The organism is Saccharibacillus sp. WB 17 (assembly GCF_008634075.2).
In the GTDB taxonomy this organism is placed as follows: Bacteria; Bacillota; Bacilli; order Paenibacillales; family Paenibacillaceae; genus Saccharibacillus; species Saccharibacillus brassicae.
Genome location: NZ_VPFK02000023.1, coordinates 57,672 through 173,014 on the forward strand (window position 1 = coordinate 57,672; position 115,343 = coordinate 173,014).

Here is a 115,343-nt window from a genome sequence, read left to right on the forward strand (position 1 = left end):
TCGGCGAGCTGATCGCCGCCATCGCGGAACGCTTTACCGAAAGCGCCGCCGACGCGGACGTGCTCGAACGCGAACTGCACGAGCGCGAGCGGCTCGGCGAGACGGTGCTGTCGCAGGACGGACTGATCCTGCTGCACTGCCGCTCCGAAGTGATCGGGCGGCTGACGCTCGGCATCTTCCGCTTCCCGGCAGGCATCGACGCCGAATCGGAAGACAAGCCGATTACGCTCAAAGCGGCCCTCCTGCTGCTCGCGCCGAAAAGCAGCGGCAAGTCCTACCTCCAGGCGGCCGGGGAGATCAGCAAATCGCTGATCGACAAGCCCGGCTTCGCCGCCCGGCTCGCTTCGGCCGAGCCGGAGCTGCTCCGCGGCGAGATCGCCGACATGATGCGCGAACTGTATGCAAGAAAAATCGAACAATACACATTGGAGGTTGAACAATTATGAGCAGCGTATCGACGCCTGCAAAATCGGGCGGAGCCAGACAGGGCGTTCAAAAATTCGGACGTTTCCTGAGCGCGATGGTCATGCCGAACATCGGCGCGTTTATCGCTTGGGGCCTTCTGACTGCACTGTTTATTCCGGCCGGTTACTTCCCGAACGAAAACATCAATTCCATGATCGGTCCGATGATTCAGTATCTGCTTCCGCTCCTGATCGCTTATAGCGGCGGTAAAATGATGGCCGATCATCGCGGCGGCGTTATCGCCGCTATCGCGACCATGGGCGTAATCGTCGGTGCCGGCGACGTCAAAATGTTTATTGGCGCCATGATTATGGGTCCGCTTGCCGGATGGCTGATCAAACAGTTCGACCGCTTTATGGAAGGTAAGATACCAGCCGGTTTCGAAATGCTGATCAATAACTTCTCGCTCGGTATTTTCGGTGCTATTCTTGCCATCGGCGGCTATTACGGTATCGGACCGCTGGTCGGCGCATTCACCAACATTCTGGAATCCGGCGTACAAACGATTGTAAACTGGGGCATTTTGCCGCTCGTTTCGATCTTCGTTGAGCCCGGCAAAATTCTGTTCCTCAACAACGCGATCAACCACGGTATCTTTACGCCGCTGGGCCTGGAAGAATCCCAACGTCTCGGCAAATCGGTCTTCTTCCTGATCGAGTCCAATCCGGGTCCGGGTCTCGGCGTCCTGCTCGCTTACTGGGTATTCGCCAAAGGTTCGATTAAAAGTTCCGCTCCCGGCGCTGTCATCATTCACTTCCTGGGCGGTATCCATGAAATCTACTTCCCGTACGTCCTGATGAGACCTATCCTGATACTGTCCGTTATTCTGGGCGGTATGGCTGGCGTATTCACTTTTGGCCTGTTCGATGCCGGTCTTGTATCCGCAGCCGCGCCAGGCAGTATCTTTGCCCTGATGGCCGTAGCACCTAAAGGCGGGCACCTTGCCGTACTTGCAGGTGTAGCTGCAGCTACAATTGTATCGTTCCTGTTGTCCGCCATCTTCCTGCGCAATTACAAAGCGGACGACGAAGATCTGGCAAAAGCGCGCGAAGCATCGAAATCGATGAAAAGCACGAACTCCGTGACTGCCGGTGCAGGCACAACGGTACGCGTAAACGGCAAAGTCGAAAAAATCGTCTTCGCCTGCGACGCCGGCATGGGTTCGAGCGCAATGGGCGCCACTTCTTTCCGCAAAAAAGTAAAAGCAGCGGGTCTGCCGATCAACGTGACGAACACCGCGATCGAGAACATCCCTGGAGATGCCGACATCGTTGTCACGCAGCAGAATCTGACCGACCGTGCCAGAGCGAAAGCTCCGAACGCGCATCACGTTTCGATCGACAACTTTATCAACAATCCGGTCTATGAAGATCTGATCGAAGAACTGAAAGCTTCCCAGGCAGGCGGATCGCCGGCCGAGCGCAACACGACCGCAACGACGGCCGACGCGCAGTGGGATATCGACAACGCGCTGGACAAAGCGGCGCCGGGCGCCGGTTCCGCAGTCGTGCACTCCGACATCCTGCGCAAAGAAAATATTCGCCTCGGCCTGCCGAGCGTCAGCAAAGAAGAAGCGATCCGCGAAGCGGGACGCCTGCTCTCCGCATCCGGTTACGTCAAGCCGGGTTACGTGGATGCCATGATCGAACGCGAAGGCGTAGCTTCGACCTACATCGGCAACGGCGTCGCGATCCCTCACGGCGTAGGCACCGCGAAGAACGAGATCGACAATTCCGGCATCGTCGTCCTGCAGTACCCGAACGGCGTCGAATTCGAAGCCGGCACGGCTTACCTCGTAATCGGTATTGCCGGAGCGCGCGGCGAGCACCTGAAGATTCTGACCAAGATCGCCGAAGCGATCGAGGACGAATCGACGGTACACCGTCTGGCGCAGACCAAAGACGTCAACGATATTTACAACACGCTGAGCGTACAGCCGGAGTAATCCTCGGTTAGCGGACGATTCCTGTCGCTTGCGTGCCTTACCGTCAGCCTTTGTCCTTATTGGAATCGCAAGCCGGCAGAGAGCCCCCTCTGCCGGCTTCGGTTTTAATAGCGGGTTTATTTCAAATTCAAACTTTCTTTTTTTGCTTTTACCGTCCTGCCGTTTCCTTTGCCTTAAAATGGTTTGATGTGTTTTGAAGTGTTCGAGAGTTTCACCGAAAGCGATTTTCCCATATCCCGGGTTCGAATAGGCCGACTGAAGCGACAGACCGGCTATTCGAAGCCCCCACACGGAGGTATCACCCATGACCAAAAAAGCGATTCAATTCGGAGCCGGCAATATCGGACGCGGCTTTATCGGAGCCCTGCTCGTCGAAGCCGGGTACGAGCTCGTCTTCGCCGACGTCAACGAAGCCATGATCAACGAACTGAACGAAAAGCACGGCTATACGATCCAGATCCTCGACCTCGACAAGCGCGAGATTCCGGTGACCGGCGTATCCGGCTGCCTCTCGACCAGTCCGGACATGTCCAAACATATCACTGAAGCCGAGATCATCACGACGGCTGTCGGCCCGAATGTGCTCAAATTCATCGCCGTCAACATCGCTGCGGGCCTTGAAGAGCGGTCCAAATCCGGCTCGGGCTTCTTGAATATCATCGCCTGCGAGAACATGGTCGGCGCAAGCTCGCACCTCAAAGAGCAGGTCTACACGCATCTGTCCGACGAAGCCAAAGCGTACGCGGACGAGCATGTCGGCTTCCCGAACTGCTCCGTCGACCGGATCGTCCCTCCGTTCAAAGGCGACAACCTGCTCGACGTGGGCGTGGAATCGTTCTTCGAATGGATCGTCGAAGAGCCGGCGTTCAAAGGCGGCGTGCCGACGATCGAAGGCATGAAGCTGACCGATACACTCGTCGCTTACGTGCAGCGCAAGCTGTACACCCTGAACACGGGCCACGCGATCACCGCGTACCTGGGCTACCTCAAAGGGCTGCCTACGGTCGACAAAGCGATCGAAGACGAATCCATCCGCACGGTCGTGCGCGGCGCGATGGAAGAGAGCGGTGCGGCGCTGGTCAAAGAACACGGCTTCGATGCCGGCGAACACGCCAAATACATCGACAAGATCGAGAAACGGTTCCGCAACCCGTACCTCAACGACGATGTCAGCCGCGTCGGCCGCGAACCGCTGCGCAAGCTCGGACCGAACGACCGCCTGAGCGGCCCGGCGCGCATGGCGCTGAGCCTCGATCTGCCGATCGACAACCTGCTGACCGGCATCGCCGCAGCGCTCCATTACAACAACCCGGAAGACAAACAGTCCGTCGAACTCCAAGCTTCCATCGAGGAAAACGGCCTGGAAGGCGCAATCGCCGAAGCGACCGGCTTCACCGAAGACAGCGGCGAGAACGCGAAGATTGCGGACGCTTACGAATCGCTGAAGTCGTAAGGCGATAAGCCGGCAAGTCGGTCAGTCTACAAGTCGGTAAAAGAGACGACCTTGACCGCTCCATCGCTTGCAGCACTCTCCATAACGACAAAAAGCCCGGCTCTCGGAAGAGGCCGGGCTTTTTCGTTTGGATTTTTTTGCGCCTGTTTTTGTATGTCCATTGTTTGCTGGATACGCTATGCGGCTTGCGTCTCGGCTCGACTTCCATAGGCCGCAGTCTACCCGCTAACGAACCGAAATCACGCTATTACGCTCTTTTCGGTCTTTTTTCACATCTAACGAATCGTCGGTTCCTTATTCCAACTTATAAGCGGCTAATCCGCACAAATCGCAACAATAGCGCTCCTTCGATTCCTTAGCCTGCGCAAAACGGCCAAAAGTCCCAATTAGCGCTATCCGGATTCGTTAGCTCGCACCCTCGACAAGCCGCGGCACGCATGCGGACAAGCGGCAGACAATCCGCCGAGACGACAGCGGCAGCGATCCGAAATCCGCCGATCTTCCGCTCACGGCGGCGGCCCCGCGCGCTCCCGCTCCATACCCTACTCGAAGCTCACATTAATGATCGTAATCTCCGACCGGGTCCCCGTGCGCATCGGCAGTCCCCAGAAGCCGTAACCGGACGTTACGATCGAATGCATGCCTTCTTTTTGCAGGTAGCCCCAGTCGTTCTCGTAGATCCGGTTCGTGATGAAGTTCGCCGGGAAGATCTGGCCGCGATGCGTGTGGCCGGACACTTCGAGGTCGATGCCGGCTGCGGCCGCCAGCTCCAGTTCGTACGGCTGATGGTCCAGCAGCACGAGCGGCGCCGCCGGATCGGTCTGCGCCGCAAGCTCCGCGACGGACAGGCGGGCCGGGTCGGTGCGGTCTTTACGCCCGATCAGGGTGACCGGCAGACCGTCGGAGACGATCTCGTCGTACAGCAGCGTCATGCCGCTCCCTTCCAGCGTCTTAATCAGCTCCGTATCGCCCGCTTCCAGCCGATCGTGATTGCCGAGCGAGGCGTAGACGGGAGCTTCGATGCCCTGCAAAATCTCGGGAATGCCCTGTTTGACGTACTGGACGATATCGTCGTCGACCAGGTCGCCCGGGAACAGCACCAGATCCGGCGCTTCTTCGTTGATCAGGCGCACCAGCCGCTTGGCATGCCCCGGCCCGGACAGCGCTCCGAAGTGCATGTCCGCCGCCATGACGATCTTCATCGACTTGCGCCCGTCCAGCGCCGGCTTGGCGATCTTCACGTCGTACGTGAGCACGACCGGGCTGTAGGCGCTGAACGCGCCGAACGCGCCCAGAAATAGCGTCAAAGCCAGCGCGACAGCCGTCACCGAACGGGTCAACTTGCGCCGGTCCATCCGCGTGAAGAGGCGCAGCAGCAAGACGGCCAGATTCGTCAGCGGCAGCACGAGCACCATGACGTAAGCGAACATCAGCCAGATCCCCGCCACCCAATGCGCCCAGGCATATTCGCTGAATATGAACCGGAAAGCCATCGACCAGGCCGCGATCAGCAGCCCCGCCGACAAGATCACCAGCCACCTGCGCCGAATATCCGGCCGAAACGATCGAAGCCCTTTCCATAAATTCCAACCGATATACAAAAGAAATCCGTGGTACACAAGCAGCGAAATGACAATGCGAATAACCAAAACCTTTAGGCTCCTCTCCGACTTTCGACAAGCAGCAGACCCCATCATCCGCCCTTATACCTTTTCTTCTATTATACGAAGCCGCCAACCGTGAAGTCGAGCCGCGCCCGTTCGCCCTATGGAAAAAGGCCGACCCAAGCCCCTTTCGGGGTCATGAACCGGCCTTTCCTTTGCTCTTTGTCCTGTTTACGAATCCAGATTGTCCGGTTTGCGGGTCCAGACCCGAATCCAGGCCCGAGTCTACGCCGGCGGCATCCGCCATGTCAGCCTTTGATCGCTCCCGCCGTCATGCCCGCGATAAAATACCGCTGCAAGAACAAGAACAGCACCAGCATCGGGGCGGCCGACAAGATGACGCCGGCGAGCAGCGTCGTGTAATTGGTCACGTATTCGCCGCGGAACTGCATGAGCGCAAGCGGCAGCGTGAGCTTGGAATTGCTGTTGATCAGTAGCAGCGGCATGAGCAGATCGTTCCACGACATGACGAACAGGAACGTCGCGCAGGCCGACAGCGCGGGCGCGGACAGCGGAATCGCGATACGCGCGAACAGCCGCCATTCGCTGGCGCCGTCGATGCTGCCGGCTTCCAGCACTTCGCGGCTCAGCGAGCGCATGAAGCCGGTCAGCATGAACACCGTCAGCGGCAGGAACAGCGCCACCGACACGACCACCAGGCCGAGCAGGTGGTCCGACCAGCCGAGCTTGCGCACGAGCGCGTACAGCGGCAGCATGTTCACCTGCGTCGGCACGATCAGGCCGGCGGCGTAGAGCGCGAAGAAGAACGCGCCGATCCGGCCGCCGAAGCGCACGATCGCGTAGGCGATCAGGCTGCCGAGCAGCAGGTCGAGCGCCACCGTGCCGAGCGTGACGAGCGCGCTGTTGCCGAAATAGCGCAGCATCGGCTGCTGCTCGAACAGCGCGCGGAAATTTTCGAGCGTCAGCGGCTGCGGCCAGCCGAGCGGGTCGGCGAAGAAAGCCGTCGTCGGCTTGAACGCCGAGATGACTACGAAATACAGCGGCGCGGCAATGATCGCCGCGTACAGCAGCATGATCAGCCGGCCGAGCCATTTGAAAGCCATAGGTTCCCCTCCTTAGAAAGCCCGGTCGGTCCGCAGCGCTTTGAACTGCAGATACGTCAGAATCGCCAGCACGACGAGGAAGATCATGGAGCCGGCCGAAGCGAGCCCGAACTCGTAGTTCCCGAAGGCGGTATGGTAGATGTACGTCGACAATATTTCGGTGGCGTTGTTCGGGCCGCCGTCGGTCATGACGAAGATCAGGTCAAACGCTTTGAACGACTGGATCGTCGTGTAGGCGATGACGATCGCGGACGACGGCGCAAGCAGCGGCCAGGTGATCTTGCGGAACAGCTGGAAGCGGCTGCCGCCGTCGATGCGCGCCGACTCGTACAGCTCGCCCGGAATCGCCTGCAATCCGGCGATGAACACGATCATCATCTGGCCGGCATGCGCCCACACCTGCACCGCCGCGATGGCGTACAGGGCGATCTTGCGGTCGCCGATCCAGTTCTGCGTCAGGCCGTCCAGACCGGCTCCGCGCAGGCCCAGATTCAGCATCCCGATCGTCGGGTCATAGACGAACGACCAGATCAGGCCGACCGAGACCGACGACAGGATCGCCGGCAGGAAATACAGCGCGCGCAGGAAGACGCGCGTTCGCGTGTTGCGGGACAGCAGAAGCGCAAGCACCAGCGAGACGATCGTCTGCACGATCACCACGCTGAGCATGAACTTCACGTTGTTCAGCAGCGTTTTGCGGAAGACGAGACTCTCGAAGCTGTCCTTGTAGTTGTCGAGTCCGACCATGTTGTAGGACGGCGAGACGCTGTCCCAATCGGTGAACGAATAGAACAGCCCCGACAGCGTCGGGTACGCGAACAGGAAGAGATACAGCAGCGTGCCCGGCAGCAGGAACAGCCACAGGACACGCTTGTGCTTCAATCGGTTATTTTTCATCTGCGGATTCCGCCCCGGCCTAGGACTTGCTCAGGTTCTGATCGATGACCGCCTGGGCTTCCTGCGCCGCTTCCTCCGGCGTAGACCCTCCAAGCACGGCCTGAATGGAATTCGTGACGGCTTTTTGGTTGTCGCCGTTCTTGATCGTGAAGCGCGGCTGGAACAGCGTCTTCTTGCCGGTCCACTGCTCGGCGATCTTCAGTTCCGGACTGTCGTACGAGACGCCGTCGACCGTCACGTTCTGTCCCGTCGCGTTGGCATATTCGCCGGCCGCTTCCGGCTGGCTCAGATAATCGAGAAATTTCTTCGCTTCCTCGGGATGCTTCGACTTGCTGTTGACCGCCAGCATGAACGTGCTCGTATGCACGCCTTCGTACTTGGCTTCGCTCTCGCTTACCGTGATCGGCGCGAGCAGCGCCTGTTCAAGTTCGGGATTTTGCGCCGCGTTCTGCGCGAGCTGGTACGAGCCGCTTGCGAGCATGCCCGCTTTTTCCTGAATGAACAGCGCTCCGGCCGCGGCGTCTTTCGTGCCGAGCGCGTCGGGCTGGAAGTAGCCTTTGTCGTTCAGTTCCTTGATCTGCGTCAGCGTCTTGACCCACCATTCGTCGGTCAGCTTCGCTTCGCCCGCTTCGACTTGCTCGAAAATGTCGTCGCTCGGTTCGTTGTTCATCACCATCGTGTTCATGAACTGCCCCGGACCGATATCGGCGCCGGCGAACGCGATCGGAATGATGCCGTTATCCTTGAGCGTCTGGCACAGCGCCAGGAAGCCTTCCCAGTCTGCCGGCGGCGTCAGGCCGTACTGCTCGAACAGCTTGACGTTGTAGATCGGATCGTTGTAGACGAGCTGGTACGGCACGGCGAGCTGCTTGCCTTCCTGCTGTCCGGCTTCGATCAGGTCGGCGTTGAAATGGTCCAGAAAAGCGGAACCGCTCAGATCCGTGAATACGCCGGCTTTGGCCAAAGCGTCGAACTGCGCGCCGGGGAACGAAGCGAACACGTCGCCGACCGAGCCGTCCGACAGTTTCGCCTGCGCCGTCGATTGATATTGATCCGAAGGCAGCGTCTGCATTTCGACCTTGATGCCCGGATTGGCCGTTTCGAACTTGCCGATCAGCGTATCCAGCGCTTTCACGTCTTCGCCCCGCCAGTGCAGGAAATTGATCGTGACGCTGCCGTCCGGGGACGAAGCACCCGATCCGCCGCCTCCGCATGCGGACAAGACCGCCGTCAGCGCGAGTGCGCCGGATGCCAATAAGTAACGAAGCTTTTTCCCGGATTTTCCCGTCATCGTACAACCTCCTTATGAATGTCGGCCCATTTTTGTTTGAACAGCGGCAGCGCTTCGCGGCCGAAGATTTCGGCTTCTTCCAGATGCGGATAGCCGGACAGGATAAACGTCGATACGCCGAGTTCGGCATATTCGATCAGCCGCTGCGACACCTGGTCGGGCGTGCCGACGATCAGGATCGCGCCGCCGGAACGCACGACCGACAGCCCTGTCCACAGATTCGGCCCCGCCACGAAGCGGTCCGCTTTGGACAGCTCGCGCAGTTCGTTCTGGCGCCGTTGGTTGGTCGCGTCGGTAGCCGCGAATTCGCGCTCCGCTTTCTCGATCGCTTCCGGGGACACTTTGCTGATGAGGTCCCAGGCCGCGGCCCACGCTTCTTCTTCCGTGTCCCGGACAAGCACCTGAGCCCGCATGCCGTAGCGCAGTTCGCGCGGTTCGCCGGTCTCCTGCTCGTACTGCTGCCGCAGACTCTCGATCTCCGCGATCTGCTCCCCGATCCAGGCATGCGGTTCGCCCCACATCAGGAACGTGTCCGCGTGCCGGACCGCGACCCGCTTGGCGCCTGCCGAACTGCCGCCCAGATAGAACGGCGGATGCGGGTCTTGCACCGTGCGCGGCGAACCCGAAGCCCGCTCGAACGTATAATGCTTGCCGCGGAACGGTTCTTGCTCTTTGGCCGAACCGCCCGCCGTTCCCGACGCAAATTCCGAAGCCTGCGGCTTGTCGCCGTTGGCCCACGTTTGGCGCATGATCTGCAAATATTCGTCCGCCCGCTCGTAACGCTCGTCGTGCGAACGCGCCAGCGGATCGCCCAGTTCTTCGAGATCCTGCACGGAACTGCCGGTGACGACGTTGATCATCGCGCGACCGCCGGACAGCTGATCCAGCGCCGCGCCCATGCGCGCCGACAGCACCGGAGCCGTGAGGCCCGGGCGCACCGCCACGAGCGGACGCAGCGTCGTCGTGCGGCTCATGACGGCCGAACCGACGACCCATGCGTCCAGGCAGGCGCCGCCGGTCGGAATAAGCACGAACCCGAACCCGGCCGCTTCGGCCGTCTGCGCCACCTCCGTCAGATACTGAAGCGTCGCCGGACGTTCCGGTTCCACGCCCACGTACTTGCCGTCTCCCGCGGTAGGCAAAAACCAGCCAAACTCGATCCCGCGCGTTTTCTGTTCTCCGTTTGCCATGTTCGATTCCGTCCTTTCCGCTCCGCCCTGCCAAGCGCTCGGTTTATTTGAATTTTTGTATTTAAAATTGCAGGAGTATATTCCAACTAAACAAGTTGGATTACTTTTGATAGAATGATAGCAAGCCCCCGAGCAATAGTAAATGTCATTTCGCCGTTCCGGACTTTTGTCATTTTGCGTGCAGGACGTTTGAAGGAAGGAGCTTTCCCGTGCCGATCGATGCCGATTACACCAAAGAAGACGCCAACGAATATTTGCGCGTCCACTTGTTCACCCCGTCCGATTACGAGAAAGCCGGGCCCGCCTGGCCGATCCGCCTCGGGTCGAACCTCGCCAAGCCGGACTACCATATCGGGCCGCGCACGACCGCTTATTATTACCTGCTGCTGGTGCTCGGCGGACGCGGCACTTTTGTCCAGAACGGGCGGACGTATCCGCTCGCGGCGGGCGACCTGTACTGCCTGTTTCCGCAGGTGACGCACGAATACTGGACCGACCCGGACGCGCCGCTGCGCAAGATTTTCCTCGCGTTCGACGGCAAAATGGCGCTTGACCTGCTGCGCCGCGTCGGGCTGACGCCCCAGCGTCCCCATCTGCCGGCGCTGCATGCGGAAGAAGCGGCGGCGGACCTGATCGCTTTTCTGCAAAAAACGGCGGGCGGCGCGGCGGAAGCGTCCGATCTCGACCGGTTGTCGGCGTTCTACCGCATCTTTGCTTCGCTGGAGCGCGACGCCGCGCCCGAAGGCGGCGAAGCGAACGCCGTCTCCTGGCTGCAGCGCGGGCTCGACTATATGGAGATCCATTACGCGGACGGGATCACCGTCGAAGAAGTGGCGCGGCACGCGGGCGTCGGACGGACCCATTTCAGCAAAAAATTCCACGAGCGCTACGGCATCACGCCGGTCCGTTACATGCAGCGGCTCAAGCTCGACGAAGCGAAAATGCTGCTGGAGCAGACCTCCTACTCCCTGTCGGAAATCGCCCATTCGGTCGGTTACCCGGACCTGTTCTCTTTTTCCAAAGCGTTCAAAAAAGAAAGCGGCATGCCGCCCAAACAATATCGCAAGCAGCATTCGCCGCCTCGCGCCGCGGAATGAAGAAACGCCCCTTCCGCCCCTGCGGGCCCGCTGCGCTTCGATAGGGCTTCCAAATGGCCTGCTGAACGGACAAAACGGAGGAATAGGACGGATTACGGAGGATTACTGTTAAAACTATGTTAAAATACTGGGTTGGTTCGGTAAAAAGCCGTTTTTTTCGTGTTTTTCTTGTGTTTTTGCGTTATTATTTGTATAATCCTTCTTGTTGATTTTTTAACCAGCGTTTATTTCTTGAAGGCCACAAGCAGGCTTGACACTATCTTTTCAAACGGACTAAGGGGGGACTTGATTTTGGGAAAAGCATTGATTATCGGTGCGGGCGGCGTAGCAAGCGTTGTCGTGCATAAGTGTGTCCAGAATCCTGACGTATTTGAGGAAATTTGTATCGCGAGTCGCACGCTGTCGAAGTGCGAAGCTTTGAAGACCAAGTTGGACGGAGGACGCACGAAGATTTCGGTCGCACAGGTCGACGCCGACCGTACGGAAGAAGTCGTGGAGCTGATCAAAAGCTTCGGGCCGGACATCGTAATCAACGTGGCGCTCCCTTATCAGGATCTGACCATCATGGATGCCTGCCTCGAGACGGGCGTGCATTACCTCGACACGGCCAACTACGAGCCGCTCGACAATCCGAAATTCGAATATAAATGGCAGTGGGCGTACCGCGAGAAGTTCGAGAAAGCCGGCCTTACGGCAGTTCTCGGCAGCGGCTTCGACCCGGGCGTAACGGGCGTATTCAGCGCTTATGCCCTGAAGCATTACTTCGACGAGATCCACCAGATCGATATCGTCGACGCCAACGCCGGCGATCACGGCTATCCGTTCGCGACCAACTTCAACCCGGAGATCAATATCCGCGAGATCACGGCGAAGGGCCGCTACTGGGAAAACGGCGAGTGGATCGAGACCGAACCGCTGACGGAGAAAAAAGTGTACGATCTGCCGGAAATCGGACCGAAAGACATCTACCTTCTGTATCATGAAGAGCTGGAGTCGCTCGCCGAGAACATGCCGGGCCTCAAAAAGATCCGCTTCTGGATGACGTTCTCGCAAAACTACCTGAACCACCTGAAGGTACTGGAAAACGTCGGCATGACGTCGATCGAGCCGATCGACTTCGAAGGCCAAAAAATCGCGCCGCTCCAGTTCCTCAAAGCCGTTCTGCCGGACCCGGCTTCGCTCGGGCCGAGAACGAAAGGCAAAACGAACATCGGCTGCATTTTCCAGGGCACCAAAAACGGCGAGCCGAAAACGTACTACGTCTACAACGTATGCGATCACGAAGAATGCTACCACGAAGTCGGTTCGCAGGCGATCTCCTACACGACCGGCGTGCCGGCGATGATCGGGGCCATGATGGTTCTCAAGGGCCTGTGGAAAAAACCGGGCGTCTACAACGTGGAAGAGTTCGATCCGGACCCGTTCATGGAAGAACTGAACAAACAGGGCCTGCCGTGGGTCGAGGATTTCTCGCCGACGCTGCTGGACTAAAAGGGGCTTAGAAAAACATTATGACAGATATCGATTTCAGCGCCGTCCCTTCTCCCTGCTACGTCGTGGACGAGCGTCTGCTCACCAAGAACCTTGAACTGCTCGGCTCCGTGCAGGCACGTACCGGCGCCAAGATCCTGCTCGCCCAAAAAGGATTCTCCATGTTCGCGGAGTATCCCCTGGTCGGGAAGTATCTGGCGGGCGTAACGTCCAGTTCGCTGTTCGAAGCGCGTCTCGGCTACGAGAAAATGGGCAAGGAAGTGCACGTATACGCGCCGGCTTACGTCGATCGCGAGTTCGACGAGCTGCTGAGCTATACGGACCACATCGTGTTCAACTCGTTCGCCCAATGGCGCAAGTTCAAGGATAAAGTGCTGAACTACCCGGGCCGCAAGATCGAAGTGGGCCTGCGTATCAATCCGGAATATTCGGAGCTTGAAGTGCCGCTGTACGATCCGTGTTCGCCGTATTCCCGTATGGGCATTACGCTTGAGAACTTCGACGAGAGCGATCTGGAAGGTATCGACGGCCTGCATTTCCATACGATGTGCGAGCAGAACTCCGATACGCTGGAGAACACGCTCAAAGTCGTCGACGAGAAATTCGGCCACGTCATCTCCAAGATGAAATGGCTGAACTTCGGCGGCGGCCACCATATCACGCGTCCCGACTACGACGTCGAGCGCCTGATCCGCTGCATCGAATTCGCGCGCGACAAGTACGACGTGCAGGTCTACCTCGAACCGGGCGAAGCGATCGCGCTGAATACCGGCTACCTGGTCGCGACCGTGCTCGACACGATGAAGAACGGCATGGATATCGCCATTCTCGACACGTCGGCCGAATGCCATATGCCGGACGTGCTGGCCATGCCTTACCGCCCAAGCATCGACGGCGCGGGCATGCCGGGCGAGAAAGCGATCACGTACCGTCTCGGCGGCATGACCTGCCTGGCCGGCGACGTCATCGGCGACTACTCGTTCGACCGCCCGCTCGAAGTCGGCGACAAGCTCGTCTTCGGCGACATGGCGCATTACACCATGGTCAAGAACCATATGTTCAACGGCGTGAACCTGCCTTCGATCGCTTCGTACAGCGAAGCGGAAGGCATCAAAGTGATCCGCGAGTTCAAGTTCGAAGATTACAGTTCGCGCTTGTCTTAATAACGCCAAATAACCCCCAGCCTGCTCCGATTCTTAATCGGAAGCGGTTTGGGGGTTATTTTTATACGTTTTATACGTCCTGGAGTTCACTGCCCTTGCGTGCCAAGCGCGCTCTCAAGCGGATCAACCGCGGCCGGTTGTACCTCTGGATCAGGCAGAACGGGATCTGGACCACGACGTTGACGCCCGCGCAAATCAAAGCCATCCCTACATATTCGTGCGGATTCACCGCTATGCAAGCAAAGCCCAGGATCGCCATGGCGAAATGTCCGACTTCCCCGTACTTCGTTTCCAAAATGAATTTATCCGCATAGTCTACCGTAATTTTCTCGTTGAGATTTTTCTTTTGGAATTTCCATAACCCGCCGGCTTCCGGAAGCTTGTGTTTCCACCGATCGAGCCGGATTTTTTTGTAAGCCTTTTTTTCAAAAGAACGTTCCGCAAAAAACCAATCGTTTTTCCGATACCATGCAGCCGGCAGGAATCGAACCGCATGGGCGGTCCCCAGGCAGCAGAGCAGCCAAAACGACGTATTGATAAGAATCATCCCTATAATAAAACCGACCATTGTCCACCGTCCTTATCTGAGCAAACCGGACCTGCCTCTTCATCATACCCTGCCAGACGAACATTTTGTACCCGAAAAGGGCAAACCCCGACTCTTCGCGCGAAGGGTCGGGGTTGTTTGGCGGGGAGAGGATGCGGCTTGCCTGCAAGGACGATTAATTCAATTCACGGCCGACCGTGATGACGTAATCGACTTTCGGATCGATGCCGCCTCTCGTCTTCTTCTTCACCGTATCTCCCTTGCGTACGGCCGTAAGTGGAGGAATAACCGAACGCGAATAGGGATCCATCGCAAATCCTCCTTTTTTATAATGAATCAGAATATTGATATCCGCTTTACCCGCAGGGATCGTATGACCGGAAACGTTCAGAGCGGTTATCGTCATATCGTCCCCTTCGGTCGAGTAAGACTGAATGACCAGCGCATGTTCGTCTCTGACGCTTGCCACATCATTCCCCATAAAGGCTACAAAAGGCGCCCCTTTCACCACCCGATCGTCCGCAAGCACCAACTGCTGCGAAGCCTGGTCCCAGCGCCATTTCACGTCGGTCGCATCGAGAAAGAACCGGAGCGGCAGGAACATCGCTTGGTTCTTCAAAACGGGCGTCGTGTCCATCTGCACGGTTTTCCCGTCGATTTGAGCCGCTTGGGAACCGATCTCGACCCGGAAAGTATGCCCGACCCACTCGACCTCCGCTGTTTTGGCCGCCGCGTCGTACTTCACTTTCCCGCCCAGCAAATCTTCGATCGAACGCAGCGGAACCTGCACTCTGCGGGCCTCGTCGATAAAAGGCGGCGCCGGCTGGGTGTAGAGGATCGAGTATTTGCCGACTTTCAGGTGAACGGGCACGACCTTGGCTGCACTGGCATCGGCAGAAGAGATTCCAAAACTAAATGCACTCACCATCACAATCGTCAACAGAACGGCGAGCCTCGATTTGAGTTTCATGCGTATCCCGACCTTTCGATTCTGCGTGATCTGTAAATTGAAGTGATAAGCGGTTTCCTCCAACTAGCCTATAGGAACACTTATTTCAATTCTCGGCCGACCGTAATGAGGTAATCCATGCCTGCCGTATAGGTTGTCTTGCTTTTATTCACTATAGCTCCATTTTGCACGGCCTTTAACGGAGGAGCAGAAGGACGATTGTAAGAATCGACGGCAAATGCTCCTCTGCCGCTGTCGGGACGGAACGTAATGAGGGGTTGAATATCCGCTTTTCCGGCAGGAATTGTATGGCCTGAGACGTTCAAGGCCGTTACGGTCAAGCGATCTTCTTTGATCGAATAGGACTGAATGACCAATGCGTTGTCATCTTTGACCGTTGTCATATCGTTATCTTCAAAGTATTCAAAAGGTTTGCCTTTCACCACCCGATCGTCCGCAAGGACCAACTGCTGCGAAGCCTGGTCCCAACGCCATTTCACGTCGGTCGCATCGAGAAAGAAACGGAGCGGCAGGAACATCGCTTGGTTCTTCAAAACGGGCGTCGTGTCCATTTGCACGGTTTTCCCGTCGATTACAGCCGTTTGGGAACCGATCTCGACCCGGAAAGTATGCCCGACCCACTCGACCTCCGCCGTTTTGGCCGCCGCGTCGTACTTCACTTTCCCGCCCAGCAAATCTTCGATCGAACGTAGCGGAACCTGAACTCTTCGGGCTTGATCGATAAAAGGCGGCGCAGGCTGGGTGTAAAGGATCGAATATTTGCCGACTTTCAGGTGAACGGGCACGACAGTGGGCACACCGGAAGCCACGGCAGAAGAGATTCCAAAACTAAATGCGCTCACCATCACAATCGTCAACAGAACGGCGATCCTCGATTTGAGTTTCATGCGTATCCCGACCTTTCCTTGCGCTATGATGAGACCGAGTATAGCAGCATACTAATTCAAATCAAATAGTTATTTAAACCCAATTTAATTCATAAAAAATACTCTTCCACCTTCGTCAACCGTCCCGTAAAAATCCCCACGCCAAAAGCCCCGTCTCTCCAAGAGAGACAGGGCTTTTTTTCACAAACGACTCCCGAATCGCGCGTACCGTCCAAGTACCGTCCCGTACGACCCGGCTTCCAAGCGGCGGAAAGCTCAGTCCTCGATCAGAAAACCGGCTTTTCTCAAAGCTTCGCACGCTTTTTCGATCCGTCCGGGCTCGGGCGCGGAGATCGTGTGCAGATGAACGCCGTCCGTCAGTTCCGACAAATACGAAGCACCGGTCGACGTGATCTTTTCGATGAATTCATAGACTTCGCTTCGCGTGCCGACCCGGATCAGCGCCGTCAATTCGCCGTAGACCGGATGTTCGATGATGACATCATCGACGCTCACGCCGTAATCGACGAGCAGCAGCAGCTCTTCTTCCGTCCGATCGCGGTCGTGCCGGCAGGCGATGATGCTTCGGGCTGTCGGCTCGTCGCTCGGCGTCACATGGACATAGCCTTGGCTGGTCGCCAGAATGGCATGGTTTTTGGCTTTGAGCAGCGTGATGTCCTGCACGATGACCTGCCTGGACACGGAAGCCCGGCGGGCCAGTTCGCTCCCGGTCAGCGGCGAAGACGCTTTGAGCCATTCCAGCAGCTTTTCGCGCCGCTGCTCTCCCGTCAATTTAATCTCTTCCATAGGAATTCACGAGAAACTCCCTTCTTTTTTGGTCTGTTCCAGTTCATGCAGCGTCTGAACGAGCAGATCCAGCTGCTGCGTCGTCGTCTCGGGGCCAAAAGAAATGCGGAAAAAGGAACGTCCTTCCCCTTCCGACAAGCCTAACGCAAGCAGCGTGTCCGGAATGGCCTGATGCCCCGAAGAGCAGGCACTTCCGGTGGAAATGCACAGGCCTTTTCGATTGCATTCCAGCATAACATATTGGCCTTCGTATCCCAAGCCGGCGCATCCCGCGATATGGGGCAGCACGTTCGCCGGCTCTCCCGGCAGTCGGTCGGCCACCAGATAGGCGGACAGGCCGCAGGCGCGGAACCGATCTGTCAGATGCTCCCTGAGCCGAACGTAATGCGCCGTCCGCGCTTCCCGCTGCCCGCACGTATGGACCGCCGCCGCGGCAAAAGCGGCGATGCCCGGCACGTTGACCGTGCCCGGCCGGAAGCCGCCTTCGTGCAAAGAACCCGGGTACAGCGGCATGAACGGAACGCCGGGACGGATATACGCCGCGCCGACGCCTTTGGGCCCTTGAATTTTGTGCGCCGAGAGCGAGACCGCGTCCACGCCCGATACGCCGACGTCGAGTTCGATTTTCCCAAAAGATTGAACGGCATCGGCATGCAGCAAAATCCCCCGCTCATGCAGAAACGCGCCGATCGACGCCAGGTCCTGCACGAGTCCCGTCTCCGAATTGGCATGCTGCAGCGACATCAGGCCGGTGTCCGGACGCAGCAGCGGCTCGATCTGCCGCGGACCGATGCGTCCCGACGCATCCGGCGCCACGTAATCGACTTCGTATCCGAGCGACACCAGACCGGCTACGGCAAGCTTGACCGAATGATGCTCCAAAGTGGACGTCAGAATATGCCGCCGGTCCGGCGGAAGCGCCCCGGCCAACGCCCGAATCGTCAAAAGGTTCGATTCGGTGCCGCCGCTCGTGAAGAACAGGCCGTCCCGGTGTCCCCCGATCGATCCGGCCACGAATTCCCGGCTCCGTTCCAGAATATGGGCAGCGTGCCCGCCTCCGTCGTGCAGGCTGCTTGCGTTGCCGTAGACGTCGCGGCTCATGGTCATCAAAGTCTGCAAAGCTTCCTCGCACATCGGCGAAGACGCCGCGTAATCCAAATAAATCATTCCCAACCCCTCTTCCGGCATAAATCCAGCGATTTATGAAAATGGACTTGAGTTTAGTTTATGTTTATGTAAATATAAGTGTCAAGACACCTGTAATACGATATGTAAACACTTTACGAAAGAGAGGGATCGTTCTTGTCCAAGCCATCCGTACTGATCGTCGGAGCCGGAGCGGCCGCCCTCTCGCTGATCGACTCGCTCCCCGAAGGCTGCGACGTGCAGCTTCTGACCAAAGATTCGGTCCGAAGCGGCAACTCCATGTATGCCCAGGGCGGCATCGCCGCCGTCCGTCTGCCGGAAGATTCGGTCGATTGCCATGTCCAGGATACGCTGACCGCGGGAGACGGACATGCCGACGCCGTTCTCGCGGCAGAGCTGCTTGCGGAAGGCAGTGCCCTGATCGAACGATTAGACCGGGACGGATTTCCGTTTGACCGGGACGCGCAGAACCGGATTCGGCTCGGCCTCGAAGGCGCGCACTCGTTCCACCGTATCTTTCATGCGGGCGGGGATGCCACAGGCCGCGTGTTGATGGACTATTTGCTGGCCCGCACATCGGGCCGTTCTTCGGTCGTCGAACAGGCGACCGCGGTGAAGCTTGTCGTCGAAGCCGGCCGCTGCGTCGGGGTCCTCGCCCTGCACGAAGGCAAACTGACCGAGTTCCGGGCGGACGCGGTCGTGCTGGCAAGCGGCGGATGCGGCAGCCTGTATGCCTACTATACCGGCAGCTCCGGCATGACCGGAGACGGCCTGATGCTCGCTTACGAAGCGGGAGCCGAGTTATGCGACCTGGAATTCATGCAGTTTCATCCGACCGTATTGGTGAAAAATGGCACAACCTACGGCCTGATCTCCGAAGCGGTACGCGGCGAAGGCGGCGTGCTGCGGGGCGAAGACGGCCGGCCGGTCATGGAAGGCCGGCATCCGCTCGGCGATCTCGCGCCGCGCGACGTCGTGGCCCGCGCGATTCACGAACGGATGCAGAGCGGGCAGAACGTCTACCTGGACATTCGCGGCTGCGTACGTTTCCGCGAGCGTTTTCCGACCATTACCGGCATTCTGGAACAGGCCGGCATTGATGTCGACTTGGGACAAATTCCGGTCGTTCCCGGCATGCATTTCATGATGGGCGGCATCAAGGTCGATGCCTCGGGCGCCTCCCGCGTTCCCGGCTTGTACGCGATCGGGGAAGCGGCCTGCACCGGCCTGCACGGCGCGAACCGCCTGGCCAGCAATTCGCTGCTCGAAGCGCTCGTGCTGGGCCGCAGGGCGGCGCGGCACAGCTTCGACTACGCGGCCCGGCGGCCTGCCGCGGACACGTCGCCGCAGCCGTCGAACGCGGCGGCTGCGCTCTACGCCGGCACGCTCGAAGTGCCGGCGGTCTCGCTCGCCGAGCTTCAGCGGCGGATGAGTCTGCACGCTTCGATCGTGCGCGATGCTGCGGGACTTCGCCGGCTCGAACGGTGGCTGCGCAAGCTGCCCACCGAGCCGGTGCCTCTCTCCGCGCTCAAGCGCGAGCAGGCGGAATTGGCGCGCCTCCGGCAGCTCGCCCGGCTCGTCGTCCGCTCCGCCCTGCTGCGGACCGAGAGCCGGGGCGCCCATTATCGCGCCGATTATCCGGTGCGGCTCGATCCCGACTGGTCCGGTCGGACGATTACCTACCGTGATCAGACCGCTCCCATTTTACGAACAGAAAGGACAACCCGCGAATGCACCGTATCCCTTTGAGACATCTGTTGGAACGATTCTATATGGAAGACATCGGCAGCGGCGATCTCAGCGCCCAGTTGATCTCGGACTCGGGTCCGCAGCAGGCGATCATCCATGCCAAGCAGCCCGGCATCCTGGCCGGCGTCGACGTGATTCGCGAAGCTTTTGCCCTGCTGGACCCGGACATCTCCGTCAATGTGCTCAAGCGGGACGGAGACGCCCTCGCCCCGGGCGACACGATCGCCGCGCTCAAAGGCAATCCGTCGACGCTGCTGACCGGAGAACGCGTCGCATTGAATCTGCTGCAGCGGATGTCCGGTATCGCTACGGCGACCCGGCGGGCGATCGAGACGCTGGACGATCCGTCGATCCGGATCTGCGACACCCGCAAGACGACGCCCGGACTGCGCATGCTGGAAAAATACGCGGTAACCGCAGGCGGCGGCTATAACCATCGGTTCGGCCTGTACGACGGCATCATGATCAAAGACAACCATATCGCGGCGGAAGGCTCCATCTCGGCCGCCGTCGCCAAAGCCCGGGCCCGCAACGGGCATATGGTCAAAATCGAAGTCGAGATCGAAGACGAAGCCCAACTGCAGGAAGCGATCGCCGCCGGCGCGGATATCATCATGTTCGATAACTGCGATCCCGCCGCCGTCACCCGATTCGCGCATATGACGCCGCCCTCCATCGTCACGGAAGCTTCCGGCGGCATCGACATGCACACGCTGCACGCTTACCGCGGCACGGGCGTCCATTATATTTCGCTCGGATTCTTGACGCATTCGGCAGGAAGCCTCGATATCAGCATGGACATCATCCCCCAGCAAGAATCGAAACCGGAAAGGCAGGCGACCTCATGTCCATCTTCAATGAATTAATGCCTCAATATCAACTGATGCCCGATGCGTACCGCAGCATTCCCGAGGCGGAAATGGAACGCCGGGTGTGGGAAATCAAACGGAGATACGGCGACGAACTGCTGATTCCCGGCCATCATTACCAGCGCGACGAAGTCATTCAGTTTGCCGACGTGACCGGGGATTCGCTGGAGCTGGCCCGCCTCGCTTCCCTCAATACCAAAGCCCGCCATATCGTGTTCTGCGGCGTGCATTTCATGGCCGAGACGTGCGACATCCTGACCGAGGAACACCAGCACGTCATTCTGCCCGACCAACGGGCCGGCTGTTCGATGGCCGACATGGCCAATATCGTCCAGACCGAAGAAGCCTGGCGCCTGCTGACCGAACAGGTCGGCGACACGATCCTGCCGCTGACGTACGTCAACTCAACCGCCGAGATCAAAGCGTTCGTCGGACGACACGGCGGCGCGACCGTCACGTCGTCCAATGCCCGCCAAGTCATCGAGTGGGCTTTGCGGCAGCGTAAACGGATCCTGTTCCTGCCGGATCAGCATCTGGGACGCAATACCGCTTACCAGCTCGGCATTCCGCTGGACGAGATGGCGGTATGGGACCCTTACGCGCAGCGCCTGCTCACCGACAAAGACCCGGAGCAGATCCGGATCATCCTGTGGAAAGGCCACTGCTCGGTACACGAAAAATTCACGACCGCGCAAATCGCGGAGATGAAGCGGCAGGACCCCGAGATTCGCGTAATCGTACACCCCGAGTGCACGCACGACGTCGTGATCGCGGCCGACGACGCAGGTTCCACCAAATACATCATCGACCGCATCAAAGAAGCGCCTGCCGGCACCAAATGGGCCGTCGGTACCGAGATGAACCTGGTCCGCCGCCTCGCCGCCCAGCACCCGAACCAACAAATCGTGTCGCTCAACCCGGACATGTGCCCGTGCCTGACCATGAACCGGATCGATCTGCCGCACCTGCTCTGGTCGCTGGAATGCATCGACCGCGGCGAACCGTCCGGTATCATCAAAGTCCCCGCGAACATTGCCCAAGACGCCAAAGCGGCGCTGGAGCGCATGTTCGAGCATGTGTGAGCGGCGGAAGCCGGGAGAAAACCGCCTGGCGGGTCATGCCGCCGGGAGCAGATTGCCGCGACGAGCGCCTGTGAGTCAGGGTGGGGTCGCGGTTTTTTGTGGGGGGGTGGCTGTATGATGATGATTTTGAAAACTTGGATTGGTTAACCTGTCCTACGGCATCGTGCGCATACATCGTCTCGACGCGAAGGTCGCCGACTTGGATGTCTTCGATATTTTTGTCGCCCTGATCCGTCTTCACTTGCGTGCCTGCGGTAAAGCAGTTGCATCCATTCAGCAGCCGGGAAGCTTTGCTTTCTTTACCCAGCTTCCCCGCCAGCCAAGCCCCGCCTTCGATCCCTTCCTTCGCCAGGTACTTCCCGATGTGCTTCCCAAAAGGAATCAAACTCGCCGCCGTTCCCACGCCGGTCGCCACCCGATCCGTCACCGACATCTGCTGGCCGGTGATCAGATCCACGCCGCTGAACACTTCCTGGATGCCTTTGAGCGTTTCGACGAACGGCGTGGCATCCGCGGCGAAGCTCAGTCCGGTCTCCCACCACGTCGCGCCGTCTGCGCTCAGACCGAACGGGGCGATGTACGACACCGGATTGACGTTCACCTAGGCATACCGGTTCATCGTCAATAAAATAAGTCTATGTATGTATTGTTGTAAGCCAAATTAAAGTATCATTTCAAAAAGTAATTGCTTGATTTTATCTTCATACATAATTCTTTAATTTATTGTACATATGAAAGAACCCTGAGAGAAAACCGACTCTCAGGGTTTGATTCTTTAAGATTCAAATGTTAATTTATCTGGAAATACACCTCCTTCTTTGAATAAACATCTTGCTATGAAACGCGCTTTAGGATCCTTCACAAAAAAATCAACAACAAAATCCCCACCACGAAGCAGTAATACGAGAAATATTTCAGGTTGCCTTTCGCCATGATGCCCATGAACCAGCGCATCGCGAAATACGTCACGATCAGCGCCGCGAAGAACGCCAGCACGTAAGGGAGCAGCATGCCGGGCGCGTCCGATGCTTCGATAATATCGGGTACGCCGAGCACGATCGCGCCCAGGCTGACCGGGATGTACAGCATGAACGAGAAGCGCAGCGCGGTGTCCGGCTTCATGCCCGTCCCGATCGACGCGATGACCGTCGAGCCCGAACGGCTCACGCCGGGAATAAGCGCCACAGCCTGCGCCAGGCCGACCAGCAGGGCGTCGCGGAATTTCAGGTCGCCGTCCTGCTTGCGGCCGCGCATGTTGCGGATCAGCCATAGCGCGAGGCCGGTGAACAGCAGCGCGACCGCGACCGTCTTGACCGACGAGAACGTCGCTTCGATCCAATCTTTGAACAGCAGGCCGACCACGACGGCCGGGATCGTTCCGACGACGATGTACACGGCGAACATAAAGTCCGATTTGTATGCCGCGTTCCGGGTGCGGACGTACTTCCAGCTGCCCGTGATCAATCTCCAAATGTCGTGCCGGTAAATGAACATGATCGCGATCAGCGATGCCGTATTCGTTAAAATTTCGAACGTCAGTCCTGCCTGATCCACGCCGAGCAGACGCTGCGCGACGATCAGGTGACCGCTGGACGAGACGGGGATCGGTTCGGTCGCGCCCTGCACGATGCCCAGAATCAGGTATTTTAGCCACAGCCAGCTTTCTTCCATTTCTCTCCCACTTTCTTCTATGTATACTTGTGCCTGGTCGAAAAACCGAACGTCTTCTCCGGCACATCTTCCCAATTTAACATGAAGCGGCGGTAATAGGAAAGCCGCGCACGGACTCGCAGCTTCTTCCCCGCTCGCCGTAACGCCGTCTCCAAACCAAAAAAGCAGGTCCGCCCACCGGGCAGGCCTGCTCTGTTTTTCGCAAAAGAAACGGTCTACGCAGCCCGTGATCGCCTGTTCCCACAGACCAATCGGGTCTTCTCAATCGATTCGTCTTCGCAATCCATCAGCCGACGGCGATCGGTTCCGACGCCGGGCGGCCGAACAGATAGCCCTGGGCCAGCGAAATGCCACGGCTGCGGCAGAACTCATACTCTTCGCGCCGCTCGACGCCTTCCGCGAGCACGACGCCGCCGAAGCTCGACGAAATGTTGACGATCTCTTCGATACGGCGCTGCTTGTCCGGCGACTCGTCGCAGCGGTCGATCAAGCCCCGGTCCACTTTGACGAAATCGGGCTTCAGGTTGGCCAACACTTCCGGCGTCGAATAACCCGAACCGACGTCGTCCAGCGCCACCGACACGCCGCGCGAACGGTACACGTTGAAGATGCGCTGCAAATGCGGCATGTCGCTGATCCGTTCCGTCTCCACCACTTCGAACACGAAGTCCTGCGGGTCCTGCTGGTAGCGCTGAATAGCGGCAAACGTATGCTTCAGGCAGTAGTCCGGATTATAGATCGAGGACGGCAGAAAATTAATAAAACGTTTTACGCCCTTGGGCAGCACTTCCGCGCTGCGGCGGATCGCCGAGATCCGCGCCGCCCGATCGAGAAACGAATGCATCCCGGTACGCCGCGCCACATCGAACAGCTCGAACGGATTGAACGACTCTCCCCCGGGAGCCGCGCGCAGCAGAAATTCGTAAGCGACGATCGCTTCCTGATCGTTGACGATCGGCTGCATGAAGCTTGTGAACTTCTCCTGCGTGATGATGCTGACCATATCCATATTCTGAAACCGCGCCGCGATCTGGGAGAACGGCAGCCAAGGCAGCAGAACCGGCGAATCTTTTTCCCCGCAGATCTTCACCTGAAGCGGTTCCGTCCATTCGACCGGCAGGCTGTTCAGCCATTCCGCCATCTCCAGAAATTGTTCCTTGCTCGTATATGAAAAAAACAGAACCCCGCTCTCGTAGCCGTTTCGTCCCGATTTCCAGTTGCGATCTTCGACCAACTCATTCAGCATCTCCGTCACGGGACGCAAATACACGGTACCCCAATCTTCGATGGGCTTTACCGGCTGACAGCTGCTGCATATATGCTCCATACTTAAGGAACCCCCCAAAACTTATAATTGACGCAATATCCACTCCGACTAAAAAACCGGTTCCTTTAACCTAGACAGCAAGCGATTCAATCTTCACCTATTACCCAGTGCCCCTCTTTTAGAATCGGGTTCTTTCGACTTATTTTTTAGACCTTTTAGCTGATTTTCAAAACAATTTTACACAATTTTCACACAAAAAAGCTCCGACCGGCGCCGTTGGGCCGATTCGGAGCTTTTTATACAACAATTGACTTATGCGTTCAGAAGAAGTTTAGCCTTCCCAAACTTCCACTTCGTGTTTGCTTTTGGCGTATTCCGCACGCGAAGGCGTGATTTTGATCACGACGTAATTCGGATCTTCCGGTCCTTCGAGCCACTGCTCGAACGAATCGTGCCACAGCTTTTTGCGCAGCTCTTCGTCACGCGTAATTTCGGCCGTACCTTCGACCTGGACTTCGTCCTGCGTTCCGCCTTGTTCGAAGCCGAGCAGCAACGCCACGTTTGGGTTCTTCTCCAATTCTTCGACTTTGTGCGTCTGGGAGCTGGTGACCAGATAGATGGTCATGCCTTCATTGAATACGGTCATGTAACGTACTTTCGGACGGCCGCCTTCGACCGTGGCGAAAGATCCGAAACGGTTACGTTCCAAAGTTTCCGTAATTTTTTGTTCCAATTGTTGTTGGTCCATGGTATAAAGCCTCCTAAGCAAGATGGGTGTATTCGAGCTACAGTGGTTCGTCTCTCTATTAGTAAGTACCCGAATAGACGAAAGTGAACCGGATGCTTACCGAATCGATTCGTTCGCTGGACAGCTTTTCTTTTAAAGGCTATAATGACTCCGAAGCAAACCCGACAAATTCATAACCCCCGGGGGGTGCCGGAAGCAAGGCCGGCTGAGAGTGTATCCCAAGCAGATACTGACCCTTATACCTGATCTGGGTAATGCCAGCGTAGGAACGTTTAAGCGTGTTTGCCCCATCGAGCTTCTCGATCGGGACCCGCAGCTTGCATCGACGTGACGCGTCCCGGAATCCGGGGCGCTTTTTTGGCGTTCCGGCGGGCATGAAGCAGCGGGCAATACGGTTGAAGGAGACAGAGAAATGAGAAGCACGCACAAGGGGATCGGCAAAAGAATAAAATGGACGGCTCCGCTCGCGGCGCTGCTGCTGGCGCTGACCGCCTGCTCGGGCGGTGCCGGCGGCGGTACGCCTGCGGCGACCGGCGAGCCGAAAGCGGCGGATAGCGGCGACGCGCAGACGCTGCGCGACGTAAGCGTGGTGCTGGACTGGACGCCGAATACGAACCACACCGGCCTGTATGCCGCGGTGGATCAAGGTTTTTACGAACAGGAAGGGTTGAAGGTCACGATTCTGCAGCCGGGCGCCGGCGGCGCGGACCAGATGGTCGCTTCGGGCGAAGTGCCGTTCGGTATCAGCTACCAGGAGAGCATCACGCAGGCGCGCGTCCAGGGCGTTCCGCTCGTCTCGCTCGCCGCGGTCATCCAGCATAATACGTCCGGCTTCGCGGCTCCGACCGACCGGAACATCAAATCGCCCAAAGACTTCGAAGGCAAACGTTACGGCGGCTGGGGTTCCCCGGTCGAAGAAGCGGTCATGAAATCGATCATGGACCAGGAAGGCGCGGATGTGTCCAAAGTGGAAAACATCAACATGGGCGACGCCGACTTCTTCACCGCGGTCAAACGCGATATCGACTTCGCCTGGATCTTCTACGCTTGGACAGGCATCGAAGCGAAACTGCGCGGCGAACCGATCGACATGCTGTACGTCAAGGATTATTCCGACAGCCTCGACTATTATACGCCGGTCATCGCAACGAACGAGAAGCAGCTCGCGGACGACCCGGAACTGGTCAAAGCGTTCATGAAAGCGACGAGCGAAGGCTACGAATACGCGATCGACCATCCGGCCGAAGCGGCGGACATCCTGATCCGGGCCGTGCCGGACCTCGATCCCGAACTGGTCAAAGCGAGCCAGGAATGGCTCAGCCCGAAATACCGCGACGACGCGGACCAATGGGGCATGCAGAAGCCGGAAGTGTGGGAAAATTACGGCAAGTGGATGAGTTCGCAGAACTTGCTCGAAGGCGAATTCGATTCCACGAAGGCGTTCACCAACGACTATCTGCCGGCGGCAGCGAAATAGAAACACTCCGGGTCGGGTCCGATGCGGACAAGATTCGGATAGAATCCGGATAGAATTCAGATAAGACCCAGATAGAACCGAGATAAAATTCAGCCCAGAGAGGAAGATGGATTATGGCAGCGACCCTGCTCAGCATTCAGGTTATCCCGAAGACGCCGAACGGCGAAGACTCCATCCCCTACGTGGACAAAGCGATCGAAGTGATCCAACGCTCCGGCGTCAAATACGAGGTGCACGCGCTGGAGACGACCATGGAAGGCGAACTGCCGGAACTGCTCGAGATCGTGCGGCAGATGCATGAAGCGCTGACCGAAGCCGGCGCGCCGAGCGTCATCTCCCAGATCAAAATCGCGCATTATCCGAGTCCGGACGGGATCAGCATCGAACGTCTGACCGCCAAATACCGTCCATGAGCCTGCGCTTGACGCTCGGCCGATGGTTCCGCTCCGCGTGGCCGCCCTTCGTGGCGGTCCTCTTGTTTTTGGTGTTGTGGGAGACGGCGGTCCGCTTCTTCGCGATCGAAGCGTGGATTCTGCCGTCTCCTTCGCTGATTGCCGGCGAAGCTTCGCGCAGCGCGGACTCGCTCTGGATGCACACGCTGTCCACGCTGCGGCTGACGCTGATCGGATTCGCGATCGGCTCGACGGTCGGCCTGCTGGTCGCCTGCCTGCTGCATCTGGTGCCCCTGCTCAAATCGGCGCTCTATCCGCTGCTGATTCTGAGCCAGAACGTGCCGACGATCGCGCTCGCGCCGCTGCTCATGATCTGGTTCGGGTTCGGCCTGCTGCCGAAAATTATCGTCATTACGCTCGTGTGCTTTTTCCCCGTTGCCGTCTCGGCGATGGACGGATTCGCGCAGACCGACCGGACGATGCTGAACTACATGCGCATGATCGGGGCGAAACGGGTGCAAATTTTCCGTAAACTGGAGTTCCCCCACGCCCTGCCCTCCCTGTTCTCGGGACTGCGCATCGCCGCGACGTACAGCGTCATGGGCGCCGTTATCGCGGAATGGATCGGCGCGCAAAAAGGAATCGGCTATTACATGATTTTGCAAAAATCGGCGTTTCGCACCGACCGCATCTTCGCCGCCATCGTGATCATCGTCGCGCTCAGCCTGCTGCTGTTCCTGCTGGTCACGCTGATCGAACGGCTCGTCGTGCGCGGCGGACGCCGAAGCGGGAACGCGGAAGGAGGCGAAGCGGGATGAGCGGAATCGAAGAGAACGGCCTGCCGGTTAAAAGAGTCGGAGACGACGGTAGGCTCGGGAGCAGTGCGCGTCGCGGGGTGGAGAGCGGCGGAGGCGCGGCCAGCGCGGAGGCGGGCCGCGGGGTAGGGAACGGAGCGGAGGCGCGTTCGGCTTCCGGGGACGGGAGCTCGGCCGGCGCGGATACGGGCCGCGGGATAGGGAACGGGAGCGCGGCCGGAGCGGACGCGGGCCGCCGGCTTGAATCCGGCGGAGGGAGTACGGTGCCGGTCAAGCTGGCGCTGTCCGGCGTAAGCAAATCGTTCGGCAGCCGACGCAAGCCGCTGCCCGTTATCGGCGGCGTCTCGCTTGAAGTGCGCGAGGGCGAGTTCGTCAGCCTGATCGGACCGTCCGGTTCCGGCAAAAGCACGCTGTTCCACCTCATCGGCGGACTGCTCCAGCCGGACGCCGGCGAGATCGCGCTGGACGGCCGGGCCATTACCGGCGAGCGCGGCCATATCGCCTACATGCCACAGCAGCCGGCGCTGCTTCCCTGGCGCACGATCGAAAGCAACGTGATCCTCGACCGTGAGATCAACGGCGCCTCGCGCCGGGAGACGCTCGAAGAAGCCCGCCGCTGGATGGCGCGCGCCGGTCTCGCCGGCTTCGAGCAGGCGTATCCGCATATGCTGTCGGGCGGCATGCAGCAGCGCGCGGCCTTTGTGCGCGCGCTGCTCAGTCCGCACGAACTTATGTGCCTCGACGAGCCGTTCAGCGCGCTCGACGCTTTTACCCGCAGCGAGATGCAAGCGTGGCTGCTCGATATTTGGGAAGAGACGCGGCGCTCCGTGCTGTTCGTCACGCACCATATCGAGGAAGCGCTGCTGCTGTCGGACACGATCTACGTGCTGTCCGGCCGCCCTTCCGCCGTGCTTCGGCGGATCGAAGTCCCGTTCCCGCGCCCGCGCCGCGAAGAGATTGCGGAAACTCCGGAATTTCTGGCGCTGCGCCGCGAACTGACAGGACTGATGAAGGAAGAGCAGCGCAAAAGCCGCAACGCGGCGGCGAGAGGGTAGACGGCTTGCGGCCTCGCAGTCGCAGTCGCAGTCGCAGTCGCAGTCGCAGTCGCAGTCGCAGTCGCAGTCGCAGTCGCAGTCGCAGTCGCAGTCGCAGCGTAGGCTGGGGGAATGTTGACCTTTCGTCAACATTTCCCCGCGGAAATCCGATTTTTTAGCGGAAAGTGATCAAAATGACAACAAATCCGAGCTTTAAGTACGCTTTCGGCCGATTTTCGCGGAAAATGTGAGCATAATGAACACTTTTTCGCAAAATCGGCTTGTTTCGGTATAAAATGTTGTCCTTTTGCACACATTTTAATTTGGGTTTTAACGTCTCCAGACGGCCGACCCTTTTCCGAACTGCCTTTTTCGAGCCGCCCTCTTCGCACAACCGCTTTTTTCATATAAAAAAACGACAGGAGGTTCGTCCGCCATGAGCGCCAAATTGGCCGATACGCATATTCATCTGGAGCAGTACGATCCGCAGCAGGCGGCGCGCATGCTGAGCGAATTCCAGGACGAAGGCGGAGCGTTTGTCGTCGCCGTCTCGATGAACCTGGAATCCGCGCGCCGGACCGAAGCGCTGGCGATACAATATCCGGGCGTCGTGCGCCCGGCTTACGGCTTCCACCCCGAGCAGCCGCTGCCGACTCCCGAGGAAGAAGAAGAGCTGTTCGCCTGGATGGAAGCCCGGGCCGCGATCGCTGCCGGGGACCGGCCTGCAGATGCGCCGACGGGGGAACACGTTTCGCCGCCGCGCATGACGGCGGTCGGCGAAGTCGGCCTGCCTTACTACAGCCGGCTCGAAGCGTCCGAACGCGGCGAAAGTCTCGACGAAGACGGATATGTCCGGCTGCTCGAACGCTTCGTCGCTTTTGCCGCCCGGTACGATCTGCCGATCGCCCTGCACGCCGTGTACGAAGACGCGGATACCGCGTGCGACCTGTTGGAGCGATACGGCGTCGAACGCGCGCATTTCCACTGGTTCAAAGGCTCCGAGGCCACCGTCCGGCGCATGATCGCGAGCGGCTACCGGATTTCTTTTACCCCGGACCTGCTCTATGAAAAAGAAATCCGCGACCTGGCCCGGCTCTACCCGGAAACGCTCGTCATGAGCGAAACCGACGGCCCGTGGCCGTTCGAAGGTCCTTTTGCCGGACGCGATACCCATCCGTCCATGACCGCCGACGTCTGCCGCGAATGGGCGCAGCTCCGCGGGCTCGACGAATCTGCCGCCCGCGATATCCTGCTGGATAACGCCCGGCGTTTCTACGCGCTGCGGTAGGCGGGTTCAGGGCCGGATAGCCGGACGCGGGATGGTCGGGCGGTTGCGGGTGTTTGCCGGTACGTGAGTCCGCGGATGCGGGCGTTCACCGGTGCATACGTTTGCTAGTGCGTAGATTTGCTGGTAAATACGCCGCCTGTCTGCACAGCTTCGCGCCTGTCCGTCCATCTGCCGCCCGGCCCAAACTCCAACGAACCCTCCTATCGCTATTTTCGATTTTCCGGCCTTTTTGCAAATCCAACGAATCGTCATGTCGCTATTCGTCCGACTTCCCGGCCAAAACCGGCTTTTTGCCCGATTAGCGTGCTCTCGATTCGTTAGATTCGAAAAACACGCCAAAAAGACGATTTAGCGCGCTCAGGATTCGTTAGCCTCTCCTTTTTCGCCCCCCGCGTCCCGAATAGTCGCTCCCGCCCAAAAACAACCCAAAAAAAGAGCCCAAAAACCGTCATCCGGTTTTCTGGCTCTTTTTCCATCCCCAATTCCTGCCGCGACGCCGAAATGTCTCGCCGCTCCGCGGGTTTCCGCTTTTTACGCCCGGTCCAGAATGCCTTTGACCAAGCCCATGAACTTCTCCCGCACCTGCGCCGCGACTTCGATCACTTCGTCGTGGCTGAGCGGCTGATCCAGAATGCCGCAGGCCATATTCGTCAGGCAGGAGATGCCGAGCACTTTCATGCCGCCGTGCACGGCCACGATCGTCTCCGGAACGGTGGACATGCCGACCGCGTCGCCGCCGAGCGTGCGGATCATGCGAATCTCCGCAGGCGTCTCGTAAGCCGGACCGCTCCACCAGGCGTAGACGCCCTGCCGGAGCGTCGTGCCCTGCTCAGACGCCACTTCGAGCGCCAGATCGCGCAGTTCGCGATTGTAGACCTGCGACACGTCCGGGAACCGAACGCCCAGCTCGCTGTTGTTCGGCCCGATCAGCGGATTGGCGCCGACGAGGTTGATATGGTCGCTGATCAGCATCAGGTCGCCCGGCTTGAAGTCCGTGTTGACCGCTCCGCAGGCATTCGTGACGATGACCGTCTCGACGCCCAGCGCTTTCATGACCCGCACCGGGAACGTCACTTCCTTGAGCGAATAGCCTTCATAGTAATGGAAACGCCCTTTCATCGCTACGACCGTTTTGCCGTTCAGCTGTCCGATGACCAGCTCGTTGGCGTGGCCGATCGCTTCCGATTTGGCGAAATACGGAATGTCGGCGTACGGAATGACGACCGCGTTTTCGATCTCGTCGGCGAGCGTGCCCAGACCCGATCCCAGAATCAGGCCGATCGTCGGCCGCTGCTCCGTCTTGGCGGCGATAAAGTCGCGCGCTTCCATGATTTCCTGCGTTTTTTGCATAATGAATCCTCCTCGAATGGTCGCTTCCCGAACATATTCCGCGGCTGCGGCAGGTCCGGCGAAGCCGTTTTTCCCTCTGGCGTACCGCGTGCCTAGACCAGTGTACCGGGAGAAGCGCCCGCGTGTAAACCGTCCCCGTCCGCGCAGGCCGCAGCGCCGCTTTTTCTCATGAACTTCTAATGTTAGCGACCCACCGAAACGGGTAACTTCAGAGCAAGGACCTCTTTGGCGAAAAGAGTGCCGATCCGACGCCGCCGGTCCGGTCGATCCGGGCCGCAGCCCGATTGAAACGCTGCGCAAGTCGCATCCGTATAGCTCTCAGCACGATCGTTATCGCCGAACCGTCTTCGGACGCGGCGCACCCAACCGAGGAGGCATTCCCATGTTCAAAAAAATCGTCGACAAGATCGTCCATTCCGCTTCCAGCTCCAGCCACAAGCGCGGATCGAGCAGCCATCGCGGCCGCCGCCATCACGGGTCCAGCAGCAGCCGCCCGAGATACTCGCGTTCTTCGTCTTCCGATCACCGCCACGGCGGGCACGGACGTCACGGCCATTCCTACTACAAAAGAAAATCCGGCAGCTCCAGTTGATCCCAAGCAGGGACGCTTACGCTGACGGCAGCGCGAAAAGGCCGTTCTCCTCGTCGATATCGACGAAGGGAACGGCCTTTTGACGTTCGGATCGGACGCCGCGCACACACATGGTGCTCGGCGCGGCAGCACTTCCGACCCGCGCCGCGGAGCGCACTAAGCCGGCGGCGTATCTCCACCGCCACTGCCATCCGCGCCCGCCCCGCTTCCGCCGCGCAGACGCTCCAGGCTGCCGCGAATCGCGTACGCCGCCGCACGCGTATCCGCATAAGGCTCGTCCAGCCGCAGCAGGCGCCGCAGCAGGGCGGAAGTCGGCCCGGACAGCTCCAGTTCTTCTTCCCAGGACGGTCCGCCCGCCTCCGGCAAGCCGCCGTCTGCGGACGCGGAACTGCCCGCAGCGGCGGAATCTCCGACTCCGGCCCGCAGGCGCGCCGCCGCGGCCGCTTCGGAATCGCGGGCCGTGTCCGGCAGCTCGCCGGGCGGCGTGTAGCCGGAGTAGAGCATATACAGCAGCAGATGTCCGGCGTCTTCCAGATCCGAGACGATACGGGCCGGCATGCGGCTCGGCAGCGGCGAACCGTCGGGCGCCGACGCGTCGTCCTCGCCGATCCGCCGGGCCAGGCCGAAGTCGATCAGGTGAATGCCGGCGTCGTCCATCATCACGTTCGGAATGCGAATATCCAGATGAACGTAGCCGCGATCGTGCACATGCCCGATCCGGTCCAGCAGCTCCAGCGCCCAGCTCAGGCAGTCGGCTTCGCCGAACGCGCGTCCTTCTTCGAAAATCAGATCTTCCAGCGTCCGGCCGCGCACGTAATCGGCGGCGAGCCACCGGCTGCGGCGATCGACGAAAAAACTTTGGCAGCGGGGAATGAACGGATGGTCCATCGCCAGCAGCGCGCGGCTTTCCCGCTCCAGCAGCAGCCCCGCCAGCCGGCGTCGGCTCGGTTTGGCCTGCTTGAGCGCCACCTCGCCGCCGCCCTGCCGGTCGGTGCAGCGGTAGCTCAGCCCATAGCTGCCCATGCCGAGCCATTCGGACACTTCGTAACGTTCGCCGATCACGTCGCCGGGCTGCAGCGGATAATCGCGCCAGGCCCGGATAAACTCTTTGATGGATTCAAGCATCCCCTGCTCCTTCATGCGAACGCCGGCTCAACGTCCCGGCGTCGTCTTTTGTGTCCGCAGCCCGTCTTTTTCCAACGGCTTCGATCTACTCTTTGTTCAACCCTTTTCCGGCCAAAAAAGCCCGCAGCTGCATCCGCGACGGCGTCGTCAGTTTGGCCGCCATCTGCTCCGACCAAGACGACGTGCGCTGACCGCCGGTACGCTCGGTCATGTAGCGGATCGACGTCTCGTCGTAGGCAGCCGTGCCGCGCTCGCTCTGCTCCGCGTTGTAGCCGTTCATGTGCAGCACCGCTTCCTGCGGCAGGCGCGGACGCAGTCCCGCCCCGTGCTGCGGATCGGGATACCCGACGCACATGCCGAATACCGGGTAGACATAGTCCGGCAGGCCAAGCAGGTCCGACACGCTCTCGATATCGTTGCGGATGCCGCCGATGTACACGATGCCGAGTCCGAGCGATTCGGCGGCCACGGCCGCGTTCTGCGAAGCCAGCGCCACGTCCACCGTCGCCACGATAAAGTTCTCTGCCGCACCTTCATACGACGCCGCTTCCGGCGCGTGGGTATCGGCGGCTTTTTTGAGCCGGGACAGATCCGCGCACCAGACGAGGAACACCGGGCATTCGCGGATATACGCCTGATTGCCGGCATATTCGGACAGTTTGTTTTTCAAAGCGGAATCGGTAACGGCCACGACGGTATACGCCTGCACGTTGCTGGAACTGGAAGCCATCTGGCCGGCGGCCACGATCGCTTCGAGCTGCTCCTGCGAAACAAGGCGATCGGTATATTTGCGCACGGAGCGGTGGTTCATTAATAGGGACAACGTTTCGTTCATGAGCCAAGCCTTCTTTCCATCGGTTTTGATTGCTCGATTTCGATTTTTCGGTTTCGATTTCCGTCTCTATTATGGAACTCCGGCGGACGCGGCGCAAGCCTGCGGATAGGCCCACATGTGCAGACGCAGCAAAAAGCCCCTCGGGCAAAGCCCGGGGACCCGCTACGGTCTGTCTCTCGCACCTTGCGTCAGGCCGCGCTCCCGGCGCTAACGTTCTTCGCGGGGAACGTCCGCCCGGACCGGAGCGTGCGGCTCGGAAAGCGTATTCAGAAAATCGGGGCGGAACAGCTCGTACGGCTCGGTGTAGGGCGAAGGCCCGACATCCGGCGCGGCGGCGAACACGGAACCTTCTGTCCGGCGCTCCACGGACAATCGCTCTGGCATGGAATCGGAATCGGGGCGAGGATCGCGCAGTGCCTGAATGAGCGCAAAAGCGGCGGTAAACGAAATATTCGGCTGATGGACCCGGCGGCTTCTGCTCATTCCGTTCTCTCCCTTCGCGTGATCTTATCCTACATATCGGCTGAGCTTTTTGTATATTTAACGCTTATGTCTTCTTTTGACTCGAAATATTTGGAAAAAAGAGGGCGGATTTCGAACTTTCCCGACATAGTTTGTTCACATTAATCTCAACGGCTGAAGTCTTGGACCGGATGCGTTAACTCTTCGAAGGATTGCGCGCGTCGCGGAACTTCTCCGCCGCCGGCGTCAGCTTGCCTCCGCCCTGCTCCAGCACACCCACGTAAGCGCGCAGCATCCGGGCAAACGCGGACGTGCCGCCTTTGCGTACCTGACGCTCGTAAGCGGCTTCGGCGTCCGGATCGATCCGCCGCGTCGCCGAATCGAACAGCGGCACGTTGTCCGTGCCGTACAGCACGAGATAGACCGACTGCCGATACATCTGCGCCACGACTGCCGATTCCGGCGAATCGGGGTAACGCTGCAAGTACACGCTCTGACGTTCGGCCCGCTCCAGCAGTTCCTGCCAGCTGACGATCAAGCCGGCGTCCTTCGTCACTTCGCTTCGCGTCTCGTCGGCCCGGATCGTCAAATATTCGGCGTAGCGCCGGCTTACGCGGTCCGCCTGTTTGCGATAGCGTTCATAATCGATCTTCGGAAAATAGTAGCCTTCGGTCACGTCCAGCACGTAGCCTTCGGTCTCGATCTCCCGAAGCAGCGCGTCGGCCGCGGCATTGCCGGTACGCGCGCCGCGCAGCCAGCGGCCGTCCGCGTAGCCGAACAGCTTCGTTCCCGACAGTGCGCTCTGCACCTTCTCTGCGCCCAGTTGTTCTTCCATCGACGTCAGGCGCTTCGCCTGCACGGCTTCGAGGCGGCGCAGCCAGACGGTGACCGTGGACGGCGCGGACTTCGCGGCTTGCGCTTCGATATGCTTCCACATGCCCGGCACGTCGCTGCGGGCGGACAGCTTGGCGAACGCGGCAGCCGCGGCTTCGCCGGAAGTCTCTCCGGCGGACGCAGCCGCGTGGTCGCGCCGGAGCTTCGATCCGTTCTGGGCGGCTTTGGCTTCGCGGCCGCTCGGGGACGGTTCCTGCCCCGCGCTTGCCGCTGCCGCCCGTTCCGCCGGAAACGCCGAACCGGTCAGCGCCGTCATCAATGCGATCGCGGCCAGCGCGGGAATTTTCTTGCTTGTCCGATTTCTTGTTCCGCTCATGCGCTCTCCTCCTCGAATGCCGCTCCGCCGCTTTTTTTTGCAAACGGATACATGGCCTTTCGCGTATATACGCACGAACGATCGAAACGACTCGTAAATTCGAAAAATTAATGTGTTCTTAATGTAGGGAGACGCGGGAGCGTCCAGAAAAAACGTACAGAAAAAGCCGTACGGAGAGCGCTAATGCTCTCCATACGGCTGTTGCGACGCTGCTGCGCACTTTCTTCTGGATCTTTGCGAAATCCGAATCCGCCTCCGCATCGCGGCCGTAAACGTCAGGCGCGCAGCCTGCGAACGCCGGCTTAGATCGCGGCGGTCACAGCTTGACCCGCTGCAGCCGCAGCGCGTTCAGCACGACCGACACGGAGCTGAACGCCATCGCCGCACCGGCCAACCAGGGCGCGAGCAGCCCGATCGCGGCGATCGGAATGCCGAGCACGTTGTAGCCGAGCGCCCAGAACAGGTTCTGGCGGATATTGTCCATCGTGCGGCGGCTCATCAGGATCGCGTCCGCCACGCTGTTCAGGTCGCCCCGCATCAGCGTGATATCCGCGGCTTCCATCGCCACGTCGGTGCCCGTGCCGATTGCCATGCCGGTATCGGCCGTTGCCAGCGCCGGCGCATCGTTGATGCCGTCGCCGACCATCGCCACTTTGCGGCCGGCCTGCTGCAGCTTTTTCACTTCGTCCGCTTTGCCTTCCGGCAGCACTTCCGCCAGCACGTCGGCTTCGTCGATACCGGCCTGCGCCGCGATCGCCCGCGCCGTCGCCAGGTTGTCGCCCGTAATCATCATGACGCGCAGCCCCATGCCGCGCAGACGGCGAATCGCTTCCGGCGACGATTCCTTGAGCGTGTCGGCAACGGCGACTACGCCGGCCAAACGGCCTTCGACGGCGACGAGCATCGCCGTCTTGCCGTCGCCTTCCAGGCGCTCCATGTCCGGCAGCGCCGCGGATGCTTCAATGCCGAGTTCCTGCAGCATCCGGCGCGTTCCGACCCGCACTTCGCGGCCGTCGACGACGGCAGAGATGCCGTAGCCCGGCAGCGATTCGAACCGTTCCGCCTGAGGCATGGCGACGCCGCGTTCGCCCGCTCCGCGGACGAGCGCTTCGGCCAGCGGATGCTCGGACGCGTTCTCCGCCGCGCCGACCAGCGCCAGCAGGGCGTTCTCGCGCGCAGTTCCGGCGTCGGCCGCAGAATTCGCGGCTTCGAAGTCGCCGTAGACGATAACGTCCGTCAGTTCCGGCTTGCCTTTGGTTACCGTGCCGGTCTTGTCCAGCACGACCGTGTCGACGCTGCGCGCCGTCTCGAGATGTTCGCCGCCTTTGAACAGGATGCCGAACTCGGCTGCACGGCCGGAGCCGGCCATGATCGAAGTCGGCGTAGCCAGGCCAAGCGCGCACGGGCAGGCAATGACCAGAACCGCGATCGCTTTTTCCAGCGCGCCCGGGAAGTTGCCGATATCGACAGCAAAATACCAAAAGGCGAACGTCACGACCGCGATGCCGACCACGATCGGCACGAAAATGCCGGAGATGACGTCGGCCATGCGCTGGATCGGCGCTTTGGAGCCCTGCGCTTCTTCCACGACGCGCACGATTTGGGCCAAAGCGGTATCGCGGCCGACTTTGGTCGCTTTGATCAGCAGCGAGCCGTTCTTGTTGATCGTCGCGCCTGCGACCTGCGAACCGGGTTCTTTGCCGACCGGCAGGCTCTCCCCGGTCAGCATCGATTCGTCGACGGAAGAGAGACCTTCCGTCACGACGCCGTCGACCGGAATTTTCTCGCCCGGCCGAACGCGCACGATATCGCCGGTCATGACTTCTTCCACCGGAACCTGTACTTCTTCGCCGCCCCGGATCACGATCGCCGTCTTGGCCTGCAGGCCCATCAGGCTGCGGATCGCGTCGGACGAACGCCCTTTGGCCCGGGCTTCGAACCATTTGCCGACGAGCACCAGCGTAATCAGCACCGCGCTCGTCTCGAAATACAGAGCCGGCGTGCCTGGGCCGCCCATGCCGGACATCCCCGCCATATCCGGTCCGGCCGCGCCGCTAACCGCGCCTCCGCCGGCTGCCCAATTGATCGTCAGATACACACTGTAGAAATACGCGGCCGACGTGCCGAGCGCGACCAATACGTCCATATTGGCGCTGCCGTTACGCAGCGCTTTGTAGGCGCCGACGTAGAACGGCCAACCGATGACGAGCTGCACCGGCGTCGCCAGCGCCAGCTGGAACCACGGATTGAGGAACAGGTCCGGCACGTAGAGAAACGACGTGAACGAGAAGTGCCCGACCATCGCCCAGAGCAGCGGCAGCGACAGCAGCGCGGCGACGAGCAGCCGGATCACGCGCTTGCGTTCTTCGCCGCCGCGATCCCGCTCCGCGCCTGCCTGCTTCAGCTTGGCTTCATAGCCGAGCTGCTGCACTTTGCGCATGATGTCCGTAGGCGCCATCGCCCCCGGCGAATATTCCACGTGCGCCGTCTCCAGCGCCAGATTGACGCTCGCGCTCAGCACGCCGGGCATCCGGTTCAAGCCTTTTTCGATCCGCGTGGAGCAGGCCGCACAGGTCATGCCGGAAATGTCGAAGTCCGACGCTTCCTTGACCGTGCCGTAGCCGAGCGATTCGATCTTGCGTTCGATCTCGGCCGGATTCGTCGCTTTGGGATCGTAGCCGATCGACGCTTTCTCCAGCGCCAGGTTCACGTTCGCTTCGGCGACGCCGGGCATCCGGTTCAAGCCTTTCTCGATCCGGATCGCGCAGGCGGAGCAGGTCATCCCGCTGATCTGGAGCGTCGCCTGCTGCGTGGGACCGCTGCCGGACGCCGGTTTGTTTTCGGTTGCGCTTTGCATCTGAGTGTCCTCCTTCTTACTAATTAGTACCCCTGGGGGGTATATTTTATTGAAAATAAAGCCCGGACGAAGCTCGCGAACAGCAACGTCCGGATCGGGCAGACCGGCTTAGACGACGTCGTAGCCCTGCTCTTCGATCGCCGATTTGATAACGTCGAGGCTGACTGCGGCTTCGTCGTACGAGACGTCTACCGTTTTGGCGTTCAGGTCGACCGTGCCTTGGGCTCCGACTTCCTGAACGGCTCCTTCGACGGCTTTGACGCAGTGGTTGCAGGACATGCCTTCGACGTTAAGGGTTGTGGTTTGCATGGGTGGTTCCTCCTTGGGGGGTGGGATGGTTAGATTATGGTAAAAGCACGGATTGTAGAAGTGAACTTGGGAACGTGCGCGGACTTCCCGGCCTTCATTGAAATCGCTCCTCGGGTAGCCTTTGCTAACCGGTTGGACCGTCCGGTTAGCAAAGCCCTTGATTGAGGTCGCTGGTAGGGCGGCCGGGAAGTTTTTTACTTCAATAATTTATTAACCGTAATCAGAAGTTCATCGATCACTTCGGTCTCGCCGGCTTCGATACGTTCGACCACGCAGCTCTTCATATGGCCTTCGAGCAGCAGGCGGCCGACGCTGTTCAGCGCGGATTGGGCGGCGGCGATCTGGTTCAGCACGTCGTCGCAGTACGTATCTTTCTCGATCATGCCCTTGATGCCGCGGATCTGGCCTTCGACGCGGTTCAGCCGGGACACGAGATTGCTCTTGGTGGATTCGGAGTGATGGCTCTTTCTCGGCAGTTTGCCGTCTTCTCCGGGAACGCCGCAATGTTCGGGTTCGAGCACGATCTCCGTATTTTTCCGAATCGCCATGGGTCCGCTCCTTTCGTTTGCATGGATAGTGTACCGGTATGCGTCTATTATAATATACCCCCATAGGGTATGTAAAGAGACAATAATTCTTTTTTTCCCAGAGGCGCATTCCTGCTACAATGGAGATCGGACTTTACAGCTAAGGAGAGAATATGATGGCACAGCTTTTTTTCAAATACGGGGCAATGAACAGCGGGAAATCGATCGAGATTCTCAAAGTCGCCCATAATTACGAAGAACAAAACAAAAACGTCCTGATCTTCACCTCCGGCATCGACGACCGCGACGAAGTCGGCCACGTGTCTTCCCGGATCGGGATGAAGCGCGAAGCGATCTCGGTCTACGCGGATACCGATTTGTATGAAGAAGTGAACACTTACGAGGGGAAAAAGATCAGCTGCGTACTGTTCGACGAAGTGCAGTTCGTGACGAAGGAACAAGTGCTGCAGATGACGCGCATCGTGGACGAGCTGAATATCCCGGTCATGGGCTTCGGTCTCAAAAACGACTTCCGCAACGAGCTGTTCGAAGGCAGCCAGTACATGCTGCTGTACGCGGACAAAATCGAGGAAATGAAAACGATCTGCTGGTTCTGCGAGCGCAAAGCGACGATGGCGCTCCGCGTCGACGAGAACCGCAAACCGCTCTACGACGGCGAACAGATCCAGATCGGCGGCAACGACCGCTACTTCCCCGTCTGCCGCAAATGCCACGCCAATCCGCCGCTGTAATCCCATATGCGCCCGCGCGACGAAGTGTCGGCGCCGGGTCGGCCGGTTATTTTCCCTCCCGGGAAAGGACCGGCTTTTCGCATTTTCGCCTGCCGCGCCGGATGTGTCAGCGCTCTCTGTAACGGGTAAAACAGGGCAACCGTCTGATTCCATCTTTTTCCCAATTCCAAATTTGCGGAGGTGCAACGCGCATGCAAGCTTATCCGAATTCCGGTTCGCCCGATGCGAACCGTCCCGAAGACCGCCTGCCCGAAGACGTCACTTATTTGCGCACGAAAATTTCGAACGTCGTCCTGATCGGCATGCCCGGCAGCGGCAGCTGGGTGCTCGTCGATACGGGCATGCCCGGCTCGGCGTCCAAGATCATGAAGGAAGCGCGCGAGCGTTTTGGCAGCGAGAAGCCGCTGGCGATCCTGCTGACGCACGGCCATTTCGATCATATCGGTTCTATTCAGGACCTGCTCGAACTGTTCCCCGACGTGGACGTATACGCCCACGAATTCGAGATTCCGTTCCTGACCGGAGCGGCGGATTATCCGCCCGGCGATCCGACGGTCGGCGGCGGTCTGATGGCCGCTTCGGCTCCGCTCTACCCGAACAAAGGCATCGACCTCGGCGGCCGCGTGAAGCCGCTGCCGGCCGACGGCGGCGTGCCGTTTCTGCCGGACTGGCGCTGGCTGCACACGCCGGGCCATTCCGAAGGCCATGTCTCGCTGTTCCGCAGCGCGGACGGGACGCTTGTCGCAGGCGACGCATTCATTACCGTCAAGCAGGAATCGGCGCTCGCGGTGCTGATGCAGCGTCGGGAAATTCACGGGCCGCCGACCTACTTCACGCCCAACTGGGAAGCGGCGCGCACGTCGGTTGCCCGGCTTGCGGCGCTTCGCCCCGCGGCAGCCGTCACCGGACACGGCGAGCCGATGGCCGGCCGCGAGCTGACCGAAGGGCTGGAGCTGTTAAGCAGCCGGTTCGACGAACTGGCCGTACCGGCCAGCGGCCGATACGTCGATTCCGCGCATATCGATCCCGACGCCTGAGGCTGTAAGCCAGGAATCTGCCGCCGTCCGCGGGAAGGTTCGGTATACCCCCTGCGGGTACTTTCCCAAGCGTTGGAACAAACGACTTGAACATCCCAATCAAACGTACCGGCAGACCGGAATCCATGGACTTAACATTCATGGATTACGGTCTTTTTTCATATTTTATTATCTGTTATCAGTTATTTTAACATTCAAAACTTATGAACTAGGCACAAAGACTTAATTCGACAAAATAGTATCCAATAAATTCAAAAAACCACTTTTGAAACGTTAGTAGTCTGCCGATATATAAAACACTTACTTATATTCGACAAAATTCGAACTTTAAATGAAAATATTCAGATAATATTATCCATTTAAAGACACCTAGGAGGCTCTGCCATGAGAAATTTGAACGTACGCTGGAAGATCATGATTTTGACCGTCGTATCCGCTATCCTGCTTGCCGTTATCGGTGCAGGCGGATATAACGCGACCCAAAAAGTCTCCGCCGCTTCCGAACGCATGTATAACCAGAACGTCAAAGCGATGTCGATTCTGGATGAAGTCCGGACCAATAACGTCACCATGCAGTCGATCGTGCTGGAAATGATCGTGTCGACCGACCAAGCCCAGTCGACGCAGCTGCAAGCCCAACTCAAGGAACGCCAGGCCGCCAACAACGAATCGTACACCAAGCTCGAACAAATTCCGATGTCGGCGCAAATGGAGAAAGAATACACCGAATTCCGCAACGTTGTTCCGAATTATCGCACTGCCCTGCAGGAAGTGGTCGAGCTCAGCAAGCTGGATAACAAGACACGGGCCTACACCGTATTCAAGGAAAAAGTTCAATCGCTGCGCCAGCAGACGAACGACATGCTGGGGGAAATCACTTCGCTGCAAGCGAGCGAAGCGCAGGCCAGCAGCGAAGCGACTGTACAGCTCAAGAACGGCTCCCTGTTCTTGATCCTCTCCCTGCTGGTCGGCGGCATCGTGCTCTCGCTGGCGTTCGGCTACCTGATCGCGCGCGCCGTATCTGTTCCGCTGCGCAAAATCCAACAGCTGATGCAGAGCGCCGAAGAAGGAGACCTGACCGTGCAGTCGGATTACAGATCCCGCGACGAGATCGGCCAGTTGGCCAACTCGTTCAACGGCATGATCGGCGGGCTGCGCGGCATTATCCGCAAAGTGGATGAGAGCGCTCTGACGCTGTCCGCTTCGTCGCAGCAGTTGACCGCAAGCGCCGAACAAACGGCGGTCGCGTCCGGCCATATCGCTTCTTCGTCCAGCACTCTGGCCGACGGATTCGAAGCGCAGACGCAGACCGTGTCGGAAGTGACCCATTCCGCCGAGCAGCTGGCCCACAATATGGACAGTATCCGCGGCGGCAGCGAATCGATCACGGAACTAGCCGGACGCACCGAAGTGTCGGCCCGCGACGGACTGAACGAAGTGCAGGACGTTCTGCGCCAGATGCAGGATATCGACACCAGCGTCTCGCATACCGGCTCGGTCATGGTTTCGCTGGAGCAGCGGATCGCCGATATCGATATGCTCGTCTCCGCTATTCAACAGGTTGCCAAGCAGACGAATCTGCTGGCGCTTAACGCTTCGATCGAAGCGGCCCGAGCCGGCGACGCCGGCCGAGGCTTCGCCGTGGTCGCCCAGGAGATTCGCAAACTGGCCGAGTCGGCCGCGGAGTCCGCTTCGCAAATTACCGATACCGTCCGTTCCGTTCAGGTCGAGAGCCGCAAAGCGGTCGTCTCCATGGACGAAGCGTCCGGCCGCGTCAAGCACGGCGTGGAAGGCGCAGGCCGCGTCTCCACCTCGTTCTCCGTCATCCAGCAGTCGATCGCCGACGTATCCGGCCGGATCGGGCAGATCTCGCATTCCATTGCTTCCGCTTCCGGCCAATCGGCCGAAATCGGCCGGGCGATGCAGAGCATCAGCCGCGTGACCGAGCAGGGTGCGGCGGGCCTCGAAGAAGTGAGCGCGGCGAGCGAGCAGCAGCTGTCGACGATGGAAGAAGTCAACGGCTCCGCCCGTCACCTGTCCCAACTGGCCGAAGATCTACAGCGGGAAATGACCAAGTTCAGTCTGTAAGCTTCTCTCCTTCGCAAGTTTCTCGGCCTCGGGCGGCGCGCTGCCGCCTGCGAAGCGGGTTCCTTCCCTTGTTCGCGGCCGTTTCCACATATTTCGAAAAACCGGCAGAGATTTCTGCCGGTTTTTTTGCGAGGTGCCGACCCCTTTGAACCCAAACGAGCACACAAAGAAAAACGGAGACTCTCCCTTTCGGGAAAATCTCCGTTTTGCCTGTCTGTGGTCGAATGAATTCTCTTACTTCGCAGCCTCATAAGCCGCCAGCGCTTCTTTGACCTTGGCCGGGTCGGCGGTCAGCACGTTGCCGGTATCGACAAGCGGGCTGACGGTGGAAGCCGCCTTGATCTTGTTGCCTTCGTAGAACTGCAGGATCTCGTCCTGGTTGATCGAGTACAGCACGGCTTTGCGCAGGTCTGCGCTCTTGCCGATCGGACGCTTGTCCGACGTGTTGAACAGCAGGTAGCTGACCGCGTTGCTCTCGATCTTCTGGAGCTGCAGCTTGGCATCGCCTTCGACTACGGAGAACTTCGTCTCCGGCACGCCGTAGTACGAATAGATTTCGCCGCTGCGCAGAGCCGCCAGCGCGCTGTCGGCATCGGCGATGAAGCGGATCGAGATGTTGGAGATGTTCGGTTCGTTCTCCGTTCCCGGCATGTAGGCCGGGTTCTTGACGAACTTCGCGTCATAGTCGTTTTTGGTCGTCAGGATGTAAGGGCCGCTGGCGTACAGCGTGTTGTCGTAAGCGGCGCCTTCCGTAACGGTGTTCTGGTCGCCGTAAGGAATGTCTTTGGTAACGTCGAACTTGGCCACGTCGTACGTGTTGATGCTTTCGACCTGCTTCTTGGAGACGATGCCCGCCGATTGGTGAGCCAGATAGTTCAGCACCTGCGGGAAAGGCTCGGTCGTCGTCAGCTTGATGACCTGGTATTTGCCGGCCGCGTTGTCGGCCTGCGTCTTGTCCGCGACCAGAGCGGAGATCGGCGCTTCGAGCCCCTGCTCCAGCGCTTCGCGGACCGTGCCGCCGTCCGCCGTCTTGGCGGAATCCAGTTCGGACAGATCGGAGACCGCCGAGACCGTCTTGATATGTTCGTGCAGCGAGTACGTGCGGTGATCCGGCACGGAGTCTTTGTTTTTCGCGCGGTCCAGCGCGAACACGACGTCGTCGGCGCCTACGCGCTCGCCGGTATCGACGGCTTTGTCGCCTTCGACTTTGGCGAAGTTGATATCGTCGCGCAGGATGAAGTAGTAATCCGAGTTGCCGTCGGCGATGCTGAAGTTGCGCGACAGCGAGCCGTCGGACGTGATCTTGTCGTCGTCGGTCAGGTTGATCAGACGCACGTACATGTTCGTGTTCAGCGTATTGATCGAACCGTCGTTGCCTTTGATCGGATCAAGCGAAGTCAGCGTGGACATCGCCTGCGTCATTACGAGCGGCTCGGTTTTGTTTTTGGCGGAATCTTTGAATTCGATGTCTTCCCAGGCCAGCGCGCGGGATTTGGACAGGCGGACGGATTCCGGATTCAGGATATCCTTGTTGATCGCCTGGCTCTTGAGCGAGATGTACAGCGGCGCGATATACGCGTTGTCGAACACGAGCTTTTGCTCAAGTTCTTTGTAGGTTGCCACGTAATCTTCCGGCGATTCGGTCGCCGCTTTGTCGATCAGCTTGTCGATCTCGGAGTCGGCGAGGATGCTGTAGTCGCCGCCCGTCTTGAACAGCGAGCGCACGGCGTAATCCGGGTTGCCGGTTACCGTCGTCCAGCTCGACAGCGCGGCGTCGTAGTTGCCGGCGTCCTGCTGGGCTTTGAAGCTGCCGTAATCCGGCTGCAGGTTCAGCTTCACGTTGAAGCCGTTCTTGGTGAGTTGGTCGCGGATGATATTGACGTCCGATTCCTGCGAAGTCATGGCCAGCAGCTCGATATCGACCGGAGCCGAAGTTGTCGCTTCGGCGGCCGGCTGTTCGCCCGTGTCCGCCGTGGACGCGGCCGGAGCGGCCTTGTCGGACTTGGTTGTCACCGACGAGCAGCCCGCCAGCACCAGCAATAAGGCCAGCAGCAGTACGGTCAGCGTCTTGGTGAACTTGTAAGAATTACGCATGTTTTTCTCCCCCTCCGTGAGTGTGAAACTGTATATTTTTGTCCGAAGCCAAGCCGCGTTCTTTTGCCGATTCCGATAAAGTCAGTCCAGTTTCGGGTCCAGCGCATCGCGCAGCCCGTCGCCCAAAAAGTTGAACGACAGCACAAGCGCGATAATCGCAAGCCCCGGATAGACAGCCAGATAAGAATTCGTTTCCAGATACGCGCTGCCAAGCTTCAGAATGTTGCCCCATTCGGGAATGTGCGGTTCCACGCCGAGCCCCAGATAACTGAGACTGCTCGTGGAGATGACGGCCGTGCCGATGGTCAGCGTCGCTTTGACGATCATCGGAGCCATGGCGTTCGGAACGATATGCTTGAAAATAATCGACAGGCTGCCGGAACCGAACGCCCGCGCCGCATCGACGAATTCGTAGGTGGACACCATCATGACGTTGGCGCGCATCGTTCGGGCGTACGTCGGGATGGCCCCCACGCTGAGCGCGAGAATCAGGTTGACCGTGCTCGCGCCGAACGCCGCGATGATCGCGATCGCAAGCAGGATGCCGGGAATCGAATACAGGATATCGAGCGCCCGCATGATGATATTGTCCGTGCGGCGTCCGTAGTAGCCGGACACCGCGCCGAGGATTCCCCCGATCACGAACGGAATGAGCGTGGACACGGCGCCGACGATCAGCGAGATCCGGGCACCGAACACGATCCGCGAGAACAAATCGCGGCCGAAGTTGTCGGTGCCCAGCGGATAAGCCAGGCTCGGCGTCTGGAGGATCGCGCTATAATTGTTCTCGACGGCCATGCCGTAATCGAACGTGAACAGACTGGACACGGATAGCGAGAACAGGAAGAAGATGAAGAACATCCCCAGCATCGACGTGGTGCCTCTCGACAACCGGTCGATCGCGTCTTCCCATCTTGGGGAAGCCGGCGATTTCTGACTGCGGATCTTCGCCAGCAGCACGATGCCGAGCAGCAGCGCGAACAGATTACCGGTCGCCGCCGTCAGGATCAACGCGAGCGCGAGCCCGGTCATTTTGGGCGGCACGGCGTTACGTTTGACGAACACGGCGATCAGGATCATCGTCAGCAGATGGAAGCCGGCCACGATCAGCAGCACCAGCATGCCGAGCGGGAACGTATCCGCGACGTACGGTTTGAACAGGTTGAGCGCCGACACGGCGATAACGCCGATCTGGGTCAGCACCATGTACCCGGCGAATACGTACTCCGCCGTTTTGGCCTTTTTGACCAATTGGAACGCGGCGGCGGCAGCGAACACGTTGCCGGTCGCGAGGCTGAGCAGCTGCACCCAGCCGAGCGCCCGCGTACGGTTCTTGATCCGGCCGGCGGTCGCCAGATCGCGACGGATCAAGAGCGCGATCAGAATCTGCACGAGTGTAAAAAAAGCGTAAGCGGCGGCGATCGTCAGCACCGCGGGCTTGATCGTGCCGGCGGCGTAATCGAACGCATTGGCCAGCAGCAGCAGCGTCAGCAGCAGCGAAGCGACCCAGGCGAAGCCGGCCTGCGCGTATTCGGACGAAGATTTGGCTCCGCCGGCATCCAGTCCCGACGGGGAAGAACCTGCGGCCGAAGGTTCGGTAACCGATAATTCGGACATTTCGCATGTCCCCCTTTGTCTAATATTGCTTCATCTTGGTCCGGATTCTCGGATCGATGAACGCGTACATAACGTCGATGATGACGTTGACGAGCGAGATCGCGATCGCCGTATAGACGACGCCGCCCATCACGGCCGGAATGTCCGGCACGAACTGCTTGTCGACGATGTAGCTGCCGAGGCCGCTGATGTTGAACACTTTCTCCGTGATGGCCGCTCCGCCCAGCATTCCGCCGAACTGAAGGCCGACCACGGTCACGATCGGAATGAGCGCGTTGCGTACCGTATGCTTCATTAATACGGTGCTGCGCCCGAGCCCTTTGGCTTTGGCGGTCAGAATGTAATCTTCGTTCATGACCTCAAGCGTCGAGGAGCGCGTCATCCGCGCTACCGCCGCCGTCAGGCCCGTGCCGAGCACGACGACCGGCATGATGAACGATAACAGATTGCCCGGCGTGTACGTCGCCGGCAGCCAGCCGAGCTTGATGGAGAAGCCGAGTATGAACACGAGGCCCTGCCAGAAGTTCGGGATGGACAAGCCGATCAGCGCGATGAACATGAAGCTGTAATCGAGCCAGGAACCCCGGCGCGCCGCGGACAGGATGCCGATCGGCAGCGCCACCAGCAGCGCCAGTACGAGCGAGATCGACGCGAGCGTCAGCGTGACCGGGAATTTGCGCAGGATCGTCGAAGCGACGTCTTCGTTGCCGGCGAACGACTTGCCCAGATCAAGCGTCAGCACGCCGCGGATATTGTCCCAGAGCTGGGCCAGGTACGGCCGATCCAGTCCGTAGATCCGGTTAAACGTATCGATCTGCTCGGCGGTAGCCGTCTCGCCGAGAATGTTGGCGGCGGGATTCATCGGGGACAGATGCAAAATGCTAAAGACAAGGGCCGACACGCCCACGACCACGAACAGCGTCATGAGCAGCCGTTCGAATATGTATTTCGTGTACGCGTTGGCGTACAGCAGCATCAAAGCAACCATCGGCAGTCCGAGGATCGCCGCCGGCACCGCGAAGACCGGATGGCCGATCAGCGATTCGAACGTCGCCGCGTAATCGCTGCGTGCCACGCCGCCGCTGCGCGCCCGTTCAGCCGTAATCTCGTCGGCCCGGGCCTGCAGCCGTTCTTCGGCCCGGCGATGAACTTCGCGTTCGGTCTCTTTCGCATTCGCGGGCTGCTTGAAAAAGCGCTGCTTCTCCGCCAACTGCCGCGCGAAGTCTTCCTTGAGTTCTTTTTCCCAGCCGGACTGCCGAAGTTCTTCAAGCACCGAAGCCCGAAGTGCCGCGTATCCCCCGCTGCCGCGCCGCGCAAGCCATACGGCAAGCACGATCAGGTTGACGGGAGCCCCGAGCAGCAGCAGCCAGAACCGGTAACCGGGAATGCCCAGCATTTTGCGATAGAGTCGTCCGACGGGCAGCTGCCACGACGAACGTTGATTTTTGCGAGCCATATCCATAAAAAACTTGCCTCCCAAAACGTTGCAAATGTATAATCCGTTTAATGACTCATTTAATTCCGATGGATATACTCGTATTTATAGTCGTATTTTAGAGTTTTTTGTCTCCTAAAGTCAAGACATCCGAAAACATTTTTGGTCATGGAATATACTGGAATACATAACGGGGGCCTGTGAAAAATGGAGAAACTGTTGCAAGTCAGCAATTTGCGCGTATCGTTCGCGGCACGCGAAACGGAGACCGCAGCGGTCCGGGGAGTCAGCTTCGACCTGCACAAAGGGGAAACGCTCGGCATCGTCGGCGAGTCGGGCAGCGGCAAAAGCGTCACGGCCCGGGCGATCATGCGGCTGCTGCCGGAAGCTTCCGCGCGCGTCAACAGCGGGGAAATCCTGTTTCTGGGACAAAACCTGGCGCAGAAAACGAGAAAAGAAATGGAACAGATCCGGGGAAAAGAGATCGGCATGATCTTCCAGGACCCGATGACGTCGCTCAATCCGACGCTGCGCATCGGCGAGCAAATCGCCGAGACGCTGCGCAAACACCGCAAAATCTCCAAGCGCGAAGCCCGCGAAGAAGCGGTCGAAATGCTCAAGCTTGTCGGCATCCGCGATCCGCAGACCCGCTTCAACCAATATCCGCACGAGTTCTCTGGCGGCATGCGCCAGCGCGCGATGATCGCGATCGCGCTCGCCTGCCGGCCGTCGCTGCTGATCGCCGACGAACCGACGACCGCGCTCGACGTCACGATCCAGGCGCAGATCCTGAACGTCATGAAGCAGATGCAGGAAAAGTTCGGCACGTCGATCGTCCTCATCACGCACGATCTCGGCGTCGTCGCCGGCATGTGCGACCGCGTCGTCGTCATGAAAAGCGGCGAGATCGTCGAAGAAGGCCGCACGGCCGACCTGTTCGCGAATCCGCAGCATCCGTACACGAAAAAGCTGCTCAACGCGCTGCCGCGGCTGGACGAACCGAAAAAGCCCAAGCGGGTGCGGGCGGGTGCTTCGGTTGGAGAAGCCGGCGGGGCAAGCGGCGGCTTGGCAGGAACGGCGGCGAACGGAGCCGAACGACGCGTCGAAAGCCGCCTGACGGAACAGGGCGGCGGGACGCCAGCGCTCCCCGAAGATCGCCCCCTGCTCGAAGTCCGCTCGCTGCAGCAGCATTTCAATCTCGGCAAAGGCCGGACGCTGCGCGCCGTCAACGATATCAGCTTTTTTATCCGCGAAGGCGAGACGCTCGGCATGGTCGGCGAATCCGGCAGCGGCAAATCGACGACCGGGCGTGCGATTCTGCGCCTGCACGAGCCGACGAGCGGCGACGTGCTGTACCGCGGCATGGCCGTCAACCGGCTGTCGCCGAAAGAGATGAAGCTGATGCGCCGCGAGATGCAGATGATTTTCCAGGACCCATATGCTTCGCTCAATCCGCGGCTCAAGATTCTGGACATTATCGGCGAAGCGATGGACGTGCACGGCTTGTCGCAAAATCCGGTCCAGCGCCGCGCCCGCGTCGAGGAACTGCTGGAAATGGTCGGCCTCGATCCGGCGTTCGCGCTGCGTTACCCGCACGAATTTTCCGGCGGCCAACGCCAGCGGATCGGCATCGCCCGCGCGCTCGCGGTCGAACCGAAGTTTATCGTCTGCGACGAACCGCTGTCCGCGCTGGACGTGTCGATCCAGTCGCAGATCGTGACGCTGCTGGAAGACCTCCAGCAGAAACTTGGCCTGACGTACCTGTTTATCGCGCACGATTTGTCGATGGTCAAGCATATCAGCGACCGCGTTGCCGTCATGTACGCCGGCAAAATCGTCGAACTGGCCGAAAGCGAAGAACTGTACAGTAACCCGCAGCATCCGTACACGAAGTCGCTGCTGGCCGCAATCCCGGTCCCCGATCCGGCGATCGAAGCGAAGAAAAAGCGCGTCCTGATGGAAGAAGATACGCGCGAAGACAAGTACGGGCTCGAAGGCTCCGTACTTGTCGAAGTATCGCCGGGGCATTGGGTGGCGATGCCGGCAGGAACGGCGGGATTGGCGGGCGATTGACGGGTTTAGGGCGGCGCGGGCTTGGCGGTGACGAGTCGCTGGTACGAGGCTCCGGTGGAGGCGGGCGTCTCGGGCGTCTTACCCGCAGCCGACGACATGCCGGCGGCGAAATAACTGCGAAACTACAGTTATTTCGCCTGCAAAATTTGTCCCTGTGCAAATAGGTGCAGGAATACATCTAATTGGCCTGTTTTCGCCGAAGTTTGGGCTTCAGCGGGCAAATAGATGTAGTAGCGCAGCTATTTGCGATTTTGGGCGCGAATTAGGGAAAATAGATGCTCTGGCGCAGCTATTTCTGCTAGCGGTCGCGAAGGCGGGAAACGGCTGCGAATTCGCCGTTCCTTTTGCCGGTTGGCCTTCAGCCGAAGGAATCCGTTCAGCCACGGGAACCCGTTTGCCAGCGCCAACGACAAATTCATCACAAAAAGGCCCGAATCCCTATAAAAACATAGGGATTCGGGCCTTTTCGCCTTCGTTCCGGCTGCCGAGACCGCTTCGGCGGGCCGAACGGATCTTGCCGGTCGGCCTTACATGGTCTCGCCCGGTCTTGCCCGACCCGGCTTGCCCGGCCCAAGCGGCCCGATCGGCCGCCCGCCCAACCCGGCCGACCTAAGCCAGCGTCCGCTCCGCAGCCGGACGGCCGCCCGCTGCGGCTTTTTTCACCATGCCGCGAGCGACGTGTACGCCCGCCGCGCCGGCCTGGGCAAGGCCGCGCGTGATACCCGCGCCGTCGCCGCCGCAGTACAGACCGTGGATCTCGGTCTCAAGCGTCTCGTCCAGCTTCGGACGGGCGGAGTAGAATTTCGCTTCGACGCCGTAGAACAGCGTATGTTCGGACGCGATGCCCGGTGTTACTTTTTCCAAAGCTTCCACCATTTCGATCAGGCTCTTCATCGTGTTGTAGGGCAGCACCAATCCGAGGTCGCCCGGCACGGCTTCCTTCAGCGTCGGTTCGAGGAAACCTTCGCGAATCCGGTCCGGCGTGGAGCGGCGTCCGCGCAGGATATCGCCGTACTTCTGGACGATGACGCCGCCGCTCGACAGATCGTTGGCGCGTTCGCAGATCTCGCGGGCATATTCGTTCGGCTTGTCGAACGGCTCGGTAAACTTGTGCGAGACGAGCAGCGCGAAGTTCGTGTTGCGCGAACCGAGGGCCGGGTCTTTGTACGAGTGGCCGTTCGCCGCCATGACGCCGCTGTGATTCTCCACCACGACGTGGCCGGACGGGTTGCTGCAGAACGTCCGGACCCGCGTGCCGACCGACGTATTGAACACGAATTTGCCTTCGTACAGATGCTCGTTGATCTGGCGCATAACGACGTCGGACGTCTCGACGCGCACGCCGACGTCGACCTGGTTGTTGGTCAGCTTCAGGCGGCGCTTTTTGAACACGTCCGCCAGCCAGGCCGAACCGTCGCGTCCCGGCGCGATCATGACGCGCGGCGCGTGGTATTCTTCTCCGTTTTTGAGACGAATACCCGTGACCGTGTGCTCTCCGCCTTCTTTTACCGTGATCAGGTCGTCGACTTCCGCCTTGTATTTCATCTCGACGCGCGGTTTGAGGTATTCGAAAATGGACTTCAGAATCTCCAGATTCTGCTCCGTGCCGAGGTGGCGAACCTGCGCGCGCAGCAGCTTGAGCCCGGCCGAATACGCTTTTTGCTCGATGTCGCGGATCGTATCGGTCGTCGGGTCGGTGATCGACTCAGTCGCGCCGTGCTCCAGATTGATGGAATCGACATACTGAATCAGGTCAAGCACCTGCGAAGGCGCGAGGTAATCGGTCATCCAGCCGCCGAATTCCGTCGTAATATTGAACTTGCCGTCGCTGTATGCGCCCGCGCCGCCGAAGCCCGCCGTGATCGAGCAGGCCGGCAGGCAGCCCGCAAACTCTTTGCGCCCCGCGGCAGGCGGACAGAACTGGACTTTATTTTCCAGGATCGGACAGCGGCGTTTGTAGATATCGTGGCCTTTGTCGACGAGCAGCACTTTCCAGTCGGGCGCCTGGCGCGTCAGTTCATAGCTGGCAAAAATGCCGGCCGGACCCGCACCGACGATAATGCAGTCGTATCGATTGGACTCTGCGGCATTGCGTTCGATATTTTCGAAAGTCAGGGAATCGGTCATGATGGATAGTCTCCTCCTCGGGTGGACGCATACGTGCTTCGGATTTCGGCAGCATGGCGGGCGGCGGCAGCGGACAAGGTCCCAAACGCGCAAAAAAGCCCGGCTGACGGCAGGTATGCGAAAAGCATCCTATCCGTAGCCGGGACTTTACGGTTCCCTGGTAGAGACTCCCGAACCTTATCTCCGGGAATATACGAATGATTATATGATAAGTAATGGAATTGTTCGCTTTTCAACAAAACCATCATATCCAAACGCAGAGAAGGAGTCAAGCATATTTCGTGAAATCATTCGCTTTTCAACTCGAAATCTACACCTATCCCATTATAAAAAGAGGATTAATCGATTTTTCCCGAACATTATTCGTTTCAAGATCCGGTCCATACATTTTTTGAACATATGGTTATGATCCTGCTATGCCTATCGTTTTCCGCACCTCTCTTCTACGTACCATTTTCCTCTCGCACGATATCAAGCAGTTTGTCCTGCCAGATGCCCAGTTCGTCCGGCTGTTCCGGTTCGCGCAAAAAGGTGACGGTCAAATATTGGCGCTCGCCGCTTCGATCAAGCGTGTAGAGCAGCTCTTCGTTCCCGGACATTCGCGATCCGCCTTTTCGCTCGAAGTCGCGAAAACGCAGCTCGTTCAGTATCCGCTCTCTCTCCGTATCCGTCAGGTCGGGCTGAAGCACGTCCGTCACATAACGAATTACAGCCGTATCGGACGGGTCCGGGTTCCGGCCGCTCGTCGAAGGACCGAGCCAAAACGTGATTTCGCGCAGGCGGCCGTCGTCGCGATTGCTCCATGCCGCATACCGGTAGCCTTTTTCCGGACGGCCAAAAGCCTGACGGTATTCATCCAGATGCGGCAGACTGTCGACATACGCCTCTGCCTCGCCGGATACGGCGGTTAATTCGCCGCCGGCCGCGCTCGAACCCTGTTCCCAGCGCTCGCGAAACTCCCCGTAGCCCAAGCTCAGCAGCGGCGCCGCCAACCCTTGCGGAACCGCTTCGTTACGGGCCGCACCGGCCGCCGGCGTCTCCCCGCTGCTTGCTTCGCCAATCGCGCTTTCCGTCCGACTTGCCACGTTCAATCCGGAAGAGGGATCTCCTGTCGTCTGAAGCAGCAGGAAGCTCAGCGCCGCCGCGAGCCCTGCCAGGCCCAATCCGCCCCCCAGCAGCACCCGTCGGCGCCGGATTCCGCGCGGCTGCACCGGATCTTCTGCACTCTTTTTCCAGGAACGGATTCCGGTCAGAATGCCGCTGCGAATCTGCTCTTTGCGCTGCGGATCCAGCTTCGGAATATCGATCAGCCCCCTGCCCGGTTCCTGCCTGTTTCCGCCCGTCGGTCCGTTAGTCCCCATCGCTCGCTTCTCCCCCGATCCATTGTTGAAATTCGCCGTTCTTGCGCAGGACGCGCAGCGCCCGGTGGCTGGTCGTTCGCACTCTCGCTTCGCTGCAGCCGAGCAGGGCGGCCGTTTCTTTGACACTCCGTTCTTTTTGATACAGAAAAAAGATCACTTCCCGCTGTGCCGGCTTCAGCGCGTCCAGCAGCCCCAGCACTTGGGCGCGCCGTTCTTCCGTCAACAAAGCTCGTTCCGGCTCGTCCGACGGCGGCGCCTTGTCCTCTTTGTGGGATACGAAACCGGTCAGCGCCCAGCGCCTGCGGCGCATCGCATCCAAAGCGGCGTTCCGCGCGATGGCCGTCAGCCACGTTTTGGGCGAAGATTGTCCTTTGAACGCATGCAGATTCCGGTACGCCTTGATAAACACTTCCTGCAAAATATCTTCCGCTTCACCGCCCCGATCTCCCAGCATGAAATACAAGTACTGATAAATGTCCTCGTAATAAGATTCGAACCATTCGGCAATCAGGCGCTCTCCGTCCGATCCGTCCGCCGCCTTGCCCCTGTCCCCCGCCCGCTCTGCCAAAACACCGCCTCCTTTCTATCCCTTTTTTATATTAGACGCATCTTGACTGCCGGATATGTCCGTTTGGCACAAATGCGGCAGGAATTTTGCTCCGATCCGTCGAAGCTTGCGAAAGAGATCGCGGGACGGACGGTTCGACTGCCGGTCCGCCCCGATCGCAAAGGAGGAATCGCCATGCAGGTCCGTCTGACCGATTACGATCCGCAGTGGGTCACGAAGTTTGAACAGGAAGCCGCGTTTCTGCGCACCTTGTTCGGCGATACAATCGTCGGGTTCGAGCATTTCGGCAGCACGTCGGTGCCCGGCATGAGCGCCAAACCGGTCATCGACATGATCGCGATCGTCCGCGACCTGACGGTCGTCGACGCCGGCAGCGAGCGCATGATCGAGCTGGGATACGACGCCGCGGGCGACTGGGGCATCCCCGGCCGCCGTTTGTTCCGCAAAGGCGGCGAGGCTCGCACGCACCATATCCACTTCTACGAGGCAGGCAATCCGCATATCGCGCGCCATCTGGTCGTTCGCGATTACCTGCGGGCCGAGCCGGACGAAGTCCGGGCCTACGCCGCTCTCAAAGCCGACCTGGCTGCCCGCTTCGCGGACACGAGCGGCTACAGCCCTGCCAAAAAAGCTTACGTCGGCGAATTGGAAAACCGTGCGTTGGCGTGGGCGGCAGCGTCCGGACGAAGCGTCGAGTAAGGAGCGCACATACGCGAACAGCCCGGACCGAGGTCCGGGCTTTCGGCTTTGCAGGCGGGGGACGGTGGGTGGAGGTGGAGGCGGCGGCGGAGCGAAGCAACCCGGAAGAGTTACGGAGGAAAATAACTGCGCAGAAGCATCTATTTTGCCAAAATCGTCCTGCCTACGCCAAATAGATGCAGTAATCCATCTATTCGCCGATCAAATCGCCGAAAGCTCTGTTTTACCGCGAAATAAAGGGATCTGCGCAGTTATTTTCTCAAAAGTGACTTTTCGTGCTCAAATAACTGGATTTAAGCAGCTATTGTCTGCACCGCAGCAAAAAGAAGCCTTCCCACCTCTCCACGAGGCGAACAGGCTTCTTTTTCCATTCTCCGCATGCCGTTCCGACATCGTTCGCGATCCCTGTCCCCGCGGCCGGCGGCGCATGTCCCGATTCGGGATCAAGCGGCCGAATCCGGGGTCAGGCGCCGTAATCTGAACCCCGAAGTCCGCGGCGCAGCCCTTCCAGATCCAGCCCGTCCGCGGCGAAAGCGGCGCGGATCAGGCCGGGCGGCGTGAACTCGTCGTATTTGCCGAGGTACGGCGCTTCGAACTCGTCGAGCATCTGGATCGAATCTTCCATGCGCTCGCTCTCGGAAACGATCAGATGCTGCAGCTCGTCCGCGTCGGTGCGGCCGGCCACGACCATGTAATGAGGTTCCATCGGGACGATCGAGCGAAGCGAGAGCTGCTGCGACAAATTGTTCTTCAGCAGGCGTTCCAGCGTCCGGAATTCCCGGCTGCCGATCCACGGCATGACGAACATCGAATCGCCGCCCGCGGGCAGCACGAGGCGTTCGGTCAGGCCGGTCTCGCGGGACAGCCGCCGGGCGCGTTCGAGCCGGGCCGCCGCGTTGGGCGCCAGATACGGGTAGAGCGTGTTTTCCCGCAAAATATCGCGCATCTTGCGCACGATCCGCGTATGCATGTCGCCGCCGGCTCCGAGCCAGAGCGTGTCGACTTTGCCTTTGGCATGCTTGACGTAGACCGCTTTGTGCCGGCTGTCGACCTCTTCGACTTTCCAGAGCCGACCCGCGAGCGAGAAGCAGTAGCCGGCCGGCGGCACGGTCGTGATCGAACCGATCTCTTCGGACCCGTCGTAGACGGAATGTTCTTCTTCGTCCTGGAACACGGCGTAGAAGCGGTAATGGCCCGATACGCGCTCGCCCATCAGGCCCACGATCAGCATGCCGTCCTCGGTCTGCTCGAGATGGTCGGTCGCAAGCAAGTACTCCAGCAGCTCGCGGTACTGCTCCGTCGTAAAGTTGGCAAAAGGCGGCAGCGTCAGCACGGCGCGGGCAAGTTCGCCCGCTTCGGCTTCGCCGAAGCTGCGCAGCACGCTCATCGTCTGATGGTACAGCAGGCCGAGCGGCAGCTTGCGCACCGTCTGCGGCTCGATCCATTTCTCTTTGACATACAGTTCGCATACCGCGATCGCCCGCAGCAGCGTCCACGGCATCCGTGCCGGCAGCTGCGCTTCCTCGTCGTCTTCTTCCGCGCAGACGAACATCATCTCCGCCACCGCGCCTTCGCGCCGGCCCGATCGGCCGAGCCGCTGGACGAAGCTGGCGCAGGAGTAAGGCGCGCCGAGCTGCATGACGCGCTCGAGGCTGCCGAGATCGATGCCGAGCTCAAGCGTCAGCGTCGCCGCCGCGACCGCCGGGCCGCAGCCTTCGCGCAGCGCGGCTTCGGCTTCTTCGCGCAGCATCGAAGAGATGCTGCCGTGATGCACGTGGAACACGTCGGGCTGCTGGCGCAGCGCGGCGATCCGGCGCATCTCCAGAATCGTCGTCTCGGCGACGGTGCGGCTGTTGGTGAAGATCAGCGCTTTTTTGAGATGCGTATGATCGTAAATGAAGTTGTTATACGACTTCTTCGCGTTCTCCAGCGCTTCGCTCTGCCGCTCGTCGCGGGCGTCCGGCATGGCGAAGTTCTCGATCGACAGCCGCAGCTTGCGCCCGCCCGGCGGCGAGACCAGCTCGACCGGAATGCGCGTGCCGCCGGCCAGCCACGACTTCACGGCTTCGTAATCGCCGAGCGTCGCGGACAAGCCGATCCGGCGCGGCGAACAGCCCGCCATGCGGGACAGGCGTTCGAGCTGGCTGAGCACCTGGGAGCCGCGGTCCGCGCCCATGAAGGCGTGCACTTCGTCGATCACGATAAAGCGCAGGTCGCCGAACAGCGCCGGAATGGCGTTGGGGCGGTTCATGAGCAGTCCTTCCAGCGATTCCGGCGTAATCTGGAGCACGCCCGACGGATGGCGCATGACTTTGGTCTTCTCGGACTGCGGCACGTCGCCGTGCCAATGCCAGACCGGGATATGCGCGTCGCGCATCAGCCCTTCGAGCCGCTGGAACTGGTCGTTGATCAGCGCTTTGAGCGGCCCGATGTACAAGATGCCGACCGACGAAGACGGTTCCTGGTCAAGCAGCGTCAGCGCCGGGAAAAAGGCGGCTTCGGTCTTGCCCGAAGCCGTCCCGGAAGCGATCAGCATATGATGGTTCGTATCGAGCACCACGCGGCTCGCTTCCACCTGCACTTCGCGCAGCTCTTCCCAGCCGCTGCGGTAAATGTATTCCTGAATAAACGGGGCAAGCCGGTAAAACGGATGCTCCGCGCTCACAGATCAAGCTCCGCGAGAATATCGTCCGGCTCTTCGCCCTGCGGCGCCGACTCTTCGAGCGAGCGAGCCGCGCGTTCCGCGTCGGACAGGTCGCGCGGAGATGAGTCCGCCGAATCGGAAGATTCCGCTTCCGAAGCACGGGAACCGTTCTCGCGCAGGCCGCGTTCCGGCAGCACGTCGACCGAGCCGCCGCGGAAAGCCCGCTGCGCCGAGTCGGTCGAGTCGCCGCCGTACGAAGCGGCGGACGCCGCCGCTTTCAAGCCTTCGACGTTCTCTCCGCTCTGAAACCCGCTTCCGCGCGGACGCAGCGGCCCGGCCGGCGAAGACGGTTCGCCGTAGCCGCCGTAATCGACGCTTGACCCTCGCGGATCGGACTCGCCGCCCCGCCCCGCAGGCGGGGCGTTCGTTCCGCTTGCGGACGGCGCGCTCGCCGCAGCCGCAGACGCAGCCGTGCCCTGCGTTCCGCTGCCGCGCGCACCTTCGGAAGCGCCAAGCGTGCCGAGGGCGCCCAGGCCGCCGATCTGCGGCGCGCGGCCCAGTACGTCCGGCAGCAGCTCGTCGAAGCTGCGGTCCGGGTATTGATGCAGCGTATTGAGCAAATCCATGAAGTCGCGCACGACTTCGCGCGTCGTCAGCAGCGCGTCCGCGCCCATCCGGCCCAGCTCCGATTCCATGAATCGGGTGAGGTGATGCTGGTCGAGCGCGGACACGTAGCCGTAATGCGACGCGTGCAGATCGCGCAGCTTCTCCAGCAGCACGAGAATCTCCGCGTGCGAGAGCATCTCCAGCCGGAGGATCGGGCCGGCGTAATGCAGCATGCCCGCCCCTTCGCCGAAGCGGCCCGCGACGAGCCGCGAACGCAGCGCGTCGTAGCTGAACAGTCCGCGGCGCTGGTCTTCCACGAACTGCGGCGTGCCGCCGAGGAAGATGCCGAGATGCTGCGCTTTGCCCTGCATCGTGTCGTTGAAGATCGTCAGCAGCTTCTCGTAATTGCTCTGCCGCGAGACGGTGTTCGTGATCTTGTACAGGTTGACGCCTTCGTCGATAAACAGCAGCAGGCCCTTATACCCGATCTTTGCCATGAATTCCGCCCACAGCTTCATGTAGTCGTACCAGTTGTCGTCGTCGATGATGACGCCGACGCCGAGGCATTTGCGCGCTTCCGTCTTGGTCGGGAACTCGCCCCGCAGCCAGCGCAGCGCGTTCTGCTTCAGTTCGTCGTCGGACATTTTGTAGCCGTTCCAATAAGCCGACAGGACGCGCGCGAAGTCGAAGCCGTGCACCATATGTTCCATGTTGCCCGTCACTTCGAAGATGCGGCGTTCCACTTCGACCGGCAGTTGTTCGTCGTCCGGCCGCAGCGCAAGTTCCGCCATCGCCTGCTGCTGCAGCGAGGCGAACCATTTTTGCAGCACCGCTTCGAGCGCGCCGCCGTCGGGACGCGTGCGCGTCGACAGATGCGTCATCAGTTCGCGGTACGTGCCGAGTCCCTGTCCTTTCGTGCCGACCAGCCGGCGTTCCGGCGACAGGTCCGCGTCGGCCACGACAAAATCGCGGTCCATCGCGTAATTGCGCAAAATTTGGATCAAAAAGCTTTTGCCGCTGCCGTACCGGCCCGTAATCAGCTTGAACGCCGCTCCGCCTTCGGCGACGTTGCCCAGCTCCCTGAGCACCGATTCGATCTCGAGCTTCCGTCCGACCGCTATATATTCAAGTCCGATCCGCGGCACGACGCCGGCGCTCAGCGAGTTCACCAGCGCCGACGATATCCGCTTGGGGATCTTCGTCTGATTCACGTTCAGTCACCTCCGAATGTTGCTCTGCAAATCTGTTCCGACCAAACTATACCATAGTCTTTCTTTTTGTTCCGGTTAAAAAAGAGCCGCGCGCCGATTTCACGGCGTGCGCAGCCCATCGAGATTCGGCAAATATTCGTCCAGCACTTCGCCGGCGTCGATCAGCAGGTCGCCGATCGCTTCCATCGCCGCTTCGTTGATCCGGTCGATCATCGTCTCCGGCAGCTCGCCGGAGAGACCGGCGATTGCCATCCGCTCCGCGTCGCCCAGATCCAGCAGGACGGCGCGGATCATGTCCCGCTCGGCCGGGCCGAGCATAGCCGCGAAAGCCTGCCAGTCCGCGTCAAGCGCCGACACGTCCCAGCCGTCTTCTACCGGGGCCGGGGCCGCGCCTGCGGCCGAAACAGGCTCGGCCGCTTCGGCCTCCGACTCGGCATTCGCCCCGGCCCGGGTGTGCGCCGCGTCAGTCGGATGCGGCGCAGGCCCGGACGCTTCGGCCGCATCCTCGCGCGGATTCTCGCGTCCCGCATACTTCTCCGGCTCGAACGACAGCGCGCCTGGAACCGCCTCGCCGCTCCACCCTTCTCCGGCATCCTCCGGCAGTTCGAGCATCTCGAAGCCGTCGTATTCGCCGGGCTCGGCTCCGAACGGCCGCTCCGCCGCATCGGCAGAAGCGCGATCCAAGTCAGCTTCCCGCTCCCTGTCGGCAGCATCGGCTTGCCCGGTGTGTCCGGCTTCTCCAAGCGGTTCCCTGATCGATTGCCCGTTTGGTTCTTCGCTTGGTTCCCCGCTCATTCCTTCGCTCGGCTGCCCGGCTCCAGCCTCGCCCTGTGCGGCCGGCTTCTCTTCCGGTCCGCCGCCGGCCATCAATTCGCCGGTCAGCATGCGCAGCACTTCGTCGGAATCGCGGCGCAGCTTCTCCAGTTCTTCCAGGTCGAAGCGAACTTCGAGCCGCTTGGGCGCCTGCTGCGCGGCGCGTTCTTCCGGCGGCAGGAACTCGCGTTCGACCGCTTCGGCGATCACGCCCATCAGCTCGGGATCGAGCTTGATCCCGCGCAGCCGGCCGCCGAACTTGAAGCGGGCCCGCAGTTCGTTCTCGCTCTGGCGCACGACCTGCGTCATGAATTCGCGCAGCTGCGCGTGCAGGCCGAGCTTGGGCGCGCGCACGAGAAACGTCCGGCCGTACAATTCGGAATCGTAGACCGCGCTGCGGAACAGATAGCGTTCCGTAATCCGGTCGTCGGCCGCGCGGAACAGTCCCGGCAGCCGGATGCCGCGCGCGCGGAGCAGATGCTCGTCAAGCGCCCGCACCACGTGGGGAACGACGCGCGGCAGCACTTTTTTACCCTGATCCTTATAGAAACGGCTCGTCGTCGCGTCGTAGTCCGACAGCCGGGCGATCAGTTCCCACGTCAAATCGAGCGGCTCTTCGGCAAAACGCCGCGCCAGTTCCAGATCGAGCAGTTCGCCGCCCAGCAGCGCCGAAGTCTGCTCCAGCGCGGACGATTCCGGCAGATCGAGCGCATGCACGAGCGCGAATTCGCGCACCCATTCGGCCATATAGCCGTCCAGGCGGCGGAAGCGCGCGCGGTACGTCTCCCAGACGCGGACCAGCGTGTCCAGCCCGTCCTGCGGATGCTCCCACCCGACCCCGTTGATCAATTCGTACACGTAGATGAACAGATAAGACAGGTCGGTCTCGACCTTTTCGCTCCGGCGGAATTCGCTCCGCCAGTAGTAATACCACTGCTCCTGCTCCGGCTTCATCGCCGCGTACGTCGGCCAATAGCTGGAGAACGGTGCGAACGGCACTTCGGACTCTGTCCGGCCTTCCATCTCCCGGGCGCGGCGCACGAACTCGCGCTCCGCCGACTGCGGCTGTACCGGCCGCACCGGACGGACTTCGCCGCCGGCGTAAGGAGCCGGACGGCGGCGCGCTGCGGAAGCCGGTCGCTGTGGCTCCGGCCGCGAGACCTGCGTATCGCGGGGGTCCGGCCGTATGCCGCCGCCCGCCCGATCCGCGGCGTCCGCGGCTGCCGGGCCTGACGCCGCGCCCGGGCGCGGCGGGATCGCCAGGCCCCGGCCCGGCTGCTCCGTCTTCGCCGCAGGCTCGTCGACGAACAGTTCGGCCATGCCGGCCGCGTCTTTGTGCCAGGAAGGAAGCTGCATCTCCGGCACGCCGCGCAGCGGAGGGCGCGCTCCCGGCGCGGCGGAGCCTTTGCCGGGGTCCAGCAGCAGGAAGCTGCGCGTCAGCGAATCGTACAGCTTCAGCAGCCGGATCTGCACGGCGCGGACGCGCGCATCGTTCATATGCCCTTCGTCCGAATAGACGGCGATCCGCACTCTCGCTTCGGCCGAGTCGATCCGGCTGAACAGCCGCGTCTCGTCGGAACGCACGGACGAGTCAGGCTCCAGCAGCAGCAAAATATCCGCCTGCAGCTTCTCGTCGAAATCGGCTTTTTGCAGCTGCGAGATCGGCAGCAGGATCAGTCCCGTCGACGCGTCGGTATAAGCCCCGCCAGATGCGATCGGTCCGGCATCGGCCGGCGCCGCTTCCGAAGCGGCAAAGCCGCTCCCGGTCCGCGAATCATCGGCGCCCTGTTCTCTTCGCGCAGGCAGCGGCATGCCCCGGCCTGCGCCGGGCGCCGATTCCGCCGTCTCTTCGCCGTGCGGACGAGCAGGCTCCGCTTCCGAGTCCGCCCAGCGCCGCAGCGGCCCGATCGCGCCGCCAGGCTCGGCTTCGCTCCCGGCAGCGGCGCTTTCCGGCGCCCCGCCGCCCGCATCGCGGCCCGCCGCTTCGGCCAGCGCCGTCAGCAGTTCGCGCCGCCCGACGACGACCAGCCGGCAGTCCGGCGCTTCGGCGATCGTCCGCGCCGCAAAAGCCGCAAGCTCCGCCAGCCACCGCTCGGCTCCGCCGTGCAGGCCGCCGTTCATGCCCCAGCCGGCCAGGTAGCGCAGATGATTATAAGCCGGCCGTGCTTCGCCGGCCTGCACGGGCTTCGGCCCTTCGAGCGCCAGCGGCAGCTCTCCGGCCGCAGCCTCGCCCGGCAGCCCGATCCGCTGCCGGTACGAGAAGCCGGCCGAGATCAGGCCGGCCGACCCGCCGCCCGCGCCGTGCTCGCGCAGGCTTCGGGCAAATTCCGGCGCCTCAAGGTCGATCCATCCGTCCTCAAGGCGCAAATACCGACGCCCTTCGCTCCAGGCGTCGATCAGCTCGGCGGCCGCAAAATGCAGCCCGCCCGCGCTCAACACCGGCTCGGCGCGCACGACGCCGACGCCCCGTTCCGGGACGGGGCCGCCGCGAAGCGACCAGTTCCAATCCGCCGCGTCATAGAGCCGGTGCAGGTCGCGGAATTTCGCCGCTCCCTGCCCGGCGATCAGCGGTCCCCATTCCCGCTCGGCCAGACGGGCGAACTCCGCCAGCGCGTCGCCGCGGACCGTTCCGCCGCTGTCGGAGCCGAACAGGCGCCGCACGCTCTCCGCCTGCAGCGCCGGGCGCATCGCAAACGCCGGACCGCCGCCCGATTCAACCGCGTCAGACGCGTCGGGCAGACGTTCCACCAAGCGATCGCGTTCGCCCGCTCTTTTTTCCACGCCGCCTTGTCCGTCACGTTCTTCGCCCGAAGTGCCGGCTTCCTCGCCGTCCGGACCGCTTGGCGCGTACGGTTCCAGCACGTAACCTTCCAGTTCTGCCATACGCAGCACGTTCCCGCCGCCGGATACCGCGACCGCCGCATAGTCTTCGCCGCAGTCCGTAATGTCCAGCCGGCCTGCCGGCTTCGCCGAATATTCGATCTCGCTGCGCACGGCAAGGCCGCGCTCGCGCATCGACGGAATGACCCGGACCAGCAGTTCTTCCCATTCGTCCGCGCCGATGCGGCGTCCGATCCAGTCCAGGTCGTCTTCCTCGAAGCCCGGCAGGTCGATCAGTTCGTAGCCGTCGTCGATAAAGCGGCCGAACCAGCCCGGTTCCAGGTACAGCGCCCCTTCCGGCAGCCGGCCGATCAGCGAAGACCGCTCCCCGTCGAGGAAAAAGGCGAGGCCGTGATCGCCGTCCGGGTCGGCCATAAGCGCAAGTTCCACTTCGTCGCCCATATGCAGATGCATGCCCGGGGCGTCGCCCCGACCGATCGCTTTGAGCAGCGTATCGCGCACGACGAGCAGCCGCGAAGCGCGGACCGGCGTCTCTTCCCGGTTCAGCCGATACTCCGGCAGCATGTAGCGCGGCAGCGGCGTCAGGGCATCGCGAAGCAGAACGGGCCCTTCCCCGTCCGTCGCGCTCAGCCAGAACTGTCCCCCGCTGTCCGCATTCAAATATAGATGGTACGAATACGCCGCCGTCCTTGCGAAAAAGTCGCTCATTTCACTCCCCTGACTCCCCTGTCCGCCCTTTTGCGTGCCTGCGCCGATCACGGGCTTGCCTGAATTTTCGATTCGTCCATTATACCACCGTTTGACCGGAACGCGGAACCTCGGGCTTTCTTTTTGATCGGCGCATGAAAAAGGACCATTCCGATTTGCCGGAGCGGCCCTTTTCTTTTTCGGTTGCGGGTTCGTGCGCTTTTAGAATTTGAACTGGCCGATCATTCGGTTGAGACGTTCCGCGCTTTCGTTCGTTTTCTGCGCTTCTCCGGCGATGCCGTTCGCTTTGTCGACGACGCTGGCCGTTTTGCTCGCGATCTCTTCCGTACTTTCCGCCGATTCGTTGTTGGAGCCCGAAATTTCGTTGATCGCCTGCGCCAGGCTTTGCACGGATGCGCTCAACTGCTCGCTGGTCGAGCTGAAGTCGGAGACCATCCGGTCCATGTAGTTCGCGTCGTTCAGGTAAGACTCGCTCGTGCGGGTCATCATCGCGTAATCGTTGGCGATCGTCCCGGTCAGAATTTCGACGAGATGCTGCGTGAAATGCTGCAAATTCCCGACCGAATCCGTCACTTCGCCGGTAATGATCTGAATTTGCCCGACCGTATTTTTGGAAGCGTCGGCAAGCTTGCGAATTTCGTCCGCCACGACGGCGAATCCTAGGCCGGCTTCGCCGGCTCTCGCGGCTTCGATCGAAGCGTTGAGCGCGAGCAGGTTCGTCTGTTGGGTGATTTGCAAAATCGCTTCGCTCAGCGCTTTGATCGCATCGACCGATTTCGATTTTTCCAGAGCTTCTTCCAGACCGGATTTCACTTCTTCGTAAGCGATCGTCGTCTGGGCGATCGACTGTTCGAGCGCCGTCTTCAACTCTTTCGCGCGCGTGCTGATGACAGCCGCTTCCTGCGCGCCTGCCTGCGCTCCCTTGGAGATCGAGCCGATCGCTTTCTCGAATTCGTCCGTGGACGCATTGATCTGCTGCGCGGCGGCGGCCGTCGCTTCCATGCCCGCGGACATGCTCTGCGTCGTGCCCGATACATCCTGAAGTTCGCGATCCATATCGGCAAACATGACGCTCGCGGTGTTGGACGCCTCTTTGAGGTAGCCGGATTCGTCGTTGACCGATTGAATGACCTGCTTCGTGTTTTCGTGCATTTTGTTCATGGACCGAATCAGCACGCCCGTCTCGCCGACGCTGTTCGCGTATTTGGCCTGCATTTCGCCGGAGAAATCGCCCTGGGCCATAATCTCCAACTGCTCGGACGCCACGCGAATCGGGCGAACGATGCTGCGCACGACCAGGAACAGCACGGTCAGGGCGATCAGCAGCGCGGCGAGCGTAATGGCGACCATCGTCGTCAGCATGCCGTACAGATTGTTCATGTAGCTGCTGACCGGCAGGAACGTCACGACGTTCATCTTGAGCACGTCGTCCTTGATGAAGGAAGCGAGGTAGCGCACGCCGTCGATCGTGATGTAGCCCGTACCGGTTCCGGCTGCGGCGATCTGCTGCATGCCTTCTTCGTTGCCGAGTTGGGTAAAGTCCGTCTTGAGCACCTGCTCCGCATCGTTCGAAGCGATTACGATACCTTTTTCGTCGGTCACGACGGTCGAGATGACTTCGCTGTCCGCTTTTTCCGTAATTTTACCGAGCAGCACGTTGATGTTGATCGGCAGCGCGAACACGCTGAGCAGATCCCCGCTGGCGGGATCTTTGACCGGGGCCGCGATCACGATCGCCGGCAGGCCGGACACCGGGGAAGTTTGCAGGTCGCCGACAAGCGGGCTGCCGCTGTCGCGGGCCGGCTTGTACCAGGGCGACGTCGACAGCATATCCGTGCCCTGCGATTTGCCGGACAAGCCGTCCAGATACAATTTGTCCTGGTACGTGAAGAAGATATTTTCGTACAAGCCGTTCGAATTGTTCAATTTTGCGTCGAGGTTGCTTTGGATGCGGGCAAAAGCCGCCGCGTCCGTCACCCCGGTCGCGATCAACTTTTTGAAATAGTCGACGTTGAACACTTCGGTGGAAATCGAATTCGCCATGTCCTGCTGGGCCGTAATCATCATCTGGAGTTCGGTTACTTTCTCGTCGGCGACCCGTGTCAGGGAATCGGTATTCATGGTCTCGTACGAACGGGACGTCATATACCCGATCGCCACGGTCGAGATGATCATGGATAACACGATACACAAAGCCGCAATAGACAAAATCCGCAAAAACAAGCTCTCGGTGAGGCTTCGTAATAATTTCATGTCGGTTGTAGGCTCCTCTAGTCAAAGTGCGGGGCTTACGTCTTGAAAAATTGAGTCGCTAGTCACATAGGCCCGCATCTATTTTTCGACATTTACGGCCCCAATATGTATAGTGCATGATATTATTTTTTGAAATTCAATTTAAACAGACAATTTTCGTGCTTTTCAGGCAAAAAAATCCGGCTTCCTCTTAAAAGGAAACCGGATTACGGCTTTTCGGCCGCTTCAAAGATTGTGCTGCTTGATACCTGGCTTATTTGTGGGTCAGCGTCACTTTCAACACGTCTCCGGCTTTGCCGCCGAACAAGACCGTTCCGCCTTCCGGCAGCACTGCCGTCTTGGCGCCGGTAGCGGCCGAAAGGGCGACCGGCATGCCGTCTTTGTCATACACCGCGAAGCCCGCGCCCTGCGGGAATTCCGCCGTCAGCGTCTTGCCTGCCGCGCTTGCCGGAACGTGGAACCAGCGTACGCTGCCGGCGGCCGGAATGGTCACAACCGAGGATGTGCCGGCATAGATCGGACCGATCGCGTCTTCGCTCACGTACGTGCGGCCGTCGGCTTTGAGGTACTCGACGCCGCCCTGGCGCGAGAAGTCCAGATCGAACGTATCGCGGCCGTTCATGACCGGAATCTCGGCGGCGTTGATAGCGTGGTCCGCGTCGGCGATCCGGGTTCCGTTGGCGTAGCCGCCGCTCGGGTCCAGCGCAATTTTCTTCATCAGGATCGAAGGAGCGATATAGAAGAAGGAATTGATTTTCTCGTCCACCGCGTAATACGATTTGCCGTCGCGCTTCTGCCAGGCGGCTTTCGCCGCCGGATCGACCTTGTTGGCTTCAAGCTTCTGCGCTTCGTAGAACGCCATCCGCGTGCTGCCGATGCCCGGAAGCTCGATCTGGCTGCTGATGCGAATATACGTGTGGCCGTTGGTCTGCTCGTCGAAGCTGAGTTCGGTCCGTCCGTCTTCGCTCGTAAACGCTCCGTTTCCGGTGTAGACGTAAGCCTGCGCCGGAATCATGTCGCTCATCAGCGCCGGCATGGCAAGTTCGCCGTTTTTAAAAGCAATCTGGCGCGTCTCGCCGACCGTTCCGTACAGGCCGGCATATTTCTCGAGTTCGGCCGGAAGCGCCTGTTTGACCGGCTTGGCGAACGTCGGCTCCGGCAGTACTTTCGGAATCTCGCCGTTCTCCGCCAGATACTCCAGCAGGATGCTGCTCGCCGCTGTCGTGTTGAACACCGACGAACCGCCGGACGTCAGGAACGCGATCGAGATGTCGGAATCGGGCAGCGAGACCAGAGCGGAATGGTACATGATCGTGTCTCCGCCTTTGGTGACCGCGCGGATGCCGTAATCGCCGAACGGTTCAAGATCGACCGAATCCCAGCCGAGGCCGTAACCGAACGCGTTTTTCGTATCTTTGACCCAGACGCCGTTGCGATATTCCGGCTGAAGCATCGCTTCGACCGACTTCCCGGACAGCAGCTGCGGAGCTTCGCCGGTCAGTACGTCGGAGAACCGCGTCAGCTCTTCCGCCGTGGCGTAGACACCTCCGGTGCCGAGAATGTTCGCATTTTCCGGCGGCAGCGCGTTCGGGATGCCCGGCAGCCGGATTGGCTCAAGCTGCGTGCGGTCGAACTCGTCCATCGGCGTCTTCGTGCCGGTCAGATTCAGCGGATCGCTGATCCGCTGCTTGATGAACGCGCTGTAGCTCATGCCGCTCACCCGCTCCACGAGCAGCTCCAGCAGTTGGAAGCCGTCGTTGGCATACACGGAATATTCGCCCGGATCGGACTTGAGACGCTGCACGCTCAGGTTCGAGAGCAGGGAATCGTAGTTCTGCGTATCGTTGTCGTTCATCAGAATCGTATTTTTGTAATGCGATCCGTACAGGCCCGACGAATGGTTCATCAGCATGCGAACGGTAATCTGCTTGTAGCGTTCGTCCGCCATTTTGAACTCGGGCACGTAGTCGGTCAGCGGACGGTCGATGTCCACTTTGCCGTCGTCGACGAGCATCATCGCGGCAGCCGTTACGTACATTTTGCTGACCGAGCCGATACCGAACATGCGGTTGGCGGAAATGTTCTGCTTGCTGCCCGCGTCGTCGAGCGTCGCGCCTCCGGACAGGACGACTTTGCCGCCATCGCGAATCGCGTACTGGGCGCCGGTCACGCCGTACGCCTCCATCAGCGTTTTGGTCATCGCTTCCGCTTTGGCCTGCGCGTTTTTCGTGACGGTCGCTTTCGACGCCGCTTGAGCAGCTGCCGGACTCGAAGCGTCCGCACCTTGCGCGAAAGTCTGAGCCTGCGCTACCGGCATCGCCAGCAGCAGGGCTGCCATCGCCGCTGCTCCGCTTTTTTTCCATTTATCCATCGGACGTTTGATTCTCTTCATAATAATTCCGCCTTCTTTCTCCATGTATTCGGGCTGTCCTTGTCTATGGACCCAGCATAACCGGACCGTCCTCGTTGGGCGCAAAAAAATGCCGAAACGTCAAAAAAGGCTCCCGAACGGCATATTCGCCGGGAAACCTTTTTGAACAATCAGGTGGGAAAAGGCAGCACGACCATATTGTCGAACGTCCGATTTTCCGTCTCGATCGCCATATGGCCGCCGTATTTGGTGCAGATCCGCTCGATATTGGTCAGGCCGAACCCGTGGTCGTCCGGATCGGCTTTGCGGCTTCGCAGGTCGGTCACTTCCCGCTCGGTCCGGTTGCGCACGCGAATGAACAGCGCCGCTTCGCTCGAACGGATATGGACGCGGATATGCCGGTCTTCGGCGAACTTGATCCGCTTCGACGCTTCGACGGCGTTGTCGAGCATGTTGCCGAGCACGACGCACAGGTCGTAGCGCTCGATCGGCAGCTCCGGCTCGCGCAGGCCCAGTTCCGTATCGATACGGATGCCGTTGGCCTGGCCGACGTTCAGTGCGTTCGTGACAAGTGCATCGACGACCAGGTTGCCGGTATTGACCCGCCGGTAGGCATTATCGATCTCGCTCAGCGTAGCCCGGATATGCTCACGCGCTTCGTCCCCGCGGCCCCGCTCGATATATTCGGCCACGACGAGCAGCTGCTTGTTCGTATCGTGGATGATCCGCTTGATCTCTTTGAAGCTGTGCACCGTTTTCTCGTAATTGGCGTCCTGATAATCCATCTGGCTCTGCAGCCGTTCGTTCTGCAGCGTCAGCCGGAACCGGGCGATGACCGTATCCAGCATATAGACGACGAGGATGTTAAGCACGATAAAGCCGAAGATGGACAGAAAATAATGAATGTTTTTTTCGCTGTACAGCGTAAAGACGTTCACCAGATAGATGCTGATCAGCGGAACGCACAGAAACAGCAGCGTATACCGCGGCTCCAGCGGAAAACGGCGTTTTTTCACCACGAGGCGAATCACTTGAATGACCGCGAACATGATCGTGCAGCCGATCAGCATCGTGACGGCGAGCGAAAGGGTACTCGGAATCTCGTCCGAAGGCATCCTTAGCCCGAACGGTTCAAGCGACGGATGGATCAGATAGATCAAGATCAGGTTGATCAACGTCAGCAGCACCGCATACAAGATCGCGAACATCAATTTCAGCTTCTGCGAAACGTCATAGCCCTGCGCAAACATAAAAATGACCGCCACCGCAAAAAAAGACGACAGCAGATCGGGCAGCGCGACGGACAGATAGAAGAAAATCAACGGCAAAAAAGCAACGGTCCAATATTTTTTGCTGCGTTTGCTGCGTTCCCTGTCGAATACGGAATTGAAATAAAAGTTCACTTGAACGGCCATGACCAACGAGGTCCCGATATTCAAAGCAACCAGAAGCGGCAGATCTCCCATCATTCCATCCTCGCAACCATGAACCGGGTGCAGGCATCTTTGACTTCCTTGACTTTGGATCGCCCGATCGGCAGTTCCGCCGCATTGGACATGACGACGCGGCTGCCGGAAAATTTGTGCACATGCGACAGGTTGATCAGGATCGAACGGTGGATTTGCAGAAACCGTCCGTCTTTCAACGCTTCGGCATAACTTGAGATCAATCCCCGGCCGTCGTGAACGCCGCGGGTCGTCGTGATCTTCAGCTTGTTTTTGACAGTCAGTCCGTTGGCGGCTTCGATCGAGATGATCTCGTCGTGATGCAGCACCAGATCGCCGTCCGCCGACTTGACGATCAGGATCTCGCTTTCTTTTTCTTCAAAATAACGGCACAGCTTGAGCATCTTCTCTTCGAAAACGGCGGGATCGACCGGCTTCAGCAAATACTGGAACGTCATCACGTCGAAGCTCTCCAGCATATATTCGGCGTAGCTCGTCAGGAAGATGATCTGTTCGCTTAGCCGCCGCTTCTCCCGCAGTTTCCGCGCCGTGTCGATGCCCGTGAGTCCGGTCATCTCGATATCGAGCACGAGAATATGAAAAGGCTCTCCGCCTTCGTCGTAATGATTCAGCAGTTCTTCGCCCGAAGCGAACAGGCCGGTCTCGAAGTCGATGCCCGACTTCACGGACAGCCCGAGCAGCATCCGCTGCACGTCTTCCCTGCGCGGCAGCTCGTCGTCGCAAATGGCGATCCGGTACATAATGGTGTGCCTCCCGTACTTTTTCTTCCTATTATACGTTCAGCGTCTTCAGGGAGAAAGGTCCTTCATTCAAAAGCCGAACCAATCCGGATACGTTTCGCCGAGTTTCCGCCGGACCTCTTCGGCCTGCGCTTCGTTTGCCGCCTGCCCGGTAACTTCAAGGTTCCGCGCTGCCTGCTGCGGCTCGCCCATCCATTCAAGGGTCGAAGTCGATAGATGCACCTGTTCAAAATCGTCGTCGAACCAGATCAGCGACGTCTTGATATACTTCGTCCAGTCCGAGCCGGCATATTCGGGGGTATAAGCATGCTGCAAAGTCCCCATATTGATATCCTCGATCCGTTCGCTTGTGATGATTCGGCTGGAATGACGACCGTCGGTCATCCAGCCGAATCCGTCGACGGTCACGGTCACGTTGAATTCCGGTTGGCGAAAAAGTTTATGTGACACTTCGCCCTGAACGCGGATCACGGTCGGCGTGTCCGTATGCGTCTCGGCGGCCGCTTTGGAACCGGAACTTTCATACGGATACGGCGTATCGGCGACCGACAAGATTGCCGGAATCCGTTTGTCGATACTTTTGGAGAACGGATATTCCGCCAGAAAGATCGCCAGCATGAACAGGAAAATAAGTCCGAGCGCGTAGTGTGTTTTCATGCGGCCTCCTTGTCTTGCGGGTCGATCGATTTGCCCCGCTTCCTCTCATTGAACGTGTGGCGGGCGGGATTCGTTGTTTCCTATTTTCCATGCCTTCTTTTCCATAAAAAAGAACCCCGCTATAAGGCGGAGTTCCGGTTCGCGCATCTTGGGATCAATACACTTTCTGCACGCTGTACTTGCCGGAGTCTTTCGCAAACGACACTTTCTGTCCGGCCTGCTTGTAGGCCGCATCGACCGTGGCGTCTACGGTCACCCATCTGCCGTTCAGGTAAATCTCGTTCCACGCATGATACTCTTTGACGTAAGTCGTTTTGCCCATAACGAGCTTGGTCGGGATGCCGGAACTTCTCAGCATGACGGCCATAAGCGAAGAATAATCGTAGCAGATGCCTTTTTTCGAAGCGAGCGTGCCGTCTACCCAAGGCAGGTACGCGCCGCCGAGCGACTTGGCTTTGGCAAAATCGTAGCGGATCTGCGCCGTGACGTAGCGATGCACGGCTTCCGCTTTGGCACGGTCTGTTTTTTTGCCGGCTGTCAGCTTTTTGGCCAACGCCGTGGCGCTTGCGGACTCTTTCCAGTTCACGTTTTGCACCGAGCCGAGAAAGACCCGGTTGGCGCCGGAAGCCTGAAGTTGGACGGACGTGCTGCCGATCTTTTTGTAACTCGTACCGCTTATTTGTTCCAGCAGCGTCACCTCGTAAGAACCGCTCCCGGATTGCAGCGGAAAAATCTCGGCTCGCTTCGCTTGGCTAAGATCGTACGTATAGACGGTGCCTGCTTTGGCAATCATCACTTTATGCCGTTTGGAGGCGGCGCCGCCATAATGAACGCCCACCGTTCCCTGTTTGGCGTAAGAAGCATCGACCCACGACGGGGCCTGCGCCGCCGCGGCGTTCGCGGTCGCCCCCGTGCCTGCCGTCAAGCCGGCTGCCAAGGTCAGGGCAAGAGCACTCTTCAAAATCCATTTATACATGAAATAGACTCCTTTCGATAGCTGGCTGCCATCCCCTGCGGGTAAGGCCCTATAGCTTTGCGCCCCCGTTTTTCAATCGGGTTTGCCTTTATCGGGTAGCGGGAGGCACTTCGGATGAACTTGCGTCCCTACTCTTTACAACGGCAAAATCGGCGGCCCCTTCATGAGATTCAGCTCCTATTTGCACAAAAAATGTAAACGCAAAAAAGCCCCGTCTCCTGGACGGGGCTTTGAAAATTCGTGCGTATGTTCCTATAACAGGAAGGACGGACCTTTTTTAGTACACTTTTTGGGCGCTGTATTTGCTGGCTTCTTTGGCAAACGGGATCGTTTTGCCGGCTTGTTTGTACGCGGAGTCGACCGTTGCGTCCACGATGACCCATTTGCCGTCCAGGTAGATTTCGTTCCAGGCGTGATACTCTTTGACGTAAGTCGTGCTGCCCATCATCAGTTTGGTCGGGATGCCGGAACTTCTCAGCATGACGCCCATGAGGGAAGCGTAATCGTAGCAGATGCCTTTTTTGGAAACGAGCGTGCTGTCTGCCGAAGGGATGTATACGTTACCGACCGCTGCGGCCAGCTGCGTGTCGTATTTGATGTTCGAAACGACGTAGTCGTAGATCGCCTGCGCTTTTTCTTTGTCCGTTTTTTTGCCGGCCGTCAGTTTGGCAGCCAGGGCGGAAGCGTTGGCGGCGTCTTTCCAGTTGACGTTCTGCACGGAACCGAGGAAAACGTTCGTTTGGTCGTCTGCGCTCAGCTCGACGGAAGTCGATCCGATCTTCTTGTAGCTCGTTCCGCTCGTATTCTCGAGCAGCGTCACTTCGTACGAACCTGCGCCGGATTGCAGCGGGAAGTTCTCGGATTTCTTGGACGTGTTCAGATCGTACGTATAGACGGTGCTGGATTTGGCGATCATGACTTTGACTCTTTTGGAAGTGTTGGCGCTGTAGCTGACGCCGATCGTTCCCTGACGAAGGGAAGACGTATCGAGCCACGAAGTTTCTGCGGAAGCGGCGGAAGCGGGTGCGGCGACCGTCGGCAGCAAGCCGGCAGTCAAGCTCAGTGCGAGCGTAAGTTTGAGGATCCATTTGCGCATGGATAAAACTCCTTTCGGTGGCTGGCTGCCAACCCCTGCGGGGTAAGGCCCTTTAGCTTTGCGTCCCTGTCTTTCGATCAGGTTTGCCTTTATCGTTTTAGTCTTATCTGGAAATGTCGGGTGCCCGGGGCACAAAAGCGAAAATAAGAAAAAAGCCCTATCTTTCGGCGGCTGGCTGCCATCCCCTGGGGGTAAGGCCCTATAGCTTTGCGTCCCTGTCTTTCGAAGCAGGTTTGCCGTTTGTCGTGAAAAGCTTCTATTAGTTATATAGTATCATTAAAGAGCGACTTAGCAATACGGGTTTTTTTGATTTTTCCAACTAAAGACATAGTTTAATTTTCGTACGCCTCGAAAATAGGACAAAAAATTGCTTACTCTTTATATTATCGGCATGGATAGACGTTTTCTTTATAAGTCGAACAAACTATTTGTCGGCAAAAAAAATCCACTCCCGCCAAACGGGAGTGGATTCGGTGCGAATCTTCGAAAATTATTTGCGCAGTTCGCGCTTGAGCAGGCCCGCTCCGAGCGCGATCAGCGCAAAGCCCCACATATAGAGAGGCGTCGGCGAAGCGTCCCCGGTCTGCGGCAGCGCGTTCGGCCGTTCGCCGACAGGTACAACCGTACCCGGCACGGTCGGTGTACCGAGCGGCGTCGGATCTTCCGGGACCGTCACTTCTTCCGTCGGAACGGACGGCGTCTCCTCTAGGGGAGTCGACGGCGTCGGCGCCGGAACGTCAGGCGTGCCGAGCGGCGTCGGATCTTCCGGGACCGTCACTTCTTCCGCCGGAACGGACGGCGTCTCTTCTACGGGAGTCGACGGCGTCGGCGCCGGAACGTCAGGCGTGCCGAGCGGCGTCGGGTCTTCCGGGATTGTCACTTCTTCCGTCGGAACGGACGGCGTCTCTACTGGAGTTGAGGGCGTCGGAGTCGGCGTGACGGAGCCCTGCGGCACCGGTTCATCGGGGATGAAGACGACGGCCGGGTCGGTCGGCGTTGTCGTCGGCGGGGTCTCCGGCGTCGGCGGCGTTTCCGGCGTCGGCGGCGTTTCTGGCGTCGGCGGGGTCTCCGGCGTCGGCGGCGTTTCCGGCGTCGGCGGGGTCTCCGGCGTCGGCGGGGTCTCCGGCGTCGGCGGCGTTTCCGGCGTCGGCGGCGTTTCTGGCGTCGGCGGCGTTTCCGGCGTCGGCGGGGTCTCCGGCGTCGGCGGGGTCTCCGGCGTCGGCGGCGTTTCCGGCGTCGGCGGGGTCTCCGGCGTCGGCGGCGTTTCCGGCGTCGGCGGCGTTTCTGGCGTCGGCGGCGTTTCCGGCGTCGGCGGCGTTTCTGGCGTCGGCGGCGTTTCCGGCGTCAGCGGCGTTTCCGGCGTCGGCGGCGTTTCCGGCGGCGGCGGCGTTTCCGGCGGCGGCGGGGTCTCCGGCGTCGGAACGTTGCCTTCGAACGGATGATTGTGCGACTCGCCTCCGCCGGTCAGCGACGCGGCAATCAGCGTACCGTTCAGCTGTCCGTTATCGAATTGAACGTTCGCTTTTGGCGCAAGGACCGATCCCTTGATTCCGATTCCCGCGATGTTGAGGCTTGTCGCTTCATAGAAGTTGTAGATGATGTTGCTCTGGTTGACGCCGTTCTCGAGGAACGTCTCGAAATAGCGCATATTCACGCTGCTGCCCGAAATGTTGACGACTACCGTCGATCCGGAAGGAACGTTGATGCGCAGGCCGTTGGCCGAAGAAAGGGCAGCGCCGTCCAGGTTGAAAATGTTCAGGCCGCTGTCTCCGCCCTTCAGTTGAACTTCGCCGTAGTTATTTTTGTATTCCCCGTTCGCTTTTTGCGCCGAGAGCGAGCTGGATTGTCCGTTCAGGTAGACGGCCGCCGAATTGAAATCGACGACCTGGCCCGCGTCGGACGTGACCGTTCCCATGAAGTTGGCCGTAGGCGATTGGCTGAGCGTTCCGCCGTAGGCGACGCCTCCGTTCGCTTGGCCGTTGTTATACGTCAGGTTGCCGCCGACCACGAGCACCGGCTGGTTCGAACCGCTGCCCAGGCTGCTTCCGACGGAATAGCCTTCGACGACGACGTTGCCGCCTGCCGCGATTCGTCCTTCGACGTCCGTATATTTCTGGCTCAGATCGCCGAGCACGAACACGTTGAATAGCTGGGCCGGACCCAGAATCGAGCTGCTCGACGCGTGCGTCGTGCCCTGAACAGGACCGAAGCCGATCGAAAAAGCCAGTACGGCCGTCACCGAAATTTTAGTAATCTTGTTCATTTGCTTCTCCTCCGCTGCTTGACCGTATTTGCGGCGTCTCCTGCGCGGAACGCACAAAAAGACCGCCAGAAATTTCTTCGTGGCGGTCGGACGGTCATTGTGCCTAAGAGGCACCGTAGACTCCAGACTTTGCGTCCCAAACTTTCGCTTGGTTTGCGTTTCTCAAAGTTCTTGCTTTTTGTATAGGGTAAAAGATATAGATCGATCTAGCAATTTACAATTAATATAAGGGCAAAGCAGGACCAAGGTCAATGTGACTTTAGTCGCACTTCGCTCCGCTATTTTCTCAACACGGCATGCACGATCAAACGATGCGTCGGATTGATCAGCGGGTCGCACGTAATGAGCGTCAAGGCGGTTTCGCCTTTTTTGGCATCCAGTACCCAGACGTCCGTCGGTTCGACGATTTGGATATCGTTCACTTCGTACTTGTAGGTCTGGCCTCCCTGGTCGATCTCGACCACGTCGCCGACTTTGGCTTCGTTCAGCCGATTGAACAATCTGCCCGTTTTGTGCGCGCGGTGGGCGGCCACGGCCATATTGCTGTCCTGCATGCCGGCAAGTCCCGTTCCGGTCACGTGCACGGCTGCGCTTTTCATATTGGCTTTGGTCGCGCCTTCGACGATCGGAAGCTTAATGTCGAGTTTGTCGTAGCGGATGATGCCGAGCACTTCCCCGTCCTGCAGCGAATCGGCATCGAGCGGCGCCACCGTCTCGGCCGAAGCTTCTTCTTCGTCGCCCTCGTCCAGCAGATTCGAAATTTTCTGGTAATCCGGCACCGCTACCTCGCTCGATACCCGCGTCAGATCCAGCGGCTTTTGGCTCTCCGCTTCGGCTTTTTCCAGCAGTTCGGATTGGGCGCGATCGTCCAGCCAGGTGTTCACGCTGGGGTAGAGAATGATGCAGAGTCCGAGCAGCATAATGACGTACGACCATTTCTTCAATGCCGTTCCTCCTTATGGGTGTGAAAATTGTGATCCAATCATTGGAGCCAACCCTTTATTTCCTTATAACCTTAAAAGTATGGCATAAAGCGGAAGCCGTGTTCAAGGGGAACCCCTGAACACGGCTGTCCGTTCAAGCCATACTTCGGTCAAATTCGCTGCGGTTATGAAGCGTACGCCCCTTTTTCACAAAAAATCGGGGACTAGTTTTTGCTGCCGCCGAGGCGGCGCATCCAGGCCGCGATCGCCAAGAAGCCCAGACCGAGCGCGTACAGGGGAGCGGAAGTCGCTTCGCCCGTCTGCGGGAGCGCGGCCGGCAGGCTGCCGACAGGCGGCGCGGCATCGGCTGCCGGTTCGATCGCATCCGGCGTGCCAAGCGGCGTAACATTATCCGGCACGTCTACGCTTGGCGCAGGATCGGCGTCGGCGGATACGGACGGAGCGTCCGGTTGAGGCGCGCCCTGCGGCGTCTCATTGCCTGGCACGGTCACTTCGTCGGCCGGTGCGGGAACGCTGCCCGTGTCGGGAGCGCCCTGCGGCGTCCGGTCATCCGGGACGTCCACTTCGGCGTCCGAAGCAGGAACGCCGCCCGTATCGGGAGCGCCCTGCGGCGTCTCGTTATCGGGAATCGTCACCGTATCCGGCGAAGGCGAAGCAGTTCCGTCGGCCGGTACAGCCGGCGGCGTCGATTGCGACGGCTGCGCAGGTTCGACAATGAAGGTCGGCTGGCTCTGCGGCGTCGGGTTATCCGGAATGACGACCGTGTCGCCGCTTGGAGCCGGCGTCGGGTTCGATGTCGGCGGCGTCGTTTCTGTCGGCGGCGTCGTCTCCGTTGGCGGCGTCGTTTCTGTCGGCGGCGTCGTCTCTGTCGGCGGCGTCGTTTCTGTTGGCGGCGTTGTCTCCGTTGGCGGCGTCGTTTCTGTTGGCGGCGTCGTCTCCGTTGGCGGCGTCGTTTCTGTTGGCGGCGGCGTCTCCGTCGGCGGCGTCGTTTCCGTCGGCGGCGTCGTTTCCGTCGGCGGCGTCGTTTCCGTTGGCGGCGTCGTTTCTGTCGGCGGCGTCGTCTCTGTTGGCGGCGTCGTTTCTGTCGGCGGCGTCGTCTCTGTTGGCGGCGTCGTTTCTGTCGGCGGCGGCGTCTCCGTCGGCGGCGTCGTTTCTGTTGGCGGCGTCGTTTCTGTTGGCGGCGTCGTTTCTGTCGGCGGCGTCGTTTCCGTTGGCGGCGTCGTTTCTATTGGCGGCGTCGTCTCTGTCGGCGGCGTCGTTTCTGTTGGCGGCGTCGTTTCTGTCGGCGGCGTCGTCTCTGTCGGCGGCGTCGTCTCCGTTGGCGGCGTCGTTTCTGTTGGCGGCGTCGTTTCTGTTGGCGGCGTCGTTTCCGTTGGCGGCGTCGGTACGACCGGCGTCGTTGGTTCTACAGGCGGCGGCGTTTCCGCTTCGGCCTGCTGCTTTTTCAAGTCTTCGACTTTTTTCCAGGCGTCGGCGGCATTGTCCCGGGCGCGATCGGCGGCGTTTTGGGCTTTATCGGCTTTTTGCCGGGCCTGATCGGCCGCTTTCTCGGCCGGACCCAGATCGCATCCGATCAAGCTCGCCGTGCTTTGCGCCTTGTTATATTCGGTGACCGCTTTTTGCAAAGCGCTTGCTGCACGGGTCCAATCGACTTTCGCCGAAATCCAGGCATTGGTCGCATCCTGCAATTTCTTTTTGGCCGAACTGCTCCAGCCCCAGCTGTTGTCGTAGTCCCGCTGCGCTTTGGCTGCGGCGGCCGAAGCCTGGGCCAGTCGATTGTACGCGTTATCGTACTCCAGCTGCTTCGACTGCACGTCCGCTTTTTTCTGCTGAACGTTCTGCACGGCGTTGTCGTAGGCCTGCTGCAGGGCAGTCACATTCTGAAGCGCGTTGGCGGCCGCCGCGGCGTACCGGTCGGCTTCGGCCTGCTTCGCTGCTGCCTGCTTGTCGGCGTTTTGCGCGGCCGAGGTAGCGTTGGCAATTTCCTGCTCGTAGTTCTTTTTCGTCGGCTGCGTGTTCTGGGAAGGAGCGGGAACCGGTTTGGCGTAATGGGCCTGGGCGGAGAGAGCGGCGTAAGGCGTCAGCGATAGCGTGGAGGTCAATAAGATCGCGGCGGAAACTTTGGTGATTTTGCTCATGAGGGGTCCCCTTTATGTATCTCTTTTTTGATTTTATGTGATTTTTATCTGAAAACAGTCCAAAGAAGCGTATAAAAAAAACCGCCATGGATGAATGGAAACCATTCGTGGCGGTCGGACGATCGTGGCGAGCGGGCGCTCGACGTAGATTCCAGACTTTGCGTCCCAGCCTTTCGGATGGTTTGCGTTTCTCGGGGAAAAAGCAGCTTGCGAGGCGATTGTGAAGCAGATCGGAAACGGGACTCCGGAACTACAAACAACAAAAAGACCGCCATCAAGTATCGAGGCGGTCGGACGATCGTGGCGAACAAGTCGCTGTAGATTCCAGACTTTGCGTCCCGAACTTTCATCCGGTTTGCGTTTCACTAATCAAGTCGGTTATTTGGTTAATGCGAGTATACCGGAAGGAGCGATTTTGTGTCAATCTCTTTTTTTGATATAAAAAAAAGCCCCGAAACGCTGATACACCGGCGTTTGGGGGGCTTTTTTATACCGGAAGCCCAGCCGTTCGTTCAGGCCAGTCCGGCCGCGCGCGCAAAAGCTTCGTCCGCCGTAAGCGCCTGCTTGTCCGCATCGGCGCGGCCCTTGAACTCGACCCGGCCTTCGGCCGCGTCGCGTCCGACGACGATCCGGTACGGAAGACCTATCAAGTCGGCATCCTTGAACTTCACGCCCGCCCGCTCGTCGCGATCGTCCAGCAGCGCTTCGATGCCTGCCGCCGCAAATCGCGCGTACAACTCAAGCGCCAAGGCCACCTGCACATCGTCTTTGACCGAAGCCGGAATGATGTGCACCGTCGCAGGCGCGATCTCCGCCGGCCACAGAATGCCGTTCTCGTCGTAATGCTGCTCGACGACCGCGGACAGGATACGCGAGATGCCGATACCGTAGCAGCCCATAATCGCCGCTTGGCGGCGTCCGCCTTCGTCCAGATAATTCGCGCCGAGCGCTTCGCTGTATTTGGTGCCCAGCTTGAAGACGTGCCCGATCTCGATCCCCCGGTAAAATTCCAGTCGGCCGCTTCCGTCGGGACTCAGGTCCCCTTCGGCCGCGTTGCGGAAATCGCCGACCCGGTCGCTTCGGAAATCGCGGCCCGGTCTGACGTGCTCGACGTGATAGTCCGTCTCGTTGGCTCCCGCGATGCCCGACGGCATCGCCTGCACTTCCCGGTCGACGAGCAGCGTCACGCCCGCAAGTCCTGCCGGACCGGTGAAGCCGACCGCCGCTCCGGTCAGCCGTTCCACGGCGGCGGCGTCCGCCAGCTCGATCCGTTCGCCTCCGAGCGCGTTCAGCACTTTCGTCTCGTTCGCTTCGCGGTCTCCGCGAACAACGACCGCGACAGGCTTGCCGTCGACGAGATACAGCAGCGTCTTCATGAAGGCGGAAGCTTCAAGCGCAAAATGATTGCACAGCTGCTCGATCGTGTGCACGCCCGGCGTATGCACGCGGCCGAGCGGCGGAATGTCGGTATCGGCAGACGTCGCGGCCGGCTCTTCCCAGAACATCTCCGCTTTTTCCAGATTGGCCGCATACGTCCCGCGTTCGCTCACGACGATCGTGTCTTCCCCGATGTCGGCCAGCGCCATGAACTCGTGCGTCTCGCCTTCGCCGCCGATCGCCCCTGCATCCGCCTGCACGGCGCGGAAGTTCAGGCCGACCCGCGTGAAGATGCGGGTATACGCGTCGTACATCGCGCGGTACGTCTCGTCCAGTTCTTCCCAGCTTCGCCCGAACGAATAGGCGTCTTTCATCAGGAACTCGCGGCCCCGCAGCAGGCCGAAGCGCGGACGGCGTTCGTCGCGGAATTTCGTCTGGATCTGGTACAGCGTCATCGGCAGCTGCCGGTACGAACTGACTTCGCCCGCGACGAGCGACGTGATGACCTCTTCATGCGTCGGGCCGAGCGCGAATTCGCGGTCGTGCCGGTCTTTGAGCCGGATCAGCTCGGGACCGTACACGTCGTAGCGGCCCGATTCGCGCCACAGCTCGGCCGGCTGCATGGCCGGCATGAGCAGTTCCTGCGCGCCCGCGCGGTCCATTTCCTGACGGACGATCTCCTGCACTTTTTTGAGCACGCGGAATCCGAGCGGCAGGTACGTGTAGACGCCGGAAGCGAGCTGGCGGATCAGGCCGGCGCGCAGCATAAGCTTATGGCTGGCCGCCTCGGCGTCCGCCGGCGCTTCGCGCAGCGTCGGGATCAACAGTTGACTTTGTTTCATAAAATATCGCTCCTCTGAAAAATGAATGGGTATACGGACAAGCCTACGGGCGGAACACGCAAAAAAAAGACGCATTCGTTAGGGACGAATGCATCTTCGCGGTACCACCCTGGTTCCCTTTTTGCGCGCCGGATCGCGATCCGGAATCTGCCCGGGGCAGATTCCGTTCGGCGGCCGCGGCGGCGCAAAAAGGCTCGAAGTCCGGTAACGGGGACGTCCGGCGGCGATTGGAGCGCCGCAGCTCGCGGAGAAGGACTTCGCGGGTCCGCCGGGAATCCTCGCAGCTCAAGGGATTCTTCTCTGTCGGCGGACAGCCGTGCCCCGACGTCAGTCGGCGCTCGCGAAGCAGGGTTCCGGTCATTGCTGTTCGTTCAAGTTAGGCGTCGGTCGGAACGATAAGTCCGACCCGCAACGGCTTAGTTGTACCACTGAAAGCCTCTCAGCGTCAAGGGTTCACGATCACGGCCGGACTCTCGGGCGAAGCGTTCCCTGCCCGATTGGCCGGGCTCTTCAGGGAAATCGCCCCGCTGCCGGGGTCTACGGTCAACGCCGCTCTCGCCGCCCGGCTGACAAGCCTTGCAGGTACGTAGACCGTTCCTTCGTGCAGCCGCGGCGCCGCCGCAAGTTCCACGGCCTGTCCGTCGATCTCCGCCGTCTTCCGCCCCAGCGCAAACCGAATCGTGCCGGAAGGACCGTTCGCCGTCACCGATTTGGCTGCGCCGTCCCAGGTCAGGCGGTAGCCGAGCGCCGTCAGCAGCGGCTTGTACGATACGTACGTCGCGCCGTCTTCGTTGAAAGCGGCCGGCTCGCCTTCGATCCGCACGCCGTCAAGGAACAGCGAGACCGGCTTGACCGTCGTTTTGTTTTTCGCGGCCCACAATGTATAGCCTTCCTGCGCGATCCACAGGCCGATCTTTTTGTTGCGGCGCCATTCTTCCCCGAACGCCGACAGCGGCAGATGGCTCTCCCCGTTCTTGATCCCGATCTCCGGCGTAAAAGCCGGCCGGCCAAGCTTCTGGATAAACCAGTCCGTGTACCCGCCTCCGCCGTTCGAATTGTAGCTTGGACTGACCTGGGCGTAGCCCGTAAATTGCGTGAAAATATTCGCCAGCCGCTTGTCCCGCGGGACGTTGGCGGCCGGCGTCCGGAAGTTCCAGAACAGGATGCGTCCCGCCGAATGGTACGAGACCGCGATTTCCGGGTCGATCTCGTACGTGAACGCGATCATCGCCTTATTTTCCCGCGTCGTCATCGGAGCCGTCCCTTTGTGGCCCATCCAATGCGGATAATGGTAATTGTTAATCAATTCTCCCCAGTTGGCGTCGTACTGCCGGTTCGGATCGACTCCCTGCGCGTTCGCTTTCCAGCGCTTGAAGCTGCGGCTGCCGTCGTTCATCTTGATCAGCGCGTCGTGCACATGGACCGGAAAAGACTGCAGGCCTGTCTGCTGAAGCGTCACGCCGTCCGGGTTGACCATCGGCACGAACCAGATCTTCGTCCGGTCCAAAATCTCGCGCACGTCATAGCCTTCGAACTTGCGGTTGTCCGCATAAGCGGCCGCGTACTGCTCGATCATCGTCATGTTGAGCGTCGTCGTCAGCCATTCGCGGGCATGATGCGATCCGTTAAAAAAGACCGTCGAGCTGCCGCTCCCAAGCCCCACCGCCCAGATGTCCCGTCCGTACAGCGTTCGGCCGATCGACTTGTATTCGATCAGATCCGGGTACTTGGCCGCCAATTCGCGAATGTCGCGGGTGAGTACGCCGTACGTGTACGTAACCAACGGATCGACGATGTTCGCCTCCGCGGCCTCCGCCCGTCCCGCCGGCGCAAGCGTCAACAGCCATACGACCAGCATCAACAGCGTAATTCCACTCTTTTTCATCCTTACCCCCTGTTGTATGTTCATGATTGCCTCTTCAAGTCTGACCTGCTTAGCATTCGCGCCGCGGCAGGCGGATTCCTGCTTCTCCCTTTTTCAAGAAACTGTTGACAAAAAACAAACCTCGCTTTACGATGCATAGTAAATCTATGTATATAAAGCAAAGGAGAATCGGTGCGATGAAAGTAAGCAAAGAACTGCTAAAGGGCTCGACCGGAACACTCGTCCTGACTGTTCTGTCGGGCAAAAGCATGTACGGATACGAGCTGATCAGGGAACTGGACAGCCGTTCGGACGGCGTGTTCGCGCTCAAGGAAGGAACGCTTTACCCGATTCTGCACGCGATGGAAGCGGAGAATTGGGTGTCCGCGCATTGGGAAGAAAGCGGCGGCCGCANGCAAGACCGAACAGCCGAATACGGCCGCGGATCGCGAGGCCTATATCCGGGAAATGGAACGCCGGGAAGCCGAAGCTTCGATCGGGACCTACCTCGACCGCCTGTGCGCCCGCGTCAAAGCGAAGGAACTGCATCCGGAGCTGCGGGAAGAAATGCGCGGGCATCTGGACGAGCTGATCGCGGACAAAGAAGACGCCGGCGCTTCCACACTCGAAGCCGCTCTCTGGGCGATGAAGCAGATGGGCGACGCCGACGAGATCGGCGGCACGCTCGGACAGGTCCACCGGCCGAAGTTCAACTGGAAGCTGCTGGTGCCGCTTGGGGTGATGGCAGGAATCGGACTGCTGGCGCTGTTCTCGCTGGGGGCTTCGGGTTCCGGCGTTTTCAAATACATGAACCCGGGCCAGCAGCAGCTTCCTTATTACGCGATGGGCATCGCCGCGCTGATCGCCTGCTGCCTGTTCGACTATCGCCTGCTGAATAAATATGCGGTCGCGCTTTATTCAGGCACGGCTCTACTTACCTTATTTTTCTTCCAGGCCGCCTCCGTGAAGATCAACGGAACGCTCGGGTGGGTCGGACTTGGCCCGGTTACTTTTAACTGGACTCTCTGCATGTTCATGTTGTTCATCCTGGCTCTGCCGGGCATGCTGGATCGATTATCGCTTCAGCCTGCATCCTGGCAAAATATCCGGCATCTGATCGCGGTCGGCTTTATTCTGCTGCCGGTCGCTTTGTACGTCTATTTTGATTTACTGGCCTGGCTGGCGCTTGGTTTGTATCTGGTCGCCGCCACGTTATTGTATGCGCGGGCAGGAGGCGCAAAGGTATATCTCTATCTGCTGCCTGCGGCAGCGGCGGCCTGGGCGGTGAGTTTGTACGTGCGAAATCCGCAGTGGCAGGAGCGGGTTCAAGCCGTTTTCGCTCCTCAACGGCAAAGCCCGGACTCCAACTACATGAACAACGTCATGGCGGCCGCGATCCGGGAGGCCGGCTGGTTCGGTCAGGGTTTCGGCTCGTCGGGCGATTCGATCACGTATGCTTATGCCGACGCCATTTTCCCTTACCTCACCTACAGCTTCGGTTGGATCACGGCTGGCCTCCTCGTGGCTTCCATCGTCTGGCTGATGGTGCTGCTGCTGCATACCGTACGGAAAATCACGGAACCGGTCGGCCGCTCCATGGCAGCCGGCTTGTCGATCCTATTGGCCGGACAATGGATCTACGGCATCGGCGCTTCGCTCGGCCTGCTGCCTATGACGAGCCTGCTGCTGCCGTTTATCGGCTACGGCGGAAGCACGACGATCGTGCACTGCGCCATCGTCGGGTTGATCCTCGGCATTTACCGGCGCAAAGACATGCTGCCCATGAAGCGGCGGACCGAAGCGGCCGACGCATCCGGTGCAGCCCCTGCGGCCGCATCTCGCTATTGACAACCTTCTCTCTACCTTAAACCCGCAGGAGCTTGATACCGCGGGTTTTTGTCGCTGTTTTGCGTCCAAGAGGCGCTGCGGGAAGCGATGTCGTTTCGACCCCAAATCGAAAGGCAGTGGCTGTACGCATGATGAAACTGAACAATATGAGCAAAATAATGGACGACGTGAACGAGAACGATTGGAGCAGCCCGGCGGGCGAGACGTTCGCGCAGCTGTGGGCGCACGATTCCGGCAGCGTACGCTTCTGGAGAATCCGTTCGAACGCCGCCTGCACCGTCGACGTGAACGGGCAGCGAACTTGGCCTCCTGCACGCTCGGCTTCGGCTCTCGCTGAATCCATAAGCCGCGCACCGATGCGGCGAACTGCCGCGCAGAACCAAACAAGCGGACGAAACGGTCTTGAAGACCGTCTCGTCCGCTTGTCCCTATGCGCTTCGCCCCGCGCGCCTGCCGGCCTGCGCCTACAGATCGAACAGCTACAGATCGAACAGCTTCGCCGTATGGACGGCGCCGTCCAATTCGTAATCGACGGTACGGGAACCGTCCGCCGCCGTTCCGTAAGCGATCCCATAGCGTTCCACGAACACTTTGCTCCCGTTGTCCAACTGCTGGGCGACTACCAGCTCTTCGCCTTCGACGCCGCCGTCTTCGGGCGGCACTTCCACGGTGTAGATCAGCCGTCCGTTAGTCTCGTCGTAAGACAGTTCGAACGGGCTTTCGCCGTCCGAATCGAAATTGGTCAGCAGGCGCACGTCCATGACGGTTCCGAAGCTTGGCGTCGTCGGCAGCCCCTGCGTGTCCACGACCCAGGCCTGTTCGTCTTCGCGGCCCAGACCCGAATCGTCCGCCACATGCACGCTGGTCGTATAGACCGCGTATGCGCCGACGGCCCACAAATGGTCGATATACCAATACCGCGACGAATCCCGGCCGTTCAGCGGCAGTCCCGGCAGCATGAACGATTCCCGTTCCGTAAGCTGCGGCTTGTTCGGATCGCTGAAATACAGCTGGAACGGCGTCTGCGGATGGTCGCCCGGCTGCATGTCCTTGATCGTGGTCGCGCTGCCCGTCATCTGCGGAGCCGGCGTCCATACGATGCCTTCGGTCGTGCGCACGGCGCGCGTCCACTCGGGAATGCTCGCGTTCGAATCGTCGTAAAAGTAACTCTTCCCGCCGAGCGAAAAGGTCGAAACGCCTGCCGGAGGCGCGACGCTCGCCGTGGACGGATCCGTATCCCCTCCGCTCGGCCCCGACGCCATCGGCACGCTCGGCATCCGTTCGGACATCTGCATCGCCGCGTACGCGCCTCCTCCGGCCAACAGCAGGACCGCAGCCGCCACCGCCGATATCCGCGCCATTCCGTTCCTGCGCGCCGCGCGCACAGCCGCGCGGATTCGCCCGTTTTTTGGGCTGCGCTTGTCCTCCTGTTCGTCCGTCTGCCGCTCCAAAATGGCGCTTTCGATACGCCGCATGTCTTCTTCGGTAAAAGGTTCGCGTTCGAACGGACCTGCCTGCGCCCGCTTGTACCAATCCGGCTCCCGTTCGTTCATCCTCGTTCCTCCTTCAACTGTTTTGCCACTTTGCCTCTCGCCCGGAACAGTCTCGATTTGACCGTTCCTTCGGCGATGCCGAGCAGCTTCGCGATCTCGGCCAGCTTGAGGCCGTGCTTGAGATCCAGCACGAGCACTTCGCGATAACGATCCGGCAGCCGCATGATGGCGGACCAGATCTGCACCGAATCCACGCGGCGCATATAGGTCGCTTCCGCCGACTCCGCCTGCTCCCGTTCAGGCGGCTCGGCCATCAGCACGCTGCGCTGTACAAAAGCGGAGCGGCGATAGTCGAATGCGGTATGGCGCGTAATCGACAGCAGCCAGGTCTTGATCTTCGCTTCCCCCCGAAAAGAATCCAGCGCCCCATAAGCTTTGACGAACGTATCCTGCGCGATATCGTCGGCCAAATCGCGGCTGCGCGTCAAAAAATACGCATAATGCCATACGTCGCTGCCGTAGCTCTCCATCAGCTGCCTCAACAGGACTCCGCGTTCGTCGCCCGGAACGGCTTCGCGCTTCTGTCCGGACCGTGCTTCTTGGTGCTCGTGCTTCATTTTCGGTCCCCCCTGACATAGCTCTCCGTCAATAAGACTGCATGATACCGAAAAAGTTCCCAATACGCGAAAAAAACTTCGATGCCCGGATAGCCGGGCATCGAAGTGAGGGGTTCCTGCCCGGTATTCGGGCACAAACGCTGCTTATTTCAGTCCGAGCAGCGGCTTCGTGTTCACGCCGCCCAGCAGGGCGCCCACGGTCGTCGTGGTCGATGCTGTTGTCGTTGTCGGTGCCGTCGTTGTCGTCGGTGCCGTTGTCGTCGTTTTGGTTGGCGTCGTCGTGGAGGCCGGTGCCGCAGCGGTCGTGGTCGTCGGTGCCGCAGCGGTCGTCGCCGGAGCCGTGGCAGTTGGAGCCGGAGCGGCAGTCGTGCCGCCTAATGCGCCGCTGAGCGCGCCCGTCAGGCCCGTCACGGTATTGTTGACCGTGCCGACGGTCGTATTAACCGTGCTGACGGTATTGTTGACCGTCGTATTCACCACGTTCACGACCGTTTCGATCAGGTTCGGCGATGTCGGAGCCGAAGTCGGCGTGCTCGTTGTTGGCGTCGCTGGCGCCGGAGTCGGCGTGCTGGCTGTCGGCGTCGCAGTCGCCGGAGTAGGCGTGCTGGTTGTCGACGTCGTTGGCGCCGGGGTCGGCGTGCTCGCCGTCGGCGTCGTAGCGGCCGGAGTCGGCGTGCTGGCCGTAGGCGTCGCTGCCGCCGGAGTCGGCGTGCTGGCCGTAGGCGTCGTTGGCGCCGGAGTCGGCGTGCTGGCCGTAGGCGTCGTTGGCGCCGGAGTCGGCGTGCTGGCCGTAGGCGTCGTTGGCGCCGGAGTCGGCGTGCTGGCCGTAGGCGTCGTTGGCGCCGGAGTCGTATCGGCCGGAGTCGGTGTGCTCGCCGTCGGCGTCGTAGCGGCCGGAGTTGGTGCGCTAACTGTAGGCGTCGCTGCCGCAGGAGTCGGCGCGCTCGCTGTCGCAGAAGTCGAGCCGACTGCCGTCGAGACCGTCGACGCCGCCGAAGACACGGCGGCTTTGACCGGTTCCGCGTTCGTCTGGCGGATGACGGAAGTCGTCGAAGCGGCGGCGGCCGGTGCCGAAGCGTCTGTCGGCGCTTTGACGGACTGGCTGCTGCTGTACATCTGGTACGAGCTGGAGCTGATGTCCATGCGCAGCTGGTGCATTTGCGATTTCCAGCTCATGCCCGCTTTGGACACTTTTTGATCGATCGCTTTTTCCGCCAGGTTTTTCATCGTGCTTTTGATATCGTCGGTCTTGATCGAAAAACCGTTCTGCGCGTAGATCGCCTGAAGCAGTTCGTACTGCTGTTTGCGGTTTTGATCGATTTTATCGTAGAACTGCGTTTTGTCTTTTCTGATCTCGGCATCCGTACGGATCTCTTTGTCTTTGCCGAGCGTTTTCGAATCCTGGTCTTTCTTATCGTAAGCCGATACTTTCGAAGCGTCTTTGCTGACGGCAGCGGAAGATTTCGTGGCGTAGTCGTATCTGCTCGTGCGGTCCGCAGTGGAAGCGGCAGGGTAGGACGACAAGGTGCTCATGTTTTACAACCCCCTCAGATTGGTGTAGTCCGTTTCGTTAAGCTTAGTTTACTATTTTTTGGAAAAGAAAGGATATGGGAGGGAACTCCTCAATAGTGGGTTCCTATTTTTCCCAAAAAGCAGGAGGCTTAGGTGGGCTTTTTAGCAAGCAAGGCTGGCTTTTTCTTGTCGGGTTCGAGTCTTTGCCGAGGATTCGTTTTTAATCGACTTTTTTCAACAGCGTTCGCAAAACATTGACTGCAATACAATTTTTTCATATTTATGTAAAATAAAAGCCGAGTGGCTGACTTCCTATTTCCGGATCGCTGTTCAGGCCAAAAAAAGCGCCCTCCCGCAAAACGGGAAGGCGCTTATGGCGCGTTGAAGCAATTTAGGATCTGCCCGGCGCCGATTCGACGGGTTCCCGCTGGCGGGATACGTCTTCGTTCAATTTGTCGTACGCCTCCATGCTGATCGCCAGGCTGAACTGATGCAGTTCCGATTTCCATTCCAGCTTCAGCGACGAGCCTTCGCGGCTCATCAGCTGTTCGATCGAACGTTCCGCCATCGATTTCATCGAATCCCTGAATTTCTCCGGCGACAGCTCGATCCGCAGCTTCTCGGCGTAGAACGTTTGCAGCAGGCGCTGCTGGGCTTGGCGTTCTTCGTCCAGCTTGCGGGCCATTAACGCGTCATGCTTTTTGCGCTCCGCCCGTCCGGCCTCGTTGTTGTCTCCGCCGGACGCATCGGCCGATCCGGCCCCGTCTTTTGGCAGAACCGATTCCGACACCGCTCCGTCGCTTTTGGGTCTCTTGTCCAACAGATCCGGATTCACGATGTTTGAAGTCCGATAATCGACACTCCAATCCCCCAAATCGCTTTTGCTAAAAGATATTTTTTCCATTTCGACACCCCCTGCCGAGTAAATTGCTAAGACAGCCTTATAATACTACGCAATTAGACCTAAATATATAAGTCTTAACGACCTTTTCGATTTATTTTTCGTATTTTTATTATCCAAATTATGCTTACCGTTACAAAATTATTACTCTTCTCTGAGGAGCCCAACCTTGTCCGGCCGCGGAAAAACCGATATAGTCAGAACATGCGTCCGGAAAAAACCCTCACGCAAATTTGGCTTTCCAGCCGAATCGAAGAAAGGAATTCTACATACCCTATGCGTCTGAAAAACTGGAAAAAAGTCGTTGCTCTGTCTCTTGCCGCCGTTCTCGTTCTGGGCGCGGCCGGATTCATGCTGATCCGCTATCTGGAACACTCGCGCCTCGTCAACCACGGCGTGACGCAGGCGCTGCTGCCGGTCGAGTCCGTCTCGCAAGTCGCGGAACGCTACGACGTGATCGTGGCCGGCACGGACCCCGAAGGCATCACGGCCGCGATCTCTGCCGCCCGAAGCGGCTCGAAGGTGCTGCTGGTCGACGGACATGACCGCAAGATGCTCGGCGGCCTCATGACGGTCGGCATGCTGAACATGATCGATCTCAACTATGCGCCCGACCAACCGTTTTTCTTCCCGCAGCTGCGCGAAGCGAATTATTTGAACAAAGGCATTTTCCAGGAATGGTACGACCAATTCGACGGATCTTCGTTCGACGTGAACGTCGCCGCCAATTTGTTCTATAGAATGGTCCGGGCCGAACCGAACATCGACCTGCTGATGGAGACGCGCAGCATGTCCCCGATCACCGAAACGCAAAACGGCGGCAAGGTCGTCACCGGCCTTGCGCTGACGCTCCAAGACGGAAGCGCCAAGCGCGTCGGGGCCGACGCCGTCATCGACGCGACGCAGAACGCCGACATCGCGGCGGAAGCCGGCGCCGCATTCACGCTCGGCCGCGAAGACATCGGCGATCTGAACAGCGTCATGGCGTCGACGCTCGTGTTCCGCATGAGCGGCATGACCCAGGAGATCTGGGAGAAGCTCGGGAAGCACGAAGACACGGGCATCGACCGCATGAGCGTCTGGGGCTACAAAGACGCGCAGCTGTACGAATCGAGCGATCCGTCCAAAGTGAAAATGCGTGGCCTCAACATCGGGCGCCAGAACGACGGCACGATTCTGATCAATTCGCTGCTGCTGTTCGGCATCGATCCGCTCGATCCGAAGTCGATCCGCGAAGGCATTGAGATCGGCACGGCGGAAGCGCCGAAGATCGTCGAGTTTCTCAAGCAGCGCTTCCCGGAGATGGCCCCGCTGCAATACGACGGCGTCGCAAGCGAGCTGTACCTGCGGGAATCGCGCCATCTCGAAGCCGAATACCGGCTGACGCTCGCCGACGTCATGGAGAACCGTTCGCATTGGGACGATATCGGCTACGGTTCGTATCCGGTCGATATCCAGAGCACGAGCGACGGGCGGATCGGCACCGTGCTCATGAAGCCGAGCCAATACGGCGTGCCGTTCCGCACGCTCGTGCCGCGCACCGTCGACGGCCTGCTCGTCGTCGGCCGCTCGGCCGGCTTCGACACCGTGCCGCACGGCAGCGCGCGGACGATCCCGGTCGGCATGGCCGCCGGTGAAGCGGCCGGCGCGGCGATCAAGCTGGCGCAGAATGCGGACATGAATCTGCGCGAGTTCTCCGGTTCGGAACCACAGATCGAACGGCTCAAGCAGCAGCTGCGCAAGCAGGGCGTCGACCTGTCCCGGCCGAAGCTCCCGGAACCGGAATATATGAAGCACAAAGATTACCCCGGCATGCTGATCGCGGCCAATATGTATCTCACGTCGGGCGGGTACGAGAACGACGGCTGGGGCCTCGACAGCGAAGCCAACGTGCAGCGGTTCTTCAATGCCGTGCGCGTCATGCGCTCGCTGCACCCGGACTTCTTCCCCGGCGATATGGAAGAGATCATGGTCGAAGTGACCGACAAGGCGGCGCAGCCGCTGTCGGTCAATATGGCCGCGATGCTGATCGCGAGCGCGATGCAGGTGCCCGTGACCGCGGACGGCGCGGCGGCGCGGCTCGTGGCGGACGGTTACCTCCGCCAGGAGACGCTCGACGCGATCGAAGATCCGCAGCAGCTGACGAACGGCGACTATTATTCGATCGTCGGCGACCTGTCCCGGCATTTCCTGCCGGCGGACCCTAACGCCGAGCCGGCGAAGGCGACGGCGAAGTAGCGGCCGGCCGTCAGGGCCGCCATTCTCTTCTCCCGCCGCTTCATCGGCGCACAACAAAAAGCTTGGCGAAATCCGGGAACGGATCTCGCCAAGCTTTTTCCTCGTCTCTTCGGCGGCAAGAAGCCGGGCCGGAGTCCGATTCATCCGAAGTCCGGCTGCACGAAGCCGCACGCTTGCGGCTGCGCCTCTACGCGCTCAACCGTGCGCTTAATACTTGCCCAGTGCTTCCCGCAGATCTTCCAGCAGCTTGGACGCTTCCACGACCGCCGAATCGCTGTTGTTGTAGAAGATCGCCGTTTTGACGCCGTCCTGATCGAGGCGCGGCAAAATTTTCTCGATAAAAGCATGCAGGTCCAGCGGGCGGCTCGTGTAGCCGTTCCATTCGTCGATGGCGCAGTGCAGCGCGAATTCGCTTTTGGGCCACAGCGGAAGCAGGGCCGTGCCGGAAGAGTCGGTGGTCATCGCCCAGCCTTCTTCGTACAGCCCCCAGAGCATTTCGGAGTCCGCCGTCTTTTTCACAAAATATTCGTAGCGCAGATCCGCCGGACGGCTGACGATCGCATTGAATTCTTTTAGGTTCATAGGTCCTCCCGTTCAGCCGGATCTTCTTTGGGCTGTGCCGATTCGTTGGTGATTCTAATTATTTACCCACAAGCGGGAAGAAGACGACAGCGAGCCCCTTTGTGAAAAAGAACGTCTTCGTCCATCCCGGCGCGGTCAGCCGCTCCCGAACTGCCCGTGCACCAGCTTCCGGTAAAAAGCGTGCGACGCCAGCAGTTCGTCGTGCGTCCCCTGTCCGGTCGCGCGGCCGTCTTCGATCACGATCAGTTTGTCCGCTCCGCGTACGGTGGACAGCCGATGCGCGATAACGAGCGTGGTCCGCCCCCGCATCAGGGAATCGAGCGCCTGCTGCACGAGTCCTTCGGACGCGCTGTCCAGATGCGCCGTCGCTTCGTCCAGCAGCAGGATGTCCGGATCGCGCAAAATGGCGCGGGCGATCGCCAGGCGCTGCCGTTGCCCGCCGGACAGCTTGACGCCGCGCTCCCCGGCCTGCGTCTCCAGCCCCTGCGGCAGCGAAGCGACGAAGTCCGCCAGATTCGCCTGCCGGACCGCCGCTTCCACGGCCTCGTCGGTCGCAAGCTCCAGCCCGTAGGTCAGGTTCTCGCGGATCGTGCCCGACATGACCGGGCTTTCCTGCGAGACGTAGGCGATCCGTCCGCGCCATTCGCGCAGCGCAATGCCGGCGGCGTCCTGCTCGCCGCAGCGCAGGCTGCCCGCGGTCGGCTCGTAGAACCGCTCGATCAGCGAGAAGATCGTCGTCTTGCCCGCGCCGCTCGGGCCGACGAACGCGGTCGTCTGCCCCGCTTCCGCGGTGAAGTTCAGCTCCCGCAGAATCGGCTTGTCTTCGGAGTAGCCGAAGCTCACTCCTTCGAACACAATCGACTGCCGGGCGGCCCGGCCGGGATTGTCCCCGCCCGAAGCCCCTTCGGCCGCCTTGGACGCACCTGACGCCTTGGACGCTTCGGACACCTCGACTTCGCGTTCCGCTCTCGCGTCCGCAGCCCCTTCTTCCGGTTCCGTTTCTTCCGGTGCCAGCTCCATGATCTCGCGAATCCGCTCGGTCGCGCCGAGCGCTTTCTGGAACTGGGTGAAGAACGTCGCCAGCTGCGTGAACGGCACGACGATCTGGAACATGTACAGGATGATCGCGACCAGCGAACCGGCCGTCAGCGCGCCGCGCGCGACCTGCGCGCCGCCGTATCCGATCAGCGCGACGAGGATCAGCAGCATGATCGTCATCATCAGCGGCGATACGATCGACTGGATCCGCGCTTCGCGCAGGCCGAAGCGCAGCAGGCCGGAGATGCGCCGCTCGCCCTGCACGATCTCCGCCGGCTCGGCCAGCGAAGCTTTGACGAGCCGAATATCGGCCAGTACCCGGCCGAGATCGCCCTGGAACTCCGCCGTCTCTTTTTGCATGTCGCGCGAGATTGCGTACATGCGGCGGCCCACCGGCCACAGCAGCAGCATCGCGCCGGGAATGGCGAGCAGCGCGAACAGCGTCATTTTCCAATCGATGGTCAGCAGGATCACGACGGAGCCGACGATCGAGACGATGCCGGACAGGAACGTGATCACCTGCCCCGTAATGAAGTCCCGCACGATATTCGTGTCGTTCGTCACCCGGCTCATCGTCTCGCCCGACGTGCTGCGGTCGAAGAACGATACCGGCAGCTTCAGCACCCGCCGCCACAAATCGCGCCGCAGGCCGGAGACGATAAACTGCCCCACGTAGGACATCGTATACATCGCAAGGCCCGACATGAGCGCCTGGGCGAGAAAAGCGACCGCCAGCAGCGCGATCGTCCGTCCGCTCAGGTCCGCCGCCGAGAAACCGTCCACCATCTGGCTCGTCAACAGCGGAATCGCCAGCGTGAACACCGTCTCGAACAGCCCGAGCACGACGGCGACCGCGATCAGCCAACCTTTGGGCCGATACTTCGCGATCAACCGCCAAAAAGAACCCCAACCCGGCGACTCTCCCGCCGGATCGTCCACCGCGGCCGCCGCTTTTTCCCCGGGCTTCGCGTTTCCGCCTTCTTCCGGCCGCCGTTCCCGTCCTTCTTTTTCCTCCACTCTTCCTTCGTGTTCCCCCGATTTTCCGTTCATGCCCATTCCTCCTTGCCTTCCGGCTTCGCGCCTGATACATTGCGCTTCTCGCCCCAGTATAGCCGCTGATGCCCGGTGCCGCGCAAGAGGCGTTCGAAGCGTCCTTCGCCCTTTTTCAAAAAAATCCCGCCGACGCACGCTTTCGCTGCATCAACAGGCGTCTTCGCGGTTAAAGGATAGCGTTTCGATCTTTTCTTACACCCTATACCATTCCAATTCGGCAGCAGCCAAGGAGGCGCGATTCCTGATGGGCATGAACTACAGAACGCTGGGCAAAACGGGACTGAACGTATCGGAGATCGGGTACGGAGCATGGGGCATCGGCAACTCGGGCTGGCTCGGGGCGCAGGACGACGAATCGGTCAAAGCGCTGCACCGCGCGATCGATCTCGGGCTGAACTTTATCGACACGGCGCTCGGCTACGGGGACGGCCACAGCGAGCGGCTCGTCGGACAGGTCGTGCGCGAGCGGTCCGAGACCGTCTACGTCGCTTCCAAAATCCCGCCCGCCAACGGACAATGGCCGGCGCGGGCGGGCGTTCCGTCGAGCGAGACGTTTACGGCCGAACACGTGATTCAATCTACCGAGACGAGCCTGCGCAATCTGGGACTCGACACGCTCGACGTCCAGCAGTTCCACGTCTGGTCGGACGAATGGGTATCGCAGGGCGATTGGCTCGATGGCGTGCAGAAGCTCAAAGAGCAGGGCAAAATCCGCCATTTCGGCGTCTCGATCAACGATTACCAGCCGGCCAACGCGATCAAGCTGATCGAGAGCGGCATCGTAGACACGGTGCAGGTGATCTACAACATCTTCGAGCAGACGCCCGAAGACGAGCTGCTGCCGGCCTGCCTTGAGCATAACGTCGGCGTCATCGTGCGCGTGGCGCTCGACGAAGGCGGCCTGACCGGAAGCATCACGCCGGAGACGCAGTTCGACGAAGGCGATTTCCGCAGCCGCTACTTCCAGGGCGAGCGCAAGCGCGAAGTGTACGAGCGGGTGCAGCGGATCACGCAGGACCTCGGCATCGCGGACGACGAGATCGCCGAGACGGCGCTGCGTTACGTGCTGAGCCATCCGGCCGTCTCGACCGTCATCCCGGGCATGCGCTCGGTCCGCAACGTCGAACGCAATATGCGGATCGGCGACGGACACGGACTGCCGCAAGAGCAGCTGCACAAATTGAAAGCCCACCGCTGGGCGCGCAATTTCTATCAATAAGCGAACGGGAAACGTAAGAACGGGGAATGAATTCCAGCTTCCCAAGCCAAACAAGCCCGCTGCCGGGGAAGATGTACTTTTTCCGGCGGACGGGCTTGTTTGACGCTGTTTTTCAAAGTCTCCGATCCTGTACGCCTGCGTCACCGGCCTCTTCCTTCTTATGCCGCTCTTTAAGCTCCGCTTCTATAGTCAGGTCGATCAACTTCACCGCGATCTCGACCGGAGCGGGCATCGATTCCCGGCCCAACCAATCAAGCGTAGCTGCCCGGATGGTCCTGTAATTGGCGGCGTTTATGACTTCCTTCAGATTATTGCCTGCGGTGCAGCGCTTGTTGAACGCCGCAAGCTTCAGGCCGTCCAACAGATCGTTCAGATATGCCTCGCGGCCGCAGCGATACAGCACCTTGAACAAAGCCAGCCGGGTCCAATGCGACTTTTCGCGCGGCAGCCGGCTTTCGAGAAAAGCAGCGACGTCTTCCGGATCGCAGCGCAGCGCTTCGGCAGCATCCCCATAGGAATGAATCGCGTAGGCACGCACCAGCGCGGAGCGGTCTTGGCGGATCTTCCGCTCAAGTACGGACAAGACCGCTTCCGACTCGCCTCTCCCCAACGAATCGCAGGCTTCGGTACGCACGAGCCAATCGGAATCGTCAGCCAGCCGGATCAGCATCCCTTCCGCCCGGACATTGTAATGGAAGCCCAGCGCGACCGCCGCTTCCATACGGACGAATTCGTCGGAGTCCCGCGAACTTTTTTCCAAAAAATTATAATCTGCCGATTCTTCATTCTGCTGCATCAGGAACAGACGATCCAGCGCGTTCGGGACTTGTTGTTCGGAAGATTCGGTCTGCATCGTATTCACTCCTCTTCTTCCGATTAGTCATTGGTATGCCGCAAAAAAACAGGAAAGCCCACCCTAAAGTCGAATTCACTAAGGAAGCTTTACAACTCTGCCAATCAATCTCATCAGTGAAAGGACGTAACGTTATGTATTCGGATCAAGAACTGACGCTTCGCCCGGTCGAAGAACGAGATTCCTTCCGGTTATGGGAACTGATCTATAAGGACGAGCAGCCCGAATGGAAAAAATGGGATGCTCCTTATTATCCGCATGAACCGATGGCTTACGAAAAGTTTCTTCCGATCGTACGGGACTGGGTCGGCGACGACGACTTCTGGGTGATCGAAGTCGACGGCGTCGTTCGCGGAAGCGTGTCGTATTATTGGGAGCACGAACCTTCGCGCTGGCTGGAAGTCGGCATTCTGCTGCACGAATCGGGCTCGTGGAACAAAGGGCTCGGCACGCGCGCGCTGAGGCTGTGGGTCGATCACCTGTTCGCGAAGCTGCCGCTCGTGCGGATCGGGTACAGCACGTGGTCGGGCAACGACCGGATGATCCGCGTCGGCGAGAAGCTCGGGATGCAAATGGAAGCCCGTATTCGCAAAGCGCGCTTTTACGACGGACAGTATTACGATTCGATCCGTATGGGCATGCTGCGGGAAGAATGGACGCCGCTTCCGTAAGCTCCTCAAGCCGGCAGCAGATCGCGTATTCGGCCTTCGGTCCGGATACGCTTTTTGCGTGCGCTTTTTCGCAAGATCCGCACCTCCGGGCTTCGGACGGAAGCCGCCCAAGCCTTACTCCAGCGCGTCGACCAGCTCTCTCAGCTCGGTCAGGGGACGCAGGTCTTGCGCCGCCGCTTCGTCCAGCCGTTCGAACTTCGTCTCCCCGATCCGCATCGCCGCGTCGAATTCGCCGATCAGCGTATCGAGCAGGATACAGTAAGCGCGGACGAACCGGACGTCTTCGGCGTCGAAGTTCCGGATATGAACCGTCAGGTCGAGCGTCTCCCCGTCCGACTCAAAGCCGAAATAAATATCGTCGTACTCCAGCTCCAGCCCTTCCATCGAGATCCGCACCCCTTCTTCCGAGTCGATCCGCGGACGAAAAGGAATCACATTCCAATAGTTCAGCGCGGGCGCGGCTTCGTACAGGTCGATGACGCTGTCAAACGAGCCAAGCGCGCCGTCGGCGGACAGAACCAGCGCCCTTTTGCCGTCTTCCCTGCGTTCCCCGACTTCGCATACGAGATTGTCGTCGACGTCCCGCAGCGCCGCGGACAGTTCGTCGAGCGCCCCGCCGTCTTCGCTTTCCCATCGGATCGACCATTCGCGCTCTTTTTGCCCAAACCTTTCCCAGAAATGTCCGACAGGATCTATCCGTTTGCCGTTTAACGTTCGCTTCATTTGCTCTCTTCCCCTCGTCGCCAACCTCGATCCGCTTCGTAACTTCCGAAAATTCCGCAAAGCGCCGATAATATGTGTAGGTCTTACGAACTTTGGTTTATAGTAGTATAGACTAGTAAGTTAGCACTTCAGAACCATTTCAAGCAGACAGGAGAGCTTAATAGAATGACAGATCGCAACAAAAACATCGCTCTTTGTACCTTCACTGTTCTATTTACCCTCACTTATTACCTTTGGATTACGATATGGCAAAATAATCCCGACTTGTCCGGCTTCGGCGGCAGCGTATTTGCGGGACTCGGCAACCTGATCGCGATCTATTGGCTGCTCGGCGCCGCCCGGCGCAGCTCGCGCGAACGCAGGATTTTCTGGATTCTGCTCATGCTCGGCAGCGTCAGCTACCTGATCGCCGAAGCGATCTGGCTGTACGACGAAGTCGTGCTCGGCATCGCCGCGCCTTCCCCCGGCTGGACCGACGTATTCTATGCGCTGCAGACGATTTGCTATCTGGCTGCCTTCATCTATCCGTTCACCCGGTTCGAGCGCAGCCACCGGGTGTTCAAGCTGCTGTTCGACGTCCTGATCGTCATGACCGTCGCGACCACGTTCAGCTGGCACTTCCTGATCGGCCCGCTGCTCCGTTCCGGCGACGCCGATATTTTGCATTTGGCTATTTCGCTCGCTTATCCGGTCGGCGATCTGGTGCTGCTGTTCGGAGCGATCAGCCTGTATTGGGGAGCGCGGCAGTTTTTGGCGGATCGGCTGATTCTGCTCGTCTTCGGCGGGCTCGTCGTCCATGCCGCGGCCAATTCGTTCTACCTCTATCTGGTCTCCGTCGGCGATTACGCCATGGGCAGTCTGGTCGATCCCGTGTTCACCCTCAGCCTGCTGCTGATCGGCGGCGCCGGAGTGCTTCAATCGGGCGGACAGCCCGCGAAGTTCGACGTGCAGGAAGACGACGGCGGGAAAAAGCTTGATCTGCTGCGGCTGGCTCTGCCTTACCTGAACGTGATCGCTTTGTTCGTCTTCATGATCTCGGGTTCGGGAAAAGTGAGCGCGCTCACGATCGGCAGCGGCATCTCGATCCTGCTCGTCATCGTTCGCCAGCTGTTCATCCTGCTGGAGAACCGGCGCCTGCTGCTCAGTCTGTACGACAAAACGGAAGAATTGGAAATCAGCAAACAGCGCTACAAGTCTCTGTTCGATTACCATCCCGACGCCGTATATTCGCTCGATCTCAGCGGCCGGTTCGACAGCGCGAACGAAGCCTGTTCCGACATGCTCGGCTACGACAGCGGCGAACTGATCGGCTTGACGCCGTCTTCTTTTCTCAAAGAGCAGGAGCTGGCCGAATTGTCCGACGACCTGAAGCGGCTGTGCCAGGGCGAATCCGTCCGCCAGCAGATCCGCGTGCGCAGCCGCAGCGGGCAGCTGCACGAAGTCAGCGTCACGAGCATCCCGATCCGCGTGCGCGACAAAATCGTCGGCATCTTCGGCATCGGCCGGGATATCACGGCCAACAAGAAGAACGAAGCCCGAATCCGGCATCTGGCGTACCACGATCCGCTGACGGATCTGGCCAACCGCGCTTCGTTCGAAGAAACGCTGCGTTCGGCCGTTCAGGAAGCGCCTGACCGCCAGGAGCGGATGGCCGTAGCCTTTATCGATCTGGACCGCTTCAAAACGGTCAACGACACGCTCGGCCACGACGTCGGCGACCAACTGCTGATCGCCGTCTCCCAGCGGCTGCAATCGTGCATGCGCGCGGGCGATACCGTCGCACGGCAGGGCGGGGACGAGTTCACGCTGCTGCTGCGCGATATCGACGGGCCGGAAGACGTGCACGCCTGCGCCCGGCGCATTCTGGACGCGCTCAGCCTGCCGTACGATCTGGACGGCCGTCAGGTGACCAGCCTGCCGAGCATCGGCCTCTCGCTCTACCCGGCCGACGATACAACGACGGTCGGCTTGATGAAAAAAGCCGATATTGCCCTGTATCAGGTCAAAGACGGCGGCAAAGGCCATTACCGGCTGTTCGGCGACTGCATGCCGGAAGCGCTCGACCGGCTCTCGCTGGAGAGCGATCTGGCCGCGGCGCTCAAGCAGGGCGAGCTGCTGCTGCATTACCAGCCGCAGCTCGATCCCGATACGGGCGCGCTGGAGGGCGCCGAGGCGCAGCTGCGCTGGAACCGCCCGGGCTTCGGCCTGCTGGAGCCGGAAGCGTTTATGCCGGCCGCCGAAGAAGCCGGCCTGAGCCTGCGGATCGGCGAGTGGATGCTGCGCGAAGCCGGCCGCCAGGCCCGGGCGTGGAGCGACGAAGGCGCGCCGCTGCGCATCACGGTCGGCCTGTCGCGGCAGCAGCTCGAACAGGCCGATCTGGCCGACCGGCTGCGCCTTCTTCTGGCCGAGACCGGCGCCGATCCGCGCCTGCTGGAACTGCAGCTCGCCGAAGCTTCGCTCGCAAGCCGGCCGGAACTTGTCGTGCGGCAGATTCAAGCCTTCAAAGCGCTCGGCCTGCCGGTATCCGTCGCCGGATGCGGCGCGGGCTATGCCGCCCTGGCCGGCTTGGCGGACTTCCCCGTCGACCGCCTCAAGCTCGATCCGGGCCTGACCCGGCAGATCGGAAGCGTCCGCCTGGCGCAGTCGGTCGCCGCTTCCTTCGCCGGCCTCGCCCGGGCGCTGCACGTTCACGCCGCGGCCGCCGGCGTCGAGAACGCCGAGCAGGCGGCGCTGCTGCGCGGCATGGCCCGCTTCGGCCTGCAGGGGCCGCTGTTCGGGCATGCTTTGCCGCCCGGCGAACTGCGCCGGCGGCCGCTGTTCGCGCCGGAGGCGTGACGCGGCGCGCCGGCAGCAGCGGCAGCAAAAAGCGTAGGTCGACGAGTCTCCTCGTCAACCTACGCTTTTGTCGTTATGGGCGATACGGCCGCCGCGGGAAAGCGGCGAGCGGACTTTATTTTCTACTGGGCAAAATAAAACCAGCAGAAGCGAACCGCCGGATGCGCGAACGTTGAGCCCATCACTTCCGGGCGGGCATCCGCCGTGCCGTCGAAGCCGTCGGCGTCCCACGCCACTTTGTCCGTAATCCGTTCGGCGACTTCCCGGGCCCCGTCCGGGCTGCGCTCGGCTTTGCACGTCGCCCGGATCACCGTCACGTACCAACCGTCGATTTTCCAATACGGCTTGGTATCCGATAGCGTATAGCGTTCCATTTTGTCCGCTGCCCCTTGCAGCGCTTCATGGGCGATCTTCTCCGCTTCTCCGGCCTGCTCGCACTCCATCATCATACGCATCGTCAGCACCATTTCGTTTCCCCCGCTTCCGTGTGATTTTTCCAATATATACTAAAAATACACCTACACGTCGCGTTAGACGCAGCGGAGCATTTATTTGACGCGGAAAGACCGTCCTTGATTAGGTTTGCTGTCCTAATCGGTATTGCCTCAAACTCAGTTGTGCTTCGCCTGCCGCTGCGCCCAGTCAAAAACAGCCTGCTTCCGCTTCCGGTTCTTCTCGCCCGCCGCAGGCGGTTGGATCAGCTTCAGCGCCGCCGTTTCGACCTTATTCTTTTGAAGCGCGAACAGCACCGTCGAGAATGCTTCCGCTTCCAACAGCTGCTCCAACGAAATTTTCTCTTCCTTGATCGCCGTAAGGATGAGGCTTTCGGCGACGATCCGTTGAGAATCCCGGTGCTGCTACAAAATCTCTGCCATCAGTTCATCGCTAATCACCAAAACGCCGGACATTTTTTCGCGAAAATAGCCCCAGATTAAATGCTCCTGCAAAGCCGGCTCCAGCTCCAGTTCCCGCATGATCGGGTACAGCCGCTCTACCGCAAGCTTCGACAGAACTTCCGGCAGCCGCATCTGCTCTTGGGTACTCAGCGATTGCAGCAGCCCCTTGAGTTCGGCGATCGACTTCTTTGATTCGGAAGGGCTTTGCTCCAAAAAACCTTCTTCAGTCAAAATGTCCAGATTTGCCGGGAAACAATCTTCCGTCAGCCGTTCGATTTGCCGATCGGATTGCGCGAAAAAGCAGCTCGGACAATGTTCATACAGGCGGTGCGTGCGTTCATCCTTGTAAATATGCAGCAGCTTTGCGAAAAGAGCGATAAAGTCATGTCCGGCAGCTCCTACCGCAAAGTTTTTGGGGTCCGCTTGATCGCGTCTGCCAGAAAACATTGCACTCTCCTGTCAAAATAAAAGAAGCTTCTCAATCATTTTATACAAAAAGTTCAATTTACAAACCAAATAAAACGCAATACAATGTATTACATAAAATGAAGGAGGTTTATTCATGGTTACTATTTCTTTAAGAGTCGATGATCGGGATAACAAACTGATTCGAGATTACGCCAAATTAAAAAAAATGTCCGTTTCTGACTTGATGCGAAATGCGATTATCGAAAAGATCGAAGACGAAGTTGATCTGGACGCTTTCGACCGCGCTTTTACCGATATGGACCATACTTATTCTCTGGATGAAGTCAAAAAAGAACTGGGTTTATAAACGATGATGTATACGGTTCGATTTTCCGATGCGGCTTTGAAAAAGTTGAAGAAAATAGATCGTTACCAGGCTGCTCTTTTGATAGGCTGGATCGAAAAGAACTTAGTGAACTGCAGCGATCCCAGATCCCTGGGAAAAGCTTTGGTCGCGAATCATAGAGGAAAATGGCGTTACCGCGTAGGCGATTACCGAATACTGGCGCTGATTGAAGATGAGGAAATTATAATTACCATTATTGATATTGGGCATCGCAGAGACATTTATGGATGACTTGAGGAACCCCAACCTCAAGGTCACTTTTAATTATTTTTCAAATTCTTTAATAAAGGATGTTCGGCCAAGTCACTACAGAGAACATAACTACACTCCCAAAAACTGTTGTAGAAGTTCTCAAACATCCTTAAAACTTCACTTTTATTCATACGAATAATACTAGGGTCGGGTATCCAGTCTGTGCGGCTTGAACAAGTGATTTTCACCTTGCTGTCTTCTTCTTCAAATATAAGAGTTCGTTCGATCCCTTGTTCATAGAAGTCCAGCTCGAAAAAGAAGTCCCCGTTATTTACTTTTTCCAAGATGTAGGGAACTTCTTCAATGACTGTAGCCAAATCCGTTTTGCAATCTACAGGCCATCTCTTTTGCCCAAAACCAGAAACAAAGAACGATACCCTTGCTGAAATTTCAAAAATCTCGCAAATCCTTATGAAAACGGCCGTATCATTATCCAGTTCTAAATCAGGATTTAATAGGCTTTCGTCAATTTTGTTTCCGGCTGTGGGCTCTTCAAAAATCAATCTCATTTTAAAAATTCCAACCCCGACCTTTCTTTTAACGCTTACTGCTCATGTATGTATTGATCTCTTCGTACTTCGATTTTAATAATTCCTTTTCTTGGTTTAAAAAAAAGTTGGTCCTTAGCCATCTCAGTTTACAAGAAAATTCAACTTATTCGATTACATGCAGGGTGATCCCGCTAACATGAATTTCTGCAAATCCCCCTGCTTCCGGGAGGGCCCCAGAAATCTCAAAGGGTATTATATTTTCATTGAGACGAAGGACAGCATAACCGTCACTCTCAATGGATTCCAAAAATCCGAGTATACAAACCTCATTTCCTTCCATTTGGATTTTGTATTCATTTTAATTAGAAAAAGCAAGGTTCTTTCCGAAAACGATACTACCTTCTAAATCTACTTCTACAATATATTCATTTCCCACTTTAGGAGTACTCCCGCTCCAAGCAGCTTGAGCTGAACCAAATTCCGAAGAAAACATAACCCGATCTTCACTCTTCAGTTCCTCTATCTTCACTTTCAATTTATCTGCTCCCTTTAAATGCGATGATCTCATTTCAAACGTTGTAAGACATTGGCACGTTGAAAGTATCCGTTATTTCATCGTAAGTTCAAGTTTCCTTGTTTTTATTCCATTCACTCTACTTCAAAAGGAGTAATAATCAAAAAACTTCCTTTTAGATTCTTACACTTCTTGGCTAATTGTTTGATTCTTCTTAAATGCTCTAAGGATTCAATACTTTGAACTTGACCAAGTAACAAATCCAGCTCTTTAATCAAGTCAGGCATATCCTCACTTGTTGTTAGCAAGTACTCAACACTAGAGAAGTCACTCAGTAAATGAAAGGTTTCATTGTCTTCTTGGATTAAATACTTTTCGTCTCCATCGACTGAAGGTATTTCTTCAATCACTTCGTAGTCCTTGGTTTGCAAAAGGGTGGTGAACATCTTATTCATCTCCTCTAAAGTTTAAGCCTCCAGGGAATGTGTTCATTAGATTCCCGAACTTGTCTGTAAGGACAGTCAGCGAGTTGTTCCATACCTATCAGGTGCAGCTAACCAGCGCGGTACTGCCGGCTGTGACCAGTCCCATTACATCACCGTAACCGTTGTGCGGATAGTATCCTTTCTGGTTGTCGAAGCGGATTAAAACATTCCGCTTCGAATAACGGTTCGCATCTTCGCGTTAGATCAGCTGGACGCCGCGTACGTAACGGGCTTTGAATGTCACGCTGCCGTCTGCGGCTACGATACCTTCAGCGATTATATTCGCGTCGTCGTAATGGTAGCGTGTCGTGTCGCCCTTGCCCTCTTTGGTAATGTTGTGTTCGGCCATTAGACCGTCGCCGTTGGCTTGTAGCTGACCCAAGGTCTGATTGCGTTGAGCCTGGCTCAGCTGCTCGGCTTGGTTGTACGTATAATCAATGTTGTCTTTGTACGGTATTTAATTTCACAAAAAAACCTTAGGGTAAACCCTAAGGTCACTAATTCATAAAGGATTATCACACTTCCACTCTGCATCAAATTTCGAGAAATCATTTAAATAAAAAGATAATTTTTTCTCAAGTTCTTCGATTTCTGATATGTCGAGGACATGAATAGAATTCGTTAACTCATCATCAGAAACATCCCAATTGTTTTCAAGATATTCATTCAAAATTTCATATTTTCTAAACTGATAAAAAATCTTTAAATTATGATTTAATACATTTGTCAATGGCAAAGTAAAGTTAGCATTATCGCGCTTATAACCCCCTGTAACAATAAATGCTCTATATTGATCATGTGGAAAAGGAATTTCAACCGCTAAATTTTTACCTGTCTTGAGCATATTAATTTGCCATTCTGAAAATTTACTAATTTTAACACCTCCAAGAAAAATTATTTATAAAATACTCTAGTAACTTGCCCACTGAAATCATGGATTTGTAAATGTGGAAGATCGCCATGTGCATTGTTACTTCCGTGCCCCATAACCCTCACATTAGAATCAAGATTTGTGTCCCAGTGATACGTTCCATATTTTGTGCCATGAAGATTTTTTGCATCTGTAGCAGACTTTCCAGTAGTGTTTTTATAACCTTGACCTTGATATAATCTCAAAAATATTTTTCTGCTTGAGATTTACTACCAAACGTTACCTCGCGCGCTCCTTTATCTAACTGGTTAGCAACACTTTGTACTCCTTTAGAAGACCAAGGTATACAACTGTCATTATGAACCCAAATCCCCAAACCGCTCACAAAATACGTATGGAACCCTTCCACCGTCATATTGTAAACCGTCGTCTGACGCTGCTGGATTTCGATGGTTCCGACTTTTAAAGTCTTACCATCACTCTGCTCCACCAGATCACCCGGCTTCAGGTCTTTGACAAACACCCAGCCTTTGCCTACGACCAGAGATGACTTTATCCACTGTCGAAACGATTTTTTTTAATTCGATCTACCTTTTATGGATGTAAAATCAAGAAAAAGCAATGAAAATAAATCTCTTCATTGCTTTTTCTGAATTCTCTTTACTTTATATACACAGGAGTAATAATTAAAACGCTCCCTTTTAAATCTTCGCATTTCTTAGCCAATTCTTTGATGTTTCTTAAATGCTCCAAAGATTGGATATCTTGAACTTGGTCAAGCAGCAAATCCAACTCTCTTATTAAGTAAGGTATGCGCTCACTCTTTGTTAATAAATACTCACAATTAGATAACTCACTAAGCAAAGGAAAATTCTCACTGTCCTCCTCTTGGATTAAATATTTTTCATTTCCTGTGACCGAAGATAATTCTTCAATCACTTCAAAGTCCTTGGTTTGCAAAAGAGTGATAAACATTTTATTCCTCTCCTCTAAAATTCATTCCACCTGGGAACGTATTCATCAGATTGCCAAATTTGTCCGTGAAAACAGTCAAAAATCTTGTAGGCGTGCCCCCATGATCAATTGCTAAATTCCCTACTGTTTTATCTAAAAAAACTTGTCTTACATAATTATTGGCTTTAGGTTGATATACCGCTGGTGTATTTACTACTTTTGGAGATTGAAGTAGTTGTGTGAGCTCTTCGTTAGACACAGTAAATTGTGATTTGTTATTTCTTGTAAAGTCTTTATGTCCCTTCAAAGCATAATTAAGTCCAGAAGAGGTTTCATCAGAGCTCCCATTGCGTAAATTTATTCGAGATTGAACCATTTGAGGAACAGCGTTTGGCTGGTTTACTGTATTTTGCTCACGAATCGTCGTTCTATTGTCTGTTCGTGTAGTAGATCTTGGTTTTGAAGATGAAGATCGGTTACCTGTTGATGGAGAAGAAGGAGTTATACGAGCGCCTCCACCGCCACCGCCGCCGCCTCCTCCACTACCAGCAGATCGATTATTATCATGTCCGCTTGGATCAATAAGAACAAGTGGATTATTAACCACATATACATAGGGATTTAAAGTGCTCGGCCGGTTCATGTACCCTTCGAACGTATCCTCCTGAATAAACCGCCCGATACTCGGGTCATACCAACGGCTTCTCAGATATTGCAGGCCCGTATCTTCGTCCCAAAACTCGCCCGAATACCCGAACGGATTCTCGACTTGGACGTTCGCGGTCAGCGGGTTACCCCAAATATCGTACGTATAGCTGTTCAGCGTGGTACCGTCGGCTTTGACGAGTCCGGTCACGTCGCCGTGGCCGTTATGCTGGTAGTAGGCTTTCTGGTTGCTCGCGTCTTCGCGGTAGATCAGCTGCGCGCCGCGCACGTAGCGGGCTTTGAACGTGACGCTGCCGTCTGCGGCTACGCTGCCTTCGGCGATAATGTTCGCACCGTCGTAGTAGTAGCGCGTCGTGGTGGCCTGGCCGTTTTTCGCGATGCTGCGTTCGGTCATCAGGCCGTCGCCGTTATACTTGTAGCTCACCGAAGTCTGGTTGCGTGTCACATTGCTTAGCTGTTCGGCCTGGTTGTACGTGTAATCGATGTTGTTTTTATGCGGCATCTGGATGCTGGATTGCAGCGTCAGGCGGTTGCCTTTGCCGTCGTACGTATACGTCTCTGCGCCTTCGGAGCTGGTGATGATGCGATCCAGTTCGTCGTACGTGAATGTACCGCTCGTCGTGCCGTCGCTGCGGCTGGTGATATCGAAGCGGGTTAAAACGTCCCGCTTCGATCGGCGATTATCTCCGTTATCGTAGCCGTACGTGAAGGCTTTGGTCAAGCCGCCGGCCGACTGCAGCAGATTTGTCAGGCGTCCGAATCCGTCGTTCGTGTACGTCGTCGTGATCTGTCCGTTGCCCAGCTTGGTCTGGTACAGCTGGGACGACTTGAGATAGTTCTCGTCCGATTGGGTCAGGCCGTCGCGGTACGTGTATTCGGCCTGCTTCGTGTTGTCCGTAAGCACTTGCGACAACTGGTTGTCGGCATTGTAGATATAAGTCGTCGTCATGCCGAACGGGTCGGTCATGGTGTAAAAAGCTCGCTCAACGCGAGAAACCGGAATCGCCAAGCCCGTAGGGATGTGCGATTCCGGTTTCCTAGCAGGCCGTTTTTGTAATACGTGTACGAGATCTGTTTGCCGTCCGGGTACACCATACGCTCCAGATTGTTGTCCAGCGTATAGAAATACTGGATCGTGCCGGTCTCGTCGGTCATCGACTTGCGCAGACCGTTCTTGTAGTACGTCGCTTGGCGCGGGAACCAAAATTCGCCATGCCCTAAAGGGTACGCGATTTGCGGTTCCTCAGTCAGGCGGTTCTGTTCGTCGTACTGATTGAAGACGCTGATGCCGCCGCGTGTCGTGCCGCCGGTGATGTTGCTGTTGTTGTCGTACGTGTAGCTTTCTTTGCCGAGCACGGAGTCCGTTTTGGACAAGCGGCGGCCCAGTTCGTCGTAGCCGTACGCGATCTTGGTGAGGTCCGGGAATACTTTTTCGGTCATCGAGCCAAGCTTGTTGTACGAATATTTGGTGTTCATCGACGTGCCGCCGGCACTCTGCGTCACGTTCTGCAGGCGATGTAGCCCGTCGTTTGTGAAGCCGGTCGTAGCGCCTTTACTATTGGTCGAACTAGTCGCGAACGGATCGCCGCCGACTTCGTACTGGTTGCTCGTCGTGATGATGTTGCCCTTATCGTCGGTACGCGTCGTACCCGTTGTACGACCCATGGCGTCGCTCTCGCCGGTCACTTTCGCGCCGTAGTCGGTCGTGGTCGTCGCCTGGTTCAGGACGTTGTTGTATCCGTAACCCGTTATGCGTCCTGCTGCCGAGATCGTTTCTTTGACCTCGCCGTTGGCATCATACGTGTAGCTCGTCTTATGGCCTTCGCCGTCGGTCGTGTAGTCCAGCTCGCCCAGATCATTGTAATGATTGGACTGCAGCGTATAGAATGCGACGTTGTTATTGTTGTCTTTGCGCTTCAGCTCGACCGAAGAGGGACGGCCGAGACCGTCGTAGATCTCTTTGCTTTCTTTGCCTTCTTCGTCCACCGTGTAGAATTGGCCGATCTGGCCGATGGTGCTGTACGAGAACGCAGTGGTCGACGTCGCGCGCGTGCCGTCTGCCGCGGCGGGACGGGTGACTTTGGTGATCCGGCCTACGTTGTCGTATTCGTACGCTTCGTCGGAACCGGCCGGAGCGCCTTTGGCTACCGCGTTGCCGTCGAAGCGCTTGAGTACGCGGCCGGTCGCTTAACACGGGAACCGCAAATCGCCATGCCCCGAGGGGTACGCGATTTGCGGTTCCGGGCAGATCGTATTCATAGCGTTCTTCGATGGTTTTCGGCGTGCCGTTTTCCGTTACTTTTTGCTTAATCGCAGTCGGATACGCGTTTTTGACGGCTGCGCCGTATTCGATATCCGTCTGCTGGGTTTTGTCATTTTCCAGCTGCTGCACGGTCTGCGTCAGGTTGCCGTAGGCATCATGCTGGTAGGTCATCTGCAGTAGGCTGGCTTGGCCGCTCTCGTCGGCGTAGTTCTGCACGGTCTGCGTAATATGCGGCAGCGCCGGATCGGCGGTGTGCGCAATATCGTCCGTGATGACGCCCGATACGGTATTACGCTCGCTCAGCGCAAGTCCCGGGTATGTCGCCGAATACGAATAGCTGCCGATATGGCCCAGCGGATTCGTGTAGGTCAGCACGTTGCCGTATTGATCGTACGTGTACGCATGGACTTTATTGCCGGTCTTCTCCGGCTTCTGCGTATAGTCCGTATCGGTCTCGGTGATCCGTACGGCCAACTGCTGATCCGGATCGTAGACGGTGTCGATCTGCTTTTTGTATTCGCCCGTTTTCTCGCGCGTTTCCTTAACCGCGAGATGATCGGCGTTCAGGACGGTCGTCTCGGTAATCTTCTCGGTGGACGGCACGTTCGAAGGAGCGTTCGGATTGCTGATCGTCGTGCNATTTTTCTTCTTGGTCGTGCTTTCGCGCAGTTCGTCGTAGCGTTTGGTTACCCGGTAGTAGCCGAGCGTCCCTTGGTCGCCCAGACGCTTGGATGTCTGCCCGTATTCGTAAGCCGTACTGGCTCCGGTCGGATAAGTCGTTTGAGTCAAAGCCATGTAGATGACTTTTTCCGCGGCCGCTCCGGCGTTGGTGACGGCATCGTAGTTCGTTTCCTGCTTGGAATAGCCGTAGCTTGTCGTTTCGCCGTTTTCGTTTACGACGGAAGACAGCGTCCGCTTTTTGTTAGTGCCGCTGATCAGCGTTTTGTTGTAAACGAGCGATTTGCCCGCATACGTCACGGTAACGGCATTGGCTTTATACGAAAAAACGATCTCGCGGTTCAGCGTGTCGATCACTTTGCTGATCAGCGGGTAGCCATTCTGGTCATTGACGGCGGCCTCCGCGTACTGTACCAGAATCACGTTGCCGTAAGCGTCTTTGGTACAGGAGCATATTTAATTAAAAAATAGAGTTGTCCCAAAATCCATTCCCATGGCTTGAGACAACCCTACTTAGCAAAAGCGCTTCGAACAAAATATTCAAATCATAAACTTGATTTCAAATAACATTGCTGCACTTCATTTTACAATCCGTCAATCGTAAATTTGTTTAGAAACTGCTTTTAAAGTTTGAAGACTTTTCGTAGTAAATTGAAAAACCCTCTTTTCCAAAGTAGCGAAAATAGAGTTTTTCAAGAAAAGGGTTTCAATTCAAGTATACAACCGACCTTTTGACTTTATGCTTTGCTCGATCTGAACCAAACGCTTCATATCCGTAAACTTGCTCTCATCGTATCCAGCTTCTTGTACATGTTTGATGAGAATATTAAAAACAGCTTTCCACTCGGCTATAAAAGCCTCTTTCTCTATTGTAACTGGGCCGCTTTCGTTCAACAAATGCTCTGTTTTATTACCGATTTCTCCCCATTCCGATTCAATTTTTAACATTGGCCCTCCCCACTTAAAAGTCCAAATATGAGGAAAAGTATTGGAAACCCAATAGTTCTTGATTTCTCCCGATTCCTTAGCCTTCATTTCTTCTATAATCATTAAAACATCATCAATCATAAAGCTAATATCATATTTGTAGTCCAATAAAAGTGGAATGTAATTCCACACTAAGACTACATATTCGTTCGAAGAAGAAAAGACAGCTTCTATAGCTTCTGACAGCGTATCGCCATCGTCGCTTAGACTTTTAAAATTTCGAGGAGCTCCTGCTTGAATAAAAAAGCTCAATTTCATCACCTCATAAAAAGATTAGGGTCTTGGATGTCCATGAAAGGTTCCGTTACCATTATTTCGAACCCACATTTGAGTAGCCTTTACCGTAGTGCCATCAGGCATATGAACAATTGATTTAGAGCCCGACGGCAAATCAAACATTTCACCTTGTCTTGGTTTTAAAGTAGCAGCCTTTTGTCCAGCAAACTCAAGGTCCTCCTTAGCCCACTGCCCTTGGGGTTTTGGTATCTCACCCTTCTTAGCTTCGTTAGGACCTTCTTTCCAATTAATTCCGTGTTTCCCCCTCTAAGATATTTTGCTTCTGGACGTAAACATTCTTCTCCACCTAGATTATGAACCCAAATCCCCAACCCGCTCACAAAATAAGTATGGAATCTTTCCACCGTCATATTGTAAACCGTCGTCTGACGCTGCTGGATTTCGATGGTTCCGACTTCTAAAGTCTTTGACAAAGACTCCGCCTTTGCCTACGACCCAGAACGGATGGTTATACGTCGATTCGATCACCTGATCGCCGACATGGATGCTGTAGATCTCGTCCGTCTCGTGGTTGAAGGTCGCCGTAACCTGCTTGTAGGTGACTTCGTCGGTGTTTTCGTCTTTGGACAAAACGTTGTCGCCGATCTGCACGTCTTCGATATTTTTCTCGCGTTGATCGGTCTTGACTTTGGTCTCTGCCGTGAAACAGTTGCAGGCTTTATTGACCGCTTTGGCTGCCTTCGCTGCGCCAGCGGCTTTATCTCCTGCCTGGGCCACTTCAACGAACAATTTGCCGCCCTTGATGACTTTACCTACCGGAAGCAGACTGGCTCCGGCAATGACTTTGTCGATGGTCGAAGACTGCGAGCTCGTCAGCGTCTTGATATCGTCGATGACGAGAACTCTATGGTTTCTGTCACAACGATTTTATACTGAGCAACCTCGTTTGGGTATGCGAAAAGCTGAAGCATAACGCTTCAGCTTTTTAAAATTTATAGAATAAAAAAAGACACATTCGCTTAGGTCAGCAATGTGTGTCTTTTGGATAAGCACTAGCCTTGTTCAAATCAAAGATTCGAAAAAATGGCCTGTAAATAAGTATTACTTTTACAACAAAAATTGATTTAAATTCGAAAGCTTACAGGGTCAATCCATGTTTAATCTTTTCAAGATTTCCTCTGTAATAATAACATGACTATTTAATTCTTGTTTAGCTTCTATTATAATTTTACAACAGTTTTCGCTTAGCTCTTTATGGGTGACCCAAAATTCATTTGAAACTTTAGATACTGCTCGTAACAGTTCTCCATTATATAATTCACCTGCAGTCGGGTCTTTCTGTAAAGCTTCCAATGCATACGGTAGTATATAACTCACATAAAGATTTTGTCTAACAAACCTACAAATATCTTCAACCGTTAATTCTGAAATGGCCTTTTTTCTTACATGAGTATACCAATTGGATAAACTATCCTCCTTCTTTTCTTCTGTCCATACGATGTTTTCCAAGAATTCAATATCCGAAATATTTTTAATCGTAATATTTCTCACTCCTCAAATTAATAAGGCTCATTATATTTTTTAAACAACATTTTTGTTGTTCTAGAGTAATAGAATAAATGAATAGAAACTTATAAATAGATTGTTATGGAAAACCAAAAACATATTCAATATTTATTCCTTTATAACGTACTTAATAAGTTGATTTTTATAATTATTAGATTTATCACTTTTAAGAATGATAAAATGCCCAGGGAAGCTTTCTTGATTTTTCAAACACAAAAATATATTCTGAGTATCTTTCTCCAATTCGGTTACTCCTACCTCATTATTAATCAAGTAAATGAATGATTCATTAATGACCAAAAATATTCCATTAATATAAATAATATGTATTAATTCTAATTCGAGTGGCTGCATAATTTTCAATAAATCCCCTTGAATTCCCTTCATATTTACATAGCAAAGTTCATTGGTCATTTTATCTATATAAAGTAATTCCTCTGGATTGCTTTCACAAATTATGTACCTAGAAACATCACTTGTTACCTCCTGAAATGTGGAATCGAGAAATAACATATCTATAGCATTTACATCCCTAATAAAAAAATTCTCAATATTTAAAATGTATTGTTTATTCCCTTGCTTAAAAAGCCATTCTTTTTCGTTAATCCAAATGGATGCATGAGACAATCCACTTTCACTCATACCTTCTAAAAAATTTATTTCTTTGAATAATTTTTTTTCAATATCTAAATATATAAAAAATTCATTGTCCGGACAATACAAAATCACTTCTTTAGTAAAAGGATGTTTAAAAACAGAATGGATTAAAAGCCCTTCTCGTATTTTAATATAATTTATAAAATGAAAATTATGATTATATATCATAACACCACTATAATTATCATTCACAAGAATCAAATCTTGAATACATTCTAAAATATATATGTCATTGTTTAGCACAATTATCTCTTTCATTTTTACGATTTCCATCGTCCACCTCCATAACTAATTAAATCAGAGCATGATTATATCATCATGCTCCGATAAATTATTAACGTGTATTAATTTTTTTCTGAAGATCTCTAGTATCTGGAAGTAGCTTTCCTGTGATTGGATCTGCTTCTCCCAAGTGCTTGCCTCTTTTGCAGACGACTACCATAACGTAAAAAAGAATGGGCAAAGAGAAGAGTTATCGCACAAAACCCACGCTTATACCAAATGATTAAGAGGCCAAATCGAACAGGCTTGTCGATGGAAACCGCATTTGGTAGGTTGGCTGGACAGCATCTGAAGTCAGCCATTCAAACGGTAACAGCAGAACATGCCACTGAACTCGAACAAGCTCTCTCTTTGATCAACAATTGCCTCGTAAATGTGTAGGCTAAAAGTCCACCTAAAAATCGTTTCAAGACTCACTGTTGCACTTCATTTTACAATATGTCAGCTTAAAATCCATTATAAAAAAACTGTCGACGTTATCGACAGTTTTTCACTAAATATTACGATGATCTTTTTTTAGATCCATATCAAGATATTCATCCCATTTAATTGAATTTACTTCTTCATCAGTAGGTTCTCTAAATTCACCATAAGTGAATCTTGTTTCATTTTTGCGATTTTTAAAATCCAGAGGGTTTGTCCATTCCGTTTCACATTCATCACAATAAATGAAATATTTTTGAGTCGAAACCTCCTGAACAATAATAGCCCAACCTTGTGAGCAAACATAACAATTTCCTACAGGTTGTTTTTGTCTTAGATTCATTACATCCTCCCTTTAACGAACAGGATAACCGGTAAGCAATTTATTAGTACCTTCCATAACAACTATCTCCATGGTATTAAGTGTTTGTCCATTATCTAACCTTCCTCCGCCTCTTCCTGCATTGGGATAAGGAACTCGATAAATATCTGCTCCTGCTCTATGACCAGAAGGTTGGAGATTGTTTTGTTGCACTTTATTCCACGCCTGATTCAAAGTACTTACAGGATTCTGAGAAAATACACCATGCGTATCTCTATTCATATTAGGTTTGGTATGAGTCTCAGTATGTTCCCAACGAGTTTGTCCTTTTTTGTTTGTTATTGACCAATCAAGAATAGAACAACTATCATTATGAACCCAAATCCCCAACCCGCTCACAAAATACGTATGGAATCCTTCCACCGTCATATTTTAAACCGTCGTCTGACGCTGCTGAACTTCGATGCTTCCGACCTCTAAAGTCTTGCCATCGCTTTGCTCCAACAGATCGCCCGGCTTCAGGTCTTTAACAAACACCCAGCCTTTGCCTATGACCCAGAACGGATGGTTGTACGTCGATTCGATCACCTGATCGCCGACATGGATGCTGTAGATCTCGTCCGTTTCATGGTTGAAGGTCGCCGTAACCTGCTTGTAGGTGACCTCGTCGGTGTTTTCGTCTTTGGACAAGACTTTGTCGCCAATTTTTACGTCTTCGATGTTTTTCTCGCCTTGATCGGTCTTGACTTTGGTCTCTGCCGTGAAGCAGTTGCAGGCTTTGTTGGCTGCTTTCACTGCGCCAGCGGCTTTGTCTCCTGCCTGAGCCACTTCAACGAACAATTTGCCGCCCTTGATGACTTTGCCTGCTGGAATCAAACTGGCTGCCGCGATTACCTTGTCGATCGTCGAAGACTGCGAGCTCGTCAGCGTCTTGATATCGTCAATGACGAGGAAATCAGCGGTTTCTTTTACGCCGGTCTTGACGGCGCTCCATGTGTTCTGCAGCCATTGAGGCGCATAGCCGTT

General features: G+C 58.0%; 97 protein-coding genes, 2 pseudogenes and 8 riboswitches (2 of these 107 cut by a window edge). Of the genes and pseudogenes, 28 read left to right on the forward strand and 71 right to left on the reverse strand.

The window, feature by feature from the left end; all coding sequences use genetic code 11:
- From FTE24_RS11775 to FTE24_RS11785, 3 genes are all read left to right on the forward strand, one after another.
- Positions 1 to 446: the end of a PRD domain-containing protein gene (locus FTE24_RS11775; protein ID WP_150234620.1), read on the forward strand. It extends 1,678 nt beyond the left edge of the window; the window shows 446 of its 2,124 coding nt (coding positions 1,679-2,124); the start codon falls outside the window, past its left edge; the stop codon is at positions 444 to 446.
- The gene (locus FTE24_RS11780) at positions 443 to 2,410 is read left to right on the forward strand and encodes a PTS mannitol transporter subunit IICBA (protein ID WP_150234618.1); all 1,968 of its coding nucleotides are present in this window, start codon (positions 443 to 445) and stop codon (positions 2,408 to 2,410) included. The genes FTE24_RS11775 and FTE24_RS11780 overlap by 4 nt, the downstream gene beginning before the upstream one ends.
- 304 nt (positions 2,411 to 2,714) lie before the next feature.
- On the forward strand, positions 2,715 to 3,863 hold the full coding sequence (locus tag FTE24_RS11785; protein WP_150234617.1) for a mannitol-1-phosphate 5-dehydrogenase: 1,149 nt from the start codon (positions 2,715 to 2,717) through the stop codon (positions 3,861 to 3,863).
- 542 nt (positions 3,864 to 4,405) lie between these two features.
- Here FTE24_RS11785 and FTE24_RS11790 read toward each other — a convergent pair.
- The 5 genes from FTE24_RS11790 to FTE24_RS11810 form a co-directional block, all read right to left on the reverse strand.
- Entirely contained in the window at positions 4,406 to 5,512 is a 1,107-nt protein-coding gene (locus tag FTE24_RS11790) for a metallophosphoesterase (RefSeq protein WP_150234615.1), read from the reverse strand.
- Positions 5,513 to 5,775: 263 nt separating this feature from the next.
- On the reverse strand, positions 5,776 to 6,591 hold the full coding sequence (locus FTE24_RS11795) for a carbohydrate ABC transporter permease (protein ID WP_150234613.1): 816 nt from the start codon (positions 6,589 to 6,591) through the stop codon (positions 5,776 to 5,778).
- 12 nt (positions 6,592 to 6,603) lie between these two features.
- Entirely contained in the window at positions 6,604 to 7,488 is an 885-nt protein-coding gene (locus FTE24_RS11800) for a carbohydrate ABC transporter permease (RefSeq protein WP_237401733.1), read from the reverse strand.
- A 19-nt stretch (positions 7,489 to 7,507) separates the two neighbouring features.
- The gene (locus FTE24_RS11805) at positions 7,508 to 8,779 is read right to left on the reverse strand and encodes an ABC transporter substrate-binding protein (protein ID WP_150234611.1); all 1,272 of its coding nucleotides are present in this window, start codon (positions 8,777 to 8,779) and stop codon (positions 7,508 to 7,510) included.
- Positions 8,776 to 9,969, reverse strand: a complete 1,194-nt coding sequence (locus FTE24_RS11810) for an LLM class flavin-dependent oxidoreductase (RefSeq protein WP_150234609.1) — start codon at positions 9,967 to 9,969, stop codon at positions 8,776 to 8,778. The genes FTE24_RS11805 and FTE24_RS11810 overlap by 4 nt, the downstream gene beginning before the upstream one ends.
- Positions 9,970 to 10,178: 209 nt before the next feature.
- On the opposite strand from FTE24_RS11810, the gene FTE24_RS11815 reads away from it, so the two are divergent.
- From FTE24_RS11815 to nspC, 3 genes are all read left to right on the forward strand, one after another.
- The gene (locus tag FTE24_RS11815; protein WP_150234607.1) at positions 10,179 to 11,066 is read left to right on the forward strand and encodes a helix-turn-helix domain-containing protein; all 888 of its coding nucleotides are present in this window, start codon (positions 10,179 to 10,181) and stop codon (positions 11,064 to 11,066) included.
- A gap of 291 nt (positions 11,067 to 11,357) precedes the next feature.
- Complete coding sequence (locus tag FTE24_RS11820) at positions 11,358 to 12,557, forward strand: saccharopine dehydrogenase family protein (RefSeq protein ID WP_150234605.1); 1,200 nt, start codon at positions 11,358 to 11,360, stop codon at positions 12,555 to 12,557.
- Between the two features lie 20 nt (positions 12,558 to 12,577).
- The gene (nspC, locus tag FTE24_RS11825) at positions 12,578 to 13,720 is read left to right on the forward strand and encodes a carboxynorspermidine decarboxylase (protein ID WP_141448242.1); all 1,143 of its coding nucleotides are present in this window, start codon (positions 12,578 to 12,580) and stop codon (positions 13,718 to 13,720) included.
- Positions 13,721 to 13,790: 70 nt separating this feature from the next.
- Here the strand turns inward: nspC and FTE24_RS11830 are convergent, their stop codons facing one another.
- The 5 genes from FTE24_RS11830 to FTE24_RS11850 all read right to left on the reverse strand — a co-directional run bounded on the left by FTE24_RS11830 (position 13,791) and on the right by FTE24_RS11850 (position 18,077).
- On the reverse strand, positions 13,791 to 14,288 hold the full coding sequence (locus FTE24_RS11830; protein ID WP_150234604.1) for a hypothetical protein: 498 nt from the start codon (positions 14,286 to 14,288) through the stop codon (positions 13,791 to 13,793).
- Between the two features lie 154 nt (positions 14,289 to 14,442).
- Positions 14,443 to 15,237 carry a copper amine oxidase N-terminal domain-containing protein gene (locus FTE24_RS11835; RefSeq protein WP_150234602.1) on the reverse strand — a complete coding sequence of 265 codons (795 nt, stop codon included), beginning with the start codon at positions 15,235 to 15,237 and terminating at the stop codon, positions 14,443 to 14,445.
- Positions 15,238 to 15,317: 80 nt separating this feature from the next.
- Positions 15,318 to 16,124 (reverse strand): copper amine oxidase N-terminal domain-containing protein, encoded by an 807-nt coding sequence (locus tag FTE24_RS11840; RefSeq protein ID WP_150234600.1) that lies wholly within the window; start codon positions 16,122 to 16,124, stop codon positions 15,318 to 15,320.
- A gap of 255 nt (positions 16,125 to 16,379) precedes the next feature.
- A complete protein-coding gene (locus tag FTE24_RS11845; protein ID WP_150234598.1) occupies positions 16,380 to 16,910 on the reverse strand; it encodes a transcription repressor NadR in 531 nt (176 codons plus the stop codon).
- 6 nt (positions 16,911 to 16,916) lie between these two features.
- Positions 16,917 to 18,077, reverse strand: coding sequence for an IscS subfamily cysteine desulfurase (locus tag FTE24_RS11850; RefSeq protein WP_150234596.1), 1,161 nt, complete (start codon positions 18,075 to 18,077; stop codon positions 16,917 to 16,919).
- A gap of 135 nt (positions 18,078 to 18,212) precedes the next feature.
- Between FTE24_RS11850 and nadB the strand changes: the two genes are divergently transcribed.
- From nadB to nadA, 3 genes are read left to right on the forward strand one after another with little or no spacing between them, the layout of a single operon-like run.
- Entirely contained in the window at positions 18,213 to 19,805 is a 1,593-nt protein-coding gene (nadB, locus tag FTE24_RS11855; RefSeq protein WP_150234593.1) for an L-aspartate oxidase, read from the forward strand.
- The gene (nadC, locus tag FTE24_RS11860) at positions 19,787 to 20,671 is read left to right on the forward strand and encodes a carboxylating nicotinate-nucleotide diphosphorylase (protein ID WP_150234591.1); all 885 of its coding nucleotides are present in this window, start codon (positions 19,787 to 19,789) and stop codon (positions 20,669 to 20,671) included. Before nadB ends, nadC begins: the two co-directional genes overlap by 19 nt.
- Positions 20,650 to 21,756 (forward strand): quinolinate synthase NadA, encoded by a 1,107-nt coding sequence (gene nadA / locus FTE24_RS11865; RefSeq protein WP_150234589.1) that lies wholly within the window; start codon positions 20,650 to 20,652, stop codon positions 21,754 to 21,756. The genes nadC and nadA overlap by 22 nt, the downstream gene beginning before the upstream one ends.
- Here the strand turns inward: nadA and FTE24_RS11870 are convergent.
- From FTE24_RS11870 to FTE24_RS11885, 4 genes are all read right to left on the reverse strand, one after another.
- A complete protein-coding gene (locus tag FTE24_RS11870; RefSeq protein WP_150234587.1) occupies positions 21,689 to 22,357 on the reverse strand; it encodes a pre-toxin TG domain-containing protein in 669 nt (222 codons plus the stop codon). The two genes, nadA and FTE24_RS11870, sit on opposite strands and share 68 nt — an antisense overlap.
- 257 nt (positions 22,358 to 22,614) lie before the next feature.
- Complete coding sequence (locus FTE24_RS11875; RefSeq protein ID WP_150234585.1) at positions 22,615 to 23,427, reverse strand: undecaprenyl-diphosphate phosphatase; 813 nt, start codon at positions 23,425 to 23,427, stop codon at positions 22,615 to 22,617.
- Between the two features lie 286 nt (positions 23,428 to 23,713).
- Positions 23,714 to 24,754, reverse strand: a complete 1,041-nt coding sequence (locus FTE24_RS11880; protein ID WP_150234583.1) for an EAL domain-containing protein — start codon at positions 24,752 to 24,754, stop codon at positions 23,714 to 23,716.
- A gap of 271 nt (positions 24,755 to 25,025) precedes the next feature.
- The gene (locus FTE24_RS11885) at positions 25,026 to 25,442 is read right to left on the reverse strand and encodes a pyridoxamine 5'-phosphate oxidase family protein (RefSeq protein ID WP_141448226.1); all 417 of its coding nucleotides are present in this window, start codon (positions 25,440 to 25,442) and stop codon (positions 25,026 to 25,028) included.
- 172 nt (positions 25,443 to 25,614) lie between these two features.
- Positions 25,615 to 25,728, forward strand: a riboswitch (TPP riboswitch).
- 126 nt (positions 25,729 to 25,854) lie between these two features.
- Between FTE24_RS11885 and FTE24_RS11890 the strand changes: the two genes are divergently transcribed.
- The 5 genes from FTE24_RS11890 to FTE24_RS11910 all read left to right on the forward strand — a co-directional run bounded on the left by FTE24_RS11890 (position 25,855) and on the right by FTE24_RS11910 (position 30,448).
- A complete protein-coding gene (locus tag FTE24_RS11890) occupies positions 25,855 to 26,919 on the forward strand; it encodes an ABC transporter substrate-binding protein (protein WP_150234581.1) in 1,065 nt (354 codons plus the stop codon).
- Positions 26,920 to 27,032: 113 nt separating this feature from the next.
- A complete protein-coding gene (locus FTE24_RS11895) occupies positions 27,033 to 27,332 on the forward strand; it encodes a thiamine-binding protein (protein ID WP_141448224.1) in 300 nt (99 codons plus the stop codon).
- Positions 27,329 to 28,129, forward strand: a complete 801-nt coding sequence (locus FTE24_RS11900; protein ID WP_150234579.1) for an ABC transporter permease — start codon at positions 27,329 to 27,331, stop codon at positions 28,127 to 28,129. The genes FTE24_RS11895 and FTE24_RS11900 overlap by 4 nt, the downstream gene beginning before the upstream one ends.
- Complete coding sequence (locus FTE24_RS11905; protein ID WP_337190045.1) at positions 28,126 to 29,181, forward strand: ABC transporter ATP-binding protein; 1,056 nt, start codon at positions 28,126 to 28,128, stop codon at positions 29,179 to 29,181. Before FTE24_RS11900 ends, FTE24_RS11905 begins: the two co-directional genes overlap by 4 nt.
- A gap of 415 nt (positions 29,182 to 29,596) precedes the next feature.
- Positions 29,597 to 30,448: a TatD family hydrolase gene (locus FTE24_RS11910; protein WP_150234577.1), complete on the forward strand. Its 852-nt coding sequence runs from the start codon at positions 29,597 to 29,599 to the stop codon at positions 30,446 to 30,448.
- Positions 30,449 to 30,979: 531 nt separating this feature from the next.
- Here the strand turns inward: FTE24_RS11910 and FTE24_RS11915 are convergent.
- Positions 30,980 to 31,798, reverse strand: a complete 819-nt coding sequence (locus FTE24_RS11915) for a purine-nucleoside phosphorylase (RefSeq protein WP_150234575.1) — start codon at positions 31,796 to 31,798, stop codon at positions 30,980 to 30,982.
- 382 nt (positions 31,799 to 32,180) lie between these two features.
- Here FTE24_RS11915 and FTE24_RS11920 point away from each other — a divergent pair, with 382 nt between their 5' ends.
- A complete protein-coding gene (locus tag FTE24_RS11920; protein WP_141448220.1) occupies positions 32,181 to 32,390 on the forward strand; it encodes a hypothetical protein in 210 nt (69 codons plus the stop codon).
- 156 nt (positions 32,391 to 32,546) lie between these two features.
- Here FTE24_RS11920 and FTE24_RS11925 read toward each other — a convergent pair whose 3' ends face one another.
- The 7 genes from FTE24_RS11925 to FTE24_RS11955 all read right to left on the reverse strand — a co-directional run bounded on the left by FTE24_RS11925 (position 32,547) and on the right by FTE24_RS11955 (position 39,736).
- The gene (locus tag FTE24_RS11925) at positions 32,547 to 33,515 is read right to left on the reverse strand and encodes a protein kinase family protein (protein ID WP_160441736.1); all 969 of its coding nucleotides are present in this window, start codon (positions 33,513 to 33,515) and stop codon (positions 32,547 to 32,549) included.
- 85 nt (positions 33,516 to 33,600) lie between these two features.
- On the reverse strand, positions 33,601 to 34,350 hold the full coding sequence (gene nfsA, locus FTE24_RS11930; protein WP_150234571.1) for an oxygen-insensitive NADPH nitroreductase: 750 nt from the start codon (positions 34,348 to 34,350) through the stop codon (positions 33,601 to 33,603).
- Between the two features lie 207 nt (positions 34,351 to 34,557).
- Positions 34,558 to 34,833, reverse strand: coding sequence for a hypothetical protein (locus FTE24_RS11935; protein ID WP_150234569.1), 276 nt, complete (start codon positions 34,831 to 34,833; stop codon positions 34,558 to 34,560).
- Positions 34,834 to 35,008: 175 nt separating this feature from the next.
- Entirely contained in the window at positions 35,009 to 36,022 is a 1,014-nt protein-coding gene (locus FTE24_RS11940) for a hypothetical protein (protein WP_150234567.1), read from the reverse strand.
- Positions 36,023 to 36,338: 316 nt separating this feature from the next.
- A complete protein-coding gene (locus tag FTE24_RS11945) occupies positions 36,339 to 38,879 on the reverse strand; it encodes a heavy metal translocating P-type ATPase (RefSeq protein WP_150234565.1) in 2,541 nt (846 codons plus the stop codon).
- Positions 38,880 to 38,987: 108 nt separating this feature from the next.
- Positions 38,988 to 39,188 carry a copper ion binding protein gene (locus FTE24_RS11950; protein WP_150234563.1) on the reverse strand — a complete coding sequence of 67 codons (201 nt, stop codon included), beginning with the start codon at positions 39,186 to 39,188 and terminating at the stop codon, positions 38,988 to 38,990.
- A gap of 194 nt (positions 39,189 to 39,382) precedes the next feature.
- Positions 39,383 to 39,736 carry a metal-sensitive transcriptional regulator gene (locus tag FTE24_RS11955; RefSeq protein WP_150234561.1) on the reverse strand — a complete coding sequence of 118 codons (354 nt, stop codon included), beginning with the start codon at positions 39,734 to 39,736 and terminating at the stop codon, positions 39,383 to 39,385.
- A 155-nt stretch (positions 39,737 to 39,891) separates the two neighbouring features.
- On the opposite strand from FTE24_RS11955, the gene FTE24_RS11960 reads away from it, so the two are divergent.
- The 3 genes from FTE24_RS11960 (at position 39,892) to FTE24_RS11970 (ending at position 43,592) form a co-directional block, all read left to right on the forward strand.
- Complete coding sequence (locus tag FTE24_RS11960; protein WP_150234559.1) at positions 39,892 to 40,467, forward strand: thymidine kinase; 576 nt, start codon at positions 39,892 to 39,894, stop codon at positions 40,465 to 40,467.
- 191 nt (positions 40,468 to 40,658) lie between these two features.
- Positions 40,659 to 41,504 carry an MBL fold metallo-hydrolase gene (locus tag FTE24_RS11965; protein ID WP_150234558.1) on the forward strand — a complete coding sequence of 282 codons (846 nt, stop codon included), beginning with the start codon at positions 40,659 to 40,661 and terminating at the stop codon, positions 41,502 to 41,504.
- Positions 41,505 to 41,888: 384 nt separating this feature from the next.
- A complete protein-coding gene (locus FTE24_RS11970) occupies positions 41,889 to 43,592 on the forward strand; it encodes a methyl-accepting chemotaxis protein (protein ID WP_150234556.1) in 1,704 nt (567 codons plus the stop codon).
- Between the two features lie 234 nt (positions 43,593 to 43,826).
- Here the strand turns inward: FTE24_RS11970 and FTE24_RS11975 are convergent, their stop codons facing one another.
- The 3 genes from FTE24_RS11975 to FTE24_RS11985 form a co-directional block, all read right to left on the reverse strand.
- Positions 43,827 to 45,686, reverse strand: coding sequence for an ABC transporter substrate-binding protein (locus FTE24_RS11975; protein WP_150234553.1), 1,860 nt, complete (start codon positions 45,684 to 45,686; stop codon positions 43,827 to 43,829).
- An 81-nt stretch (positions 45,687 to 45,767) separates the two neighbouring features.
- On the reverse strand, positions 45,768 to 47,303 hold the full coding sequence (locus FTE24_RS11980) for an ABC transporter permease (RefSeq protein ID WP_150234551.1): 1,536 nt from the start codon (positions 47,301 to 47,303) through the stop codon (positions 45,768 to 45,770).
- A 19-nt stretch (positions 47,304 to 47,322) separates the two neighbouring features.
- Complete coding sequence (locus FTE24_RS11985; protein ID WP_150234549.1) at positions 47,323 to 48,765, reverse strand: ABC transporter permease; 1,443 nt, start codon at positions 48,763 to 48,765, stop codon at positions 47,323 to 47,325.
- A gap of 180 nt (positions 48,766 to 48,945) precedes the next feature.
- Here FTE24_RS11985 and FTE24_RS23250 point away from each other — a divergent pair, with 180 nt between their 5' ends.
- Positions 48,946 to 50,811, forward strand: a complete 1,866-nt coding sequence (locus FTE24_RS23250; protein ID WP_150234547.1) for an ABC transporter ATP-binding protein — start codon at positions 48,946 to 48,948, stop codon at positions 50,809 to 50,811.
- 609 nt (positions 50,812 to 51,420) lie between these two features.
- On the opposite strand, the gene FTE24_RS11995 is transcribed toward FTE24_RS23250, so the two are convergent.
- The 3 genes from FTE24_RS11995 to FTE24_RS12005 form a co-directional block, all read right to left on the reverse strand.
- Positions 51,421 to 52,938, reverse strand: coding sequence for an NAD(P)/FAD-dependent oxidoreductase (locus FTE24_RS11995; protein ID WP_141448202.1), 1,518 nt, complete (start codon positions 52,936 to 52,938; stop codon positions 51,421 to 51,423).
- A 116-nt stretch (positions 52,939 to 53,054) separates the two neighbouring features.
- Positions 53,055 to 53,155: riboswitch (purine riboswitch) on the reverse strand.
- A gap of 226 nt (positions 53,156 to 53,381) precedes the next feature.
- Positions 53,382 to 54,299 (reverse strand): hypothetical protein, encoded by a 918-nt coding sequence (locus FTE24_RS12000; protein WP_150234545.1) that lies wholly within the window; start codon positions 54,297 to 54,299, stop codon positions 53,382 to 53,384.
- The gene (locus FTE24_RS12005) at positions 54,289 to 54,867 is read right to left on the reverse strand and encodes an RNA polymerase sigma factor (RefSeq protein ID WP_150234543.1); all 579 of its coding nucleotides are present in this window, start codon (positions 54,865 to 54,867) and stop codon (positions 54,289 to 54,291) included. Before FTE24_RS12005 ends, FTE24_RS12000 begins: the two co-directional genes overlap by 11 nt.
- Before the next feature lie 174 nt (positions 54,868 to 55,041).
- On the opposite strand from FTE24_RS12005, the gene FTE24_RS12010 reads away from it, so the two are divergent.
- Positions 55,042 to 55,566 carry a GrpB family protein gene (locus tag FTE24_RS12010; RefSeq protein ID WP_150234541.1) on the forward strand — a complete coding sequence of 175 codons (525 nt, stop codon included), beginning with the start codon at positions 55,042 to 55,044 and terminating at the stop codon, positions 55,564 to 55,566.
- A gap of 463 nt (positions 55,567 to 56,029) precedes the next feature.
- On the opposite strand, the gene FTE24_RS12015 is transcribed toward FTE24_RS12010, so the two are convergent.
- The 15 genes and pseudogenes from FTE24_RS12015 to FTE24_RS12085 all read right to left on the reverse strand — a co-directional run bounded on the left by FTE24_RS12015 (position 56,030) and on the right by FTE24_RS12085 (position 83,397).
- Complete coding sequence (locus tag FTE24_RS12015) at positions 56,030 to 58,231, reverse strand: DEAD/DEAH box helicase (protein ID WP_150234540.1); 2,202 nt, start codon at positions 58,229 to 58,231, stop codon at positions 56,030 to 56,032.
- A gap of 521 nt (positions 58,232 to 58,752) precedes the next feature.
- A pseudogene (locus FTE24_RS12020) lies at positions 58,753 to 60,027 on the reverse strand (ATP-binding protein); the annotation flags it as partial.
- Between the two features lie 99 nt (positions 60,028 to 60,126).
- A complete protein-coding gene (locus tag FTE24_RS12025; RefSeq protein WP_150234535.1) occupies positions 60,127 to 64,389 on the reverse strand; it encodes a TerB N-terminal domain-containing protein in 4,263 nt (1,420 codons plus the stop codon).
- A 201-nt stretch (positions 64,390 to 64,590) separates the two neighbouring features.
- Positions 64,591 to 66,642 carry a methyl-accepting chemotaxis protein gene (locus FTE24_RS12030; RefSeq protein WP_237401734.1) on the reverse strand — a complete coding sequence of 684 codons (2,052 nt, stop codon included), beginning with the start codon at positions 66,640 to 66,642 and terminating at the stop codon, positions 64,591 to 64,593.
- A gap of 253 nt (positions 66,643 to 66,895) precedes the next feature.
- Complete coding sequence (locus FTE24_RS12035) at positions 66,896 to 69,034, reverse strand: serine hydrolase domain-containing protein (RefSeq protein WP_237401735.1); 2,139 nt, start codon at positions 69,032 to 69,034, stop codon at positions 66,896 to 66,898.
- 149 nt (positions 69,035 to 69,183) lie between these two features.
- Positions 69,184 to 70,482, reverse strand: a complete 1,299-nt coding sequence (locus tag FTE24_RS12040) for a sensor histidine kinase (protein WP_150234533.1) — start codon at positions 70,480 to 70,482, stop codon at positions 69,184 to 69,186.
- Positions 70,479 to 71,219 carry a LytR/AlgR family response regulator transcription factor gene (locus tag FTE24_RS12045; RefSeq protein ID WP_150234531.1) on the reverse strand — a complete coding sequence of 247 codons (741 nt, stop codon included), beginning with the start codon at positions 71,217 to 71,219 and terminating at the stop codon, positions 70,479 to 70,481. Before FTE24_RS12045 ends, FTE24_RS12040 begins: the two co-directional genes overlap by 4 nt.
- Positions 71,220 to 71,288: 69 nt before the next feature.
- Entirely contained in the window at positions 71,289 to 71,876 is a 588-nt protein-coding gene (locus FTE24_RS12050; protein ID WP_150234529.1) for a hypothetical protein, read from the reverse strand.
- A 154-nt stretch (positions 71,877 to 72,030) separates the two neighbouring features.
- Positions 72,031 to 72,852, reverse strand: coding sequence for a transglutaminase-like domain-containing protein (locus FTE24_RS12055; protein ID WP_150234527.1), 822 nt, complete (start codon positions 72,850 to 72,852; stop codon positions 72,031 to 72,033).
- Between the two features lie 13 nt (positions 72,853 to 72,865).
- A riboswitch (cyclic di-GMP riboswitch) is annotated at positions 72,866 to 72,949 on the reverse strand.
- 180 nt (positions 72,950 to 73,129) lie between these two features.
- Positions 73,130 to 73,948, reverse strand: a complete 819-nt coding sequence (locus FTE24_RS12060; protein WP_150234525.1) for a transglutaminase-like domain-containing protein — start codon at positions 73,946 to 73,948, stop codon at positions 73,130 to 73,132.
- Between the two features lie 13 nt (positions 73,949 to 73,961).
- Positions 73,962 to 74,046: riboswitch (cyclic di-GMP riboswitch) on the reverse strand.
- A gap of 65 nt (positions 74,047 to 74,111) precedes the next feature.
- Positions 74,112 to 74,196: riboswitch (cyclic di-GMP riboswitch) on the reverse strand.
- 242 nt (positions 74,197 to 74,438) lie between these two features.
- Positions 74,439 to 76,211 (reverse strand): choice-of-anchor A family protein, encoded by a 1,773-nt coding sequence (locus FTE24_RS23485; RefSeq protein WP_160441737.1) that lies wholly within the window; start codon positions 76,209 to 76,211, stop codon positions 74,439 to 74,441.
- A gap of 78 nt (positions 76,212 to 76,289) precedes the next feature.
- Positions 76,290 to 76,379, reverse strand: a riboswitch (cyclic di-GMP riboswitch).
- Positions 76,380 to 76,489: 110 nt separating this feature from the next.
- Positions 76,490 to 77,155: a class D sortase gene (locus tag FTE24_RS12070; protein ID WP_150234521.1), complete on the reverse strand. Its 666-nt coding sequence runs from the start codon at positions 77,153 to 77,155 to the stop codon at positions 76,490 to 76,492.
- 203 nt (positions 77,156 to 77,358) lie between these two features.
- A complete protein-coding gene (locus tag FTE24_RS12075) occupies positions 77,359 to 79,293 on the reverse strand; it encodes an LPXTG cell wall anchor domain-containing protein (protein WP_150234519.1) in 1,935 nt (644 codons plus the stop codon).
- Between the two features lie 106 nt (positions 79,294 to 79,399).
- Positions 79,400 to 79,490, reverse strand: a riboswitch (cyclic di-GMP riboswitch).
- An 85-nt stretch (positions 79,491 to 79,575) separates the two neighbouring features.
- Positions 79,576 to 79,663, reverse strand: a riboswitch (cyclic di-GMP riboswitch).
- Positions 79,664 to 79,805: 142 nt separating this feature from the next.
- The gene (locus tag FTE24_RS12080; RefSeq protein ID WP_150234517.1) at positions 79,806 to 81,512 is read right to left on the reverse strand and encodes a proline--tRNA ligase; all 1,707 of its coding nucleotides are present in this window, start codon (positions 81,510 to 81,512) and stop codon (positions 79,806 to 79,808) included.
- 445 nt (positions 81,513 to 81,957) lie between these two features.
- Positions 81,958 to 83,397: a M14 family zinc carboxypeptidase gene (locus FTE24_RS12085; protein WP_150234515.1), complete on the reverse strand. Its 1,440-nt coding sequence runs from the start codon at positions 83,395 to 83,397 to the stop codon at positions 81,958 to 81,960.
- 176 nt (positions 83,398 to 83,573) lie between these two features.
- On the opposite strand from FTE24_RS12085, the pseudogene FTE24_RS12090 reads away from it, so the two are divergent.
- Both FTE24_RS12090 and FTE24_RS12095 read left to right on the forward strand, forming a co-directional pair.
- Positions 83,574 to 83,777, forward strand: a pseudogene (locus FTE24_RS12090) (PadR family transcriptional regulator); the annotation flags it as partial.
- A gap of 67 nt (positions 83,778 to 83,844) precedes the next feature.
- Positions 83,845 to 85,224, forward strand: a complete 1,380-nt coding sequence (locus FTE24_RS12095) for an FtsW/RodA/SpoVE family cell cycle protein (RefSeq protein WP_237401736.1) — start codon at positions 83,845 to 83,847, stop codon at positions 85,222 to 85,224.
- A gap of 479 nt (positions 85,225 to 85,703) precedes the next feature.
- On the opposite strand, the gene FTE24_RS12100 is transcribed toward FTE24_RS12095, so the two are convergent.
- The 4 genes from FTE24_RS12100 to FTE24_RS12115 all read right to left on the reverse strand — a co-directional run bounded on the left by FTE24_RS12100 (position 85,704) and on the right by FTE24_RS12115 (position 89,750).
- Entirely contained in the window at positions 85,704 to 86,777 is a 1,074-nt protein-coding gene (locus FTE24_RS12100; RefSeq protein ID WP_150234508.1) for a hypothetical protein, read from the reverse strand.
- Complete coding sequence (locus FTE24_RS12105; RefSeq protein ID WP_141448182.1) at positions 86,774 to 87,334, reverse strand: RNA polymerase sigma factor; 561 nt, start codon at positions 87,332 to 87,334, stop codon at positions 86,774 to 86,776. Before FTE24_RS12105 ends, FTE24_RS12100 begins: the two co-directional genes overlap by 4 nt.
- A gap of 144 nt (positions 87,335 to 87,478) precedes the next feature.
- On the reverse strand, positions 87,479 to 88,867 hold the full coding sequence (locus FTE24_RS23040) for a hypothetical protein (protein ID WP_202111844.1): 1,389 nt from the start codon (positions 88,865 to 88,867) through the stop codon (positions 87,479 to 87,481).
- A gap of 370 nt (positions 88,868 to 89,237) precedes the next feature.
- The gene (locus FTE24_RS12115) at positions 89,238 to 89,750 is read right to left on the reverse strand and encodes a hypothetical protein (protein WP_150234504.1); all 513 of its coding nucleotides are present in this window, start codon (positions 89,748 to 89,750) and stop codon (positions 89,238 to 89,240) included.
- A gap of 273 nt (positions 89,751 to 90,023) precedes the next feature.
- On the opposite strand from FTE24_RS12115, the gene FTE24_RS12120 reads away from it, so the two are divergent.
- Positions 90,024 to 91,985, forward strand: coding sequence for an FAD-dependent oxidoreductase (locus FTE24_RS12120; protein WP_150234503.1), 1,962 nt, complete (start codon positions 90,024 to 90,026; stop codon positions 91,983 to 91,985).
- A 207-nt stretch (positions 91,986 to 92,192) separates the two neighbouring features.
- Here the strand turns inward: FTE24_RS12120 and FTE24_RS12125 are convergent, their stop codons facing one another.
- Together FTE24_RS12125 and FTE24_RS12130 are read right to left on the reverse strand one after the other, a co-directional pair.
- On the reverse strand, positions 92,193 to 92,567 hold the full coding sequence (locus FTE24_RS12125; RefSeq protein ID WP_150234501.1) for a DUF2750 domain-containing protein: 375 nt from the start codon (positions 92,565 to 92,567) through the stop codon (positions 92,193 to 92,195).
- Positions 92,568 to 92,702: 135 nt separating this feature from the next.
- Positions 92,703 to 94,655: an ABC transporter ATP-binding protein gene (locus tag FTE24_RS12130; RefSeq protein WP_150234498.1), complete on the reverse strand. Its 1,953-nt coding sequence runs from the start codon at positions 94,653 to 94,655 to the stop codon at positions 92,703 to 92,705.
- Positions 94,656 to 94,902: 247 nt separating this feature from the next.
- Between FTE24_RS12130 and FTE24_RS12135 the strand changes: the two genes are divergently transcribed.
- Positions 94,903 to 95,877, forward strand: coding sequence for an aldo/keto reductase (locus tag FTE24_RS12135; protein ID WP_202111845.1), 975 nt, complete (start codon positions 94,903 to 94,905; stop codon positions 95,875 to 95,877).
- A gap of 112 nt (positions 95,878 to 95,989) precedes the next feature.
- On the opposite strand, the gene FTE24_RS12140 is transcribed toward FTE24_RS12135, so the two are convergent.
- Entirely contained in the window at positions 95,990 to 96,730 is a 741-nt protein-coding gene (locus FTE24_RS12140; protein ID WP_150234497.1) for a HEAT repeat domain-containing protein, read from the reverse strand.
- A 134-nt stretch (positions 96,731 to 96,864) separates the two neighbouring features.
- Between FTE24_RS12140 and FTE24_RS12145 the strand changes: the two genes are divergently transcribed.
- On the forward strand, positions 96,865 to 97,401 hold the full coding sequence (locus FTE24_RS12145) for a GNAT family N-acetyltransferase (RefSeq protein WP_141448174.1): 537 nt from the start codon (positions 96,865 to 96,867) through the stop codon (positions 97,399 to 97,401).
- Positions 97,402 to 97,515: 114 nt separating this feature from the next.
- Here the strand turns inward: FTE24_RS12145 and FTE24_RS12150 are convergent, their stop codons facing one another.
- Positions 97,516 to 98,124, reverse strand: coding sequence for a hypothetical protein (locus tag FTE24_RS12150; protein ID WP_150234494.1), 609 nt, complete (start codon positions 98,122 to 98,124; stop codon positions 97,516 to 97,518).
- A gap of 165 nt (positions 98,125 to 98,289) precedes the next feature.
- On the opposite strand from FTE24_RS12150, the gene FTE24_RS12155 reads away from it, so the two are divergent.
- Positions 98,290 to 100,959 (forward strand): DUF4084 domain-containing protein, encoded by a 2,670-nt coding sequence (locus tag FTE24_RS12155; RefSeq protein ID WP_150234492.1) that lies wholly within the window; start codon positions 98,290 to 98,292, stop codon positions 100,957 to 100,959.
- A 122-nt stretch (positions 100,960 to 101,081) separates the two neighbouring features.
- Here FTE24_RS12155 and FTE24_RS12160 read toward each other — a convergent pair whose 3' ends face one another.
- The 3 genes from FTE24_RS12160 to FTE24_RS12170 form a co-directional block, all read right to left on the reverse strand.
- Entirely contained in the window at positions 101,082 to 101,426 is a 345-nt protein-coding gene (locus tag FTE24_RS12160; RefSeq protein ID WP_141448171.1) for a hypothetical protein, read from the reverse strand.
- A gap of 144 nt (positions 101,427 to 101,570) precedes the next feature.
- Entirely contained in the window at positions 101,571 to 101,744 is a 174-nt protein-coding gene (locus FTE24_RS12165) for a hypothetical protein (protein ID WP_160441739.1), read from the reverse strand.
- Positions 101,745 to 101,816: 72 nt separating this feature from the next.
- Positions 101,817 to 102,302: a hypothetical protein gene (locus FTE24_RS12170; protein WP_150234490.1), complete on the reverse strand. Its 486-nt coding sequence runs from the start codon at positions 102,300 to 102,302 to the stop codon at positions 101,817 to 101,819.
- Positions 102,303 to 102,417: 115 nt separating this feature from the next.
- Here FTE24_RS12170 and relB point away from each other — a divergent pair, with 115 nt between their 5' ends.
- Together relB and FTE24_RS12180 are read left to right on the forward strand one after the other, a co-directional pair.
- Positions 102,418 to 102,630, forward strand: a complete 213-nt coding sequence (gene relB, locus FTE24_RS12175; RefSeq protein WP_141448169.1) for a type II toxin-antitoxin system RelB family antitoxin — start codon at positions 102,418 to 102,420, stop codon at positions 102,628 to 102,630.
- A 3-nt stretch (positions 102,631 to 102,633) separates the two neighbouring features.
- Positions 102,634 to 102,900 carry a type II toxin-antitoxin system RelE family toxin gene (locus FTE24_RS12180; protein ID WP_150234489.1) on the forward strand — a complete coding sequence of 89 codons (267 nt, stop codon included), beginning with the start codon at positions 102,634 to 102,636 and terminating at the stop codon, positions 102,898 to 102,900.
- Between the two features lie 29 nt (positions 102,901 to 102,929).
- On the opposite strand, the gene FTE24_RS12185 is transcribed toward FTE24_RS12180, so the two are convergent.
- The 17 genes from FTE24_RS12185 to FTE24_RS23275 form a co-directional block, all read right to left on the reverse strand.
- Positions 102,930 to 103,430, reverse strand: a complete 501-nt coding sequence (locus FTE24_RS12185) for a hypothetical protein (RefSeq protein ID WP_150234487.1) — start codon at positions 103,428 to 103,430, stop codon at positions 102,930 to 102,932.
- A gap of 340 nt (positions 103,431 to 103,770) precedes the next feature.
- Positions 103,771 to 103,947 carry a hypothetical protein gene (locus tag FTE24_RS12190; RefSeq protein WP_160441740.1) on the reverse strand — a complete coding sequence of 59 codons (177 nt, stop codon included), beginning with the start codon at positions 103,945 to 103,947 and terminating at the stop codon, positions 103,771 to 103,773.
- 113 nt (positions 103,948 to 104,060) lie between these two features.
- Positions 104,061 to 104,372 carry a hypothetical protein gene (locus FTE24_RS12195; RefSeq protein ID WP_150234485.1) on the reverse strand — a complete coding sequence of 104 codons (312 nt, stop codon included), beginning with the start codon at positions 104,370 to 104,372 and terminating at the stop codon, positions 104,061 to 104,063.
- 238 nt (positions 104,373 to 104,610) lie between these two features.
- The gene (locus FTE24_RS12200) at positions 104,611 to 104,760 is read right to left on the reverse strand and encodes a hypothetical protein (RefSeq protein ID WP_160441741.1); all 150 of its coding nucleotides are present in this window, start codon (positions 104,758 to 104,760) and stop codon (positions 104,611 to 104,613) included.
- A 153-nt stretch (positions 104,761 to 104,913) separates the two neighbouring features.
- Positions 104,914 to 105,255 (reverse strand): hypothetical protein, encoded by a 342-nt coding sequence (locus FTE24_RS12205; RefSeq protein WP_150234484.1) that lies wholly within the window; start codon positions 105,253 to 105,255, stop codon positions 104,914 to 104,916.
- A gap of 268 nt (positions 105,256 to 105,523) precedes the next feature.
- Complete coding sequence (locus tag FTE24_RS12210) at positions 105,524 to 105,805, reverse strand: polymorphic toxin-type HINT domain-containing protein (protein ID WP_160441742.1); 282 nt, start codon at positions 105,803 to 105,805, stop codon at positions 105,524 to 105,526.
- Positions 105,806 to 105,942: 137 nt separating this feature from the next.
- Entirely contained in the window at positions 105,943 to 106,257 is a 315-nt protein-coding gene (locus FTE24_RS12215) for a hypothetical protein (protein WP_150234480.1), read from the reverse strand.
- Between the two features lies 1 nt (position 106,258).
- On the reverse strand, positions 106,259 to 107,869 hold the full coding sequence (locus FTE24_RS12220; RefSeq protein WP_150234478.1) for an RHS repeat-associated core domain-containing protein: 1,611 nt from the start codon (positions 107,867 to 107,869) through the stop codon (positions 106,259 to 106,261).
- The gene (locus FTE24_RS12225) at positions 107,866 to 108,888 is read right to left on the reverse strand and encodes an RHS repeat protein (RefSeq protein WP_160441743.1); all 1,023 of its coding nucleotides are present in this window, start codon (positions 108,886 to 108,888) and stop codon (positions 107,866 to 107,868) included. The genes FTE24_RS12220 and FTE24_RS12225 overlap by 4 nt, the downstream gene beginning before the upstream one ends.
- 1,666 nt (positions 108,889 to 110,554) lie before the next feature.
- Complete coding sequence (locus FTE24_RS12235) at positions 110,555 to 111,082, reverse strand: hypothetical protein (protein WP_150235713.1); 528 nt, start codon at positions 111,080 to 111,082, stop codon at positions 110,555 to 110,557.
- A 164-nt stretch (positions 111,083 to 111,246) separates the two neighbouring features.
- Complete coding sequence (locus FTE24_RS23490) at positions 111,247 to 111,513, reverse strand: hypothetical protein (RefSeq protein ID WP_337190049.1); 267 nt, start codon at positions 111,511 to 111,513, stop codon at positions 111,247 to 111,249.
- Entirely contained in the window at positions 111,419 to 111,844 is a 426-nt protein-coding gene (locus FTE24_RS23575; RefSeq protein WP_337190050.1) for a polymorphic toxin-type HINT domain-containing protein, read from the reverse strand. The genes FTE24_RS23490 and FTE24_RS23575 overlap by 95 nt, the downstream gene beginning before the upstream one ends.
- Positions 111,845 to 112,213: 369 nt before the next feature.
- Positions 112,214 to 112,576 (reverse strand): contact-dependent growth inhibition system immunity protein, encoded by a 363-nt coding sequence (locus tag FTE24_RS12245; RefSeq protein WP_150235711.1) that lies wholly within the window; start codon positions 112,574 to 112,576, stop codon positions 112,214 to 112,216.
- A 165-nt stretch (positions 112,577 to 112,741) separates the two neighbouring features.
- Positions 112,742 to 113,563: a hypothetical protein gene (locus FTE24_RS12250; RefSeq protein ID WP_150235709.1), complete on the reverse strand. Its 822-nt coding sequence runs from the start codon at positions 113,561 to 113,563 to the stop codon at positions 112,742 to 112,744.
- Between the two features lie 502 nt (positions 113,564 to 114,065).
- On the reverse strand, positions 114,066 to 114,338 hold the full coding sequence (locus tag FTE24_RS12255; RefSeq protein ID WP_150235707.1) for a hypothetical protein: 273 nt from the start codon (positions 114,336 to 114,338) through the stop codon (positions 114,066 to 114,068).
- A 12-nt stretch (positions 114,339 to 114,350) separates the two neighbouring features.
- Positions 114,351 to 114,746 (reverse strand): hypothetical protein, encoded by a 396-nt coding sequence (locus tag FTE24_RS23270; protein WP_237401737.1) that lies wholly within the window; start codon positions 114,744 to 114,746, stop codon positions 114,351 to 114,353.
- Between the two features lie 3 nt (positions 114,747 to 114,749).
- On the reverse strand, positions 114,750 to 115,343 hold the 3' portion of the coding sequence (locus FTE24_RS23275; protein ID WP_337190046.1) for a polymorphic toxin-type HINT domain-containing protein. 432 nt of this gene lie beyond the right edge of the window; the window shows 594 of its 1,026 coding nt (coding positions 433-1,026); the start codon falls outside the window, past its right edge; its stop codon occupies positions 114,750 to 114,752.

Excerpts from the sequence above, each read along its gene's own strand:
- FTE24_RS11780 (WP_150234618.1), top strand. The coding sequence starts at position 443 with ATGAGCAGCGTATCGACGCCTGCAAAATCGGGCGGAGCCAGACAGGGC.
- FTE24_RS11785 (WP_150234617.1), top strand. The coding sequence starts at position 2,715 with ATGACCAAAAAAGCGATTCAATTCGGAGCCGGCAATATCGGACGCGGC.
- FTE24_RS11795 (WP_150234613.1), bottom strand. The coding sequence starts at position 6,591 with ATGGCTTTCAAATGGCTCGGCCGGCTGATCATGCTGCTGTACGCGGCG.
- FTE24_RS11800 (WP_237401733.1), bottom strand. The coding sequence starts at position 7,488 with ATGAAAAATAACCGATTGAAGCACAAGCGTGTCCTGTGGCTGTTCCTG.
- FTE24_RS11805 (WP_150234611.1), bottom strand. The coding sequence starts at position 8,779 with ATGACGGGAAAATCCGGGAAAAAGCTTCGTTACTTATTGGCATCCGGC.
- FTE24_RS11810 (WP_150234609.1), bottom strand. The coding sequence starts at position 9,969 with ATGGCAAACGGAGAACAGAAAACGCGCGGGATCGAGTTTGGCTGGTTT.
- nspC (WP_141448242.1), top strand. The coding sequence starts at position 12,578 with ATGACAGATATCGATTTCAGCGCCGTCCCTTCTCCCTGCTACGTCGTG.
- FTE24_RS11830 (WP_150234604.1), bottom strand. The coding sequence starts at position 14,288 with ATGGTCGGTTTTATTATAGGGATGATTCTTATCAATACGTCGTTTTGG.
- FTE24_RS11835 (WP_150234602.1), bottom strand. The coding sequence starts at position 15,237 with ATGAAACTCAAATCGAGGCTCGCCGTTCTGTTGACGATTGTGATGGTG.
- FTE24_RS11840 (WP_150234600.1), bottom strand. The coding sequence starts at position 16,124 with ATGAAACTCAAATCGAGGATCGCCGTTCTGTTGACGATTGTGATGGTG.
- FTE24_RS11845 (WP_150234598.1), bottom strand. The coding sequence starts at position 16,910 with ATGGAAGAGATTAAATTGACGGGAGAGCAGCGGCGCGAAAAGCTGCTG.
- FTE24_RS11850 (WP_150234596.1), bottom strand. The coding sequence starts at position 18,077 with ATGATTTATTTGGATTACGCGGCGTCTTCGCCGATGTGCGAGGAAGCT.
- nadC (WP_150234591.1), top strand. The coding sequence starts at position 19,787 with ATGCACCGTATCCCTTTGAGACATCTGTTGGAACGATTCTATATGGAA.
- nadA (WP_150234589.1), top strand. The coding sequence starts at position 20,650 with ATGTCCATCTTCAATGAATTAATGCCTCAATATCAACTGATGCCCGAT.
- FTE24_RS11875 (WP_150234585.1), bottom strand. The coding sequence starts at position 23,427 with ATGGAAGAAAGCTGGCTGTGGCTAAAATACCTGATTCTGGGCATCGTG.
- FTE24_RS11880 (WP_150234583.1), bottom strand. The coding sequence starts at position 24,754 with ATGGAGCATATATGCAGCAGCTGTCAGCCGGTAAAGCCCATCGAAGAT.
- FTE24_RS11885 (WP_141448226.1), bottom strand. The coding sequence starts at position 25,442 with ATGGACCAACAACAATTGGAACAAAAAATTACGGAAACTTTGGAACGT.
- FTE24_RS11890 (WP_150234581.1), top strand. The coding sequence starts at position 25,855 with ATGAGAAGCACGCACAAGGGGATCGGCAAAAGAATAAAATGGACGGCT.
- FTE24_RS11895 (WP_141448224.1), top strand. The coding sequence starts at position 27,033 with ATGGCAGCGACCCTGCTCAGCATTCAGGTTATCCCGAAGACGCCGAAC.
- FTE24_RS11900 (WP_150234579.1), top strand. The coding sequence starts at position 27,329 with ATGAGCCTGCGCTTGACGCTCGGCCGATGGTTCCGCTCCGCGTGGCCG.
- FTE24_RS11905 (WP_337190045.1), top strand. The coding sequence starts at position 28,126 with ATGAGCGGAATCGAAGAGAACGGCCTGCCGGTTAAAAGAGTCGGAGAC.
- FTE24_RS11910 (WP_150234577.1), top strand. The coding sequence starts at position 29,597 with ATGAGCGCCAAATTGGCCGATACGCATATTCATCTGGAGCAGTACGAT.
- FTE24_RS11915 (WP_150234575.1), bottom strand. The coding sequence starts at position 31,798 with ATGCAAAAAACGCAGGAAATCATGGAAGCGCGCGACTTTATCGCCGCC.
- FTE24_RS11920 (WP_141448220.1), top strand. The coding sequence starts at position 32,181 with ATGTTCAAAAAAATCGTCGACAAGATCGTCCATTCCGCTTCCAGCTCC.
- FTE24_RS11925 (WP_160441736.1), bottom strand. The coding sequence starts at position 33,515 with ATGCTTGAATCCATCAAAGAGTTTATCCGGGCCTGGCGCGATTATCCG.
- nfsA (WP_150234571.1), bottom strand. The coding sequence starts at position 34,350 with ATGAACGAAACGTTGTCCCTATTAATGAACCACCGCTCCGTGCGCAAA.
- FTE24_RS11935 (WP_150234569.1), bottom strand. The coding sequence starts at position 34,833 with ATGAGCAGAAGCCGCCGGGTCCATCAGCCGAATATTTCGTTTACCGCC.
- FTE24_RS11940 (WP_150234567.1), bottom strand. The coding sequence starts at position 36,022 with ATGAGCGGAACAAGAAATCGGACAAGCAAGAAAATTCCCGCGCTGGCC.
- FTE24_RS11945 (WP_150234565.1), bottom strand. The coding sequence starts at position 38,879 with ATGCAAAGCGCAACCGAAAACAAACCGGCGTCCGGCAGCGGTCCCACG.
- FTE24_RS11950 (WP_150234563.1), bottom strand. The coding sequence starts at position 39,188 with ATGCAAACCACAACCCTTAACGTCGAAGGCATGTCCTGCAACCACTGC.
- FTE24_RS11955 (WP_150234561.1), bottom strand. The coding sequence starts at position 39,736 with ATGGCGATTCGGAAAAATACGGAGATCGTGCTCGAACCCGAACATTGC.
- FTE24_RS11960 (WP_150234559.1), top strand. The coding sequence starts at position 39,892 with ATGGCACAGCTTTTTTTCAAATACGGGGCAATGAACAGCGGGAAATCG.
- FTE24_RS11965 (WP_150234558.1), top strand. The coding sequence starts at position 40,659 with ATGCAAGCTTATCCGAATTCCGGTTCGCCCGATGCGAACCGTCCCGAA.
- FTE24_RS11970 (WP_150234556.1), top strand. The coding sequence starts at position 41,889 with ATGAGAAATTTGAACGTACGCTGGAAGATCATGATTTTGACCGTCGTA.
- FTE24_RS11975 (WP_150234553.1), bottom strand. The coding sequence starts at position 45,686 with ATGCGTAATTCTTACAAGTTCACCAAGACGCTGACCGTACTGCTGCTG.
- FTE24_RS11980 (WP_150234551.1), bottom strand. The coding sequence starts at position 47,303 with ATGTCCGAATTATCGGTTACCGAACCTTCGGCCGCAGGTTCTTCCCCG.
- FTE24_RS11985 (WP_150234549.1), bottom strand. The coding sequence starts at position 48,765 with ATGGATATGGCTCGCAAAAATCAACGTTCGTCGTGGCAGCTGCCCGTC.
- FTE24_RS23250 (WP_150234547.1), top strand. The coding sequence starts at position 48,946 with ATGGAGAAACTGTTGCAAGTCAGCAATTTGCGCGTATCGTTCGCGGCA.
- FTE24_RS11995 (WP_141448202.1), bottom strand. The coding sequence starts at position 52,938 with ATGACCGATTCCCTGACTTTCGAAAATATCGAACGCAATGCCGCAGAG.
- FTE24_RS12000 (WP_150234545.1), bottom strand. The coding sequence starts at position 54,299 with ATGGGGACTAACGGACCGACGGGCGGAAACAGGCAGGAACCGGGCAGG.
- FTE24_RS12010 (WP_150234541.1), top strand. The coding sequence starts at position 55,042 with ATGCAGGTCCGTCTGACCGATTACGATCCGCAGTGGGTCACGAAGTTT.
- FTE24_RS12025 (WP_150234535.1), bottom strand. The coding sequence starts at position 64,389 with ATGAGCGACTTTTTCGCAAGGACGGCGGCGTATTCGTACCATCTATAT.
- FTE24_RS12030 (WP_237401734.1), bottom strand. The coding sequence starts at position 66,642 with ATGAAATTATTACGAAGCCTCACCGAGAGCTTGTTTTTGCGGATTTTG.
- FTE24_RS12035 (WP_237401735.1), bottom strand. The coding sequence starts at position 69,034 with ATGAAGAGAATCAAACGTCCGATGGATAAATGGAAAAAAAGCGGAGCA.
- FTE24_RS12040 (WP_150234533.1), bottom strand. The coding sequence starts at position 70,482 with ATGATGGGAGATCTGCCGCTTCTGGTTGCTTTGAATATCGGGACCTCG.
- FTE24_RS12045 (WP_150234531.1), bottom strand. The coding sequence starts at position 71,219 with ATGTACCGGATCGCCATTTGCGACGACGAGCTGCCGCGCAGGGAAGAC.
- FTE24_RS12050 (WP_150234529.1), bottom strand. The coding sequence starts at position 71,876 with ATGAAAACACACTACGCGCTCGGACTTATTTTCCTGTTCATGCTGGCG.
- FTE24_RS12055 (WP_150234527.1), bottom strand. The coding sequence starts at position 72,852 with ATGTATAAATGGATTTTGAAGAGTGCTCTTGCCCTGACCTTGGCAGCC.
- FTE24_RS12060 (WP_150234525.1), bottom strand. The coding sequence starts at position 73,948 with ATGCGCAAATGGATCCTCAAACTTACGCTCGCACTGAGCTTGACTGCC.
- FTE24_RS23485 (WP_160441737.1), bottom strand. The coding sequence starts at position 76,211 with ATGAACAAGATTACTAAAATTTCGGTGACGGCCGTACTGGCTTTTTCG.
- FTE24_RS12075 (WP_150234519.1), bottom strand. The coding sequence starts at position 79,293 with ATGAGCAAAATCACCAAAGTTTCCGCCGCGATCTTATTGACCTCCACG.
- FTE24_RS12080 (WP_150234517.1), bottom strand. The coding sequence starts at position 81,512 with ATGAAACAAAGTCAACTGTTGATCCCGACGCTGCGCGAAGCGCCGGCG.
- FTE24_RS12085 (WP_150234515.1), bottom strand. The coding sequence starts at position 83,397 with ATGAAAAAGAGTGGAATTACGCTGTTGATGCTGGTCGTATGGCTGTTG.
- FTE24_RS12095 (WP_237401736.1), top strand. The coding sequence starts at position 83,845 with ATGGAACGCCGGGAAGCCGAAGCTTCGATCGGGACCTACCTCGACCGC.
- FTE24_RS12100 (WP_150234508.1), bottom strand. The coding sequence starts at position 86,777 with ATGAACGAACGGGAGCCGGATTGGTACAAGCGGGCGCAGGCAGGTCCG.
- FTE24_RS12105 (WP_141448182.1), bottom strand. The coding sequence starts at position 87,334 with ATGAAGCACGAGCACCAAGAAGCACGGTCCGGACAGAAGCGCGAAGCC.
- FTE24_RS23040 (WP_202111844.1), bottom strand. The coding sequence starts at position 88,867 with ATGAGCACCTTGTCGTCCTACCCTGCCGCTTCCACTGCGGACCGCACG.
- FTE24_RS12115 (WP_150234504.1), bottom strand. The coding sequence starts at position 89,750 with ATGGAAAAAATATCTTTTAGCAAAAGCGATTTGGGGGATTGGAGTGTC.
- FTE24_RS12120 (WP_150234503.1), top strand. The coding sequence starts at position 90,024 with ATGCGTCTGAAAAACTGGAAAAAAGTCGTTGCTCTGTCTCTTGCCGCC.
- FTE24_RS12125 (WP_150234501.1), bottom strand. The coding sequence starts at position 92,567 with ATGAACCTAAAAGAATTCAATGCGATCGTCAGCCGTCCGGCGGATCTG.
- FTE24_RS12130 (WP_150234498.1), bottom strand. The coding sequence starts at position 94,655 with ATGAACGGAAAATCGGGGGAACACGAAGGAAGAGTGGAGGAAAAAGAA.
- FTE24_RS12135 (WP_202111845.1), top strand. The coding sequence starts at position 94,903 with ATGGGCATGAACTACAGAACGCTGGGCAAAACGGGACTGAACGTATCG.
- FTE24_RS12140 (WP_150234497.1), bottom strand. The coding sequence starts at position 96,730 with ATGCAGACCGAATCTTCCGAACAACAAGTCCCGAACGCGCTGGATCGT.
- FTE24_RS12145 (WP_141448174.1), top strand. The coding sequence starts at position 96,865 with ATGTATTCGGATCAAGAACTGACGCTTCGCCCGGTCGAAGAACGAGAT.
- FTE24_RS12150 (WP_150234494.1), bottom strand. The coding sequence starts at position 98,124 with ATGAAGCGAACGTTAAACGGCAAACGGATAGATCCTGTCGGACATTTC.
- FTE24_RS12155 (WP_150234492.1), top strand. The coding sequence starts at position 98,290 with ATGACAGATCGCAACAAAAACATCGCTCTTTGTACCTTCACTGTTCTA.
- FTE24_RS12160 (WP_141448171.1), bottom strand. The coding sequence starts at position 101,426 with ATGGTGCTGACGATGCGTATGATGATGGAGTGCGAGCAGGCCGGAGAA.
- FTE24_RS12170 (WP_150234490.1), bottom strand. The coding sequence starts at position 102,302 with ATGTTTTCTGGCAGACGCGATCAAGCGGACCCCAAAAACTTTGCGGTA.
- relB (WP_141448169.1), top strand. The coding sequence starts at position 102,418 with ATGGTTACTATTTCTTTAAGAGTCGATGATCGGGATAACAAACTGATT.
- FTE24_RS12180 (WP_150234489.1), top strand. The coding sequence starts at position 102,634 with ATGATGTATACGGTTCGATTTTCCGATGCGGCTTTGAAAAAGTTGAAG.
- FTE24_RS12185 (WP_150234487.1), bottom strand. The coding sequence starts at position 103,430 with ATGAGATTGATTTTTGAAGAGCCCACAGCCGGAAACAAAATTGACGAA.
- FTE24_RS12195 (WP_150234485.1), bottom strand. The coding sequence starts at position 104,372 with ATGTTCACCACCCTTTTGCAAACCAAGGACTACGAAGTGATTGAAGAA.
- FTE24_RS12200 (WP_160441741.1), bottom strand. The coding sequence starts at position 104,760 with ATGGCCGAACACAACATTACCAAAGAGGGCAAGGGCGACACGACACGC.
- FTE24_RS12205 (WP_150234484.1), bottom strand. The coding sequence starts at position 105,255 with ATGCTCAAGACAGGTAAAAATTTAGCGGTTGAAATTCCTTTTCCACAT.
- FTE24_RS12215 (WP_150234480.1), bottom strand. The coding sequence starts at position 106,257 with ATGTTTATCACTCTTTTGCAAACCAAGGACTTTGAAGTGATTGAAGAA.
- FTE24_RS12220 (WP_150234478.1), bottom strand. The coding sequence starts at position 107,869 with ATGACCGACCCGTTCGGCATGACGACGACTTATATCTACAATGCCGAC.
- FTE24_RS12250 (WP_150235709.1), bottom strand. The coding sequence starts at position 113,563 with ATGGAAATCGTAAAAATGAAAGAGATAATTGTGCTAAACAATGACATA.
- FTE24_RS12255 (WP_150235707.1), bottom strand. The coding sequence starts at position 114,338 with ATGAATCTAAGACAAAAACAACCTGTAGGAAATTGTTATGTTTGCTCA.
- FTE24_RS23270 (WP_237401737.1), bottom strand. The coding sequence starts at position 114,746 with ATGACGGTGGAAGGATTCCATACGTATTTTGTGAGCGGGTTGGGGATT.